This window comes from Flavobacterium sp. FlaQc-30, assembly GCF_044005885.1.
Taxonomy (GTDB): domain Bacteria; phylum Bacteroidota; class Bacteroidia; order Flavobacteriales; family Flavobacteriaceae; genus Flavobacterium.
The window spans coordinates 57,672-173,014 of record NZ_JBIPCO010000001.1 but is presented as its reverse complement, the minus strand read 5'-3'; the positions used below and the strand labels follow the sequence as shown (position 1 = coordinate 173,014).

92 protein-coding genes (2 of these 92 cut by a window edge) are annotated in these 115,343 nt (G+C 33.7%); 51 read left to right on the top strand and 41 right to left on the bottom strand.

Features of this window, described 5'->3' with window-relative positions:
* From ACHRV0_RS00705 to ACHRV0_RS00660, 10 genes are all read left to right on the top strand, one after another.
* A protein-coding gene (locus tag ACHRV0_RS00705; protein WP_395439604.1) for a homocysteine S-methyltransferase family protein crosses the window boundary here: on the top strand, positions 1-265 show its final stretch. The gene continues 740 nt to the left of window position 1, outside the view; the window shows 265 of its 1,005 coding nt (coding positions 741-1,005); its start codon lies beyond the left edge, outside the window; it ends in the stop codon at positions 263-265.
* Positions 266-298: 33 nt separating this feature from the next.
* A complete protein-coding gene (locus ACHRV0_RS00700) occupies positions 299-742 on the top strand; it encodes a hypothetical protein (RefSeq protein ID WP_129053179.1) in 444 nt (147 codons plus the stop codon).
* Positions 743-996: 254 nt separating this feature from the next.
* The gene (metH, locus tag ACHRV0_RS00695; RefSeq protein ID WP_395439603.1) at positions 997-3,672 is read left to right on the top strand and encodes a methionine synthase; all 2,676 of its coding nucleotides are present in this window, start codon (positions 997-999) and stop codon (positions 3,670-3,672) included.
* Positions 3,673-3,829: 157 nt separating this feature from the next.
* Complete coding sequence (gene metF / locus ACHRV0_RS00690) at positions 3,830-4,786, top strand: methylenetetrahydrofolate reductase [NAD(P)H] (RefSeq protein ID WP_129023110.1); 957 nt, start codon at positions 3,830-3,832, stop codon at positions 4,784-4,786.
* A gap of 199 nt (positions 4,787-4,985) precedes the next feature.
* The gene (locus ACHRV0_RS00685; RefSeq protein ID WP_395439602.1) at positions 4,986-5,639 is read left to right on the top strand and encodes a class I SAM-dependent methyltransferase; all 654 of its coding nucleotides are present in this window, start codon (positions 4,986-4,988) and stop codon (positions 5,637-5,639) included.
* 149 nt (positions 5,640-5,788) lie between these two features.
* Positions 5,789-7,012: a dicarboxylate/amino acid:cation symporter gene (locus ACHRV0_RS00680; protein WP_395439601.1), complete on the top strand. Its 1,224-nt coding sequence runs from the start codon at positions 5,789-5,791 to the stop codon at positions 7,010-7,012.
* 88 nt (positions 7,013-7,100) lie between these two features.
* Positions 7,101-8,510: a pyridoxal phosphate-dependent decarboxylase family protein gene (locus tag ACHRV0_RS00675; protein ID WP_395439600.1), complete on the top strand. Its 1,410-nt coding sequence runs from the start codon at positions 7,101-7,103 to the stop codon at positions 8,508-8,510.
* Between the two features lie 292 nt (positions 8,511-8,802).
* Positions 8,803-11,148, top strand: coding sequence for a TonB-dependent receptor (locus tag ACHRV0_RS00670; protein WP_395439599.1), 2,346 nt, complete (start codon positions 8,803-8,805; stop codon positions 11,146-11,148).
* A gap of 35 nt (positions 11,149-11,183) precedes the next feature.
* The gene (locus tag ACHRV0_RS00665; protein ID WP_395439598.1) at positions 11,184-12,428 is read left to right on the top strand and encodes a DUF4374 domain-containing protein; all 1,245 of its coding nucleotides are present in this window, start codon (positions 11,184-11,186) and stop codon (positions 12,426-12,428) included.
* Between the two features lie 81 nt (positions 12,429-12,509).
* On the top strand, positions 12,510-13,670 hold the full coding sequence (locus ACHRV0_RS00660; protein WP_395439597.1) for a PepSY-associated TM helix domain-containing protein: 1,161 nt from the start codon (positions 12,510-12,512) through the stop codon (positions 13,668-13,670).
* A 334-nt stretch (positions 13,671-14,004) separates the two neighbouring features.
* Here the strand turns inward: ACHRV0_RS00660 and ACHRV0_RS00655 are convergent, their stop codons facing one another.
* Together ACHRV0_RS00655 and gldA are read right to left on the bottom strand one after the other, a co-directional pair.
* Positions 14,005-16,128, bottom strand: a complete 2,124-nt coding sequence (locus ACHRV0_RS00655; protein ID WP_395439596.1) for a TonB-dependent receptor domain-containing protein — start codon at positions 16,126-16,128, stop codon at positions 14,005-14,007.
* A 425-nt stretch (positions 16,129-16,553) separates the two neighbouring features.
* Complete coding sequence (gldA, locus tag ACHRV0_RS00650; RefSeq protein WP_129023118.1) at positions 16,554-17,450, bottom strand: gliding motility-associated ABC transporter ATP-binding subunit GldA; 897 nt, start codon at positions 17,448-17,450, stop codon at positions 16,554-16,556.
* Positions 17,451-17,596: 146 nt separating this feature from the next.
* On the opposite strand from gldA, the gene ACHRV0_RS00645 reads away from it, so the two are divergent.
* Complete coding sequence (locus ACHRV0_RS00645) at positions 17,597-18,190, top strand: outer membrane beta-barrel protein (protein ID WP_395439595.1); 594 nt, start codon at positions 17,597-17,599, stop codon at positions 18,188-18,190.
* 195 nt (positions 18,191-18,385) lie between these two features.
* Positions 18,386-18,973, top strand: coding sequence for an outer membrane beta-barrel protein (locus ACHRV0_RS00640; RefSeq protein WP_395439594.1), 588 nt, complete (start codon positions 18,386-18,388; stop codon positions 18,971-18,973).
* A gap of 155 nt (positions 18,974-19,128) precedes the next feature.
* Here ACHRV0_RS00640 and metE read toward each other — a convergent pair whose 3' ends face one another.
* Positions 19,129-21,450, bottom strand: coding sequence for a 5-methyltetrahydropteroyltriglutamate--homocysteine S-methyltransferase (gene metE, locus ACHRV0_RS00635; RefSeq protein ID WP_395439593.1), 2,322 nt, complete (start codon positions 21,448-21,450; stop codon positions 19,129-19,131).
* Positions 21,451-21,607: 157 nt separating this feature from the next.
* Here metE and ACHRV0_RS00630 point away from each other — a divergent pair, with 157 nt between their 5' ends.
* On the top strand, positions 21,608-22,069 hold the full coding sequence (locus tag ACHRV0_RS00630; RefSeq protein ID WP_029271860.1) for an Lrp/AsnC family transcriptional regulator: 462 nt from the start codon (positions 21,608-21,610) through the stop codon (positions 22,067-22,069).
* A gap of 231 nt (positions 22,070-22,300) precedes the next feature.
* The gene (locus ACHRV0_RS00625; RefSeq protein WP_395439592.1) at positions 22,301-23,647 is read left to right on the top strand and encodes a deoxyguanosinetriphosphate triphosphohydrolase; all 1,347 of its coding nucleotides are present in this window, start codon (positions 22,301-22,303) and stop codon (positions 23,645-23,647) included.
* Positions 23,648-23,743: 96 nt separating this feature from the next.
* Here ACHRV0_RS00625 and ACHRV0_RS00620 read toward each other — a convergent pair whose 3' ends face one another.
* Positions 23,744-24,745, bottom strand: coding sequence for a DUF3078 domain-containing protein (locus ACHRV0_RS00620; protein WP_129023124.1), 1,002 nt, complete (start codon positions 24,743-24,745; stop codon positions 23,744-23,746).
* Positions 24,746-24,780: 35 nt separating this feature from the next.
* On the bottom strand, positions 24,781-26,568 hold the full coding sequence (locus ACHRV0_RS00615) for a 1-deoxy-D-xylulose-5-phosphate synthase (RefSeq protein ID WP_395439591.1): 1,788 nt from the start codon (positions 26,566-26,568) through the stop codon (positions 24,781-24,783).
* A gap of 118 nt (positions 26,569-26,686) precedes the next feature.
* On the opposite strand from ACHRV0_RS00615, the gene ACHRV0_RS00610 reads away from it, so the two are divergent.
* Positions 26,687-27,130, top strand: coding sequence for a nucleoside deaminase (locus ACHRV0_RS00610; RefSeq protein WP_395439590.1), 444 nt, complete (start codon positions 26,687-26,689; stop codon positions 27,128-27,130).
* Here ACHRV0_RS00610 and ACHRV0_RS00605 read toward each other — a convergent pair whose 3' ends face one another.
* A complete protein-coding gene (locus ACHRV0_RS00605; RefSeq protein ID WP_395439588.1) occupies positions 27,131-27,664 on the bottom strand; it encodes a hypothetical protein in 534 nt (177 codons plus the stop codon).
* Positions 27,665-27,879: 215 nt separating this feature from the next.
* Between ACHRV0_RS00605 and ACHRV0_RS00600 the strand changes: the two genes are divergently transcribed.
* Positions 27,880-33,567: an alpha-2-macroglobulin family protein gene (locus ACHRV0_RS00600; RefSeq protein WP_395439587.1), complete on the top strand. Its 5,688-nt coding sequence runs from the start codon at positions 27,880-27,882 to the stop codon at positions 33,565-33,567.
* Positions 33,568-33,786: 219 nt separating this feature from the next.
* The gene (gene pbpC / locus ACHRV0_RS00595) at positions 33,787-36,162 is read left to right on the top strand and encodes a penicillin-binding protein 1C (protein ID WP_395439586.1); all 2,376 of its coding nucleotides are present in this window, start codon (positions 33,787-33,789) and stop codon (positions 36,160-36,162) included.
* A 2-nt stretch (positions 36,163-36,164) separates the two neighbouring features.
* Here the strand turns inward: pbpC and ACHRV0_RS00590 are convergent, their stop codons facing one another.
* From ACHRV0_RS00590 to ACHRV0_RS00575, 4 genes are all read right to left on the bottom strand, one after another.
* Positions 36,165-36,932, bottom strand: coding sequence for a hypothetical protein (locus ACHRV0_RS00590; RefSeq protein WP_395439585.1), 768 nt, complete (start codon positions 36,930-36,932; stop codon positions 36,165-36,167).
* A 17-nt stretch (positions 36,933-36,949) separates the two neighbouring features.
* Positions 36,950-37,741, bottom strand: coding sequence for a hypothetical protein (locus ACHRV0_RS00585; protein WP_395439584.1), 792 nt, complete (start codon positions 37,739-37,741; stop codon positions 36,950-36,952).
* A 157-nt stretch (positions 37,742-37,898) separates the two neighbouring features.
* Positions 37,899-39,443, bottom strand: a complete 1,545-nt coding sequence (locus ACHRV0_RS00580; protein WP_089052725.1) for a ribonuclease E/G — start codon at positions 39,441-39,443, stop codon at positions 37,899-37,901.
* Positions 39,444-39,822: 379 nt separating this feature from the next.
* On the bottom strand, positions 39,823-40,113 hold the full coding sequence (locus ACHRV0_RS00575) for an HU family DNA-binding protein (RefSeq protein ID WP_007805026.1): 291 nt from the start codon (positions 40,111-40,113) through the stop codon (positions 39,823-39,825).
* Positions 40,114-40,252: 139 nt separating this feature from the next.
* Between ACHRV0_RS00575 and mutY the strand changes: the two genes are divergently transcribed.
* The 4 genes from mutY to gldD are packed head-to-tail and all read left to right on the top strand — an operon-like array spanning position 40,253 to position 43,655.
* Positions 40,253-41,299: an A/G-specific adenine glycosylase gene (mutY, locus tag ACHRV0_RS00570; RefSeq protein WP_395439583.1), complete on the top strand. Its 1,047-nt coding sequence runs from the start codon at positions 40,253-40,255 to the stop codon at positions 41,297-41,299.
* Between the two features lie 36 nt (positions 41,300-41,335).
* Complete coding sequence (locus ACHRV0_RS00565; RefSeq protein ID WP_089052617.1) at positions 41,336-41,776, top strand: single-stranded DNA-binding protein; 441 nt, start codon at positions 41,336-41,338, stop codon at positions 41,774-41,776.
* 23 nt (positions 41,777-41,799) lie between these two features.
* Complete coding sequence (locus ACHRV0_RS00560; protein WP_395439581.1) at positions 41,800-43,095, top strand: gliding motility-associated protein GldE; 1,296 nt, start codon at positions 41,800-41,802, stop codon at positions 43,093-43,095.
* On the top strand, positions 43,095-43,655 hold the full coding sequence (gene gldD / locus ACHRV0_RS00555; protein ID WP_089057503.1) for a gliding motility lipoprotein GldD: 561 nt from the start codon (positions 43,095-43,097) through the stop codon (positions 43,653-43,655). Before ACHRV0_RS00560 ends, gldD begins: the two co-directional genes overlap by 1 nt.
* A gap of 73 nt (positions 43,656-43,728) precedes the next feature.
* On the opposite strand, the gene ACHRV0_RS00550 is transcribed toward gldD, so the two are convergent.
* Positions 43,729-44,112, bottom strand: coding sequence for a heavy-metal-associated domain-containing protein (locus ACHRV0_RS00550; protein ID WP_089052620.1), 384 nt, complete (start codon positions 44,110-44,112; stop codon positions 43,729-43,731).
* 101 nt (positions 44,113-44,213) lie between these two features.
* Here ACHRV0_RS00550 and ACHRV0_RS00545 point away from each other — a divergent pair, with 101 nt between their 5' ends.
* On the top strand, positions 44,214-45,080 hold the full coding sequence (locus tag ACHRV0_RS00545) for a DMT family transporter (protein WP_395439580.1): 867 nt from the start codon (positions 44,214-44,216) through the stop codon (positions 45,078-45,080).
* A gap of 179 nt (positions 45,081-45,259) precedes the next feature.
* Here the strand turns inward: ACHRV0_RS00545 and ACHRV0_RS00540 are convergent, their stop codons facing one another.
* Positions 45,260-47,308: a M16 family metallopeptidase gene (locus ACHRV0_RS00540; RefSeq protein ID WP_395439579.1), complete on the bottom strand. Its 2,049-nt coding sequence runs from the start codon at positions 47,306-47,308 to the stop codon at positions 45,260-45,262.
* A gap of 12 nt (positions 47,309-47,320) precedes the next feature.
* Positions 47,321-48,643 carry a pitrilysin family protein gene (locus tag ACHRV0_RS00535; protein WP_129025302.1) on the bottom strand — a complete coding sequence of 441 codons (1,323 nt, stop codon included), beginning with the start codon at positions 48,641-48,643 and terminating at the stop codon, positions 47,321-47,323.
* A 272-nt stretch (positions 48,644-48,915) separates the two neighbouring features.
* On the opposite strand from ACHRV0_RS00535, the gene rplU reads away from it, so the two are divergent.
* Together rplU and rpmA are read left to right on the top strand one after the other, a co-directional pair.
* The gene (rplU, locus tag ACHRV0_RS00530) at positions 48,916-49,353 is read left to right on the top strand and encodes a 50S ribosomal protein L21 (protein ID WP_068844917.1); all 438 of its coding nucleotides are present in this window, start codon (positions 48,916-48,918) and stop codon (positions 49,351-49,353) included.
* Positions 49,354-49,377: 24 nt separating this feature from the next.
* Positions 49,378-49,638: a 50S ribosomal protein L27 gene (gene rpmA / locus ACHRV0_RS00525; protein ID WP_017497241.1), complete on the top strand. Its 261-nt coding sequence runs from the start codon at positions 49,378-49,380 to the stop codon at positions 49,636-49,638.
* A 596-nt stretch (positions 49,639-50,234) separates the two neighbouring features.
* On the opposite strand, the gene ACHRV0_RS00520 is transcribed toward rpmA, so the two are convergent.
* Genes ACHRV0_RS00520 through ACHRV0_RS00510 form a run of 3 tightly spaced genes read right to left on the bottom strand, consistent with a single transcriptional unit; the run spans position 50,235 to position 53,902 of the window.
* Positions 50,235-50,453: a hypothetical protein gene (locus ACHRV0_RS00520; RefSeq protein ID WP_395439578.1), complete on the bottom strand. Its 219-nt coding sequence runs from the start codon at positions 50,451-50,453 to the stop codon at positions 50,235-50,237.
* Between the two features lie 55 nt (positions 50,454-50,508).
* A complete protein-coding gene (locus ACHRV0_RS00515) occupies positions 50,509-53,271 on the bottom strand; it encodes an AsmA-like C-terminal region-containing protein (protein ID WP_395439577.1) in 2,763 nt (920 codons plus the stop codon).
* Positions 53,272-53,320: 49 nt separating this feature from the next.
* Positions 53,321-53,902, bottom strand: a complete 582-nt coding sequence (locus ACHRV0_RS00510; protein WP_089057510.1) for a tRNA-(ms[2]io[6]A)-hydroxylase — start codon at positions 53,900-53,902, stop codon at positions 53,321-53,323.
* A gap of 114 nt (positions 53,903-54,016) precedes the next feature.
* Here ACHRV0_RS00510 and ACHRV0_RS00505 point away from each other — a divergent pair, with 114 nt between their 5' ends.
* On the top strand, positions 54,017-55,261 hold the full coding sequence (locus ACHRV0_RS00505) for a glycosyltransferase (protein WP_395439575.1): 1,245 nt from the start codon (positions 54,017-54,019) through the stop codon (positions 55,259-55,261).
* Positions 55,262-55,334: 73 nt separating this feature from the next.
* Here ACHRV0_RS00505 and ACHRV0_RS00500 read toward each other — a convergent pair whose 3' ends face one another.
* The 6 genes from ACHRV0_RS00500 to porU all read right to left on the bottom strand — a co-directional run bounded on the left by ACHRV0_RS00500 (position 55,335) and on the right by porU (position 65,749).
* Positions 55,335-57,182, bottom strand: a complete 1,848-nt coding sequence (locus ACHRV0_RS00500) for a leukotriene A4 hydrolase C-terminal domain-containing protein (RefSeq protein WP_395439574.1) — start codon at positions 57,180-57,182, stop codon at positions 55,335-55,337.
* Positions 57,183-57,296: 114 nt separating this feature from the next.
* Entirely contained in the window at positions 57,297-58,940 is a 1,644-nt protein-coding gene (locus ACHRV0_RS00495) for a 2-oxo acid dehydrogenase subunit E2 (RefSeq protein ID WP_395439573.1), read from the bottom strand.
* Positions 58,941-58,944: 4 nt separating this feature from the next.
* A complete protein-coding gene (pdhA, locus tag ACHRV0_RS00490; protein WP_089052629.1) occupies positions 58,945-59,943 on the bottom strand; it encodes a pyruvate dehydrogenase (acetyl-transferring) E1 component subunit alpha in 999 nt (332 codons plus the stop codon).
* 158 nt (positions 59,944-60,101) lie between these two features.
* The gene (gene cdd / locus ACHRV0_RS00485; RefSeq protein ID WP_129025314.1) at positions 60,102-60,584 is read right to left on the bottom strand and encodes a cytidine deaminase; all 483 of its coding nucleotides are present in this window, start codon (positions 60,582-60,584) and stop codon (positions 60,102-60,104) included.
* Positions 60,585-60,662: 78 nt separating this feature from the next.
* Positions 60,663-61,871, bottom strand: coding sequence for a type IX secretion system outer membrane channel protein PorV (gene porV, locus ACHRV0_RS00480; protein ID WP_089057514.1), 1,209 nt, complete (start codon positions 61,869-61,871; stop codon positions 60,663-60,665).
* A gap of 41 nt (positions 61,872-61,912) precedes the next feature.
* Positions 61,913-65,749, bottom strand: a complete 3,837-nt coding sequence (gene porU / locus ACHRV0_RS00475) for a type IX secretion system sortase PorU (RefSeq protein WP_395439572.1) — start codon at positions 65,747-65,749, stop codon at positions 61,913-61,915.
* Positions 65,750-65,962: 213 nt separating this feature from the next.
* On the opposite strand from porU, the gene gldJ reads away from it, so the two are divergent.
* Both gldJ and murF read left to right on the top strand, forming a co-directional pair.
* Positions 65,963-67,648, top strand: a complete 1,686-nt coding sequence (gldJ, locus tag ACHRV0_RS00470; RefSeq protein ID WP_089052633.1) for a gliding motility lipoprotein GldJ — start codon at positions 65,963-65,965, stop codon at positions 67,646-67,648.
* 119 nt (positions 67,649-67,767) lie between these two features.
* Entirely contained in the window at positions 67,768-69,054 is a 1,287-nt protein-coding gene (murF, locus tag ACHRV0_RS00465; protein ID WP_395439571.1) for a UDP-N-acetylmuramoyl-tripeptide--D-alanyl-D-alanine ligase, read from the top strand.
* 38 nt (positions 69,055-69,092) lie between these two features.
* On the opposite strand, the gene ACHRV0_RS00460 is transcribed toward murF, so the two are convergent.
* Positions 69,093-71,957, bottom strand: a complete 2,865-nt coding sequence (locus ACHRV0_RS00460; protein ID WP_395439570.1) for a triple tyrosine motif-containing protein — start codon at positions 71,955-71,957, stop codon at positions 69,093-69,095.
* A gap of 351 nt (positions 71,958-72,308) precedes the next feature.
* Here ACHRV0_RS00460 and ACHRV0_RS00455 point away from each other — a divergent pair, with 351 nt between their 5' ends.
* The 9 genes from ACHRV0_RS00455 (at position 72,309) to bglX (ending at position 87,545) form a co-directional block, all read left to right on the top strand.
* A complete protein-coding gene (locus tag ACHRV0_RS00455; RefSeq protein WP_395439569.1) occupies positions 72,309-75,419 on the top strand; it encodes a SusC/RagA family TonB-linked outer membrane protein in 3,111 nt (1,036 codons plus the stop codon).
* Positions 75,420-75,433: 14 nt separating this feature from the next.
* Positions 75,434-76,945: a RagB/SusD family nutrient uptake outer membrane protein gene (locus ACHRV0_RS00450; protein WP_129024024.1), complete on the top strand. Its 1,512-nt coding sequence runs from the start codon at positions 75,434-75,436 to the stop codon at positions 76,943-76,945.
* 28 nt (positions 76,946-76,973) lie between these two features.
* On the top strand, positions 76,974-77,840 hold the full coding sequence (locus tag ACHRV0_RS00445; protein WP_123872301.1) for a hypothetical protein: 867 nt from the start codon (positions 76,974-76,976) through the stop codon (positions 77,838-77,840).
* Positions 77,841-77,981: 141 nt separating this feature from the next.
* Positions 77,982-79,436 carry a glycoside hydrolase family 30 beta sandwich domain-containing protein gene (locus tag ACHRV0_RS00440; protein WP_395439567.1) on the top strand — a complete coding sequence of 485 codons (1,455 nt, stop codon included), beginning with the start codon at positions 77,982-77,984 and terminating at the stop codon, positions 79,434-79,436.
* A 168-nt stretch (positions 79,437-79,604) separates the two neighbouring features.
* Positions 79,605-81,077, top strand: coding sequence for a glycoside hydrolase family 30 beta sandwich domain-containing protein (locus tag ACHRV0_RS00435; protein ID WP_395439566.1), 1,473 nt, complete (start codon positions 79,605-79,607; stop codon positions 81,075-81,077).
* 30 nt (positions 81,078-81,107) lie between these two features.
* Complete coding sequence (locus tag ACHRV0_RS00430; protein ID WP_395439565.1) at positions 81,108-82,862, top strand: cellulase family glycosylhydrolase; 1,755 nt, start codon at positions 81,108-81,110, stop codon at positions 82,860-82,862.
* A 173-nt stretch (positions 82,863-83,035) separates the two neighbouring features.
* On the top strand, positions 83,036-83,875 hold the full coding sequence (locus ACHRV0_RS00425) for an endonuclease/exonuclease/phosphatase family protein (protein ID WP_395439564.1): 840 nt from the start codon (positions 83,036-83,038) through the stop codon (positions 83,873-83,875).
* 2 nt (positions 83,876-83,877) lie between these two features.
* Entirely contained in the window at positions 83,878-85,302 is a 1,425-nt protein-coding gene (locus ACHRV0_RS00420; RefSeq protein ID WP_395439562.1) for a glycoside hydrolase family 30 beta sandwich domain-containing protein, read from the top strand.
* Between the two features lie 14 nt (positions 85,303-85,316).
* Positions 85,317-87,545 (top strand): beta-glucosidase BglX, encoded by a 2,229-nt coding sequence (bglX, locus tag ACHRV0_RS00415; protein WP_395439561.1) that lies wholly within the window; start codon positions 85,317-85,319, stop codon positions 87,543-87,545.
* A 50-nt stretch (positions 87,546-87,595) separates the two neighbouring features.
* On the opposite strand, the gene ACHRV0_RS00410 is transcribed toward bglX, so the two are convergent.
* Complete coding sequence (locus tag ACHRV0_RS00410; protein WP_241687377.1) at positions 87,596-87,865, bottom strand: hypothetical protein; 270 nt, start codon at positions 87,863-87,865, stop codon at positions 87,596-87,598.
* 276 nt (positions 87,866-88,141) lie between these two features.
* Here ACHRV0_RS00410 and ACHRV0_RS00405 point away from each other — a divergent pair, with 276 nt between their 5' ends.
* Both ACHRV0_RS00405 and ACHRV0_RS00400 read left to right on the top strand, forming a co-directional pair.
* On the top strand, positions 88,142-88,897 hold the full coding sequence (locus tag ACHRV0_RS00405) for an NUDIX domain-containing protein (RefSeq protein WP_129024017.1): 756 nt from the start codon (positions 88,142-88,144) through the stop codon (positions 88,895-88,897).
* A 130-nt stretch (positions 88,898-89,027) separates the two neighbouring features.
* Positions 89,028-89,249, top strand: a complete 222-nt coding sequence (locus tag ACHRV0_RS00400; RefSeq protein ID WP_395440128.1) for a hypothetical protein — start codon at positions 89,028-89,030, stop codon at positions 89,247-89,249.
* 11 nt (positions 89,250-89,260) lie between these two features.
* On the opposite strand, the gene ACHRV0_RS00395 is transcribed toward ACHRV0_RS00400, so the two are convergent.
* The 10 genes from ACHRV0_RS00395 to ahcY form a co-directional block, all read right to left on the bottom strand.
* A complete protein-coding gene (locus tag ACHRV0_RS00395) occupies positions 89,261-89,869 on the bottom strand; it encodes an alpha-ketoglutarate-dependent dioxygenase AlkB family protein (RefSeq protein ID WP_395439559.1) in 609 nt (202 codons plus the stop codon).
* Complete coding sequence (locus ACHRV0_RS00390; RefSeq protein WP_129024014.1) at positions 89,856-90,101, bottom strand: Ada metal-binding domain-containing protein; 246 nt, start codon at positions 90,099-90,101, stop codon at positions 89,856-89,858. Before ACHRV0_RS00390 ends, ACHRV0_RS00395 begins: the two co-directional genes overlap by 14 nt.
* 230 nt (positions 90,102-90,331) lie before the next feature.
* Positions 90,332-91,045, bottom strand: a complete 714-nt coding sequence (locus tag ACHRV0_RS00385; protein ID WP_395439558.1) for a 2OG-Fe(II) oxygenase — start codon at positions 91,043-91,045, stop codon at positions 90,332-90,334.
* 106 nt (positions 91,046-91,151) lie between these two features.
* The gene (locus ACHRV0_RS00380) at positions 91,152-91,994 is read right to left on the bottom strand and encodes a bifunctional helix-turn-helix domain-containing protein/methylated-DNA--[protein]-cysteine S-methyltransferase (protein WP_395440127.1); all 843 of its coding nucleotides are present in this window, start codon (positions 91,992-91,994) and stop codon (positions 91,152-91,154) included.
* A gap of 209 nt (positions 91,995-92,203) precedes the next feature.
* Positions 92,204-92,665, bottom strand: coding sequence for a GNAT family N-acetyltransferase (locus ACHRV0_RS00375; RefSeq protein WP_395439557.1), 462 nt, complete (start codon positions 92,663-92,665; stop codon positions 92,204-92,206).
* A gap of 60 nt (positions 92,666-92,725) precedes the next feature.
* Positions 92,726-93,058, bottom strand: coding sequence for a multidrug efflux SMR transporter (locus tag ACHRV0_RS00370; RefSeq protein ID WP_129024010.1), 333 nt, complete (start codon positions 93,056-93,058; stop codon positions 92,726-92,728).
* A gap of 46 nt (positions 93,059-93,104) precedes the next feature.
* Positions 93,105-94,184 (bottom strand): hypothetical protein, encoded by a 1,080-nt coding sequence (locus tag ACHRV0_RS00365; RefSeq protein ID WP_395439556.1) that lies wholly within the window; start codon positions 94,182-94,184, stop codon positions 93,105-93,107.
* Positions 94,185-94,193: 9 nt separating this feature from the next.
* Positions 94,194-94,478 carry a hypothetical protein gene (locus tag ACHRV0_RS00360; RefSeq protein WP_129024008.1) on the bottom strand — a complete coding sequence of 95 codons (285 nt, stop codon included), beginning with the start codon at positions 94,476-94,478 and terminating at the stop codon, positions 94,194-94,196.
* Positions 94,479-94,567: 89 nt separating this feature from the next.
* Entirely contained in the window at positions 94,568-96,886 is a 2,319-nt protein-coding gene (locus tag ACHRV0_RS00355) for a patatin-like phospholipase family protein (protein ID WP_395439555.1), read from the bottom strand.
* Between the two features lie 189 nt (positions 96,887-97,075).
* Positions 97,076-98,392 (bottom strand): adenosylhomocysteinase, encoded by a 1,317-nt coding sequence (ahcY, locus tag ACHRV0_RS00350; protein ID WP_089052655.1) that lies wholly within the window; start codon positions 98,390-98,392, stop codon positions 97,076-97,078.
* Between the two features lie 300 nt (positions 98,393-98,692).
* On the opposite strand from ahcY, the gene ACHRV0_RS00345 reads away from it, so the two are divergent.
* On the top strand, positions 98,693-99,343 hold the full coding sequence (locus ACHRV0_RS00345) for a 4'-phosphopantetheinyl transferase family protein (RefSeq protein ID WP_395439554.1): 651 nt from the start codon (positions 98,693-98,695) through the stop codon (positions 99,341-99,343).
* A 42-nt stretch (positions 99,344-99,385) separates the two neighbouring features.
* Here the strand turns inward: ACHRV0_RS00345 and ACHRV0_RS00340 are convergent, their stop codons facing one another.
* From ACHRV0_RS00340 to ACHRV0_RS00330, 3 genes are all read right to left on the bottom strand, one after another.
* Entirely contained in the window at positions 99,386-99,787 is a 402-nt protein-coding gene (locus tag ACHRV0_RS00340) for a group III truncated hemoglobin (protein ID WP_129024004.1), read from the bottom strand.
* The gene (locus ACHRV0_RS00335) at positions 99,784-100,068 is read right to left on the bottom strand and encodes a hypothetical protein (RefSeq protein ID WP_395439553.1); all 285 of its coding nucleotides are present in this window, start codon (positions 100,066-100,068) and stop codon (positions 99,784-99,786) included. Before ACHRV0_RS00335 ends, ACHRV0_RS00340 begins: the two co-directional genes overlap by 4 nt.
* Before the next feature lie 80 nt (positions 100,069-100,148).
* Positions 100,149-100,745 carry a Crp/Fnr family transcriptional regulator gene (locus tag ACHRV0_RS00330; protein ID WP_395439552.1) on the bottom strand — a complete coding sequence of 199 codons (597 nt, stop codon included), beginning with the start codon at positions 100,743-100,745 and terminating at the stop codon, positions 100,149-100,151.
* Positions 100,746-100,831: 86 nt separating this feature from the next.
* Here ACHRV0_RS00330 and ACHRV0_RS00325 point away from each other — a divergent pair, with 86 nt between their 5' ends.
* The 6 genes from ACHRV0_RS00325 to ACHRV0_RS00300 all read left to right on the top strand — a co-directional run bounded on the left by ACHRV0_RS00325 (position 100,832) and on the right by ACHRV0_RS00300 (position 107,916).
* Positions 100,832-101,560, top strand: a complete 729-nt coding sequence (locus ACHRV0_RS00325; protein ID WP_395439551.1) for a geranylgeranylglyceryl/heptaprenylglyceryl phosphate synthase — start codon at positions 100,832-100,834, stop codon at positions 101,558-101,560.
* 34 nt (positions 101,561-101,594) lie between these two features.
* Positions 101,595-102,218: a nicotinamide riboside transporter PnuC gene (gene pnuC / locus ACHRV0_RS00320; RefSeq protein ID WP_129024001.1), complete on the top strand. Its 624-nt coding sequence runs from the start codon at positions 101,595-101,597 to the stop codon at positions 102,216-102,218.
* Positions 102,179-104,293: a DUF4301 family protein gene (locus ACHRV0_RS00315; protein ID WP_395439550.1), complete on the top strand. Its 2,115-nt coding sequence runs from the start codon at positions 102,179-102,181 to the stop codon at positions 104,291-104,293. Before pnuC ends, ACHRV0_RS00315 begins: the two co-directional genes overlap by 40 nt.
* Entirely contained in the window at positions 104,293-104,694 is a 402-nt protein-coding gene (arfB, locus tag ACHRV0_RS00310; protein ID WP_395439549.1) for an alternative ribosome rescue aminoacyl-tRNA hydrolase ArfB, read from the top strand. The genes ACHRV0_RS00315 and arfB overlap by 1 nt, the downstream gene beginning before the upstream one ends.
* Positions 104,695-104,707: 13 nt before the next feature.
* Complete coding sequence (locus ACHRV0_RS00305) at positions 104,708-105,469, top strand: hypothetical protein (protein ID WP_395439548.1); 762 nt, start codon at positions 104,708-104,710, stop codon at positions 105,467-105,469.
* A gap of 257 nt (positions 105,470-105,726) precedes the next feature.
* Positions 105,727-107,916 (top strand): TonB-dependent receptor, encoded by a 2,190-nt coding sequence (locus ACHRV0_RS00300; protein WP_395439546.1) that lies wholly within the window; start codon positions 105,727-105,729, stop codon positions 107,914-107,916.
* Between the two features lie 55 nt (positions 107,917-107,971).
* Here the strand turns inward: ACHRV0_RS00300 and ACHRV0_RS00295 are convergent, their stop codons facing one another.
* Complete coding sequence (locus ACHRV0_RS00295; protein WP_129023996.1) at positions 107,972-108,385, bottom strand: hypothetical protein; 414 nt, start codon at positions 108,383-108,385, stop codon at positions 107,972-107,974.
* Positions 108,386-108,540: 155 nt separating this feature from the next.
* Here ACHRV0_RS00295 and greA point away from each other — a divergent pair, with 155 nt between their 5' ends.
* Together greA and ACHRV0_RS00285 are read left to right on the top strand one after the other, a co-directional pair.
* On the top strand, positions 108,541-109,017 hold the full coding sequence (greA, locus tag ACHRV0_RS00290) for a transcription elongation factor GreA (RefSeq protein ID WP_089052667.1): 477 nt from the start codon (positions 108,541-108,543) through the stop codon (positions 109,015-109,017).
* A 68-nt stretch (positions 109,018-109,085) separates the two neighbouring features.
* Complete coding sequence (locus ACHRV0_RS00285; protein ID WP_099720619.1) at positions 109,086-109,475, top strand: HIT family protein; 390 nt, start codon at positions 109,086-109,088, stop codon at positions 109,473-109,475.
* A gap of 63 nt (positions 109,476-109,538) precedes the next feature.
* On the opposite strand, the gene ACHRV0_RS00280 is transcribed toward ACHRV0_RS00285, so the two are convergent.
* The gene (locus tag ACHRV0_RS00280; protein WP_129023995.1) at positions 109,539-110,693 is read right to left on the bottom strand and encodes a PAS domain-containing sensor histidine kinase; all 1,155 of its coding nucleotides are present in this window, start codon (positions 110,691-110,693) and stop codon (positions 109,539-109,541) included.
* Between the two features lie 161 nt (positions 110,694-110,854).
* Between ACHRV0_RS00280 and ACHRV0_RS00275 the strand changes: the two genes are divergently transcribed.
* The 4 genes from ACHRV0_RS00275 to ACHRV0_RS00260 all read left to right on the top strand — a co-directional run bounded on the left by ACHRV0_RS00275 (position 110,855) and on the right by ACHRV0_RS00260 (position 113,810).
* On the top strand, positions 110,855-111,730 hold the full coding sequence (locus tag ACHRV0_RS00275) for a flavin reductase family protein (protein ID WP_395439544.1): 876 nt from the start codon (positions 110,855-110,857) through the stop codon (positions 111,728-111,730).
* Positions 111,731-111,760: 30 nt separating this feature from the next.
* On the top strand, positions 111,761-112,132 hold the full coding sequence (locus ACHRV0_RS00270) for a DUF3127 domain-containing protein (RefSeq protein ID WP_089052671.1): 372 nt from the start codon (positions 111,761-111,763) through the stop codon (positions 112,130-112,132).
* A 243-nt stretch (positions 112,133-112,375) separates the two neighbouring features.
* Complete coding sequence (gene aat, locus ACHRV0_RS00265) at positions 112,376-113,011, top strand: leucyl/phenylalanyl-tRNA--protein transferase (protein WP_395439543.1); 636 nt, start codon at positions 112,376-112,378, stop codon at positions 113,009-113,011.
* 4 nt (positions 113,012-113,015) lie between these two features.
* Positions 113,016-113,810: an MOSC domain-containing protein gene (locus tag ACHRV0_RS00260; RefSeq protein ID WP_395439542.1), complete on the top strand. Its 795-nt coding sequence runs from the start codon at positions 113,016-113,018 to the stop codon at positions 113,808-113,810.
* Here ACHRV0_RS00260 and ACHRV0_RS00255 read toward each other — a convergent pair.
* Together ACHRV0_RS00255 and thiH are read right to left on the bottom strand one after the other, a co-directional pair.
* On the bottom strand, positions 113,807-114,517 hold the full coding sequence (locus ACHRV0_RS00255) for a HesA/MoeB/ThiF family protein (RefSeq protein ID WP_395439541.1): 711 nt from the start codon (positions 114,515-114,517) through the stop codon (positions 113,807-113,809). The two genes, ACHRV0_RS00260 and ACHRV0_RS00255, sit on opposite strands and share 4 nt — an antisense overlap.
* 83 nt (positions 114,518-114,600) lie before the next feature.
* Positions 114,601-115,343 carry the 3' portion of a 2-iminoacetate synthase ThiH gene (gene thiH, locus ACHRV0_RS00250; protein ID WP_129023990.1) on the bottom strand. It continues 394 nt past the right edge of the window, so the window shows 743 of its 1,137 coding nt (coding positions 395-1,137); the start codon falls outside the window, past its right edge — the gene reads right to left on this strand; its stop codon occupies positions 114,601-114,603.

Genomic DNA, 115,343 nt, shown 5'->3' with positions numbered 1-115,343 from the left:
AGCCGATTTATTGAAACCATATTTAAAAACATTAGCGCACAATACAAGTTTTAATGTTTCGGCACATCCAAATGCAGGATTGCCAAATGCATTCGGACAATATGATGAAACGCCAGAACAAACTCAGGCTTTCATTAAAGAATATTTAGACGATAATTTGATTAATATTATTGGAGGTTGTTGTGGTACAACGCCAGATCATATTCGATTAATGGCTGAGGTTGCGAAAGATTATAATCCTAGAGTGGCGCCGGTTCTTGAATAAATTGCCAAATTAATTTTGCTTTTGAAATTAAAAATGATAAAAGTAACGTTGGAAAGTAAAACAAATCAATGGAAAACTTTTCTGTTCTTCGGAGTAGTTAGTTTTATAATCTACCAAATATATTTTGGTCAAAAAAATGATTATAGAAAATCTTTCAAAGGAGAAACGATTGCATTAGTAACTATAAATGAAGGTACAGAAAGACACAAAGTTGTAAGATATTATTTTTATACAGATCGAAAGATTTTGGGAAAGATTGGAAACAGGACCCGTCAAAATAATTTGTATAAAGAGATAAATAAGTTTTATAAAGTAAAATACGATTTGAATAAACCTGAAGAGAATGAAATTTTCTTAGAAGAGGAATTAAAACCTGATTCTTTAGCAATCGTAAAAGCGGGTTTTGTCAAAACTAAATATTATGAATATGATGATGGTGCAACGGGTAAATATTTAGAAAAATCAAAATGGAAATAAATGTATTATAAGAATGAATTTATGATAAATCGTCTTATGAAACCGAGTTTGCGTGAGGGATAGAAGTGAAAAGCCCACAGCTTGACGAAGGAAGAGCGAGGACTTGTAACGGATAGCCCGACCCGGAGGGACACGCCCAAATTAAAATATTGAAAACGAATATACCTACAAGGTTTTAAAAACCTCGCAGGAAAGAAAATAGAATAAAAAACTTAGAACCTTAGTATCTCAGGATCTTAGTAACTTAAAAAGAAATGACAGAAAAAAGAAGAGACCTTGTATTATCAGGATTAGAGCCGTTGATTATTACGCCGGAAAGTGTTTTCGTGAATGTTGGTGAGCGTACAAACGTAACAGGTTCAAGAAAATTCCTAAGATTGATCAAGGAAGAGAAATATGACGAGGCGCTTGATATTGCAAGACAACAAGTAGAGGGTGGAGCACAAATCATCGATATTAATATGGATGAAGGAATGCTTGACGGAGTTACTGCGATGACCAAATTTCTAAACTTAATTGCTGCAGAACCAGACATTTCGAGAGTGCCGATTATGATCGACAGCTCGAAATGGGAAATTATCGAAGCAGGTCTTAAAGTAGTACAAGGAAAAAGCGTTGTAAACTCGATTTCGTTAAAAGAAGGAGAAGAAGCTTTTATTCATCATGCTCGATTAATCAAACGTTATGGCGCGGCGGCAATTATTATGGCATTTGACGAAGTTGGTCAGGCCGATAATTACGATCGTCGAGTGGAGATTTGTCAGCGTTCGTATGATATTTTGGTGAACAAAGTAGGGTTTCCTCCACAGGATATTATTTTCGATTTGAATATTTTCCCGGTTGCAACGGGAATGGAAGAACATCGCTTAAATGCTTTGGACTTTTTTAGAGGAACAAAATGGGTTCGTGAAAACCTTCCGCACGCACATATTAGTGGTGGAGTGAGTAACGTTTCGTTCTCTTTTAGAGGAAATGATACCGTTCGTGAAGCGATGCACTCCGTATTTTTATACCACGCGATTAAAAACGGAATGACGATGGGAATCGTAAATCCGGAGATGTTGACGATTTATGATGATATTCCGAAAGATTTATTAGAACACGTTGAAGACGTAATTTTAGATAGACGCGACGATGCGACAGAACGACTTTTAGATTTTGCAGAAAATGTAAAAGGCGAAGCAAAAAGCGATGAAAAAGTAGTTCAGGAATGGCGTTTTGGAACGGTTCAAGAACGTATTACACATTCGTTAGTAAAAGGAATTGATGCTTTTATTGAGGAAGATGTTGAAGAAGCGCGTTTGGCAGCAACAAAACCAATTGAAGTTATCGAAATCAATTTGATGACGGGAATGAATGTGGTTGGAGATTTATTCGGAAGCGGAAAAATGTTCCTGCCTCAGGTGGTTAAATCGGCTCGTGTAATGAAAAAAGCCGTTGCTTATTTATTGCCATTTATTGAAGCGAGCAAACAAGCCGGAGACAAACAAGGAAACGGAAAAATCCTGATGGCAACGGTAAAAGGTGACGTTCATGATATTGGTAAAAACATCGTTTCGGTGGTTTTGGCTTGTAATAATTACGAGATTGTAGATCTTGGTGTTATGGTGCCTCCAGAAAAAATCATTGCGGCCGCTATCGAACATGAAGTTGACATTATTGGTTTAAGCGGATTGATCACGCCTTCGCTTGACGAAATGGTGTATTTGGCCAAAGAATTAGACAAACAAAATATTAAAATCCCGATTATGATTGGTGGGGCAACAACTTCGCGTGCGCATACCGCCGTGAAAATTGCACCACAATACAGAGAAACTGTAATTCACGTAAATGATGCTTCGAGAGCCGTTACTGTAGCTGGAAACTTGTTGGATCATAATCGAAAAATATATGCAAGCGATATTCGTGCAGAATACGATTCTTTTAGAGAAACATTCTTGAATCGTTCAAGAGATAAAAATTTCCTAACGATTGAAGATGCCCGTAAAAACAAATTACCATTGGATTGGTCGGAATACACGCCGACTAAACCAAAAGTAATTGGAGCACAGACCATCGAAATAGAACTGGATGTTTTGGTTCCGTATATCGACTGGACACCATTTTTTCAAACGTGGGAATTGTACGGAAAATATCCCGCGATTTTAACGGATGAGGTTGTGGGCGAACAAGCAACATCTGTTTTTGCTGATGCTCAGGCAATGTTGAAAGTAATCTTGGAAGAGAAAAAACTAAAAGCAAAAGGTATTTACGGAATTTTCCCTGCGAATCAAGTTGATGACGACGATATCGAATTGCGTGATGAAAACGGAAAAGTTTTGGAGAAATTCTTAACACTTCGTCAGCAGTCACAAAAAACAAAAGGTGCTCCAAACATCGCTTTAGCCGATTTTATTCTACCAAAAGAAAACGGAATAGAAGATTATATGGGAGCTTTCTGTGTAACAACCGGTTTTGGTGTAGACGAATGGGCAGCGGAATACGAAAAGAATTTAGACGACTATAATTCAATTATGGTGAAAGCACTTGCAGATCGTTTTGCTGAGGCTTTCGCCGAATATCTTCACGAGAGAGTTCGTAAAGATTTTTGGGGTTACGATTCAGAAGAATCTTTAACTAACGAAGAATTGATTAAAGAAAATTATAAAGGAATTCGTCCTGCGCCAGGTTATCCGGCTTGTCCAGATCACTTGGAAAAACCAACCATTTGGAAGCTTTTAAATGTAGCCGAAGAAATTGGAGTAACCTTGACAGAAAGCATGGCGATGTGGCCAGCTTCATCGGTTTCTGGATATTATTTCGGAAATCCGAAAAGCCGATATTTCGGACTCGGAAAAATAAAAGAAGATCAGGTAGTAGATTACGCCAAACGACGCAATGTCCCAACGGATTACGCAATGAAATGGTTAAATCCTAATATAGCAGATTAAAGTATAGTCATAAAGTCAAAAGTCATAAAGTCTCAAAGAATGTGACTTTCGACTTTCGACATTCAGACTTTAAACTAAAAGATTGATTTACGTTTTTTGATTTCAGATTTTTTACACGAACGATTCAAAAACATAATCATAACTCATAACTTAAGAAATGAAAGTAACAGAGCATATAGAAAACGCCAAAGGAAAAACATTATTCTCATTTGAACTTATTCCGCCTCAAAAAGGAAAAAGTATTCAAGAATTATATGATAATATCGATCCGTTGATGGAGTTTCAACCGCCGTTTATTGATGTAACAACTTCTCGCGAAGAGTATATTTATATTGATAAAGGTAACGGGCTTTTAGATAAAAAATTGACTCGTATGCGTCCGGGAACGCTAGGAATTTGCGCTTCTATAAAACATAAATACAACGTAGACACCGTTCCACATTTACTTTGCGGCGGATTTACACAGGAAGAAACCGAATATATGCTGGTTGATTGTCAGTATTTGGGAATCAACAACGTAATGGCGCTTCGTGGTGACGCTATGAAAGACGAACAATCTTTTGTGCCAAAAGCCGGCGGAAATCATTTTGCAATTGATTTGGTTAAACAAATTAATGATTTGAATTGTGGAAAATATTTGCACGAATTGATGGATACAGATAACAAAGCTGATTTTTGTATTGGCGTTGCGGGTTATCCTGAGAAACATTTAGAATCACCATCATTACAATCTGATTTAAAAAGATTAAAAGAAAAAGTAGATGCCGGGGCAGATTATGTGGTAACACAAATGTTTTTTGATAATTCGAAATATTTTGCTTTCGTAGAAAAAGCGAGAGAAATAGGTATTACAATCCCAATTATTCCAGGAATTAAACCAATTGCAGTACAAAGGCATTTGCAAATTCTGCCTCAAATTTTCAGAATTGATTTACCTGAAGATTTAATCGATGCAGTTTATAAATGCAAAAATAACGCTGAAATCAAGCAAGTCGGAATCGAATGGGCGATTCAGCAGTCACTTGAATTAAAAGCTGCCGGAGTTCCTGTTTTACATTATTATTCAATGGGTAAATCAGAGAATATTCGTCAGATCGCGAGTCAGGTTTTTTAAAAGTTTTCGACTCAAACTTGTCATTTCGACGAAGGAGAAATCTCCGCAAGTAACTCCACAAAGAGAATCCAATCTTTATAGAGCTTCTAGTGCGATTCCTCGTTCCTCGGAATGACAAAAATGGCATAAAATTGGAATTCAGACGATAACGAATTCTCGAAGGATTTTGTTTAATTTAGAAGTTTAAAATTTTCGTGCAATGAAACAAGAAGAACTACAAGCCATAGCCTCTCAGTTAAAACTTCCAACAGGAGAAAAAGGAATCGAAATAGGAAATATGATGAACGAAACGAACATCAATATGACACGCCATTCGATTCAAAATCTGAATATATCAAACGAATATAAAATTCTAGAACTGGGTCACGGAAATGCGGGACACGTAGAGTTTTTATTCGAGCAAGCTGAAAATCTGAAATATTACGGACTGGAAATGTCGGAATTGATGTTTCAGGAAGCGCGCCAGACTAACCGAAATTTTGTTTCTCAAAAACAAGCTTTCTTTTCGCTTTATGACGGAAATAAAATTGCGTTTGAAAATGATTTTTTTGATAAAATATTTACGGTAAATACGATTTATTTTTGGCAAAAGCCGGAAGAATTATTAGCAGAGATTTACAGAGTACTAAAGCCGAATGGGAATTTCTGCTTAACATTTGCGGAAGAAGATTTTATGAAGCAACTTCCATTTACACAATTTGAGTTTGAGCTTTACAGCACAGAAAAAGCGCAGGAATTGATTAAGAAAACGCCTTTTAAAATTGTCTATACAGAAACCCAAACCGAAAAAGTAAAAAGCAAAACAGGAGAATTAGTCGACAGAGCTTTTACTACGATTGTTCTGGAGAAATAGATTTTTTTGCCACAGATTAAAAAGATTAGAAAGGATTTTTTAATCTGTGTTAATCCTTTAATCTGTGGCAAAAAAAAATCTTCGCAGTTTTTTGAGTACTTTCATTACGTTATTATTTAATCTTTCTGAATTATAATCCTTAAAATTTTATGGAAGTTAAGAAAATCAATTTTTTACAGAGTTACAGCAGCATACTTTTGCTTCTTGGCGGTATTATTATAGGAAGTATTTTAGGATTAGTATTTGGAGAAAAAGTTTTGATCATAAAACCAATTGGTGATATATTTCTAAATTTACTTTTTACGGCAATTATCCCGCTTATCTTTTTTACGATTGGTTCTTCAATTGCCAATTTAGAAAAAACAGAGAAACTTGGAAAGCTGTTTGTTATAATGATTTTGGTTTTTCTTGCGACAATTCTAATTTCTGGCATTGTAATGATCTGTGCGGTTTATCTTTTTCCAATTCATCAAGATATTGCTATTACCAAAGTTCCGTTTGAAAACATTCAATCCGGATCAGCTGGAGATCAAATCGCAAAGCTGCTTACGGCAAATGATTTCTTCGAGTTATTGTCACGAAAAAGCATGCTGGCACTTATTATATTCTCCTTTTTAATCGGCTTTGCCACATTACAATCTGGTGAAAAAGGAAATGCTTTCAAAAGTTTTCTTGATTCAGGAAACGAGGTAATGAAACAGCTTTTGAATATTATAATGAAATTTGCCCCAATTGGTTTAGGAGCTTATTTTGCTTATCAAGTTGGTATTTTTGGACCGCAGTTGTTTGGAGTTTATGCAAAACCTATGGCTGTTTATTATGCTGCCTGCATCTTTTATTTCTTTGTATTTTTTAGTTTGTATGCACTGGTTGCCGGTGGAAAAAGAGCTTTCAAAGTTTTTTGGAGCAATAATGTAACCGCTTCATTAACTGCCGTTGGAACTTGCAGCAGTATTGCAACGATTCCTGCAAATCTCGATGCTGCACAAAAAATGGGGATTCCAGCGCATGTTCGTAATTTGGTGATTCCGCTTGGAGCACCTTTGCATAAAGATGGATCGAGTATGTCATCTATTTTAAAAATAACTTTTTTGTTTGCCATGTTTGGAAAAGATTTTACAGATCCTATGACAATTCTTTTGGCTTTAGGAATTACAGTTGTAGTTTCAATTGTGGAAGGTGGAATTCCAAACGGAGGTTATATAGGAGAAGTTTTAGCCATCACCGTTTATGGATTTCCGATGGAACAGGCATTGCCAGTTGCCATGATTCTAGGAACTCTGGTTGATCCAATTGCTACTTTACTAAATGCAAATGGAGACGTAATTTGTTCTATGATGGTTTCCAGATTTTCGGAAAAAACCAAATGGTAGCTTTACGGTAAGTTTTACATTTTCACATTAAATATTAATTAACCTGTTTTCTACTGAAAAATCAGTATGAAAGCCAATACTATATAATATGAATTCAATACTGCAGCATGATCTAAAAAATTTCGAAGTTATCTTAGAAAAAGCAAAACAACAAGGAATTGATTTCTTGAATAATCTTGAGAATATTCCAACTTCAAGCAAAAATAAAGTAGATACAAACCGTGCTTTAAACGAATTAGGTTTGGGCTCTGAAGAAGCTTTAATAGAATTTAATGAAAGATTAGTTCCTTTATTAGTCTCTTCACCAGGTCCGCGTTATTGGGGTTTTGTAACTGGAGGATCAACTCCCGCTTCAATTGTAGGCGATTGGCTGTCGTCGATTTACGATCAGAATACGCAGGCGGTTGCGGCACAGGGCGGAAATTCAGCTTTAATAGAATTTGAAACCATTCATTTATTACTTCAATTATTAGAGCTTCCTGATGCCTTCATGGGCGGATTTGTTACTGGAGCAACCATGTCAAATTTTACTTGTTTAGGAGTAGCGAGACAATGGTTTGGAAAACAATTGGGTAAAGATTTTGCTAAGAATGGAATTTCGGAGACGATCAATATATTGACTGCAATGCCGCATTCGTCTTCTTTGAAAACATTAGCAATGTTAGGAATTGGAAGCCAGAATTATACAGTTGTAAAAACAATTGAAGGTAATCGTGAAGCAATTGATATTGATGATTTAGAAACAAAAATAAAAGAATTAAATGGGAAACCCTTTATTTTAATTTCTAGTGCAGGAACCGTAAACACTGCAGATTTTGATGATTTTAAGGCGATTTCAGCTCTTAAATCGAAATATAATTTTTGGTGGCATATTGATGCAGCTTTTGGTGGTTTCGCTGCAGTTTCAGAGAAACATAAGCATTATGTAGAAGGCTGGCAAGGCGCAGACAGTATTGCTGTTGATTGCCATAAATGGCTAAATGTTCCTTATGAAAGTGCATTTTATTTGGTAAAAAAGGAACATATTAATCTGCAAATCGAAACGTTTCAAAATTCGAATGCTCCTTATTTAGGAAACCCGCTTGAAAATTTTAATTATTTAAACGTTCTTCCAGAAAACTCACGTCGTTTAAGAGCCTTGCCAGTTTGGTTTTCTTTAGTAGCTTACGGAAAAGAAGGATTTTGTGATATTATTGAAAAAAGTGCTTTACTTGCGCTGCATTTTGGAAATGAGCTTATTGAAGACAGCCGCTTTGAACTTCTTGCTCCAATTCGTTTAAATAATGTTTGTTTTACTTTAAAAGGAGATGAAAATCAAGATAAAGTTGCTCAATTCTTAACGCAGCTAAATGATACAGGAAAAGTATTTATGACGCCAACTGTTTATCAAAATAAAAAAGGCATTAGAGCTTCATTTGTAAATTGGAGAACTGCCGAAGAAGATATTAAAATTGTAATAGAAGAAATGAAAAATATAATTTCAGATTTGGATTTATAAAACCTAAAATAGAATTTTTGAAGCCCGTTTATGTATTAAGCGGGCTTTTTTTATGCGCTAAATTCTGTTTTTCCTTAAAAAAGTGTTCGGTAATTTAACTTTTATGAACGGTAATCTTAATTAAATATTAAGCTAAAGTTAATTATTGATTAAGAAAAGCTGTTTTTTTTATTGATTGTTGAGTTTAAAAGTTAATTATTATTTTTATTTAGAATAATTAAAAATAGTTTGGAAAAGCTGTTGAAAGAGGCTAAGTTTGTTGTCAATTTAATTTTCAAACCATATTTATCTGATGCAAATAAGTAGATTATTACTCTTGATCACGATTATTTTTACCTCACTTCAAGGGTACTCACAAAAAAACAAAGTAAACTTAACCGGAGTTGTTTTAACAAATCAAGGCAAGCCAGCTGAAGGCGTTTCAGTAGCACTAAAAGGAACCGCTTACGCAACACTAACCAATACTAAAGGAGAATATAAAATTAATGCCGAAAGTGGAGACTATATTTTATTGATTACTCATGTTGGTTTTAAAACTACAGAAGCGGCAGTTTCGCTTAAACAAGGCGGCAAACCAACTCAGAATATAACAATGGAGGAAGATATGGCAGCTCTAAACGAAGTTGCTGTAAAAGGAAAGTCTAAAGTACAGCGCGCCAGAGAGCAGGCATACAACATTACTTCTGTCGATCTTAAAAAAACATACAATACAACTGCCGATTTAAATCAGGTTTTGAACAAAACTACAGGAGTACGTATTCGTGAGTATGGAGGATTAGGATCTGCATTCAACTTTTCATTAAACGGTTTCTCAGGAAATCAAGTTAAGTTTTTTCTTGACGGAGTGCCTATGGATAGTTATGGTTCGTCGCTTACTTTAAATAATATTCCAGTAAATATGGCCGAAAGAATCGATGTTTACAAAGGTGTTGTTCCTGTAGAATTGGGCGCAGATGCTTTGGGAGGAGCTGTAAATATTATTACCAATAAAAATGTAAACCGCTATATCGATGCTTCTTACAGTTATGGTTCTTTTAATACGCATAGAGCGGCTGTAAACACTAGATTTTCGGGTAGAGATGGGTTTATTGCTAATATTAATGCTTTTGCAAATTATTCAGACAACGATTATAAAGTAGACGTAAGTGTTGTCGATAAAAATACTTCGAAGTTTTTGCCTGAACAAAAATACAAACACTTTCATGACGGTTACAAGTCGGGAACTATAATGGCCGAAGCAGGATTTAAGAACAAAAGCTTTGCCGATTATTTGCTTGTTGGTTTTGCTATGTCTGGCAATAAAAAGGAAATTCAGCAGGGAAGATCTATGCAAAAAGTGGTTGGACAGGCATTTACAGACAGTGAAAGTTTTATCTCTTCTTTAAAATATAAAAAAGACAATCTTTTTACTAAAGGATTATCGTTAAATGTAAACAGCACATACGCTTTGGTAAACAACAGATCTGTAGATACATCGTCAAGAGTATATGACTGGACAGGGAATTATGTATACCGACAATTTGCAGGAAACAGTGATAAAGGAGAGCTGGGAAACAAGAGTATTTATGTTTATGATGAAGAAAATGCCCAGTTGACGACTAATTTAAAATACCAATTGAGCGAGCAGCATTCACTGGCTTTAAATTATTCGTATTTAGGTTATAAACGTAAAGAAACAGATGAGTATTTAACAGTAATTGAGCTTGGTAAACCAACCATTAATAAGGATATTTTAGGGTTGGGGTATAACTTCAGCGGTTTAGATAATCGATTGGCAATTTCTGCTTTCGGAAAAATGTTTGATTTAGAAACCAAAATGATTTCTGGCGGCATAACGCAATCCACAACATCGACTAATTATGGTTATGGAGCTACTTCGGCATACCATTTATCAGATAAATTACAAATAAAAGGATCTTATGAACATGCTTATCGTTTGCCGGCTGCAATCGAAATGCTTGGAGATGGTTTAACTGTAAACAGCAATATTGGCTTAAAACCAGAGAGCAGTGACAACGCAAATTTAGGGCTTGCTTTTATTCTTCAAAAAGAAAAAAACTACTTTAATGCCGAAACTAGTTTAATATACAGAGAAGCAAAAGATTTTATTAGAGAAAGGCAAGATGGCGATAAAACGGTATTTGAAAACTTGCAAAATGTACAAGTTTCAGGTATTGATGGAGTTCTTCGATACGGTTACACCGATTTACTTACGTTCGAGGTAAATGCAACATATCAAAAAAGCCTTAACAAAAACAAATACAAAACAGGAACAACAAGTCCTGATGCTTTGTATGATGCGCAGTTACCAAACGTTCCAATTTTTTACGGAAATGCTGATTTGACTTTTAATTTTAAAAATGTCAAATATCAAGGAGATAAACTTTCCTTGAATGTAAGCGCAAATTATATCGATGCTTTTTATTTGACTTGGCCGGTTTTAGGTGAGTTAGAAACTAAAAAAGCTATTCCTGAACAGTTTACCCAGAATGCAATGGTTGCCTATTCTTTTTTGAAAGGAAAATACAATCTCGCATTCGAATGTAGAAATATTACTGATGTTAAGGTTTACGACTACTTTAAAGTTCAAAAGCCAGGACGTGCTTTTGCCGTTAAGTTCAGGTATTTTCTTCAGTAATTAAATTTTAATAATAACCCTTAATAATTATAATCATGTTAGTAAACAAATTCGCAAAATGCTTTGCATTGGGCTTTCTGTCATTATCTATTTTTTCATGCAGCAGCGATGATTCATCTTCAAAAGAAGAGTCAGCAGTAAATGGTGCAAAATACGTTGCATCATATTGGTTAGACGATTACACACAATATATATTAGATTTTAACTCTACAGATCAATTAATGACCGGCGAAATCAGCGCCAAAGGAGTTGGAATTGAGCAAGAAGGAAGCTGTTTTCCAGTTCAAAATACTTTTTTTGCATTGAGTACAGGAGATGAAGGATCAGTTTCATTTCATCTTAACAGTACAGGAAAACTAGTTCCAGGCGGAAAACTAGCTTTCGAATCGTCGTACGCAGTAGGTTATACTGATGATAAAAAAATGATCAATATTGGTGCTACTTGGGACGGAAGTTCGTCTGATTACGAACTTATGATTTACAATCCAGCAACGGTTTCAATCGATGGTCGTAAGTTTAATGACTTTAGTGTAACTCCTGGAAATAAAAACATTTTATATTGGCCAACTGGAGCTGCAGTTTCTGGCGACAAACTTTTTGTTCCTGTTTATACTAAAGATGTAAGCGAGAAGAAAAATGTAGTATTATCTTCAGATGCGGTTGTGAGAGTGTACAAATACCCTTCTTTAGAATATGTTACAACAATAAAAGATACAAGAACAACTGCAATTGGAATGTACTATACTAATACAGGAATTGTACAAACTGAATCTGGAGATATTTATACTTTTTCATCTAATGCACGTGCAGGAGGTTATCCAGTTACAGCAGCAGCTTCAGGAGTTTTACGTATTAAAAAAGGAGATGCTAAATTTGATCCAGGATATTTCTTTGATCTTGAAGCAAGTACTATTAAAGGAAAAGTTTTAGCAGCTTATCCATTAGGCGGAGAGAAAGTTTTTATCTCTTATATTCCTGCTTCTGTTGATCCAGGAAAATCAGTTTATAGTTTCTTAAGCACACAAACCATATTCAAGTCGGCAATTCTTGACTTATCAGCAAAAACTGTTTTAGCGGTTACAGGATTACCTGATCATGGTGGTGATGAGTTTTTTGGAGTTGGAAGTTTGTTTGTTGAAAACGGAAAAGCTTACAAAAGTTTCGTAACCGGCGATGAAGCTCGTGTTTATCAAATTGATATTGCAACAGGTAATGCAAAAGCTGGAGCTCTTATTAAAGAAGGTCTTTACTTACCAACAATTGGTAAACTTACTTTCTAAATTCTAATCTATTATAGATGGCTTGAAGTATCTTAAAAGATGCTCAAGCCATTTTTTTCTTTTTATTAAATTATAATTTCAATGACTGTTATTAAAAGCCGAACGGGTAAACCGCCAAATAAAGGAAAATCACGTTTTAGTAAAATTAATGCCTGGCTGCATTTATGGCTGGGTCTTGCTTCAGGAATAATTGTGTTCATAATGGCAATTACAGGTTGCATTTTAGTTTTTGAACAAGAAATAAAAGAGTTGACTTCACCATATTTAAATGTTGAAGCACAAAGCCCGGAAAAACTGCTGCCGCCTTCAAAAATTTACGCTGCCGTTCAAAAAGTATTGCCCGATAAAGAAATTCATGGAGTATGGTATAATGGTTTAGATAAATCGGTTAAAGTTGATATCGAATCAGATTCATTGATTTATGTAAATCCGTATAACGGCAAAATCACTGGAATGGTCGATCACGAGGATTTTTTTCATATTATCGATGAAGGACATCGAAATCTTTGGCTGGAGCGTGAAATAGGAGCGCAGATAACAGCTTGGGCAACTTTCATTTTTTTCTTTTTATTGATAAGCGGACTTATACTTTGGTTTCCAAAAAAATGGAATAAAACAACGATTAACAACAGTTTTAAAATAAAATGGAGCGCCAAACTCAAACGTTTAAATTATGATTTGCATAACGTTATGGGGTTTTATGTCATCATTTTGGCTTTGCTGATTTCTTTTACAGGATTATTAATGAGCTTTCATTGGCTTCGCGAAAGCACTTATTGGATAAGCGGCGGCTGGGCTGATGAAAAGGACAAAAAAGAACAGATTGTTTCGGTTAAAAATGATACAATATCTAAACAGCAAATAGATAAGCTGGTTGGAGCTGATTTTATCTGGAAAAAGGTACGGACAGAAATTGCTAAGGAAAATAAAGAAGCGGTTATCATTCATTTTCCTGATGAACCCAAAGACGATTATTATGCTTGTACCGATATGTATAAAGGAATTTGGAGAGATTTATATTTTGATTCTAAAACATTAGAACTGCTTCCAAAATCTGAAAAATACATTAGTGATGAACGCTTCTCAGATTGGTTAATGAGATCAAATTACAGTCTGCATATTGGTGCAATAGGCGGATTGACTACAAAGATTATCTATTTTACAGCAAGTTTAATATGTGCAAGTCTTCCTATTACTGGTTTTTACATCTGGTGGGGAAGAAAGAAAAAGCAAAAAAAATAACATTGAATCCTTTTTAAGTTTCTATTTGTTTGGTTAGTTGGTTGAAAGTCTTTTGCAAGAAATAATATTCTGCAAGAGACTTTTTTTTTGTTTTAAAATAAAGAAAACAAACAATCATATTGTCAGGCTGAGCGAAGACGAAGCCCCGCAAAGTGATTTAGCATATGTGAGCTTCGACTTCGCTCAGCCTGACAACTCTGACTTCATTCGGCCATATAGAGGTGTGATTATTTACTGCTTTTGCATAATATCTTTAAAAACAAAAAGAGCCTGCTTTTAGCAGGCTCCTCTCATTCAAAAAAAAAATAAAAAACAAAAACAAATTCAAGGGATCTTAAATTCTATAAGTAAAAGATAATGTCGCAATGCGATTATCTAGATCGTATCGTTTATTAATAGCAGTTTGTCCAACTGTTGAGTTAATGTAAAAATTATTAGTATTAAAAATATCAGTAACATTTAGTTTTATGCTGCCTTTGTTTGCCAGAACTTGTTTTGAAATTCCAATGCTGAAATCAAAAAAGCCGTCACGCTGATAAACGCCAAGGTTTGATTTTGATTGATACTGAGCGTTAGCTTCAGCTTTAAGACTTTCTGTTATTGTAAATGAATTTTGTACGCTTAAGTTTAGCGTAACAATTGGATCAATAGTATCAGAGTTTACAATGTTTCCCATAAATCTATTTTCGAAAATATTGAAAAGAGTGTTTATAGACCAAAACTTGTAAAGTTCGGCTGTATGAGTAATGTTTGCCCCATAATTATAAGATTTTGATACATTTATCTGAGAAGTAATTGTTGTGTTAGTACTCGGATCATAAGTATAAACTTCCGTAAAAACATCCTTAGTACTGTTGAAATACAACGAAGACATGAAATTGCTTTTCCAAGCATATCCAATTTCGGCAGCATGTGTAATTTCAGGAACTAAATTTGGATTTCCTTGAGAGTAATTGAATGAATCATCATAAAAACGAAACGGATTCAAATCAAATTGGCTCGGTCTGTTTATTCTTTTGCTGTAAGAAGCATGAACAGAGTGATTGCTTGTAAGTTCGTATTTTAAAGAAAGACTCGGAAACCATTTTAAATAATCGTCTTTGTATTCCTCATTTAAAGTTCTTTGCAAAATATTGATTGCCGTATATTCAGAACGTAAACCGCCTTGTATATTTAAATCTCCAATTTGATGTTTATAATTGGCATACGCCGCATAAATTTGTTCTTTGTACTCAAAATGATTGGTTGAGTTAAGATCAATTATCCATTGGTTATTGTCGTTATATTCATAAACCGATGGATTATCATTGTTTTTTAAGCTCGCTTTAAAACCCCATTCAATTGATTGTTTTTCTTTTAATGGATTAGTAAAATCTACTTTTCCTGTAAAAACTTTTAATTGCGACGGAATAAAACCTCTTCTATCATTAATATCATTTGGGTTTGTAGGATCTATATTTTGTGCACTCTGAAATTGATTTGATCTAAATTTTGAAGTTTCGTATTCAAAGTCAAAAGACATATTTTTTCCTTCCGTATTAAACTTATGAACTCCAGAGAATGCATAGGTGTAATCGTTCCATTTTTCTTTACTGTCGTTGTATGTTGAAGCATCAAAAAGCAGTTGATTTTGGGCATTGCTTAAAGAGTTTCGGCCGTTGGCGATATTTTCATAACGCCCCAATTTAGCATCGACATAAAACTCTAAGTTCGTTTTAGGAGAAACTTCATAAGTAGTTCCAATTTTAAAGTTATTCGAAGTAAGCGGTTCGTCTGTAGTTGAGGTTTGATGATTTTTAGTGTCAATTTGCTGACGCGTTATATCTGTATATTGCGTTTGGTTAAATTCTTTGCGTTCCTCTTCACCTCTAAAAGTGTAACTGTAATTACCATAAACACCAAATTTGTCTTTATTATAACTTAAGTTAACACCAGAATTAGTTCTGTTTTTTCGTCCACGGCCATAGCTCGCAAACGCAGTTCCTTTTATGCCCGAAGCACTTGGTTTTTTTAAAATAATATTTATAATTCCGGCTTTTCCGGCTGCATCATATTTAGAAGAAGGATTCGTTATAACTTCAATTTGTTTAATATTTGAAGAAGTGGTTGATTTTAAATAATTAACCAATTCTTTTTGAGAAAGCTGTGTTAATTTACCATTAATCATAACAGCAACACCCTGTTGTCCTCGAATAGACAAATCGCCATCCTGAGAAACTACTACTCCAGGAGCGCGAGATAAAACATCCAGCGCTGTACCGCCTTCAGATACAATACTGTTTTCGACATTAAAAACCAGACGATCTGATTTTTGAGTATATAAAACTTTCTTTTTTGTAATTACAATTTCATCTAAAACATTAATAGATGTTTCAACCAGACTGTCTTTTTCTTTTTCTGTCTGTGAATAGGAGTATACTGAAAACGCGAGCATAATAGAGGTTAAAATGTTCTTCATGTCGTTTTGTGCTTTTATAAATGAGTTGTTTTTTAATGTAAAACGATTTGTTCGATTTTATCTGAAAGTAATTTTTTGAAACGTTCAACGTAATTATAAAAGGAATAAAAAAGAGACATTATGAAGTGAAATAAATGTGGCATTTGTGCAGTATTATTGAGATTGATCCTGCAAATATAACACTATTTATATCAAGTCTAAATAAAAATAATTCAAATTTGATGCTTTTAATTGTAAACCATTGATAACGAGAGAAGATGAATTAGGTTTCAATGTTGTTTTTGCGACTCAGAAAATATAAATAATGATTTTAGTACTGTTAATCATTTCTTTTGAAGATTTTATAAAACAGAAAACCAGTTTATTCTGTAAAAGAATAAACTGGTTTTGTTGGATAAGCTGAAACTGAAATCCGAGATCGAAAACTACTTGGTAATTTCTCTAAATACAGCTTCTAAGTTTTTATTTTTTTGATTCAATTGAAGTGTTTTTAAGCCATTTTCGTTGGCAAAATCAAAAATGGCAGGACGCATATCTTTTTCAGTAACAAAAGTAAGTTCCCATGTCATGTCATGCGTATTTTTATAGGAAGCAATATTTTCAAGTCTTGCTAAAAGCTGCTCTTCAACCTGATAATCAAACTCAACCTCAATAACTTGCTCTTTGTTTGCAGCAACCAAATGATCTAATTTGTTATCAGCAACAATATTTCCTTTGTCAATAATTATGACACGATCGCAAATAGCTTCAACCTCCTGCATGATATGAGTTGATAAAAAAACAGTTTTATCTTTACCAACATTTTTGATTACATTTCGTATTTCCATTAACTGGTTAGGATCTAGACCAGTAGTTGGTTCGTCTAAAATTAAAACATCAGGATTATGCAGTAAAGCGTTCGCAAGTCCCACACGCTGGCGATACCCTTTTGATAATTGTCCTATTTTTTTATGGCTTTCGGTTGACAGTCCTGTCAGTTGAATTACTTCTTCGATTCTTGATTTTGCAACCTGATAAACATCGGCATTAAAAGCCAAATATTCACGAACATACAAATCTAAATACAACGGATTGTGTTCTGGTAAATATCCAATAGAACGCTGTACTGCTTTTGCATTCGTCATGACATCGTGACCGTTTACAAGGGCTGAGCCGTCGTCGGCAAGCAAATAAGTAGTCAAAATTTTCATTAAAGTAGATTTTCCCGCTCCGTTTGGACCAAGAAATCCAACGATTTCTCCTTTTTGAATAGAGAATGAAATTTCGTTTAGTGCTTTTTGAGTTCCGTAACTTTTTGATATGTTGTTAACTTCGATCGACATAGACTTTTTATTTGCTACAAAAGTAAACAGAAATAATCTTGATTGCTAAAATTTGTCTTTTAAAGAAACCATAAAATAAATAAAACCCAATAGATTCACGGCATTGTTGTTGCTAAAGGAATGCTAAATTAAAATAAACCCAAATCATGAAAAATTTTTTAGTGATAGCTGCTTTAGCTATCTGCACTTTTGCAAACGCACAAAAAAAAGGATCCATTTTAGTTATGGGAAGTATTGAGTATAATTCTCAAAACGTTTCAAATTCTGGATCAGAAGACAAAACTAATTCGTTTACTTTTTCGCCTAAAGTAGGTTATCAATTTCACCAAAACTGGACAGCGGGTATCGAAGCTGGAGTTGGTACTGCTAAAAGAGAGTTTAGTAATAATACAGAGAGCAAATTAAATAATTTCTCTTTAGGAGGTTTTTTACGTTACTCAAAACCATTAAACCAAACTTTCTCTGCTTATGCTGATTTAGGAGTTGGGTATCAAAATAGAAAAACAACAAACACTGTTGGACCATTATCAACAATAAATGAAGGTGACGGTTTTTATATTGGAGTTACACCTGCAATTTTCATTAATGTTAATAAAGGATTTGGGTTAAACTTCAATATTGGAGGTTTAGGATACAATACTTTAAATTATGATGGAAATAATGGAAATGGAGACAATGTTAAAAACTTCAATTTCACTTTCGGAAAAGCATTTTCTGTGGGAATTTCAAAGAATTTCTAATCTGAAATATATATTCAATTTCGAGAAAAGCATCCGCCGCGGCGGATGCTTTTTTTATAACCTTTTCTTTTTGTTATTTTAATTTTTAACCTGTTTAAGATCAGTTGTTTTTAATTAATTGTTAAGAAAGTAATTGTTATTTCATATTGGTATTTTAATTGTTTTCTGTATATGAAATCTTAATAAATATCACATATGAAAAAAATGCTACTTATTCTTGCATTAGCTATGGTTAGCTTTGCAAATGCCCAAAAGGGAACAATTTTAGTTGGAGGAAATATTGGTTACACATCAACTAATAGAGATTTTCAAACAGAAAAAGATAAAAACAACCAGTTTGATTTTTCTCCTAGAATTGGATATCAGTTCAATGACAACTGGACTGTAGGAGGTGAATTTGCTGTAGCTTCTTCAAAAACTGAATATGAAGGAATGACAGAAACAGAATCAAAATTAACTAATTTTAAAGCGGGTGCATTTTTACGTTATTCCGTTCCATTGAGTGAAACTTTTTCAGTATTTGCTGATTTAGGAGCTGGTTTTCAAAATGAAAAAAGTACTCTTGAGACGGCAACAGGCCGCAGTAAATCTAAAGGAGACGGCATGTATGCGGGTTTAACTCCGGCACTTTTTATCAATATGAAAAAAGGCTTTGGACTTAACTTCAGTATTGGCGGTTTAGGGTATGAAGCATTAAATTATGAAAATAATGGTCCTGATGTCAACAGGTTTTATTTCAATTTTGGTAAAACAGTAAATATTGGAATTTCTAAAAATTTTTAATGTTAGGCTTATAAATTCACTATCAAAAGCACTCTAAATGGAGTGCTTTTTTTGTTTAAATAGAAATACCAACAATGTGAAACCGAAACGAATCATAACTAAATTCGGTCTCACTTGCTGGCATAAAAAACAAAAGTATATTCTAGGTAAAACTATTAAATAACAGGGTTTTCAACAGCCGCTCTCATTTCCTGAGCAGCCGCAACCATTTCGATTAGCGCTTTTTTAGTTTCATCCCAATGACGGGTTTTTAAACCGCAATCTGGATTTACCCAAAGCTGATCTACTGGAATTACAGCCGAAGCTTTCTCCAATAAACGAACCATTTCTGTACTTGAAGGTACACGAGGAGAATGAATATCATAAACCCCAGGTCCAATTTCGTTTGGATATTTAAAGTTGGCAAATGCATCTAAAAGTTCCATTTGTGAGCGAGAACATTCGATTGTAATGACATCGGCATCCATATCAGCAATGTTTTGAATGATGTCGTTGAATTCACTATAACACATATGTGTGTGAATTTGCGTATCGTCGTTTACACCGCTTGCAGAAATTCTGAAAGCTTTTACTGCCCAATCTAAATAGTTTGCCCATTCTTCTTTTCTTAAAGGTAAGCCTTCGCGAATTGCAGGTTCATCGATCTGGATGATTTTGATTCCAGCATTTTCTAAATCCACAACTTCGTCACGAATGGCTAAAGCGATTTGCGTGCAAGTTTCAGAACGAGGCTGATCGTTACGAACAAATGACCATTGCAGAATTGTTACAGGACCTGTAAGCATTCCTTTTACCCATTTTGAAGTTAAAGACTGTGCATATTTAGACCATTTTACCGTCATAGGAGTTGGTCTTGAAACGTCACCATAAATAACTGGAGGTTTCACGCAGCGGCTTCCGTAACTTTGGACCCAGCCATTTTTGGTAAACGTAAATCCGGCTAATTGTTCTCCAAAATATTCCACCATATCGTTGCGTTCGAATTCTCCGTGAACTAGAACATCAATTCCAGTTTCTTCCTGAAAACGAATCGTAGCTTCAGTTTCTTTTTCGATTAAATCGTTGTATTGCGCTGCAGTTAATTCTCCTTTTTTGAATTTTGCTCTCCAGCTTCTCACTTCAGCTGTTTGAGGAAAAGATCCAATTGTTGTGGTTGGGAATAATGGCAGATTTAATGCTTCAATCTGGCTTTTTCTTCTTGTTGCAAAAGTGCTTTTACGTTTATCATCTGAAGCTGTAATTCCTGCAACACGATTTTTAACCTCATTATTATGAATTAATTTTGAAGTTTTACGATTGTCGTTTGCAATTACATTTTGTTCAAAATCAATTGAACTTTTAGTATCAACTTCGTTTGAAGCGAATTGCTTTAAAAGTACAATCTCGTTGATTTTTTGTTTAGCAAAAGCCAGCCATTGTTTAATTTCTGGTGTAAGAGTCTGGTCGTTTGTTTCTAGATCCAGATCACAAGGACTGTGAATTAAAGAACAAGACGGCGCTATTAAAATTCTATTTTCGCCTAAAGCATCAGTAGCTTTTTTGATTAATTCTAATGATTTTTTGAAGTCGTTTTTCCAAATATTTCTTCCGTCAACAACTCCTAATGAAAGATTTACATTTGGATTTAATTTTCCAGATTCTAAAATATCATCTAATTGAAGCGGACAACGAACTAAATCTAAGTGGAAAGTATCAACTGGCAAAGCCAAAGCCGTTTCTAAATTTTCTCCAAAACAATCAAAATAATTCGCTAAAATGATTTTAAGTTTTGGAAAACGAGTATTGATTTCGTTATACACTTTCGTGAAAGCGCTTCTTTCTTTGTTAGTTAAATTTAAAGCTAAAAAAGGCTCGTCAAGTTGAATATATGCTGCATTTTCTGCTTGAAGTTTTTCGAAAATTTCGAAATAAACAGGAAGTAATTTATCAATAAGATCAATTCGGTGAAAACCTTCTTCTTTTTCTTTTCCTAAAAGTAAATACGAAATAGGCCCAATTAAAACTGGTTTTGTGGCAACTCCTAAAGCATTTGCTTCTTTAAATTCGTTGATTACTTTTTCTGAAAACAATTCGAATTTTTGGTTCTTTGTAAACTCAGGAACAATATAATGATAGTTCGTGTCAAACCATTTTGTCATTTCCATTGCAACAACATCCTGTCCGTCTTTTTGCGCCCCTCTTGCCATTGCAAAATACAAATCTAAAGAAGAATTTGTTTTGGCTAATTCATGATAACGTTCTGGAATTGCTCCAACTGTCAAGGTCAAATCTAAAACCTGATCGTAAAAAGAAAAATCATTAGACGGAATTAAATCAACTCCGGATTCAGCTTGTAAATGCCAGTTTTGAATTCGAATTTCTTTTCCCGCATCGATAAGTTCGTCTGCCGAAATTTTTCCTGCCCAATACAGTTCGCTGGCTTTTTTGAGCTCTCTGTTGCTCCCAATTCTTGGATAACCTAAATTATTTGTTTTCATTTTGATTTCAGTATTTTTTACTGAGCAAATTTATTGTATTAGATTTTATAACTTATATTTGATTATTATTTCAGTAAAATGCGTTTTAAAATTACATTTTTAAAGATTTTATTACTGTGAATATCTTTTAAACGAACTTTCAGCCGTAAAAAAAACTATGGAAAATCTAGACAAAACCGATTTGCTTATCTTAAAGCACCTTCAGGAGAACTCAAATATCAACACAAAAGACCTTGCCAGTAAATTATTTCTGACTGTTACGCCAGTTTATGAGCGTATAAAAAGACTGGAAAGAGACGGATTTATAACAAAATATGTAGCATTGCTTGACAGAAAAAAAATGAATCGCGGCATGACTGTTTTTTGTAATGTTCGACTAAAAGAACACGCAAAAAACGTGGGAAGCAATTTTGTAAAAGATATTGTTGCTCTTCCTGAAATTATAGAATGCTATAACATTGCCGGCGATTATGATTTTATGCTTAAAATTCTAGTTCAGGATATGGCTAGTTATCAGGATTTTGTAATGAATAAATTATCAACGATTGAAAACATCGGGAACACAAATAGTATATTCGTTATGGGAGAAATTAAGCATAGTACGGCTTTGGAGTTTTAGCGTTTTTTTTTGCCGCGAATTTCACGAATTGTCACTAATTAAGTTAAGCGCAATGATTTGTGTTAATTCGCGAAATTCGTTGCGAACAAAACATTCAAACATTTAAATCAAATTAATTTACAGCCTATTTTTATTCAATTTTATCCTAAAATAAAATGTATTTTTGAAATCTTAAATCATCAATTTAGATCCTCAATCTAAAATAAATAATCTACAATCTAAAATAGAAAAATGAACTGGGAACAACTTTTATCATTAAAACGTCAAGGCGATACAAGCAAAAGATTACGTGTAGAACAAGATGACACGCGATTGGGTTTTGAGGTCGATTATGACCGAATTATCTTTTCGGCTGCTTTTAGAAGTTTACAAGATAAAACACAAGTAATTCCGCTTTCTAAAACAGATTTCGTACATACAAGACTTACGCATAGTTTAGAAGTTTCTGTTGTTGGGCGTTCTTTAGGACGTTTGGTTGGTAAAAAAATCATCGAAAAATATCCTTACTTAAAAGAAATTCATGGTTATCATATGAATGATTTTGGGGCAATTGTTGCCGCAGCATCATTGGCTCATGATATTGGAAATCCGCCTTTTGGACATTCGGGAGAGAAAGCTATTGGAGAGTATTTCTCGAGCGGAAAGGGATTAAAATACAAAGATAAACTAACAGCAAAACAATGGCAGGATTTAATTGATTTTGAAGGAAATGCTAACGGATTTTCAGTATTAACGGCAAGTCGTCCAGGAATTGAAGGCGGACTTAGAATTTCGTATGCTACTTTGGGCGCTTTTATGAAATATCCTAAAGAAAGTCTTCCGAAGAAGCCAACTAGTAATATTGCTGATAAAAAATATGGTTTCTTCCAAACAGATAAATTATTCTTTGAAGAAGTTGCTCATGACATGGGAATGATCGCAAATAAAGAAGACGGTGATATTGGTTTTGAAAGACATCCTTTGGCGTATTTAGTTGAGGCTGCAGATGATATTTGTTACACTATTATTGATTTTGAAGACGGAATAAATCTTGGCTTAGTTTCAGAAGATTATGCTTTAGAGTATCTTATAAAATTGGTAAAAGATAATATTGGTGTTTCTAAATATAAATTGCTGGAAACAAAAGAAGACAGAATTAGTTATTTAAGAGCTTTAGCAATTGGAGCTTTGATTAATGATGCTGTAGATGTATTTGTCGAAAACGAAGAAGCTATTCTAGCCGGAAACTTCCCTTTTGCATTAACAGACAAAAGTAAGTACAAAGCGCAAATGAATGATATTATCAAATTAAGTGTTGATAAAATTTACCAAAGCCGTGAAGTGATCGAGAAAGAAATTGTAGGTTATCAAATTATTCAAACTTTGCTGGATAAATTTATAACGGCTTTCAACAATAAATATGAAGGAACAGCATCAAACTACGATAAATTGATCTTGAAAATGCTGCCAGAAAAACATCATTTAGATAAAGGTAATTTGTACGAGCGTTTGCTTCACATTTGTCATTACGTTTCATTACTAACAGATGGAAATGCCTTAGAGTTATATGAAACGATTCAAGGACGTAAAAAGAATTAAACAGAAGCATTTTGTGCTAATGTCTAAAATAAAACACCCCATAAATTATCTTTATGGGGTGTTTTGTTTTCTCATGATCGAGAATTAAGTTTTGTATTATTGAAAAGCATAAACTAGACCAACTCCTAAAACTTGGCGTAATTGCATTCTAGGTCCATCGTTTACCTGAGATTTTGCGCCTGTAGTAGGATCAATTACATCTTTTTTGGTTTTAATATCGTCATCATATACTAAATGAACACCAATATTTGCTTTAACATAAGCATTTACAACAAGATCTAAACGAGTATCATAATCAATATCGACATTCCCAAATCGGTTTAAATAATCAGTATATAAACTTAATCGGTTTTCGTAGAAGACGTTTTTATAGATTTCGTTTTTCATATAGGCTGTCATAAGAATACCAAATTCGGCTTTTACTTTCTGACCGCTTTCAATTAATATTTTATTATTTGGATCTAGAGGATCAGTAGCATAAACAGCTTTTTTAACACCAAAAGAACCTTGATCTGCAAGATATTGATCTAATACCAAAGTAGTTTTTAATGTAATAGGAGAGAAGTAAAAAGTTCTATTTTTCTTTTTATTCGAGTTTTCAGCTCCAGCTCCAAGAAATATGTAAGCAGGCGCAAAAGGTTTCGAGATGGCAATGTCACGATTAGGATAGTTATAACCGTCGGTAAACTGCGTATTAAAATTAAACTTGGCTGAGTAAAACCAATTTGAAACCGTGTCTTTTCTAAATCCGTAAGTTGAGTTTAGTTGAAAAGCATCGTCCGTTTTACGCAATTCAGTTCCGTCTTGCTTGTTTAATCCGTATTTCACAATAAGCTCATTTGCCCATTTGTGATTTCCTTTTTGGTAAATTCTTCCAAATTCTCCTTTAAATAAACCGGAAATAGAACTTGTTCCCCCCGCACTCCAATTCACAAATGCAATTTCTGAAATATCAAACCCTACTTGATTTTTTTTGGCCCAATTTGAAGGCAGTTTAGGTGCTTTATTGGGATCTATTGTTGTTTGTATAAGTTGGGCAGAGTTTTTAGTTGTACACAAAAACAAAAGAATAAAAAGAGTGGAACGTATTAATTTCATTAGGTTTATTTTAATATTTTGGTGCCGCAAAATAATTATTTTGGCTCATTAGAAAAAAGATTTATTAAATTTTTAACGTCAATTTTGCTCAATTGTTGTAACTTGTTTACTGTTCCGTGCTCAATAAACTCATCTGGAATCCCTAAAATAGTGATGTTATTTTTAAAATTATTTGTGGCTGCAAACTCTAAAATAGCGCTTCCAAAACCACCATTTTTTACCCCGTCTTCTATTGTAATTATGTTATCAAATGAAGATAATATCGAGTGTAAAGCCTCATTGTCTAAGGGTTTTATAAAGGGAAAATCGTAATGCGCAATAGTTTCTGAATTTGTACTTTGTTTTAGAGCTTCGATTACATTATTTCCAATCGTTCCAGTCGATAAAACAGCCGTTTTAGTTCCCTGTTTTAAACAAATAGCTTTCCCGATTTTAATTTTTTCATAATGTCCGAAATTTTCTACTTCCCAATTTGGTAGCACACCGCGTCCTCTTGGATATCGAATTGCGATTGGATGATTTAGACCAAGTTGAGCAGTATATAAAATATTTTGCAAAGCAATCTCATTGATAGGTGCGTAAATAATCATGTTTGGAATAGAACGCAGATATGCTATATCAAAAACACCATGATGCGTTGCGCCATCTTCGCCAACTAAACCTGCTCTGTCCAGACAAAAAATAACAGGTAAATTTTGTAAAGCCACATCATGAATAACTTGGTCATAGGCACGCTGTAAAAAAGTCGAATAAATATTGCAATATACAATCATGCCTTGAGTTGCCATTCCGGCAGCAAGCGTTACAGCATGCTGTTCGGCGATTCCTACATCAAAGGCACGTTCCGGCAATTCGTCCATCATAAATTTTAGTGAACTTCCAGATGGCATTGCAGGTGTGATTCCAATTATTTTTTCATTTTTTCTGGCTAAATCTAAAATGGTCAAGCCAAAAACATCCTGAAATTTAGGCGGTAAATTTTCTTCAGATTTTAAAATGATTTCTCCTGTCGAAGCATCAAATTTTCCAGGTGCATGATATTTTACCTGATTTTCTTCGGCTTGCTGTAAACCCTTTCCTTTTGTAGTTACAATATGAAGAAATTTTGGTCCCTTTATGTTTTTTAAGCGATTCAATTCTTTGATTAAATTCGGAAGATCATGCCCGTCGATTGGCCCTGAATAATCAAAATTCAGAGATTTGATCATGTTATTCTTCTTCGGGTTTTTTCCTTCTTTTACTGCAGTAAGATAGTTTTTAAGAGCACCAACACTTGGATCAATTCCTATTGCATTATCGTTTAAAATAACCAATAAATTGGCATCAGTAACTCCAGCATGATTTAAACCTTCAAAAGCCATTCCGCTTGCAATAGAAGTATCGCCGATAACGGCAATATGCTGTTTGTCGAAATCACCTTTTAATTTTGAAGCAATCGCCATTCCGAGTGCTGCAGAAATTGAAGTTGAGGAATGTCCAACGCCAAAAGTATCGTAAACACTTTCCGTTCGTTTAGGAAAACCAGAAATTCCGTCGATTTGTCTATTAGTATGGAAAATCTCCCTTCTTTCAGTCAGGATTTTATGTCCGTAAGCCTGATGACCAACATCCCAAACTAACAAATCATCGGGTGTATTAAAAACATAATGAAGTGCAATCGTAAGTTCAATAACACCCAAACTAGCTCCCAAATGACCTTCTTTTACAGAAACGACATCAATTATAAATTGACGTAATTCTTGTGCAACTTGTAGAAGTTGCGTCTCAGAAAGTGCGCGTAAATCAGCTGGATTATATATGTTCGAAAGTAAATCGCTTTTCATTGTATGGAAAAAAGCAAATTTACGGTTTTAAATTTAAATTTATTGTTTTTTGAAAGTTGAGGTTTTATTGATGCTTTGAGACAGAAGAAATTATTTCAAAAACCTTATTTTTGCATCTATGATAAATCCTTTCACCGACGAATATTTCATGAAAAAAGCTTTGCAGGAAGCTGAAATGGCTTTTGAAAAAGGCGAAATTCCTGTTGGAGCTGTAATTGTCGTTGCCGATAAAATAATAGCCAGAAGTCATAATTTAACAGAATTATTAAATGATGTTACGGCTCATGCCGAAATGCAGTCGATAACTGCCGCTGCCAATTTCCTAGGCGGTAAATACCTAAAAGATTGTACTTTATACGTTACGCTTGAGCCTTGCCAAATGTGTGCAGGAGCTTTGTATTGGAGTCAGATTTCGAAAATTGTTTTTGGAGCTCGTGACGAACAGCGCGGTTTTATCAATATGGGGACAAAACTACATCCAAAAACTACAGTAGTTTCAGGTATAATGGCAAATGAAGCGGCTGATTTAATGAAACGTTTTTTCTTGGAAAGACGTAAGTAGTTAAAACAAATATCCTCCTGTGTAAACACAGATAAAGATCATAAAAGAATTAAAGCAGACAATATTGTAAAAAGTGTTTTCGGAAAATCCTTTTTTCGAAAGCAATATCTTTATACTTATTCCAATTGAAAAAAGCAGGATCAGGCAAGTATAGAATTGAATTCCATTACTGCTTAAACCGCTGGAAAGTAGATTCGTATAATTTCTTGTTTTGGATTTAACGGTTGTTACAGATTTAAACAATAAAGAAGTTTCAATTGTAATATTATTTTCATCAATAAATTCTTTTGCTGTAGAAAAAGTAAATCTTTTTTGTGTAAAATAATGATAAGAAACTTTTTGTTTAGATTTTCCAGAAGTTCTTATAGTGTAATGCGTAATTACATCATTAGTTTTTGATGCAGGTAAAACATAATAATCTGCAAAAGCGATCAAAATAAAAAATGTTATTACGCCCAGCAGATATATTATTGTGCTTTTATTTTTTATAATAAAATCATTTTCAGAAGAATATCTGTTTGAGTTGTTGGGCATTCTTTTTTAAATTTAGAAACGTTAATTTAATAATTTAATGATTTCTTTTTGTGAAACTTCAGCAAAAGTTAAAAAAACAAAATAAAGAATTTTCTTCTTAATAAAACCGAAAAATATTATACTTTTATTGCAATTTAATTTGTAATTTGCTGTTATCGCTTATAACAGTAAATCGTACTAATTTTTAATTTGCTAACCATTAACTCTAAATAAAAGTGAAAGTAAAAGGATTAAGTCTCGTATTTTTTGTGTTTTTTATTTTTCAGTCTTGCGGTAGAAAATCAGCTGCAGATTTCAATTCAGATTTTTCACTATTTAAAGATTATATAACCAGTTTTACGGGAGGAATCGTTTCTTCAGATTCTGATATTCGTGTGGTTTTGGCTTTCGATAAGAATGATTGGAAACCCAATCAGGAATTAGATGATGATTTGTTTGATATTTCACCAAGTGTCCATGGAAAAGTGGTTGCGCTTTCGACCAATACATTAGCGTTTATTCCAGAGAAAAAACTAAAACCCGGAACAGAATATCAGGTTACTTTAAACTTAGATAAGCTTACTGCAATTCCGAAAGAGAAAGAGGCAGCGCTTTCTAAATTTAACTTTACTGTTAAAACAATCAAACAGGATTTTACCATAAATACTGGCGATATTCAGTCGTACAGCAAAGAGTATCAGTATTTAAACTGCGTTTTGAAAACAGCAGATAATATTGATCTTGAAACGGCTCAAAAATTGGTTGAAGCAAAACAAAAAGGCAATAATCTTAAAATTAAGTTTGAGAAAACAACGGGTCCTGCGAAAGAATTTCGTTTTATTATTGACAGTATTCAACGTCATTCTGAAGCTTCAAATTTGGAGATTATGTATGATGGAAATGATTTTGATATTGATCAAAAAGGACAAATCGATTTTCCTATTACGAGCATAAACGAATTTAAAGTTATAAAAGTTGAAGTTCCAGATGGAAATAATCAATCGGTGTTAATTAATTTTTCTGAGCCATTAGAAAAAGGTCAAGATTTTGCCGGATTAGTTTCAATTCAAAACACCAATAATCTTAAGTTTTCTACTCAAGGAAATTTATTAAAAGTATATTTTACGAATCAAAATACACCTAAAAAAGAAGAACCGGTTGTAGTAGTTGCAGAAGAATCAGCGGCTGTTGCAGTAGATTCGGCTGCAGTCGTAGTTGATTCAGCAGCAGTTGCGGTTGATTCAGCAGTCGCAGTTGCAGATAATGCTGTTGAGTATGTGCCGGATGAAGAACCTGAACAAGTTGTGACTGGTGAGTTACTATTAGAAGTTTTTGAAGGAATCGAAAGTCAATATGGTAAAAAATTAGAATCAAATTATTCTGAAAAAATCTCTTTTGACCAGATAAAACCAAGTATTCGTTTTGTTAAAAACGGAACGATTCTGCCAAGTTCAAACAATTTAAAACTGAATTTTGAAGCTGTAAATTTAAGTGCTGTTGATGTAAAAGTATATAAGATTTACAAAAACAATATACTTCAGTTTCTTCAATATAATCAATTAAACGGCGGGCAAAACCTCAAAAAAGTCGCACAGCCAATTGCCAAAACCACTTTAAATTTAAGAGAAAGCACGCTTGTAAATTTGACAAAATGGAATACATATGCTTTAGATTTATCTAAAATAATAAAGCCGGAACCGGGAGCGATTTATAGAGTAGAGTTTGTATATAAAAAGAAATATTCTCTTTATAAGTGCGAATCATCCAATGGAAATGATGATGAAGCAGAAGAGGAGGAAGTAGATGAAAATGATGTGAATTATAGTGGTAATTCGTATGATGATTATTATTACTATGATGATTATAACTGGAGAGAAAGTGAGGATCCTTGTTCTGGATCGTATTTTTATAATGCAAGAATTGCGACTAATATTTTAGCTTCAGATTTAGGAGTTATTGCGAAAAGAGGTGAAAACAAATCCTATTTATTTGCTGTAAATAATATTGTTACGACAGAGCCAGTCTCAAATGCAAGAGTTGATTTATATAATTTTCAACAGCAAAAAATTGGTACACAAGCAACAAGCAGTGAAGGTATTGCATCTTTCCAATTAGACAAATTCGCTTATTTCGCGATTGTTACCTTGGGCGATCAATCGACTTATGTAAAGCTTGACGATGGGCTTTCACTATCTGTAAGTAATTTTGATGTTGCCGGCGAGACTTTACAAAAAGGTTTAAAAGGATTTATTTATGGAGAAAGAGGTGTGTGGCGTCCGGGAGATAATTTGTATTTGTCTTTTATTTTAAATGATGCAGCAAATAAACTTCCGAAATCGCATCCAATAAAGTTCAGGCTAAATGATCCAAATGGTAAAACAGTTTATCAAACCGTTCAAAAAATAAACGATTTAAATCATTATGCCTTTATAGTGCCGACAAATCAAGATGCTCCAACAGGAAATTGGGAAGCAATGGTAAGTGTTGGAGGAGCTAAATTTTATAAAAGCATTAAAATTGAAACGATTAAGCCAAATCGTTTAAAAATCAAGAATACTTTTAGTCGAAAAACACTATCAGCATCTTATCCAAATACAGATAATATTGAGGTGACTTGGCTTCACGGCGCAATTGCGAAAAATCTGAATGTAGAAATGCAAGCTAAATTTTCGCAGCAAACTACCACGTTCAAAGGATATGAAAAATTTAGTTTTGATGATATCGTTCGTCAATTTAGTACGGAAGAAATTAATGTTTTCTCTGGAAAATTAAATGAGAGCGGAAAAGCTTCTGTAAGTATCGAGCCAAGATTGCAAGGTCAGGCACCTGGAATGTTACGTGCTTCATTCATCACAAAAGTATATGAAGAAGGCGGTGATTTTAGTACAGATGTTATGTCAACAACTTATTCGCCATACAAAACTTATGTGGGAATAAAATCGCCTGAATTGAACAGATATAATATGCTTGAAACCAGAGCGAATAATCGTTTTGAAGTAGTTACAGTTGACGAAAACGGAAGACCAAGAGCAGTTAGAAATCTTGAAGTAAGAATTTATAAAGTCGACTGGAGATGGTGGTGGGATTCATCAAGCGATAATTTGTCTAATTATAATTCATCAAACTCAACAACAGCTTATAAATCTATTATAATTGATACAGATTCAAGTGGAAAAGGAAGTTTTCAATTTGCTTTAACCGATGAAGAATGGGGGCGTTATTTGATTCGTGTAGAAGATACAAATGGCGGGCATGCAACTGCCTTAACAGTAAATATCGATTGGCCAATATGGTCTGGAAAAACACGTAACAGAGATGCTTCAACGGCAAATATGTTAGTTTTTTCTACAGATAAAAAGAATTACGCAGTTGGAGAAAAAGCACAAATTTCTTTTCCTTCAAGTGAAGGCGGGCGTGCTTTAATTTCAATTGAAAACGGATCTCGCGTGATTCAGACGATTTGGGCGAAAACACAAAAAGGAGAAACAAAAGTTGAGGTTCCAATTACGGGAGCAATGGCGCCAAATGTTTATTTTAATATCACTTTATTACAGCCTCACGCAACAACCAAGAATGATTCGCCAATTCGTATGTACGGAATTGTTCCTGTCGAAGTTGTGGATAAAAACACGATTTTGGCACCAACGATTAATATGCCGGATGTTTTAAGACCAGAACAACCATTTACAGTAAAAGTGGGCGAAAAAACAGGTAAAGAAATGACGTATACCATTGCGGTTGTCGACGAAGGACTTTTAGATCTAACTCGTTTTAAAACACCAAATGCGTGGGATAGTTTCTATGTTCGTGAAGCTCTTGGAGTAAAAACATGGGACGTTTACGATGATGTAATTGGAGCATATGGTGGAAAAATAAATCAGATTTTCAGTATTGGAGGAGATCAGGATTTAGGAGGTGGAAAAGCTAAAAAAGCAAATCGTTTTAAACCAGTAGTATTGTATTATGGTCCGTTTAAATTGGAAAAAGGACAAACAAAATCACATGAGTTAAAACTGCCAAAATATATTGGTTCTGTTAGAACAATGATTGTGGCAGGAGATGCAAATACAAGTGCTTACGGAAGCGTTGAAAAAGCAACTCAAGTTAAGAGCCCGTTGATGGTTTTGGCTTCTTTGCCTAGAAAAATTTCTCCATCAGAAAAAGTAACACTTCCAGTAACTGTTTTTGCAACTGAAAATAAAATCAAAAATGTTTCGATTCAGGTAAAAACAAGCAACGGATTGAAAGTAATGGGAAGTGCCGTTCAAAAACTGAGTTTTGCACAGCCAGACGAAAAGATGGCATATTTCAATTTAGTTGTAGGTGCTGCAACTGGAATTGCAAAAGTTCAGGTTATTGCAACATCTGGAAGCGAGAAATCAGTTTACGATGTTGAAATTGATATGACGAATCCAAATCCTGTTACAAGTACTTTTACAGATGTTGTTTTGTCTCCAAATAGTACTAAAACAATTTCATGGAAAACATTTGGTGTTGCCGGAAGTAATAAAGCAAGATTAGAAGTTTCGTCTATGCCATCAATGAATTTGAATGGAAGAATGCAATTTTTAATTCAGTATCCACATGGTTGTGTAGAGCAGACTACTTCCTCGGTTTTCCCTCAATTGTATTTAAGTGATGTGGCTGATATTGACGCGAAACGTAAAGAGATTATTCAAAAAAATATTGCAGCGGGAATTGCTAGATTAGGAAATTTCCAATTATCAAATGGCGGATTACCTTATTGGCAAGGAAATGCAATTGCAGATGATTGGGGAACTTCATACGCTGGTCATTTCTTGATTGAAGCGGAGAAAAAAGGATATATTCTGCCAATTAATTTCAAATCAAAATGGCTGTCTTATCAACAAAAAGAAGCTAAACAATGGCGTTTTGAACCGAAATATGGAAATGATTTAGCGCAAGCATATCGCTTATATACATTAGCTTTAGCTGGAAATGCTGATTTATCAGCAATGAATAGACTTAGAGAAACAAAAGGCATTTCAAACGAAAGTAAACTTCGTTTGGCAGCAGCATATGTTTTAGCGGGACAAAAATCAGCTGGACAAAGTTTGTTCCTGAAAACAAGTATTGACGGAGATTCAGATGGATACAGTTACTATTACTACGGTTCAAGCGAAAGAAATAGAGCAATGGCTCTAGAAACAATGCTGCTTTTAGGACAAACACAAAAAGCATTTACTATGGCTTCAAAACTAGCCAAAGAAATGTCGGCCAATCAATGGATGAGTACGCAGACAACAGCTTATTGCTTGTACGCGATGTCGAAATTTGCAATTAGTAATGGTCCAAAAGGAATCAATATTCAGTTTAGTAAAAACGGAAAAGGAGAGACAATAAATACAAGCAAATCAATTGCAGATCGCAGTATTTCGGTTACTTCTGGAGCAAATAGTATTACGCTGAAAAATAATAAGGCAAATACAGTTTATGTTCGCGTATTGAATACAGGAATATTGCCAATCGGACAAGAGAATGCAGTGCAGAGTGATGTTACGGCTTCTATCGTTTTCAAAAACAGAAAAGGAAGTGTAATCAACGTTTCGAAAATTACTCAGGGAACTGAATTTATCGCCGAAGTTACGATTAAAAATCAAAGAGGAGAAAGTATTCAAAATGTAGCGTTATCACAAATTCTGCCTTCAGGATTTGAAATTGTAAATACTCGTTTTACAGATTACGGAGACGCTGTAAACAACATTGCCGATTATATTGATATACGAGACGATAGAACTAATTTCTATTTTGGAATGAAAGCCAGAGAAACTAAAGTTTTTAGAATTCTATTAAATGCATCCTATTTAGGAAATTACTATTTACCTGGATTGCAATGCGAAGCCATGTATGATAATACTTTCTTAGCCAGAACAAAAGGATTCTGGGTTGAGGTTGTGAAGTAAAGTTTTTTTAGCCACGGATTACACAGATTAAAATGATTTTTTAGAATTTGTGCTAATCCATTTCATCTGGCTGAAAAAAGCTTTGTAAAAAGGTCTCCCGCAGATTTTGCAGATCAAGCAGAAAAAAAATAAAATCTGCCAAATCTGCGGAATCTTCGAGAGAAAACTTTGAGAACTTTACATAAATCTTTGCGTCTTTGCGGTTAAATAAAATCAGTCTTGAAAAATAAACTTGTAGCGTTCCTCCAACGCATTATAAATTGGATAAAAAGAAACAAAATAAAATCAGCAATTGCATTTGTGCTCTTGCTGATTTACTATTTTTCGATACCTCGAACTTTATTCAAAGAACCCTATTCAACTGTTATTGAAAGCAAAGAGGGCGAATTATTAGGGGCTAAAATTGCTCGAGACGGACAATGGCGTTTTCCTTCGCAAGACAGCGTTCCGGATAAATTCAAGAAGTGTATTGTTTATTTTGAAGACGAGTATTTCTACAAACATCCAGGATTTAATCCAGGTGCGATGGTAAATGCTTTTAAACAAAACCGAAAAGCGGGTAAAGTAGTTAGAGGCGGCAGTACCTTAACACAACAAGTTATAAGATTATCTCGAAAAGGGAAGAACAGAACTTACTTTGAAAAAGTAATAGAAATCATTCTCGCAACAAGATTAGAATTAGGATATTCAAAAAATGAAATTCTCGAAATGTATGCCGCTCATGCGCCATTTGGAGGAAATGTTGTTGGGTTAGAAATGGCTTCTTGGCGTTATTTTGGAGTACAGTCCAATCAATTGTCTTGGGCTGAAAATGCAGTTTTAGCGGTTTTGCCAAATGCACCAAGTTTAATCTATCCGGGAAAAAATCAGATAAAATTATTGAATAAACGAAACCGACTTTTACTAAAATTACATCAGGAAGGTATAATCGACAAGCAAACGTATGAACTTTCTATAGAAGAACCTTTGCCTCAAAAGCCATATGATCTCCCTCAAATTGCACCACATTTATTGCAGAGAGTGGCAAAAAATGAAGAAGGAACAAGAGTAAAAACAACAATTGATTATGCGTTGCAAAATCGTGTAAATCAAATTGCGAGATATTATTACAATCAATACAAACAGAATGAAGTTCATAATCTGGCTATTTTAGTAATTGATGTTCAGAATAGAAATGTTATGAGTTATGTTGGCAATGCTCCAACAGATAAGGATCATCAAAAGGATGTTGATATTATTGATGCGCCAAGAAGTACAGGAAGTATTTTAAAACCACTTTTGTACGGTGCAATGTTAGATGATGGTGAATTGTTACCCAATACTTTAGTAGCCGATGTTCCTACGCAGATTTCAGGATATACACCTCAAAATTTCAATTTAACATTTGACGGCGCTGTTCCGGCGCATCGTGCATTGTCGCGTTCTTTGAATATTCCAGCAGTTTTAATGCTTCAGGAATTTACGGTCAATAAATTTTACGAAGAACTTCAAAAATTTAAATTGAAGAACATTAATAAAACTCCTGACCATTATGGTTTGTCGCTTATTTTAGGAGGTGCCGAAAGTAATTTATGGGATTTATGCAGAACTTATGCAAATTTGTCTTCAACATTGAATTTTTATACTAAAAATAAAAATCAATACAGAACAAATGAGTTTACAGAATTAAACTATAAAAATGATTTTAAGCCCGATTTTGGAACAGAAACGGATCAAAAGAATATTTTGGGTGCAGGGTCAATTTGGTTGACTTATAACGCAATGGAGCAGGTAAATAGACCTGAAGGAGACGAAGCGTGGAAGTTTTATGATAGTTCTCTAAAAATTGCATGGAAAACAGGAACAAGTTTTGGGAATAGAGATGCATGGGCAATTGGAACCAATTCAAGATATGTGGTTGGGATTTGGGTTGGAAATGCAACTGGAGAGGGAAGACCAACTTTAACTGGAGTTACGAGTGCAGCTCCAATTTTATTTGACGTTTTTAATTTATTGCCCAGACAAAGATGGTTTGATACGCCATATAAAGATTTGGCTGAGGTTGAGGTTTGTCGATTAAGTGGTTATTTGGCTAAAGAGAATTGCCCGAAAATTAAACAATGGGTTTCAAAAAAGGGAAAATCAACAAAAGTTTGTCCGTATCATAGAACTATTCATTTAGATAAAACAGAACAGTTTCAGGTAAACAGCAGCTGTGAAAATGTTGAAAATATTGTAGCTAAAAATTGGTTTGTTCTGCCTCCAGTTATGGCGTGGTATTATAAAAGTCAACATATTGAATATTTACCATTACCTCCATATAAAGAAGGCTGCGAAGGAACTCAAACCACAGTTATGGATTTTATTTATCCAAAGGCAAACAGCAAAATATATTTGACTAAAGATTTTAATAGTAAGGTACAACCTGTAATTCTAAAAGTTGCTTATTCTGAAAGAGACAAAGAATTATTTTGGTATGTTGATGATGTTTATAAGGCTACTACAAAAACTTTTCATGAATTACCGATTACACCAACAACAGGAATGCATTACATTACAGTTGTAGATGCTTCTGGAAATGAAATTAGACGAAAAATCGAGATTATAAAAGAATAAGTTTATTGTATGATATTGAGTTTGGTATACACCTCTTTGTTTTTTGTAATTCGAAATGTGAGTGAAGTTGTAAATCCCTGATAAGTTGGAGATTTTTCTTTGTTGTATGGAAATGAATAGCCAAGGCCTAAATCGATCATATTAAATAAGGTAAAACCGCCCATTGCATAAGCATTTTTTGAAGAGCTGCCCGCTTTTAAAAATAGAAGATATTCTGTATTGTATGATAAATGCACGTCTGGAAGTCCATAATATCTTCCATTGTAACTGTTGGTAATTCCATATCCAGCACCTAAAAAAAGTTTGTTTTTATTTTTACAATCCAAACAAAATTCAAGACCAGCGGTTAGAAGACTTTTGTCTGCTATTGAATAATTTAAATATAATATAGGCCAATCTGAAATTTTAAATTTTGAAGAATTATTGTTTTCCTTATAGTTATATTCTCTTGTAAAAATTGTTCCATCACTGTCGTTGTGCCATTCTGCTTTGCCAGCTAAGTAATCAGCGTTTTGATCTATTGAATAGCCTTGAAATTGTAATTTGTTATTGTTTAAATAGTAATCCTTAATTACAAAAAGAGAGTCTGTATTTTTTATTTTGTAACCAATTGCCTCTTTAGTTTTTATTTTTGAAGGTTTAATTCTGTAGTATAAAGCGATTTCTTTATTGGTTTTTTTCCAATTTTTGTCAAAAAAAATAGTGTCGTTTTGAGATGTGATTTTATTTGAGAAAAATAGAATAACAATGATGATCGTATATCTTTTCATTCGTAGTAGAGAATTATTTAATATCCTATGGGCTGACTATAAGCTTTTTTGTTTCTTGTGAATCTTAAATTAAGACTCATTGTAAATCCTTCAAATGCTGGGGCTTTACTCTTGTCGTATGGTAATGAATATCCAAACCCTAAATCTATAAAATTCATTAATGTTAATCCTCCCAATAGATAACTATTTTTATGAGTTGTTCCAATTTTTGCAAATAAAATAGAAACGTTATAAGATAAATGAAGATCAGGCAGACCGTAGTATTGTCCATTGTAACTATTGGTAACGCCATATCCTAGACCTAAAAAAAGTTTTTTAGAAGTTTGACAGTTTAAACAAAACTCTGTTCCCAAAGTTAAAAGACTTTTGTCAGCAATACTATAGTTCAAATAGGTTATAGGCGGACTTGGAACTCTAAATGTGCCCGGAGCCGGCTTTTGAAAATCTCTTGAACTTGAAAGCGTTCCGTCTTCATTATACCATTTTGCTTTTCCTGCATTATAGTTCCCGTCTATGTCTTTAGAATAACCTTCGAACTGTAATGTGTTGTTCTTTATATAGTAATCTTTAATTACATATAGAGAATCAACATATTCAATTTTTCGCCCGATGGCTTTTTTTGTTTTTATTTTAACGGGTTTTAGTCTGTAATAAACCGCAGAATCTTTTACAGTAGCTTTCCATTTTGAATTAAAAAAGATAGTATCGCTTTGAGCGGCTAATCTTGAAGAAAACAAAAAAAGCAGCGCTAATAGATAGTAAAAAGTATTTTTTTGAGATGAAAAATAAAGATTTGGGATTGTTTGCATATAATTAATTATTTAAAGTAATAATTAGAATTACAAACATAATTACTGGGTTATTTCTATTCGGTCTGTATGCGCTTTTTTTGCACCACAATAGGGCAAAAAAAGGAGACATAAAAGCATAAAAAAACCGCCAATCTCACGAAAGGCGGTTTTTGATTTATTCTGTAATAACATTTCCCTTTTTGTCGTAGAAATGATATTCTAAATACGTGTAAGCGTCACGAGGTATGATTTTCACCCATTTCTTATGTTCAAAAAACCATTTTGAACGTAATGATGGAAAACCTTTGCTGAGGTATGCAGCCACAAACGGATGTGTGTTAAGCACAACTTTATTGTGGGTTTTTAAAAGTCTTTCTAAATCAGAGGTAATCTTATCAATAATTAAAATAGGTGCTTCAATTTCACCATTTTCTTTGTTAGGATCTTCTTCTCTGGTCTTAATGTTAACTTCTGGTCTTACGCGCTGTCTTGTAATCTGGACTAAACCAAATTTACTTGGCGGTAATATTTTATGCTTTGCTTTATCGTCGCTCATTTCTTCTCGCAAGAAGTCGAACAAAACCTTCCTGTTTTCAGGATTCGACATATCGATAAAATCAACTACTATGATTCCGCCCATATCTCGCAGACGAAGTTGTCTGGCGATTTCTGCTGCAGCAATCATATTTACTTCCATAGCAGTGTCTTCTTGATTGGTTGCTTTATTCGAACGGTTTCCGCTGTTTACGTCAATAACGTGAAGAGCTTCAGTGTGTTCGATGATAAGGTAAGCGCCCTTGCTCATAGATACTGTTCTTCCAAAAGAAGTTTTGATTTGTCTCTCTATATTGTATTTCTCAAAAATTGGAGTGTCATTTGATTGATAAAACTTAACAATCGATTGTTTTGAAGGCGCAATTTCTTGCAGATACTCCTTCGTTTGATGGTACAACTCTTCGTCATCTATTTGAATACCGCTGAAGGTATCATTGAAAACATCTCTTAATATTGAAGAAGCTCTGTTAAGCTCTCCTAATACTTTTGATGGATGATGAGCAGTTGGTAATTTTTTACACATTGCAGTCCATCTGCCAAGCAGGTTCTGCAAATCTTTTTCTAATTCGGCTACGTTTTTGCCTTCGGCTACTGTGCGAACAATAACACCAAATCCTTTTGGTTTGATCGATAGAACAAGTTTTTTTAGACGATCCTTTTCTTTTTTGTCTTCTATTTTTTGAGAAATAGAAACACGATCTGAAAAAGGAACTAGAACGATAAATCTTCCGGCAAGAGAAAGCTCAGCACTTATTCTTGGACCCTTGGTCGATATAGGTTCTTTAACTACTTGAACTAAAACAGATTGATTGGCACTTAAAATATCAGTAATGATGCCATCTTTGTCAATCTCTTTTTCAAACTGAAAGGTTTTTAGGGAAAAATCTTTTAATTTACCTGCGCTTACAAGTTTTATGAATTTCAATTGGGAAGCTAAATTTGGACCTAAATCGTGATAATGTAAAAAGGCATCTTTTTCGAAGCCCACATTTACAAAAGCAGCATTAAGTCCAGCAACTGGTTTTCGTATTTTGGCAATAAAAATATCACCAACCTGAAAGTTGCTTTTTTCTTCTTCTTTATGTAATTCAATTAGTTTTCCATCTTTTAATAAGGCAAAATCTACGGCTTCAGAACTCGATCTAATGATTAATTCTTTATTCACACTGTAAATTTTTATCCGTGAATTGGTTGTCGGTTGTTTGTTGATAGTTGTTGGTAAAAATAACCAAAAACCAAAAACCAAGAACCATCAACTTCTACAAGGATGGATTAAACAATATTTTAACAGGTATTGAACCCGGAGAAAATTAGCTGGCAGTTTGCAGTTTTAAGTAATCAGTGGACTGAACACTATATACTGATGACTGGATACTAATTTTCAATTTCAATGAACGTTTAAAAAGAAAAAAGTAGTTTAAAACTACTTTTTCTTTTTGTGACGGTTAGCTCTCGCTCTTTTTTTACGTTTGTGAGTAGCTACCTTATGTCTCTTTCTTTTTTTACCACTTGGCATATCGTGTCAGATTTTATGTTAATTAATATTATTTTGCTTCGTTGTTCGTTTTTACTCCTTCTACAAAAACTTTTGCAGGTTTAAACGCAGGGATGTTGTGTGCAGGAATTTTAATTGTAGTGTTTTTAGAGATATTTCTACCAGTCTTTTCAGCTCTGGTTTTTACAATAAAACTACCAAAACCTCTTAGGTAAACATTGTCTCCAGTTTCTAATGAAGTCTTAACTTCTTCCATGAACGTTTCTACTGTTGCTTGAACATCTCCTTTTTCAAGACCTAGTTTTTCTGAAATTTTCGCTACGATATCTGCTTTCGTCATTTTCTTTCCTATTTTATTTTATAATGGTGTACTATTTTTTTGAGGTTGCAAATATAAGAATTAAAAAAATAATTAATCAAGCTAATTCGTTAAATTTTAATTACATAAACATTTACTTTTGCTTTTTAAGGATTTCAATATGGATTTTCATAACACACTGATAAAATGGTATTTACAAAACAAGCGTGATCTTCCATGGCGAAATACGACCGATCCGTACCAAATTTGGCTCTCAGAAATTATGCTGCAACAAACAAGAGTTGCGCAAGGAATGCCTTACTTTTTCGCTTTTACCAAGGAATTTCCTACTGTTTTTGATCTTGCAAATGCCTCTGAAGAGCAGGTTTTGAAACTTTGGCAGGGACTTGGTTATTATTCACGTGCTCGAAATTTGCATAAAACGGCAAAATATGTGGCATTTGATTTAGGTGGAAGTTTTCCTGATGCTTACAAAGAGCTTTTAAGTTTAAAAGGCGTTGGTGAGTATACTGCAGCTGCTATAGCTTCTTTTTCTTATAATGAAGCAGTTCCAGTTGTTGATGGAAATGTTTTTAGAGTGCTTTCTCGTTATTTTGACATTGAATCTGATGTTGCGATTCCTTCAACTAAAAAAGAGTTTACGGAACTTGCTTACGAATTAATGCCAAAAGATAACCCTGCAATTTTTAATCAGGCGATAATGGAGTTTGGCGCTTTGCAATGTGTGCCTAAAAGTCCTAATTGTGCGATTTGTGATTTTAATGATAGTTGTGCAGCGCTTCAGAAAAAGAAGGTTATGGATTTGCCCGTGAAATCAAAAAAAGTAAAAGTAAGCAATCGTTTCTTTAATTATTTAATTTTAGAAGATGCTTTAGGAAATACGCTGATACAAAAAAGAACAGCAAAAGGAATCTGGCATAATTTGTATGAATTTCCTCTTCTTGAAACAAAAGAAATTGAAGGGTTTGATTTTGTTTCAAAAGCGGTAAAGAATGATCTTTTTTGTTCATATACTATTATAGGTATAGAAGAATATGCTAATGCGGCTTTGGTACACAAGCTTTCGCATCAGCATTTACATATTCAATTTTGGAAAATAAAGATTGAGGAAGTAATAGAAAAGGGTGTTAATAGGATCGATTTAAAAACTTTTCCTTTTCCTATTGTGATTTATAATTTTCTAGAAAAGCAGGAATTAATTTGCTAAATAAAATGTATCTTTGGTAGAAATACCGCTATTATTATGAATGGAACATTAAACAAAGTCATGCTTATTGGGCACTTAGGCGATGATGTAAAAATGCATTATTTTGATGGAGGAAACTGTATTGGACGTTTTCAACTTGCGACAAACGAAGTTTATATTAATAAAACAACCAATGAAAAAATAACTTCAACAGAATGGCATAATCTAGTTGTACGTAATAAGGCAGCTGAAATTTGCGAAAAATATCTTTCAAAAGGAGATAAGATATATGTTGAAGGACGTATAAAATCCAGACAGTGGCAAGCTGAAGATGGGACTACAAAATATACAACCGAAATTCAAGTTACTGAGTTTACTTTTCTTACCACAAAAAAAGAAACTGCAAATCATAAACCAAATCAAGATTCAGAATCCGCAAAAAACACTAACTTTGATGCTTCAAACGAAGGCTTACCTATAAATGATCTGCCCTTCTGATTGTTTAACTAATCTATTTTAATTTGGACCCGGAGCCCAGTTTACTTTTTAATTCAACTTTAGACATCAATTTAATTATTGGTTTTGTCGGAATATTTATTTTACTTTTTTTATCGGCAATTGTTTCAGGAGCCGAAGTTGCACTCTTCTCTTTGTCTCAGAAAGATATCGATCAAACACTGCAGGAAAATTTCTCAAAGGGAAAAATTATTTCAGATCTTTTAGATAAGCCCAAAAAACTATTAGCAACATTGCTAGTAGCCAATAACTTTTTGAATATTGGAGTTGTTATATTGTTTTCTTTCGTTGGTCGAAATTTATTTAATGGAGTTAGTTCTCCGGTTCTTAAGTTTATTTTAGAGGTAATTTTAGTTACTTTTTTAATCTTGTTGTTTGCAGAGGTTTTGCCGAAAGTGTATGCAAGCAGAAACAATATAAAGTTTGTTAATCGTTTTGTTTATCCCATTTCAGTTTTAGACAAACTCCTTACGCCAATAAGTCTTCCTATGCGCAGTCTTACTTTGTATCTGCATAATAAATTAGGTAAGCAAAAGAATAATTTTTCGATTAATCAGCTTTCTCAAGCTTTAGAATTAACCGATTCGGAAGGAACTTCAACAGAAGAACAGAAAATTTTAGAAGGAATTGTTTCTTTTGGAAATACAGATACAAAGCAGGTTATGAGTCCGAGGATTGATATTTTTGCTTTGGAAATCTCAGAATCATTTGAAGCAATCTGTCCAAAGATTATCGAGAAAGGATTTTCTAGGATACCAGTGTATCGAGACAATATAGATCAAATAGAAGGCGTTTTGTTTGTTAAAGACTTGCTGCCGCATATTGATAAAGACGATTTTGATTGGACTTCCTTGATAAGAGAAGCATTTTTTGTTCCTGAGAATAAGAAACTAGATAATTTATTAAAAGATTTTCAGAGCTTAAAAAGTCATTTAGCTATTGTTGTTGATGAATACGGCGGAACTTCTGGATTGGTTTCTTTAGAAGATATTATTGAAGAAATTGTAGGTGATATTAGTGATGAATTTGATGATGAAAATCTGAATTATTCTCAAATAGATGAAAAGAATTTTCTTTTTGAAGGAAAAATAAATTTAAAGGATTTCTATCGAATTGTTGATGTTGATGAAGATGTTTTTGAAACTCGTAAAGGTGAGGCGGAAACATTAGCGGGATTTATTTTAGAAATTTTAGGAAATTTCCCGAAGAAAGATCAAAAAGTGATTTTTGAAAACTGTGTATTTACAATTGAAACAGTTGATAAAAAACGTGTAAAACAAATAAAAGTAACAATAGAATAATGTTTAAAAAAATAATTTTGGTAACTGCAATTTTGCTGACACTAACAGTTGTAAGCTGTAAAGACGATGTTTTGCCTAAACCTGCAAGTTTCCTTAGATTAGATTATCCAGAAGCAAAATATGTCAATTTTGAAAATAATTGTCCTTTTGCTTTTCAAATGAATGAAGACGCTGTAATTAAAGGCGAAAAAGACTGCGGATTTGCAATTACGTATCCAAAGATGAAAGCGACAATTTATTTGACTTACAAGCCAGTAAATGGCAATATTGATAAGCTTTTGAGAGATGCTCAGAAACTTACTTACGAGCATGTTATAAAAGCTGATGATATTCTAGAACAGCCTTATTTAAATCCGGAGAAAAAAGTATACGGAATGTTTTATCAGGTTGACGGAAATGCTGCTACAAACTCACAATTTTATGTAACAGATAGTACAAAGCATTTTGTAATAGGTTCTGTTTATTTTTATGCAAAACCTAATTTCGATTCGATTATGCCGGCTGCCAGCTATATCAAAAATGATATGCAGCGATTGATGGAAACTTTAAAGTGGAAGTAAAAGAATGAAGTAATAATAAAAAACGGCGTCTGTTATAACACAGACGCCGTTTTTTATTTGCGAAGTTTTAAATTTAAGATTTGAAATTTAAAACTTTGTATGTTTTTCCGTCACCAGTTTCTTGAACAACTTTTGTTAAGTTTTCTTGATTTTGAACAGTTTTGTCAAAAGTAACAGTTGCCGTTTTTTTGTCAAAATCAACAGCAGCTTTTTCTACTCCTTCTAAATTAGATAATTCTTTCTCGATTGTTTTTGCACATCCCATAGCGCAAGTCATTCCTTCGATTTCAAAACTTGCAGTTTGTACATTCTCAGCCGCTATTGCTTTGTGCTCTTTTGGAGCCTCTTTTTCGGCTTGAGCTTTAATTAAGCTTAAGCTTTTATCTTCTTCTTTTTTGCAGCTTACAAATGCTAAACTTGCAATTGCTATAACAGCTATAGTTTTTGTAAATTTCATTATATATGATTTTAAAATGTTTAATACGTTTGTTGCAAAATTAATAAAAACCAAGAGGTTAGTTCGTAAAATAATTACAAATTTGCAGTAAAATACTATTTATGGATGCAAAACAGTTGAAATGGGGTTATTTGCTGGTACTTTCGTTAATCTGGGGAAGTTCTTTTATCTTGATTAAAAGAGGTTTGGTTGGCTTAACCGCAGTTCAGGTAGGTTCATTTCGAATAATTTTTGCAGCTTTGTTTTTATTGATTATCGGGTTTAAGAGTTTGAAAAAAATTTCACGCCACCAGTGGAAATTTGTTGCCATAACTGCGTTTTTTGGAACTTTTACTCCAGCATATCTTTTTGCAATTGCCGAAACCGAAGTTGATAGTTCTATAGTGGCGATTTTAAATTCTCTAACGCCTTTAAATACATTAGTTTTAGGAATAGTTATTTTCGGAATTCAATTTCAGAAACGTCAGGTTTTAGGTGTTTTTGTTGGATTAATTGGGTGTTTGTTGTTGGTTTTAAGCGGTGCTTCGTCGCATCCTGGGCAAAATTACTATTATGTAATTTTAGTAGTAATAGCAACTATTTGTTATGCAGTAAATGTCAATTTAATAAAAAAGTATCTGTCAGATTTAAATTCGGTGAGTATCACAACGGGAAATTTTACGGTCTTGCTTTTACCTGCATTAATTATCTTAAGTACCACAGATATTTCTGAAAAGATAAATATTGACATTACGCAGCATTCAATATTGTTTGTGATGATTTTAGGAGTTTTAGGAACAGGAGTTGCAAATGTTTTATTTTTTAAATTAATTCAAATGTCATCACCTGTCTTTGCGACATCAGTGACGTATCTAATTCCCATAGTTGCTTTTTTCTGGGGATTATTAGATAACGAAATGTTGACTCCGGTTCAGTTTTTTGGAGCATTTATTATTTTGATTGGGGTTTATTTGTCTGCTAAGAAATAAGAGCTTACTCTTAACGGATGTCACCCTGAGCGAAGTCGAAGGGCATGCTTATAGGAACGGGGCTTCGACTCCTCTCAGCCTGACAAAAAAGTAAAAGAAAAGGTTCGTCAAAGTTTTAAACTTTGACGAACCTTTGAAAAAATCTTAGAGCCTTAGCGACTTAGTAGCTCAGAACCTTTCTAAAGAAAATCTGCATCAGAAACACCTTCATTGATCTTGATATCAGACATTTTTATGTCTAACTCAAAGCCTACATTTTGTATTAAGTTAAAAGGAACTTTTACACCTTTTACCTCTTTGTAGTCGTTAAAGTTTGTTATTTGTGTATTCGATTTTCCGTCTTGTTCACGAGTTTTGGCTTCTGCTGTTTTTAATCCTGATTTCACATCATAGAAGTAAGTCGTTTTACCATCTTTGATTGCGTAAGCATCGCTTCCGTTAATTGGCTCAATGCCTTCAACTTTTAAATCTGTTCTTTTAATCAGCTGTAATTCTTCAAAAGGAGCTGCATTGGCTTTCATTTCAGCAAGATCGTTTCCTTCAAGATTTTTACGTTTTCCTTGTTGTTCGATATAAGCGCCTTTGTCGTTTACAACTTGTTTCATTAAATTCATTGGTCCCATTGCAAGAGACACCATCATTTTTCCTTTTGAATCTAATTTTGAAGTAAAAGTAAGTGGAGATGGAGCCTGCGGAACTGTTGTGGTTCCGTTCATATAAAGTGTTTTAACAGCTGTTACTGCTTTTTCTCCGCCAATTGCTTTAATGTAATTTTCGAAAACAGTTTTAGCAGTGATTCCAGTTGGAACCTCTTTTTTTGTTGCTGGTTTCTCAACTGGATTTCCGTATTTGTCAAAATAATAAATCGGAATTTGAAGTTTTTCTAAGCCTGCAATTACATCAGAACCTTTTCCAGCAATTACAATTCTCATATTATCCACTAGGAAATATTTATTTGCTACACGGTAAATATCATCAGCAGTGACATTATTAATCGTTTGGATGTATTTTTCGTAGAAATCAGCAGGAAGCTTTTCTGTTTCGATGTTTAGAGCATATCGCGCTACGGCTTGCGGTTTTTCAACCTGCATTACAAAACGGCCAATGTATCCGGCTTTTACATTTTTAAGAACATCTTCAGAAACTTTTTCGGTTCTGATTCTTTTTATTTCTTTTATAAATTGAACAACTGCGCTGTCTGTAACGGTGTTTCTAACAGCAGATGAAGCTTTGAATTTAGTTACATATTTTCCGCTTCCAATACTTGAGCTCGCGCCGTAAGTCCAAGCGTGCTTCTCACGTAAATTCATATTTAAATAACTGTTGAAATCACCTCCCAGAATTTGATTTGCAATTGCGGCAGGGAAAAAATCAGGATCGCTCATTTTTAAATTTACAGTATTTACCAATGAAATTTCAGATTGAACGGCATTTGGAACATCTACAAAATCAATTTGAAGTTTAGAAACATTCTCTGGGTTTGGATAAGTGTTTTTTGGAGCAGCTTGTTTTTTCCAACCGTTAAAAAGTTTTTCGACTGCGGCTTTTGTTTCTTTAAATTTAATATCTCCAATAATTACCAAATAAGCATTCTCTGGAACAAAATAGGTGTTGTAATTCGTTTGAACATCAGCAAGTGTTACGTTTTTCACTGTTTGTTCAGATAAATATTCTCCAGAAGGATGGTTTTTTCCAAAAGCCAAAACGTCAACTACACGATTAGCAATTGCAGGAACACTTTTCTCGTCAGCTTTAAGACCTTCTAGTAGTTTTGCTTTTTCCTTATCAAATTCAGCTTGAGTAAAATTAGGTTGTAAAGCTCCTTCTGCTAAAAGTTCAAGAACTCGTCCTGAATATTTAGAAAGTGAACTGGCATAAGCTCCTGATGAAGAGAAATTAATGTTGGCGCCATAAAAATCTATTTCTTCATTAAAACTTTCTTTTGTAGTTTTTTTGGTTCCGTTACCAATCAAACTGCTGGTTAGTTCGTCAACGCCTTTTTTATTTCCTTCGGCAAAAGGTGCGTTGTCCAGCGTAAGATTGAAGCTTACTCTAGGTAATTTATGATTTTCAACTATCAAAACTTTCATTCCGTTTGCCAAAACAAAAGTTTGCGGTTTTTTGATGTTGACTACAGGCGGATTTCCTGGTTTTGGTTGTGGACGATCTTGTGCTTGCATAATTCCAGTTAGGAATAAAAGGATTAAAACTGTATGTATTTTTTTCATGATTCGAGGCTCTTAATTTTGAACTTTAGTTGAAGGGATGTAATCTAAAATTAAACGCTGATTTGGGTTTAAATACTTTTTGGCAACTTCTCTAATTTCTTCTCTTGTGATAGAGTGGTAAAGATCAATTTCAGTATTAATCAGGTTTACATCGCCATAAAGTAAGTAATATGAAGCTAGATTTTCAGCAATTCCTTCAACAGTTGCATTTGCGTTTACAAAATTGTTGTCGAATTTGTTTTGTAGTTTTTCGTAATCTTTCTCAGAAATCAGATCAGTTTGAATTTTTACAATCTCTTCGTCCATTTCTTTTAAAACATCAGCAGTTGTATGCGGTGCCATTGGTAGACCATATAAAATATATGTTCCATAATCTTCCTGACTAAAACCAACGGCTCCAATTTGAAGTGCCATTTTTTTGTCGTCAACTATTTTTTTGTAAAGCTTAGAACTTTTTCCGTCGCTTAGATATGAAGAAATTAAATCTAAAACCCTAGCGTCTCTCGTTTTCATAGACGGCGTTCTGTATGAAGCAACAATCATAGGAATTTGAATGTTTGGATCTTCGTAAGTCGCTTTTATCGTTTTGGTAATTGGTTCTTCGACAAAAGTTTGTTTTTTTACCTCTTCACCTCTTGGAATTGGAGCGAAATATTTTTGAATCCATTCTTTAGTTTTGGCTTTATCAAAATCTCCAGCTACTACTAAAACAGCGTTATTAGGAGTATAGAATTTTTTATTAAAAGCTTGGAATTCTTCAAGAGTTGCAGCATCTAGATCTTTCATAGAGCCAATTGTAGTCCAGCGGTAAGGGTGGTTTTTGAACATGTTTTTTTTAACCTCAGGTAAGATGTTCCCATACGGCTGGTTGTCATAACGCATTCTTTTTTCTTCCTTAACAACTTCATTCTGCGTTTCAACGCCAATTTTATTGATAATTGGATGCATTAAACGTTCTGACTCCATCCATAAACCCAATTCTAAACTGTTTGACGGAAATACTTCGTAATAATAGGTTCTATCGTCCGAAGTGTTGGCATTGTTAACACCGCCATTTGCAGTAACGATTTTCATCCATTCACCGCGTTTGATATTTTGAGTTCCTTCAAATAATAAATGTTCAAAGAAATGTGCAAAACCAGTACGATCTGGGCGCTCGTCTTTTGAACCAACATGGTACATTACAGAAGTGATGACAACAGGAGCAGAAGGATCATTGTGCAAAATTACATGCATGCCATTGTCTAAATTGTATTCTTCAAAAACTACTTTTTGAGCATGAGCAACTCCGCCAAGCATTAGTGCAGCACTTAACATCATTATTGAATTTTTCATAGGGATTAATAATTTTTATTTACCTATATAATAGGTAGTCCTGAATTAATTATAGTTACATCAAAAATAGTTTTTTTTGCGTACTTTTTTTAAATTTTAAGCGAGACATGATTAATTTAACAGTATTTTACATCTGTTTAAGATTTTGAACAGCAGTTGAAGTGCTTGAAAAAGAGACTTTAGGGTAATTTAAATATTTTTAGAATTAGGAATTGCACAGTAAATTAATAGTTGTATATTTGCAACCTTAAAAATCAATAAATCAATTTGGTATGTATGCAATCGTAGAGATAGCAGGGCAACAATTTAAAGTAAGCAAAGACTTAAAGGTTTATGTTCACCGTTTAGCTAACGAAGAAGGTTCAAAAGTTTCTTTTGACAAAGTTCTTTTATTAGATGATAACGGAAATGTAACTTTAGGCGCCCCAGCTATAGAAGGTGCTTCAGTAGAAGCTAAAGTGTTACAACACTTAAAAGGTGATAAAGTTATCGTTTTCAAAAAGAAAAGAAGAAAAGGATACAAAAAGAGAAATGGTCACAGACAATATCTTACACAAATTGTAATTGAAGGTATTACTGCAGCAGGAGGAACTAAAAAAGCAGCAGCTAAAAAAGCAGTTGTAGCAGAAGATGCAGCTACTGAAGAAGTAGAAGCTCCTAAAGCTAAAAAAGCAGCTCCAAAAGCAAAAAAAGAAGCTACTAAAGAATAATAACAATATTTAAACTCATACGTCATGGCTCACAAGAAAGGTGTCGGTAGTTCGAAGAATGGTAGAGAATCAGAATCAAAACGTTTAGGCGTTAAGATTTTTGGTGGTCAAGCTGCTATTGCTGGGAACATCATCGTTAGACAAAGAGGTTCAAAACACAATCCAGGTGAAAATGTTTACATTAGTAAAGATCACACACTACACGCAAGAGTAGCTGGAGTTGTTAAGTTCCAAAAGAAAAAAGATAATAAATCTTATGTATCTATCCTTCCATTCGAAGCATAATCATTAGATTACTATTTATAAAAAACCCGTTCTGAAAAGATCGGGTTTTTTGTTTTGTATAAGTTTTACTATATAAGTTATGTAAGAGGATTTACGTTTACTTTGTTTTGTGGCTTTGTTTTATTGGGTTCATTTTTTTTGTCATTTCGACCGAAGGGAGAAATCACACTAGTGGATCGACAAAGATTTGAGGTTTTGATTGCGGAGTTTCTGGTGAGATTTCTCCCTTCGGTCGAAATGACAAGATTTGGATCGGATTTCAGATAAATAAAAAAAACCTTTGTCAAAGTTTAAAACTTTGACAAAGGTTTAAGGTATGTAAAAGGAGAACGATTATTAAAGCTATTAATTTGTTCCTTTTTTGTTTGCTTTAGTGTGTTTGTAGATGAATTTTTCTAATTCTTTTCCATTAAAAGTATTGTTTTCAAATTCGAAATAGATTTCATCTTCATCACTTTGTTTTAAAGTAATTAATCTAGTATTGCTGTTTTTTTCTTCAACATTAATATCGAGCCATTTCTTTGGTCGAATATTTTCAATGTACTGTGCGTTTGCGGAATTAATAATTCTACAAAATTCAGAGATTTCATTTTTGCTTAATAAAAAGGAATGTCTTTATAGAAATCATATTCCTTTTTGTTCCATATCCAGCTGCCGTCTCCATTGTGAATTTTGGTTATGTTATAGGAGTTGATATTAGCTTTTTTAGAAGTATCAAAAGAAGCTTGTTTGTAATAAAACATATTGAAAACTGCCCATGCGAATCCAATATTAGCAAAGACTATTAAAAGTATGGATAGCTTTTTCTTGCTCATTTTTTATTTCTGAATGATATTAGGAGTGCAAAATGAATACAGTAAGCTTAAATATTTATTCTTCCGTATCTTTAGTTTCTTCTAAATCTTGAGATTTTCTTCCAACTTTTATTTTTGGATTATCTTGAGTTCCTGTAACTGTAAGTGGAATCCCGAATATTCCAAGCGGAGGCAAGCCTAGACGCATTTTTAAATTCAGTTTTCCGTCTAAACTTGTTGTGCCTTCAATTCTTGGTCTGAAGCCGGCAAATTTAAATTTAAAGCGTTCAACGGTCATGATATTATTTTTAATCGTGGTCTTAATATCGACTTTAGAAAGATCAGGATTTTTAATGGCTTCTGTACTTGTTTCCTTGCTTACAGCGGTGAACATTTTTAGGCCTCTTACTTTTACGTCTTTAACAGAAAGAATTCCGCCTCCAGAAAGTGATGGGTAAACAGGTTCCATTTTGCCATTTAAACGCCCTTTTAGTTGATAATCTAAAGATACGATACCTTGAGCTTTTTCAGCAGCACTTGCCATTTTTCTAAAAACCTCAATTTCATTATAAGCTCTTTTAATGTCAAAATCAGCTGCTTTTATAGCGTAATCAAAATTGGCTTTTTGAGGCGTCACAGCTTGATAATTTGCATTCATAGAAACATTACAGCCAATTAGATTAAAGCCGGTATTCTGCATTGATAATTTTCCTTTGTTCATGCTTAAATTACCAACTGCATTTTGAAGTTTAAGTTTGTCAAAACTTACTTTCTGAGCAACGGCGTTAAATTGCAAATTCAAATTTGTTGGAATTATGATAACTCCAGTTTGTGTGTTTTCTGCTTGTTTTGTTTCTGTTTTTGGAGATGAATTTTGTGTTACAGAAGTTTCTGCGCTTGTATTCGACATGAATTCATCAACATTAATGTATCGCGAAGTGGCTTTAAATTTGCCTTTTAAAACCCCCGTTTTGGTCGTCGCATAGTTAAAAACATTTTGCAAATATCCATTCATTTTAAAATCAGATTGGCCATAAGCTGCCAAAAAGTTATTGAAAGACATTTTGTCCTGATTGATTTTGAAAATTCCTTCTTTAATAATGAATTTTTTAGGCAGGTATTCTGATGTAATTCCAATGTTTCTAAGTTCCAGTGTTCCCTTGTTGTACAATTTGCTGTAATTTCCTTTTTCTGCATCGCTTTGTTTTCCTTTTAAGACAACATCAGCTTTTACGAAACCGTCAAGATCAAGACCTTCTTGCGAGAAAACTTTATATATTTTGTTCACATCAAGTTCGCCGTTTGCTTTAATATCATAGGCTAAATCGTCAAAATTGCTTAAGTCCGCTTCAACAAAAACAGGTTTTCCTTCAAAGGTAAATTGAGCTGGTTTTAGTTTAATTTTTAAGTCTCCAAAAGTTCCTTTCGGATTGTCGATTTTAGATTTTATCGTAATATTGGTAATTGGATTTGGATAATAAGGTGTTTTTAAATATCCGTTTTCCAAATCAATAGTTCCGTTGGTAACAGGCAGAATTTTGTTTTTTAAATCAAATTTACCATTTGCTTTTACATCACTCGTTAAAGCTCCCTTTAATTCTATTTTTGGAATTCCAAGTGCTTTTGTCAGCTTTTCAAGATCAATTTTAGACTTAAAATCAGCATTGATTTCGGGAGTTTTTATGCCTTCTACATAAAACTTAGATTTCAAATAATCTTTGTTCATGTTTAGCGATAAGTTTTTTGCATCAACAGTTAAAAGATCTGGATTTAAAGATGGAACTTTTGTTTTTACATCTAAGTTTAAATTAGAAACAGGAAAAGGACTTTTGTTGTAATTTACAAATCCGCTGTCTATTTTTAGGTCAAGATTTAAATCAGGAGCTATATTTTGTGATGCAATATAATCCCCTTTTAAAGTTAGGAGCAGGTTAGTGTTTCCTTTTATTTCGGTTTTTGACAGCCAAGTAATGTATTTAGGAGGAAAAGCAGTGAAAACATCGTGTAAATCGCTGTTATCGGATTTTATTACAAAATCCATATTGTAGCCGTCTTTTAAGAAATCAAATTTCCCTTTAAAATCAATTAAAAGTTGGTTTATTTTTAAGTTATTTTGTTGAAAGAAAAACGATAAGGAGTTAATATTGACTTTTGTAATTAAATCAGCATTGACTTTTTTATTCATTAAATATGGCTCATTTTCATAAACGATATTTAATTTTTCAATTTTGGCTTTGGAGTATAAATCAAAAACAGCTTTATTTAAATCTCCTTTTCCTAAGTAATTGAATCCAAAAGCATCGAAGTGAATCTTTGTTGATTGATCGTCGTAAATAATCTTACTGTTTAAGATTTCAATTCTTTCCAATTTCAAGGCAGTTTCTGTACTGTCTTTGTCTTCTGTGGCTGCGGCTTGAGATTTGTAAATGTTGTAATTTACTTCTCCGCTTGGGTTTACTTTTACATTTATAAAGGAATCTGATAGGTAAATCTGATCAATTTTGACAGATTTACTAAAAATTAAACTGGCAACATTTATTCCAAAAGAAACTTCTTTGGCGGTAATGAATTTTTCGTTTTTATATGGAGCTGAACCGTTAAGACTTAAATTGTCTAGGGTTAATGTAAGAGATGGGAAATGACGAAAAAACGAAACCGAAACATCAGAATAATTGAGTTCGGCGCTTAGTCTTTCGTTGGCAATCTTTTTGATTTGATCCTTAATTTGATCCTCAAAAACAATAGGTGTTAAAAATAACAATCCTAAAATAACAGCGAAAGTTATCCCTAAATACTTGGCAATTTTAAATACGATCGATCTGGATTTACTTTTTTGCATAGTAATTTGTGGTGTTTAGTAAAATAATAATGTCAAAAAAAGATGTAATTTATCCGTGTACAGTTTCTTTTTTACCATAATTGGTAATAATAGAGCCTTCATATTCAATCCATTCTTTCCATCGTTTATCGATGTCAATATTGTCTTGGTATTTTCTTGCAAATCCTAAAAAAGTAGTATAATGCCCAGCTTCAGAAATCATTAAATCGCGATAAAATTTGGCTAATTCTTCATCTTTAATATTTTCTGAAAGAACTTTAAAACGTTCACAGCTTCGGGCTTCAATCATGGCTGAAAATAATAAACGATCGCAGAGTGCATCACGTCTGCTGCCGTCTTTTTTCATGAATTTAAACAGCTCATTTACATAATGGTCTTTGCGTTCGCGTCCTAAAGTAAGTCCGCGTTTTTTTATTACGTCGTGAACCATCTGTAGATGTTCCAGCTCTTCGCGTGCAATAATAAGCATTTCGGTTACCAGTTCTTCTAATTCAGAATTATAAGTAACGATACTTATTGCATTCGAAGCGGCTTTTTGTTCGCACCAGGCGTGATCCGTCAAAATTTCTTCAATATTCGACTCCACAATATTTACCCAGCGCGGGTCTGTAGCTAATTTTAATCCCAACATAATTTCCTTGCATTTTTAGTTCTTGCAAAATTAGTGTTTTTTATGACGAAAAGTCAGCAAATATCGTTCAAATACGCTCAAAAAAGCATTATTTTGTAAGTTGAAAAAAAAATGATGAATCAGATAAAAAAACTTTTGATAATTGGATTTGTCTGGCCTGAGCCAAATTCTTCTGCGGCAGGAGGGAGGATGATGCAGTTGATTTCTGTTTTTATCGCAAACGGATATCAAATTACATTTACCAGTCCTGCTTTAGACAGCGAATTTATGGTTGACTTGTCTGAGTTTGGTGTCGAGAAAAAAAGTATCGAATTAAATAGTTCAACTTTTGATGATTTTATAATTGAATTAAATCCAGATGTAGTTTTGTTTGATCGTTTTATGATTGAAGAGCAGTTTGGCTGGCGCGTAACAGAAAATTGTCCTAATGCAATTCGATTACTAGATACAGAAGATTTACATTGTTTAAGAACGGCAAGGCAAAAGGCGTTTAAAGAAAATAGAATTTTTCAGCTTACTGATTTGTTGTCTGAAGAAGTTGCAAAACGTGAAATAGCTAGTATTTTGAGATGTGATTTTTCTTTAATGATCTCTCAGTTTGAAATGGATATTTTGAAAGATGTTTTTAAAATTAGTTCAAGTTTGTTATTTTATCTGCCGTTTTTAGTTGATGAAATGAAGGAAAAAAAGCTGCGTGAATTACCATCTTTTGAAGATCGAAAGCATTTTGTTTTTATCGGGAATTTTCTGCATGAGCCAAATTGGAATACGGTTCAATACTTAAAAGAATCAATTTGGCCCTTGATAAAAAAGGATTTTCCAGAAGCAGTTTTGGAAGTTTATGGAGCTTATCCGTCACAGAAAGTATTGCAATTGCATCAGCCTAAGAATGGTTTTTTTATTATGGGAAGAGCGGTAGATGCTAATGAGGTTGTAAAAAAATCAAGAGTAGTTTTGGCGCCAATTCGTTTTGGAGCTGGTTTAAAAGGAAAGTTGTTGGAAGCGATGCAATGCGGAACTCCGAGTGTAACTACAACTATTGGTGCAGAAGCAATGAGCGGAGCTTTAAATTGGAATGGATTTATAGTGGATGAGCCGCAGGAATTTGCAAAAAAAGCGATTGCCCTTTATCAAGAAGAAAATCTTTGGAAACAATCTCAAAAAAATGGTATTGAGATAATAAACAAATGTTATCAAAAGGATGATTATGCTGATGAATTAATGATGAAGGTAAATTCTTTATTGATGAATTCTGATGAGCATCGTCTGCATAATTTTATGGGGAATTTATTGCAGCATCATGCGTACAGAAGTACAATGTACATGTCGAAATGGATAGAGGCTAAGAATAAAAACTAAACATTAGTTTTAAAGAAAAAAATCCCAATTACAATTGTAATTGGGATTTTTGAGTTTTAATATAGGCTGAAAACTATTTTAAAGTGCCTTTGATATCTTGAATAGTTGTAGCGTGATAACCTGATTTTGCTTTGTCAAAAATTTGATTTGCCCAAACTTTTCCTTCTGGTGTTTTTACCATTTCTTTATAAAGCATCATTACAGATCCAGTTCTGCTGCTTCCAATTAAAAATTGTTCTATTGCAGGATTAGCTGCTTTATATTGATGGCGAATTGCCTGAACAAACCATTGACGTTTGATGATGAAATTTCCACCTTTTGTAAAGTTGAATTCCTTGTCAAGTTCTTCCATTTCTTTTGATGTAATATCTGTTGGAAGATGATCTATAAAATGTTGTTTTTCTGTAGTTGTTGTGATTTTTTGGCTTAATCCTTTTACGCCGGTTTCTCTCCAGCTTTTTTGGATTTTATCTATAGCATCAAAATCGGGAGAGCTTACAGGTGTTATGTTTGATGGAATTCCGGGTTTAAAAATCCAATCTTCCAGTTTTATTTTATCAGCAAGAGCTTTGTCTCCTTTAATAAGGTTTTCGTTAAAATATTTGATAAAATCATCAGTAGTGATCGATTTGAAAGCGTGCGCATCAAAATAGTTTTTGATAAAAACATCAAATTTTTCGCGGCCTACAGCGTTTTCAATTACTCTCAAAAACGCATATCCTTTTACGTAAGGAATCATGCTGATTCCTTCGTCAGGGTTTCTTCCTGTAAGACTTACTTTTAGTCTCGTGTCGGGATTTGTGTCGCCATATTCAGCTACATTATCAATTAATTCTTTACGAATGATAACGTTTTGCATTTCAAATTCTTTTTGACCAAAGATTGCTTCGCCAATTCGGTGCTCAACATAAGTGGTAAAGCCTTCATTTAGCCAAATATCATCCCAAGTTGCATTGGTTACTAAATTTCCGCTCCAGCTGTGACCTAATTCGTGTGCTAGTAAGCTGGTTAATGAACGATCTCCTGCAATAACTCCTGGAGTTAAGAATGTCAAGTTAGGATTTTCCATTCCGCCGTAAGGGAAACTTGGCGGTAAAACCAAAACATCGTAACGCCCCCAACGGTAAGGTCCATAAAGTTTTTCGGCAGCAACGACCATTTTTCCAAGCTCGGCAAATTCCCAAGCCGATTTTTTCAGCATTGAAGGTTCTGCATAAACTCCGGTTCTATTGTAGATAGATTGAAATTCAATATCACCAACTGCAATTGCCATTAAATAAGATGGAATTGCTTTGTCTTGTTTAAATGTGTAAACTCCAGTGTCATTTTTCTTTTGCGGATTTACGGCGCTCATTATGGCTAGTAAATCTTTAGGAACTGTAACTTTTGCATTATAAGTAAAACGAATTCCTGGTGAATCCTGACAAGGTATCCAAGTACGTGACCAAACACTCTCTCCTTGAGAGAAAAGAAAAGGTTTCTTTTTGTCAGCCGTTTGTTCTGGTTTTAACCATTGTAATGCTATTGCATCTTTAGTGGTGTTGTAGTAGATGTTTACTTTTGTTGTATTTGGTTCTATTTTGATATGAAGTGGTTTTCCGTGAAATTCAGTATCCTTTCCAAGTTCAAATTTTGTTTCTTTTTCGTCATCACCTAAAGTTACTTTTGTAATGTTTAAGGTGTTTTCATCGAATATAATTTCATTTCCTTTGCTGATGTTGTCAATTAGCCAAGATGCTTTTCCAGAAATAGTCTGTGAATCAAAATCAACTTTTATGTCAAGATCTAGATGTTTAACTACAGCAAGTTCTGGTTTAGAATAGCTGTGTTCGTCTGTAACGACTGCTGATTTTTCTGTCTGCTCTTTTTTCTGACAGGCAATTGCTGCTAGGAATAAAGTTACAAGGATTAGTTTTTTCATTTTATCAAGTATTGAATTTGTGGGCGAAAATTAAACAAAAAATCCCGTTTTGAATAAACAAAACGGGATTTTATTAAATATAACCTTCGACTTGGCTCAGGATAAACATTGAAATTATGCCAACATTGTAACTGGGCTTTCGATGTATTGTTTTAATGTTTGTAAGAACTGAGCGCCAGTTGCACCGTCAATTGTTCTGTGGTCACAAGCTAATGATAGCATCATTGTATTTCCAACTACGATTTGACCGTTTTTAACTACTGGTTTCTCAACAATTGCACCTACGGAAAGGATAGCAGAGTTTGGTTGGTTGATAATTGAATTGAATTCAGTAATACCAAACATTCCAAGGTTAGATACTGTAAAAGTACTTCCTTCCATTTCTTGTGGTCCAAGTTTTTTGTTTTTAGCTCTTCCTGCAAGATCTCTTACTGAAGCACCAATTTGAGATAAACTCATAGCGTCAGTAAATCTTAATACAGGAACTACTAATCCGTCTTCAACAGCTACAGCTACACCAATATTTACGTGGTGGTTGATGATGATAGCATCTTCTTTCCACTGAGAGTTGATTTTTGGGTGTTTTTTCAAGGCTAAAGCACAAGCTTTAATTACCATATCGTTGAAAGATACTTTTGTATCTGGGACAGTATTGATTGTTGCTCTAGAAGCCATTGCTTCGTCCATGCTTACTTCGATCACTAAGTTGTAGTGAGGAGCTGTAAATAAAGATTCTGCAAGACGTTTTGCGATAATTTTACGCATTTGAGAGTTTTTGATCTCTTCTGTGTAAACTTCTCCAGCAGGTACAAATACTTTTGGTGCAGCAGGAGCAGATGCTTCTTGTTTAGCAGCTGGTGCTGAAGCAGCAGCTGGTGCTTGCGCAGATGGAGTAAAGTTCTCGATATCGCTTTTCACGATACGTCCGTTTTCTCCAGAACCTTTAACTTGGCTTAATTGAATTCCTTTGTCAGAAGCAATTTTCTTAGCTAAAGGTGAAGCTAAAATTCTTCCTCCGTTTGAAGTTTCAGCAACAGTTTCTGTTGTTTGAGCAGCAGCAGGAGCAGCTTTTGTTTCTTCTGCAGCAGGTGCACTTGCAGTTGCAGCGCCTCCAGCAGTATAATTGTCAGCAATTCCAGAAATATCAGTTCCTGCAGGTCCAATGATCGCTAGTAAGCTGTCAACAGGAGCAGTGTTTCCTTCTTGAATTCCGATGTATAATAATGTTCCAGCGTTGAAAGACTCAAACTCCATAGTAGCTTTGTCTGTTTCAATTTCTGCTAAAATATCACCTTCAGCGACAGTGTCGCCAACTTTTTTCAACCAAGTTGCTACTGTACCTTCAGTCATAGTGTCGCTCAAGCGAGGCATAGTTACAACGATAACACCTTTTGGTAATTCAGTTGCAGCTTTTGCAGGAGCAGCAGTTTCAGTTTTTGCTTCAGCAGTAGGAGCATCCGCTTTTGGAGCTTCGGCAGGAGGAGTGTCACCACCAGCTAAAAGAGCAGAAATATCTTCTCCTTCGTTACCAATGATTGCTAATAATGAATCAACAGGAGCGGTTTCTCCAGCTTGAATTCCGATATGTAAAAGAGTTCCTTCGTTAAAAGATTCGAACTCCATTGTTGCTTTGTCTGTTTCAATTTCAGCAAGGATATCTCCTTCGCTGATTTTGTCGCCTACTTTTTTAAGCCAAGTTGCTACCGTTCCTTCCGTCATAGTATCGCTCAAACGAGGCATAGTTACTTTAATCGCCATGATGTTATAGTTTATGAGGTGTAAATGGATAGTCTTCTTGTGCGTATACTACGTCGTATAATTGTTGTAAATCTGGGTATGGAGATTCTTCAGCAAATTTCTGACACTCTTCAACCAAGTCTTTAACTCTTTGGTCAATTACTTCGATTTCTTCTTCAGTAGCATATTTTTGATCCAAGATTACATCAAGAACTTGTGTAATTGGGTCGATTTTTTTGTACTCTTCAACCTCTTCTTTAGAACGGTATAATTGTGCATCAGACATAGAGTGTCCTCTGTAACGGTACGTTTTCATTTCAAGGAAAGTTGGTCCGTCTCCACGACGAGCTCTGTCAATTGCTTCAGTCATTGCTTCAGCAACTTTTACAGGATTCATTCCGTCAACTGGTCCGCATGGCATTTCGTAACCTAAACCAAGTTTCCAGATGTCAGTATGGTTTGCAGTTCTTTCAACAGAAGTTCCCATTGCATAACCGTTGTTTTCAACGATAAATACAACTGGTAATTTCCATAGCATAGCCATGTTGAAAGCTTCGTGTAATGAACCTTGTCTAGCAGCTCCATCACCAAAGTAAGTCATGGTAACACCGCCAGTGTTGAAATATTTATCTGCAAAAGCTAAACCAGCTCCTACAGGAATTTGTCCACCTACAATTCCGTGTCCTCCGTAAAAACGGTGCTCTTTAGAGAAAATGTGCATAGAACCTCCCATGCCTTTAGAGGTACCTGTTGCTTTTCCTAAAAGCTCTGCCATTACGTTTCTAGGATCAACTCCCATACCAATTGGCTGAACGTGGTTTCTGTATGCAGTAATCATTTTGTCTTTAGTCAAGTCCATAGCGTGCAATGCACCTGCTAATACAGCTTCTTGACCATTATATAGGTGTAAAAAACCTCTAACTTTTTGTTGAATGTATAATGCTGCAAGTTTGTCTTCAAACTTTCTCCAAAGCAGCATGTCTTCGTACCACTTTAAATATACTTCTTTTGTAACTTCTTTCATCTGAATTCTTTCTTTTGCTAAAGTTTGTTTGTGTTATCAATTGTTGCCTATAACGCAAAATAGTTTCCTCCCACAAATTTGCGCCCGAAAGGTCGGGATGCAAAAATAAGACATTCCTATTAAGAAGTAAAATTTAAAAGGCACTTTTTGGCTTTTTTTTACAAGAACTTTTTATCAAACATAAAAGGGAGTAAATTTTTTAGGGATGCTGATTTGTAAACTTCGCCAATTTCGCCCATAAAATAGATTTCAATAGGGGTGTCTTGTTTGATTTCGTATTCTGCAATAGATTGTCGGCATGATCCACAAGGCGGAATCGGTGCTTTGGTTTGATTGGTGTCTGAAGCTGCTGTAATAGCTATTTTTAAAATTTTGGCTTCTGGATAAATACTTCCTGCATGAAAAATAGCAACTCTTTCGGCACATAATCCTGAAGGATAGGCAGCATTTTCTTGATTTGAGCCCAAAACTATTTTTCCGTTGTCTAAAAGTAAAGCGGCTCCAACTCTAAATTGAGAATAGGGTGCGTATGCTTTTTTGCGAATTTCTACTGCCTGTGTCATTAAATCCTGAATTTCTGCTGAAACTTCTTTTATAGATTCATAAACTGTAAATGATGATGTAATGCTAATTTCTTTCATTTCTTTTTATGGGAAAAAAAATCCAAATTTCTAAGTTTTTAGAAATTTGGATTTGTGATTGCTTTTTATTTGATTTTTTTAATATACTTCGTATTTGTCTCCAAAGTTAAAGGTTAAAGAAAAGCGAAGTGTATTTTCTAAAGGATTTTTAACATTTGATGATGAGAATAAATAAGACACGTCAACTTTCATGATGTTGTATTTAAATCCTGCTCCTAGAGAAAAGAACTGTTTTGCTCCTTTCATTGGGCTTTCATGATAATAGCCTAAACGCATAGCAAAGGCATCTTGATACATATATTCTGCAGCAACGCTGTAGGTTATTTCTTTTATCTCTTCGCTGAAGCCTCCTGGTGCATCTCCAAATGATTTGAATATTCCTGAAACCCAGCCTGTGTCTTTGTAGTTTTTATAGTTTATAGAATTTGCTTTTTCTTGCGAGATGTCTTCGGGATCTGTAAAATCACCGTCGCCATTTGTGTCTACAGGTGTTCCTGGCCCAGGAGGTGTAGGAACTAAAAGTTTTGTCAACTCTACAGAAACTGCTAATTTGTTATAATCGTCAAAAATAAAATCAAATCCACCACCGACTCTTAAATTCGCAGGCAAAAAGTTTGAGCTTAAATCGTCGTTGTCATAGCTTATTTTTTGACCTAAATTTTGAACATTAAAACCTGCTCTCCATCTTCCGTTAAAATCACGGTATGCAATTTCTTCTGATTGATAAAAACCTGCGATATCTACAGCAAATGATCTTGCAGCAGAAGCATCAACTTCTCCAGATGGGATTTTTAGGTTTGAGCTGATAAAACGAGCAGCAACTGCCATCGAGAATTTTTCGCTTAATTTTAATGAGTAAGAACCGTCTAATGCAAGTTCATTTGGACTTACTTCTCTGGTAGGTTCGCTTGGATCTCCAGTTTCTCTTAGTTCAATTCCTCCAAAACCAAAATATCTAAGACTTCCTGCAAAAGCACTTCGCTCATTAATTTTATTGTAATAAGTTAATTGTCCAAGTGAAATATCATTGGCTAAATCTGTTAAATAAGGTGTGTAGCTGATTGAGAAACCTTGTGCATCTTCTGAAAAAGCATATTTAGCGGGATTCCATTGTTGAGAAAAAACATCTGAAGAAGTAGCAACACCTTGATCAGCAAGACCGGCAGCTCTCGCATCTGCAGCGACTAATAAAAAGGGTACTCCTGTTGTAATGGGGCGTTCAATATTTTGGGCTTTTGCGAATGAAATAATTAATAAAGAAATTAATAAAAACGATATTTTTTTCATTTGTGGGGATAAAGGTATTTATGTTACAAATATATATATTATTATAGAATTACAAGTTTTTCGTATTTTTCTGCTTTTTTATTTGTTAAATTAGATCGAACGGTAAGTTTATAAATGTAAACTCCTTTTCCAATTCGATCGCCAAAATCATCTTTACCATCCCATGATATTTCTCTAGATAAAAAGCCTTCTGTAGTAATAATTTGGTTTTTTGTCCAAACTACTTTTCCTGTTATTGTCATTACCTGAACCTGAACATCCAACGGCTCGTAAGGTCTGTTGTGAGAAAACCAGAATTGAGTATAAGTTGAAAAAGGATTAGGGTAATTAAGAACGTGTGTTAATGTTAATGCATCGTCGCCAACAACTATAAACTGTATTTCACTTGTTACAGGATTGTTGTAAACATCCCAGGCGGTGAAACTAATTGTGTGCAGACCCGGAGCTAAATTTCGCAACGGAAAACGTAGATTTCCGTTTGTATAGTCGTCTAATTTTGTTTGGTAGTAATCATTCAGAATATATTGATTGCTTACATCTCCATCCAAAATGGCAATTATATCGTGACCAATTCCGCCGGCAGTGTTGATGCCATTTTCGTCTTCTAGGAATGCTAAAAGAAAGGGTGAATCGTTTGTAATTCCGCCAGATACAAAAGTCTCATCGTTCATATATAACTTAACTTTTGGACTTATATTGTCTTGTGGTGCATTTTCGTTTATGCCTCCAATTTTAATGATGGTTGTACTGCCGGTTTGGTTTTCGAGTGCTTGATTTTTCTTTGAATAAAAACTAATTCGACCATTGTCAACAGGTATTCTAATGTCTCTTGGTACAACAAAGCTAAATTCAAATTGACCGTTAGTTACAGATGCATTTCCTCTAAATATTGTTTCTCCAAGAGTTTTGAATGAAATTGCAGGACTATATCCATCATTGTTTAAAGTTGAGACTGTAATTATTTTATCAAAAATGGCAGTTGAAAGTTCTCCATTATAATTGTTTAAAACAATATTGTTTTCGTCTGTTACTTCACCTGTGATTTTGATTTTTGATAATGATTTAAAATCAGGAATTGGCTGTGAAATCGCAATATCATTTACTTTGGTTAAATTAATTTTAGGCTTTGGGATAGCGAGCATTAATGCAGGATCGCCTATATAGACAATAACATTGCTGGAAGCGCTTGGGTTTTCGTTTTTTGAAATTCGCAGCGATTCAGCAATGCTATTATATTGATTGGAGCCGTAGGAAAGAAGGTTTTTGCTTAAATTGTCGTTGAAGTTTTCGGCATTAAACTGACCTATCGCTCGAGTGGTTGTGAGCATTGAGATGGCTCCGCCTTTTGGGTTCCAAAAAGTATACTCGCCTGCGGTTGGTCTTGTTGGGTCGTCAAATCTTGAAAATTCACAGGTTATTGTAATAAAAAGCGGGTATTTGTATTGATTGTTTAGGTTTTGTCCGTCAGACTTTTCCCAGATTCGTTCGCTTGCCAAGCCGTCTTCTCCTCCGTGACCTAGATAATTAAAAACTAAAGCTCCTTTTTCAAAAGCATTAAAAAAATCAGTTCTAGCTTTTGGATAGCGCGATCCGCCGGCAGAAGCTTCTTGTGTGTAAGAATCTAAAATGATTTTGTCGATATTGAAAAAAGGTTTTTCTACAGCAATTATATCTGCTAAATTGTTTTGGCGAGTTTGTAAAGAAGCATCAGAACTTTGGTCGGAATCATCGCTTATTAAAACGAAGTTGTTTCTCCAGTTTCCGTAAGATTTTGTGTCGTGATATTCAAGTACCTTGTTGACCATTTCTTGTGCTTGAACATTATCGGAAACTAACATTCTGCCAACTGCAATGTCAATTCCTCCAAACGGATAGCCGACAATTCCTTCGTTGGGATCCATTAAGCCATAAAAATCATCAGAAGCAAATGATGCTTCGCCAGTTGTGTTGCTTATTGGTGATTGATAAATAGGTACAATATTGGTATTGTTTAGAATTCTATTTTTGTAATCATAAGAAGCATCGCCAAATAGGTTTACGTATTTAATTCTTTTTTCGGGAGATGATGCGTTGTCGTAGATGTATTTAATGCAGTTTCTAATTGCCGCAATGTCTTGCTTGCCTGATGAAAATTCCTGATAGATATTTTCAAGCGCAATAACTTTTACATTTAAGTTTGAATTATTGCGATGAAAAATGGCTAATTTTTCTGCCTGTGTAGTTAATGATTTTGGGGTTATAATTACGTAATCAATGTCTTGAAAACTGTTTTGATTGTTTCTAAAAAGTGTTCCTTTTAAGTTTTGATTTGCAATTTTAGACTGGTTTTCTTTTAAAGGAGTGTAGTAATCTGCGGCATCAAGTGCAATGTATTTTCTAACTTCTCCAAGGTTTGCTTTGAAGCTGAAAACGGCTTGATTTGGGTTTTCAAATTTCGATACATTATATAGGTCTGTAATATCCCAAATTTGAGAAATCGTCGAAGCGTTTCCAATAGTATAATTTACAATTCCAGTTGTTGAGCCGGCAGCGTTATATTGAAACTTGAATTGTTTGTTTGTGCCAAGAAGTTTTCTTTTTGCTGTTAAATTGATATAGTCAAGAAAGCCTTTTGAGCCTGGTACACCATTGTTATTATAGGTAAGTTTTATTTTTATGTTTTCTGTGTCAGAAAATGCTGTATTTGCAGGTAGTTTTTGTGTTAGATATTTGATTTCGGAACTTGTCGAAAGGCTGTTGAAGTTTATAGTTCCAATGTTTTGACCATTTGCAGAAATAATAAAAGAAGTAGGAGTAAAGGCTGCTGAGGCTGCATTTAGTTCAATTTTTACTGGAGATGATGTGTCAATGTTTGGAAAGTTAAAAGAAAACTCTTGTTCCTGATTGATGTCAAATGCTTCTCCAAGCCATTGCCTTCCTAAATGAACAAGATTGGTTTGGTCTACTTCGTGAAACTGATAGTCATCAAACGTATTGAGATCTAAAGTGCTGATTCCTGATGGCTGAATTGCATTTGGAATTCTTTTGCCTTCTCCTCCAGAACTGGTGATATAATAGTATGATTTTGTATCGTACAAATTTAAATTTGTTTGGCTTTCAGTACTCCAGTTCTCAGTGCCTTCTGCATAGAAAAGAATGTAATCTTCATTGTTGAAAATGCCGTCGTTTTCTCCAATAACTTGGATTGCATTTTCTGTTAGATCTTCGGGGTAATACATGTTGTTTGATAAAGGGAGCATTTGTCCGCCATTACCATAGATTTTTATTTTTTTTGGATCTTCTTTTCCGGGATCAAAACCTAAGCTTTGCAAAAAGGATTTTGAAATTTTGTAAATCCCTGATTTTTCAATATAAAAACGATACCAGTCACCCGAAGCGAGTACTGAATTTGTAATCGTGTTTGATTTTTGAAAAGCTGTAGAGCTGCTGTTTTTTGAAGCAGTGTTTGTGACAAAATAAGAAAATGATCGGAGACGTTTGAAATTATTTCCTTCCTTTATAATAGGGTATAGAAACAGAAAGTTTTGTTTTGTGTCTCTAGCATTTGTGCTTTTTAATGATTCATTGAGTTTATCTGGGATGTTTTCAGGGTTTAAGTCGCCTAAATCGGTTCTTGAAATTGGTTCGTAAATGGTATTTGTAATTTGTACAGAAGAATTATTTGAAATGTTTGACTGATTTAGGTTGAGCAGGAACGTTAAGTTTTTTTTAGTAATGTCGTAACGAAAAGTATTTCCTGAAAAGTACGGAATTATGGTTTTAAAGTCACCGTAATTCATCTCCTTTTTGGTCTGCCAATCAAGTGTCAGGCTCCCGTTTAACTGAGAGAATGAGAGAATTGGAAGCAACAGAAAGTATACTATTAGAAACTGTTTCATTATCTGAAAAAGCAAAATTTAATTAAAATAAAATTAGTAGGTAAAAATATAGTATTTCATGTTACAGTAAATAATAAAAAGTATATTTTTGCGTTCGTAACTATAGGTTATTTTCTGGTAAAAAACAGCTAAATAAAATTATTAGAACGGATGTTGCTAATTAAATGTTAATTATTATATTGCAGCACCTAAATTTATCACCTAAGAATGAGTATGAAAGTAAACAAAATTGTAGTCTTGCAATTAATGATGTCAATGGTATTGATGTTGGGCACGGCTAGTTGTAGCAAAAAATCGAGTTCCACTCACGCTTCGAGAGCAACTGGCTGGGATGTAGATAGTCAGAATGGAACTGCTGCTAGAAATGCAGGAAAAAAACAACAGGCAGGACCTGGTTTAGTTTTTGTTGAAGGAGGTACATTTACTATGGGTAAAGTACAAGATGATGTTATGCACGATTGGAATAACACACCTACTCAGCAACACGTTCAGTCTTTCTATATGGATGAAACTGAAGTTACAAATGGTATGTACTTAGAATACCTTGAGTGGTTGAAAAAAGTTTTCCCTCCAACAGAAGAAAATTACAAAAATATTTACGAAGGAGCTTCACCTGATACTTTAGTATGGAGAAATCGTTTGGGGTATAACGAAACGATGACAAATAACTATTTAAGACACCCATCTTATGCAAACTACCCAGTAGTTGGTGTAAACTGGATTCAAGCTGTTGAATTTAGTAAATGGAGAACTGACCGTGTAAACGAAGCTGTTTTAGAGAAAAATGGTTACCTTCAAAAAGGAGCTAAAACTAGTGATGTAACTGCTGAAAATGCATTTAATACTGAAGGATATTTAATGTCTCCTAGTACTTCACGTGGTGGAAGCGAAGAAATTGTTATCAAGAAAAATCCAAACGGAAAACGACCAAAAGCTGGAAAAGACGGCGTAGTTCCTGAAGAGAAAAATGTATACGCACAACGTTCTTCTGGTATTATTTTACCAGAATACAGACTTCCTACTGAAGCTGAGTGGGAATATGCTGCAGCTGCAGATGTTGGACAAAGAGAATATAACATTTACAAAGGACAAAAGAAATATCCTTGGTCTGGTGATTACACTCGTTCAGCGAAACGTAAAAATAGAGGTGATCAGTTAGCTAACTTTAAACAAGGAAACGGTGATTACGGTGGAATTGCAGGTTGGTCTGATGACGGTGCAGATATTACAAACTCTGTAAAAAGTTATGCTCCAAACGATTTCGGTTTATATGATATGGCAGGAAACGTTGCAGAATGGGTTGCCGATGTTTACAGACCAATTATTGATAATGAAGCAAATGATTTTAACTACTATAGAGGAAATCAATATGCTAAAAACAAAATTGGTAAAGATGGTAAAGTTGAAATCGTTACAACTGCTACTATTAAATATGACACATTAAGCAATGGAAAAGTAATAGCGAGAAATCTTCCAGGAGAAATCGCTCAGGTTCCAGTTGATGAGCAAGAAACATATTTAAGACAAAACTTCAGTACAAGTAATAATATCAATTACAGAGATGGTGATAAACAATCTTCAAGATATTTTGACTTTGGAGATTCTGAATCAGGATCAAAAGCTGATCAAGCAATGTACAATTCTCCTAAACATAACGTAACAACGGATAGTTTAGGTAAAATGATTAGAAAATATGATAACTCTAGTAAACGTACTACTTTAATTGATGATAAAGTTAGAGTTTACAAAGGAGGTTCTTGGAGAGATAGAGCATATTGGTTAGATCCAGCTCAAAGAAGATATTTCCCTCAAGATATGGCAACAGATTACATCGGATTTAGATGTGCTATGTCGAGAGTAGGTGCAAAATCGGAAAGAAAAAAATCACCTAGAAACTAAGTTTTAGAAATTTCAACATAAAAAATTCCAAATTCCAAAAGCTGAATATTTCAGTATGGAATTTGGAATTTTTTTATTGTTTTTTTTCTATTTTTATGGTCTATTAAATAAAAAATTAAATGAATATTCAGGACATTCATAATTTGTTTTTACAATGTAAATCAGTTTCAATTGACACAAGGAAAATTGAAAAAGAATCAATGTTTTTTGCCATTAAAGGAGAGAATTTTGATGCCAATACTTTTGCTCAAAAAGCACTCGATTTAGGAGCGTTATTTGTTATTATTGACAATGAATCTTATTTGATCGATGAGAGGACTATTCTTGTAAAAAACAGTTTAGAAACATTGCAGGAGCTTGCAAAATATCACAGAACCTATTTAAAACTGCCAATTATAGCTCTTACTGGAAGTAATGGAAAGACTACTACAAAAGAGTTGATAAATGTTGTATTGTCTAAGAAGTTCAAAACAAAAGCAACGATTGGTAATTTAAACAATCATATTGGAGTTCCGCTGACACTCTTGTCTTTTACAAGAGAAACTGAAATTGGAATTGTTGAAATGGGAGCAAATCATAAAAAAGAAATTGAGTTTTTATGTGAGATTGCGCAGCCAGATTATGGTTATATTACAAATTTTGGTAAAGCGCATTTAGAAGGTTTCGGCGGCGTCGAAGGAGTTATACAAGGAAAAAGCGAGATGTATCAATATTTGGCAAAAAACTACAAACTTGTTTTTGTAAATCTTGAAGATCCTATTCAAATCGAAAAATCGCAAGGAATAAAAGCATTCACTTTTGGCGTGAATAAAGAGAATGCAGATTTGAAGATTAAAAATATTACGGCGAATCCTTTTGTTATTGTTACTTATGATCATTTTGTTGTTGAGTCTCATTTAATAGGTCTTTACAATGCAAATAATATAAATGCAGCTGTAACTATTGGCAAATATTTTGAGGTTGACGATAAGGCAGTAAAAGAAGCTATTGAGAATTACATTCCTGAGAACAACAGATCGCAATTGTTGAAAAAAGGCTCGAATGAGATTATTTTAGATGCCTACAATGCAAATCCAAGCAGTATGGCAGTTGCGATTGCAAACTTTGTACAATTAGAAAACAAAGGTAAAATAATGATTCTTGGCGATATGTTTGAGCTTGGCAATGAAAGTCAAAAAGAACATAAAATAATAGTAGATTCTTTGACAGGAGAAAACGAATGTTTGAGTTATTTGATTGGAAAATCATTTTACGAGCATAAAGTTTTGAGTGACACAATCAAATTTTTTGAATCATTTGACTCGTTTGCAGATTATCTAAAAACAATTCAGTTCAATAATAATACAATTCTAATAAAAGGCTCCAGAGGAATGGCTCTTGAACGTACATTAGAATATATCTTATAAAAAAAAAGCCATTCGTTATTTCGAATGGCTTTTTAAAATTATATACTCATTAAAAAACCTATCAGGTTTTCTTTTTTATTCAGTCCTAGTTTTTTCCTTAAACGGTATCGGGCTAATTCTACACCTCCAGTCGAAATATTCATGATTTCAGCTATTTCTTTAGTAGACATATTCATTAATAAATAAGTTGATAAATCAAGCTCACGAGGCGAAATTGTGGGGTATTTTTCCTTTAGACGTTTTAAAAACTCAAAATGAACATTCTTAATATGTTTTTCTAAATCCTTCCAACTTTTATCTGTGTTTACTTCTTTTACAATACTCTTATTAAGTTTGCTGACTTGAAATTTAGTAGAATCATCCAAAGCTTCCACATCTATCTCTTTTAATTTATGGATGATTCCATTAAGAATTTTGTTCTTCTTTACTACCTGCAAAGAGTTGTTAACTAATTCTTTATCTTTTGCCAGGATTTTAATTTGCAGTTTATCATTTTTTAACTTCTCGATTTCTTTTTCCAAATCGTATTGCTCTTGTCTGATTCTGGATTCTTTTTCAAGGTAGAGACGTCGCTGTTCTATAGTTTCATAATATTTGTTTTTTCTTATTTTCATTTTAATTCTATCCGAAATAAAATAAATCGCTATAATTAAGATTATGAAATACATCATAAAAGCTAGAAAATGCCTGTACCAAGGAGGAGAAATGGTAAAAGTAACAGCCGATGGATCAGATTGAATTCCGTAACTGTTTCGAACCTTAACCCTCATCGTATAATCGCCCTCTCGTAAGTTTGTATACTCCTTAAAAGAGACAACAGACCAATTGCTCCATTTGTCATCAAAAGGCTCTAATTGATACGAAAATTGAACGTTTTCGAGATTCTCGTAAGTAGGCGACGAGAAGGTAAAGCGTACATTATTTGAAGCGTAAGGTATGCGAATGTTCTCGGTTCTAGTTTGATTATTTCCAATGACAATAGTATCGCCCGGAAATGAAAAACTTCGGATAAAAGCTTTAGGTTTAGTATTATGAGTACTTTGCAGGCTGAAGTCGTAATGAGCAAGTCCATCTGTTAATCCGATAAAAATATTTTTAGAGTCGATCGTATTTACTGATAAATGGTTGCTGACTAAATTACCAGTTAAGTTTGAAAATGGAACAATACTGTTTTTGTATTGATTGCCATCTTTCATTAAGACCCCAATCGACTCATCAAATGTATACCATAAATTAGACTGAGAATCTTCGCTTAAAGCATTTATCACAGGAATATTTTTAAAGAGTGCTGTTATGTTTTTATCTTCATAAAATAAGTCCTGTTCGCTTGAGTATTTATAGAAATGATTATGAGTTTGAAAGTAAATTTTCCCTCCAATGTTTTGAAGACTTCCTATGTTTTTAAACCTAGGAGTTAATTGATCAATTTTTTTAATAGTAGCAAACCGTGTTAAATCTTCGCTTAACGCCATTCTATAAATAGATTCGTCTTTTTTAAGCCAGAAATACAATTGATCAAGTTCAAAACTATTTGATGATTTGTCAAATCCAGAAACTTGATTTTTGAATATTAATCCGCTGGCTGTTTTTTGAAAAATCGCAAAACCATCATAATTGGAACCAATAAAGAATCCAGGATGACTTGGTATTTTTTTAAATCCAAAATAACCTCTAGAATCAATTATCCTCGTTACTCTGTCGCCTTTAATAACAAGTGCGCCTCTATTGTTTGCACATATTAATTCATTGTCAATTACCTGAACATTCCAAGATTGTGCAGTGGTTCCTTCAACTAGCTTAAAAACATCTTCCTTAAAGCTGTTATTCCAAGCGTGATAAAAAACGCCTTGATTGGTTGCTACATATAAATTTCCTTGAAAAATAACAGAAGCATATACCGTACTAATGTCATAACTAAAACCGAAATATGTAAAAGGAGAAGTCTCATTAACAAAAGCAATTCCATTATCAAGCCCCAGCCAAAGATTGTTTTTATTGTCTATAAATGAAGTTAAAACGGTATTGTTTTGTAATCCCTTTTTTCTGTTAATATGTTGGATTATTTTACCATTAAAATCACAGATAATAATTCCGTCTAATACCGTATTCAGTACAATAAATTTATTGTTGATAAGTACACCGCCTAATGAGTTGTTTTTTTTAACAAAGTTGTTTGCTTCAGTGTTCCAAGGAATAATATTGTTGTTTTCATAAAGAAACAAGCCTTTCTCGAGCGTAACAATCAGTATTTTATCTTTTGAAATAGAATGCATGGCCCAAATCTCAGTATTATTCAAGCTTGTTGTATTTGGCAAAGTATAAAGACTGCCATTTCGATATTCTAGAATTCCTTTTTCGACATCTTGGAAATAAAGTTTCCCGTTAACAACAAATGAGAACTGAAACCTTTTTGGAGCTTTTAATATCGTTAACTTATCATCTTTGAAAATATAGGCTCTTGCAAAAGATTGAAAAATAGTTTGATCGCCAATAGAATGAATTTTCCAGACAAAATCAATGATTTTAATTTTGTTTTTATCCACTTTTTTAGCCAATGAAGTGTATTTAAGCCGCCCGTTATGATCCGGTTTAAAATAACCAAACTCATTATAGCCTCCCACAAATATTTTTCCAGATTTGTCAATTTTTAAGCATCTAACAGAAGTTAAGTTAGGCAAAGGATATTTTCGCCATGTTGCTCCATCAAATTGCAGTAAACCATTATTATTGGCAAAATATAAATTTCCGTTTTTATCTTGATCAATATTCCAGTTTTGTGTGCCGCCTTTATATTCATTTCGCTTGTAATTTCTTATATCTGGAAGACCAATATTCTTTACCTGCGAAAAAATAGATATTGAGAATAATGTAAAAAAAATGATGTAAATGTGTGGTTTTGTCAATTTTGTGTTTTTTTGAGTTTGATTAGAAATGTTGGTTGTAATGTGCTTGTTTGTAGTGTTTTATATTTGTTTTTTAGGTACTATTACGATGTAGAACACTGTTTTTTTAATAAAAATAAGCAATCTTATTATAGTGTAGTGTTTATTTTTATAATTAACATTTTGATAACATCATTTATTTTGATTTTAAACTATTGAAAATTAATAATTTATATAAAATTTGATGTGTTTTTGTAATGTGTATTTTTTTAATTTGATGTGTTTTTGTAAGGAATATTAGTTGTCGATAGTAAAATATTAACATTATTATTGCATCAAATTACTAATTAATTAACCAAAATTTTTAGAAAAATGAAATTAACAAAATTACTTATTTTTTGTGTTTCATCTTTGTTATTCTCGGTTATAGCCGTGGCTCAGGATGTCACAGTTAATGGAATAATAAATGATGAAAGTGGAATGCCAGTTCCGGGTGCAACAATTGTACTAAAAGGTACAACTAAGTCAACCGCATCTGATTTTGATGGAAAATTTCAATTACAAGTACCGTCAAATGGAGTTTTGACAGTCACATTTATTGGATACACTACAGTTACTGAAGCTGTAAACGGCAGAACAAAAATTACAATTAAGTTATCACCAGAATCACAAGCCCTGAATGAAGTAGTGGTTGTAGGATATGGAACTCAAAAGAAATCAGTTGTTACAGGAGCAATTTCCAGTGTAAAAGCAGCAGATCTTGAAAAAGTTCCAAACGGAAGAGTTGAACAAACTCTGCAAGGTCGTGCAGCAGGGGTTTCTGTTGCAGCTACTTCAGGACAACCGGGTGCCGCTTCAAAAGTTCGTATTAGAGGTATAACTACTTTTAGAGAAGGAGGTAATGATCCGTTATGGGTTGTTGATGGTATTGCAGTAGATGCAAATGCGATTGGTTTTATTAATCAAAGTGATATTGAATCTATTGAAGTTCTAAAAGACGCAGCTTCGGCGGCGATTTATGGTACTCGTGCAGCTACTGGAGTTATCTTAGTTACAACAAAAAAAGGAAAATCAGGAAAAATATCTGTAAACTATAATGGATTTGCTGGAATTTCGGCACCTGCTAAAAGATTAGATCTTCTTAACGCAGCGCAATATGGTGCTCTTATGAATGAAAAATCAATGGCTGATGGAGGTCCAATTAAATATGCAAATCCAGCAGCTTTAGGAAAAGGGACAGATTGGCAGGATGCTATTTTTAATGATTCAGCTTTTAGATACACACATGAATTAAGCATCAGCGGCGGAGGTGAAAAATCTACTTTTTATGCTTCTTTCGGAATACAAGATCAAGAAGGTATTGTAGCAACAGAAATTTCAAACTATTCAAAGAAAAATTTCCGTTTAAATTCAACACACAAAATTTCTGATTACTTTACGTTTGGACAAACTTTTGGTTATACACACCAAAAAACTAAAGGTCTTGATAATCCAAATACTGAATTTGGAGGACCTTTAAGTTCTGCAATTAACTTAGACCCTATTACTCCACTTGTTGTTACTGATCCAGCAGTAGATGGTACAGGTTTTTATGCAAATCCAAATGTTGTTAGAGATGCAAGCGGGCGTCCTTACGGAATTTCGTCTTTAGTACAACAAGAAATGACCAATCCACTAGGTTTCATGCAAACTAGATTAGGAGCATTTAACTGGTCAGATGATTTTGTTGGAAATGCTTATTTAGAAGCTAATATTACCAGTCATTTAAAATTTAGAACTACGCTTGGTGGTAAATTAGCTTACTGGGGGAAAGAAGGTTTTACACCAGTTTTTTTCCTAAATCCAAACATGAAAGCGGATAGAAATAACTATATGCAGGAAAACAGAAAATCATTTTCTTGGACTCTTGAAAATATCCTGACCTATTCTAATAAATTCGGAGATCACAATGTAAACATTCTTGCTGGACAAGGAGCTTATGTTGAAAACATTGGTGGTATGATTGGTGTAACCATGTTTGGGTTACCAATTACAAGCTACAAAGATGCTTCTTTCAATTTTGATATTCCACAAACGGACAGAGTTAATACTGCGGAGGATTTTGTAGAGCATAAATTAGCATCATTGTTTTTACGTGCTAACTATGATTTTAAAGAAAAATATCTTTTTACCGGAATCGTTCGTCGTGATGGATCGACTCGTTTTGGTGAAAACAAAAAATTCGGAGTTTTCCCTTCATTTTCTTTAGGATGGGTAGTTTCTAAAGAAGGATTTTGGAAAGAAAACAATGTTGTTAACTCTTTAAAACTGCGTGGAGGTTATGGAGTTGTAGGTAATGATAACATCGATGACTTTAAATATAGAGGTTTAGTTGTTGGCGGTTATAACTATTCAGTTGGGAATGCAGGTGCAATTACAACTGGTTACGGAAATTCTACACTTCCAAATGCTGACTTAGGATGGGAAGAAACATCGCAAACTACAGTTGGACTTGACGCAAAACTTTTTAACGATTTTAATCTTTCAGTAGATTACTATAAAAAGAGAACAACAGGAATTTTAAGAAATGTTGTTATTCCTGGATATGTTGGAGTTGTTGATCCGCCTTCTGCAAATATTGCCGATATGAATAACAGCGGTTTTGAAATTGAATTAGGATACAAGAAAAGACTTGGAGAATTTAACTTAGGTGTTAATGGAAACTTTGCCTATTTAAAAAATGAAATCACTTATGTAGGATCATCTACAAACTATATTGTTGGAGACGCTAGTTTTCAATCTATGGGACCAGTAACAAGAACACAAGTTGGACATTCATTTAATGAATTCTATGGTTTCAAAACGGCAGGAATTTTTCAAAATGAAGCGGAAGTTGCGGCTTACAAAAATGCTAAAGGAGAGTTGATACAGCCAAAAGCAAGACCAGGGGATTTCCGTTGGGTAGATTCAAATGGAGATGGTTCAATTACAGATGATGACAAACAGTTTTTAGGAACAAATATTCCTAAATATACATTTGGTCTTACTTTAAACTTAGATTACAAAAACTTTGACTTTATGGCATTTGCTCAAGGAGCTGCTGGAAGTAAAATTTTCCAAGGGTTAAGAAGACTTGATGTTTTGAATGCAAACTATCAAACAAAAGCTTTGGATCGCTGGGTTGGAGAAGGAACTTCAAATGATTATCCTAGATTAACAAACGATGATCCAAATAAAAACTACAGCAATATGTCTGATTTTTATCTTGAAAATGGAAATTACGTTCGTTTGAAAATTGTTCAAGTTGGATACACAATGCCAACTAATTTATCATCTAAAATTGGTGCAGATAAAGTTCGTTTTTACTTAACAGGCGAAAACTTAATCACATTTACAAAATACAGTGGATACGATCCAGAAATTGGAGGTCAAGTATTTGGTGTAGATAAAGGAGTTTATCCACAAGCAAGATCTATTTTGTTTGGAGCAAATGTTCAATTTTAAAAAATTAAAGAATTATGAAAACTATAAAATTTAAATACATATATATTGCTATTGCAATGGCAGCTCTAGGAGGATCTTGCTCTGAAGATTTTGTCACCATTAACCCAGAGGGAAAATTTGACACAAGTACTTATTTTTCAAATGAGCAGCAATGTTATGCAGCCTTAATGGGAGTATATGATCCGTTAAGAAAAAACACTGGAGGTTTCGAAAATTTGGTAGCAATGTTAAATGCTGGATCTGATGATTTTTATGCTGGAGGAGGTAGTGCAACAGATGGAAATGGAATTCAGAATTTTTCTACGCACTCACTTACTTCAATCAGTGTTCCGAGCAGTTACTGGAATGACCACTATCAAGGTGTGTCTCGAGCCAATTTGTTGATCGAAAAACTTCCTGCAGCTACAATGGATAATGGCGCAAGAGCTAGATTTGCTGCAGAAGCAAAAGCACTGCGTGCACTTTACTATTTTAACCTAGTGAGACTGTTTAAAAACATTCCATTGGTTTTAGTACCTCTAAATACTCAGACTATTTATGATCCAGAACAAGTTACACCAGATGTAATTTATGCACAAATTGAAAAAGATTTAAAAGAAGCAATTACAGCTTTACCAAATAAAGTTACACCAGAAACTGAAGCTGGAAGACTTAATAAAGGTGCAGCTCAAGCCATATTAGGAAAAGTGCTTTTGTTTGAAGGCAAAAAAGCCGAAGCGGCCACTGTTCTTGCAGAAGTAAATGGAACGCCGGGCGTTGAAAACCAATACGGAAATAAGTTACTGGATAAGTTTAGTGATTTATGGGACACTTCAAAGAAATTTAATGCAGAGTCACTTTTAGAAGTATCGCATACAAGTGCAGGAAACTCTGACTGGACATTTTGGGGAACTGGTAAAGATGAAGGAAACTCTCTAAACGTTATGGTTGGACCAAGAGGATATGTCCTGACAGAAGGTTCTACAGCACCAGATCTTCCTTCAGGATGGGCTTTTAATGTTGCTACTCAAAAATTGTATAACGCAATGAAAGATGATCCTAGATTTGGAGCAACTATTTTAGATTTGAAAGCACTTAAAGCTGCTGGTCAAATCGATTATATTCCAGCGTATCAAGACACAGGTTATTTCTTGAATAAATACTTGCCAAGACAATCGGATGTTCGTACCGGTGGTGGTAATGCAGAGTTGAACTACAAACAAAACTCTTATATCATCAGACTTGCAGATACTTACTTAATGGAAGCAGAAGCTTTAGGATCTGGAGATAGAGCACAAAAATTACTTGATGCTGTTAGAAAAAGAGTTGGTTTAGGTTCTGTACCAGTAACATTAGCTGCGATTAAAAATGAAAGAAGAATGGAATTAGCTGGTGAAGGTCATAGATTTTTTGATTTAGTAAGATGGGGAGACGCTCCAGCAGCATTAGCTGATAGAGGTTTTGATGCAGGTACAGATGAGATTTTTCCAATTCCGTACACAGAACTTAATGGTACTAAATTGAAACAAAATCCTAATTATCAATAGTCGAAACAATTAACCAAAAACATAGAATATGAACCTAAATATAAATTTGAAAAAAAGTACTTTCCTAATGCTGACATTGGCATTAGGGTTAGGAACATTAATAAGTTGTGACGATGAGACTGGTAATGCTAACGTTCTAATAGGAAGTAATATTGATGCAGCATTTACCGTAACTCCAGTTCAAGGAGCATCAAACACCTATCTTTTAGTTGCACAAACAAAAAATGTAATCTCTTCAAGATGGAACACGGGTGATGGTGAGTATCCAGGAAAAATGAATGAGATTATCACATTGCCAGATGCTGGAACCTACACAATTACGCATACAGCAGTTGGTGCAGGCGGAGCTACAGGAACAGCAAGTTCTCAACTTGTAGTTGCAACTACTGACTTAGCAAAAGGAAATCTTGTAAAAGGCGGTTCTTTTAAAACAGCTGCAGATCAGGCTAACTGGAAAAAAGTTATTTATGAAGCAACAGGCGACTGGGTTTATAGTGATAAAGGGGCAACTGTAAGCGGAGGTCACGCCGGAATTTATCAAGCTATAGATGTAGTAAAAGACAAAGAATACACTATTGATATGGTGGTTTCTGGAGGTGCATCTACAGATATGTGGTTTGAAGTTTATGCAGGAGAAAAAGATCCAGCAACAGTTTCTGGCGATTATAGCGACGGCGGAAAAGTAATGGGCTTAAATACTTGGGATGGCTGCGGTAAGAACCCAGTTTCAGGTAAATTATCATCTATCGGATGTACTAAAAATGCAAAACTAGATGCAGTAAGCAATGTTGTTAAATTTAGCACTACAGGAAAAATATATCTAATGATTAGATGCGGCGGTGGAATCGCTCCAGGCGGAATTACCATTAAAAGCGTCGAATTAAGAGGAAAGTAAGTTTAAGTTAAGTTTAAGTTTGGTTGCAAATAGCCCATAATCATTTATGAGTATGGGCTATTTTTTAAATCCTTAAACGATCAGAAAAAGAGCTTCTGAAATAAAAAACTTCTATTTAGAATTTAATAATTTAAGGAAAGAATGAAAAAAAATAGTTTAAAGATTCTATGTTTTTTGTTCTCGCTGTCGGCACTTGCCCAGCAGACAAAAGCAAAGAAAGAATTTACAACCAACGGAAAGAAAGTTACGGTTTACACAACTGCTGAAAATACTAATTTAAGATTAACATCAACAGATAACTTATCCTTTTCGGTAGCAAAACAACCTCTGGAAACAGAAGTATCCGTTTTTGTTGAACCTTCAAAAAAATTCCAAACTTTTATGGGAATCGGCGGCGCAATAACAGATGCAAGTGCCGAAGTTTTTGCCAAACTTTCAAAAGAAAAACAAACAGAATTTTTAAATGCCTATTATGATAAACAAAAAGGAATTGGCTATTCTTTGCTAAGAACCACAATACAAAGTTCTGATTTTAGCAGTGAAAGCTATTCCTATATCAAAGAGGATGACAAAGATTTAAAAACATTTTCGATTGAACATGACAAACAATACCGTATTCCATTAATCAAACAAGCCATTCAAACAGCCGGTGGAAAATTACTGACTTACGTTGCGCCATGGTCTCCAAATGCTTTTATGAAAAGCAACAAAAATGTTTTGAAAGGTGGAACTTTATTACCAGAATACTACCAAACTTGGGCAGATTTTTATGTAAAGTTTATAAAAGCATACGAGAAAGAAGGAATTCCAATTTGGGGAACCTCTACACAAAATGAACCAATGGCAACCCAAAGTTGGGAATCTTGTATATATTCTGCTGAAGCCGAGAGGGACTTTATTAAAAATTTTCTAGGTCCAACATTAAAAAAAGAAAAACTCGGGGATGTAAAAATCATTGCATGGGATCACAATCGTGATTTAATGAACTATAGAGCAAACGTAATTTATTCTGATCCAGAAGCATCGAAATATGTTTGGGGAATGGGGTTTCACTGGTACGAAAACTGGTCTGGCGGCGCTTCAATGTTTGACAATGTTGCCAAAGTAAACGAGGCATATCCTGATAAAAAATTATTGTTTACAGAAGGCTGCGTAGAGAAATTTGATGCTAAAAAATATCAATTTTGGGCAAACGGAGAAAGATATGGAATTTCTATGATGAATGATTTTAACAACGGAACTGTAGGATGGACAGATTGGAATATTCTTTTAGATGAAAAAGGAGGGCCAAATCACGTTGGTAATTTTTGTTTCGCACCAATTCATGCCGATACAAAAACAGGCGAGTTAATCTACACACCATCTTATTATTACATTGGACATTTTTCAAAATTCATCCATTTGAATGCCGTAAGAGTTAGTACAGCAGTAAGCAGAAGCGGATTGTTTAGTACTTCCTTTTTAAATACCAATGGTACAATGGCAACAATTGTAATGAATCAAACAGATAAAGAAATGAATTACAATTTAATTATTGGAGCTGAAAAAACGGTCGTTAAAATTCCGGCTCATGCTATACAAACACTTGTTTACTAGAGCGTTTTAAGTAAATGAGAGGGTTGATTTGAATCATCCATTTCGACCCTCATTCATTTTGTATTTGAAACTATTTTTTTTTGAGGTAATGCAAAAGTGATTGTAAGTTATTTTATTACAAGTTGATTTGGTTGTAATAGGTTGTTTATCAAGTTAAAAAAAGTAAAAATGAAACTAAACTTTAAAAACACAATAAAAGCACTGTTTTTCATATTGGCAGTATTTTCGCAAATAAAGTGCTCTTCGTCAAATGATGCTGCTGATCCCGTGCCGATTTTACCGCCTGTTGTACCTCCAGTTGTTGTTACAAACGACGTCGATTTTTGGCTGACCAAAGGAGATCAAAGTGTTTTACTGGCAAAACAATCAGGAACTTTAGGATTTGGAACCACTTACAATATCTATCCAAATATCGAGGTAAATGCTTCGCAAAAATATCAAACAATAGACGGTTTTGGTTATACGTTGACAGGCGGAAGCGCTGAAGTAATTAATCAATTAACAGCATCAAAAAAAAGTGCTCTCTTGCAGGAACTTTTTGGTTCAGGCGAAAACTCGATAGGAATAAATTACTTAAGAATAAGCATAGGAGCTTCAGATTTAAACGCATCTCCTTTTACTTATAATGATATTGCGACTGGAGAAACCGATTTGGATTTGGTAAAATTTAGTTTAGATAAAGATAAAGCTGGAGTAATTTCACTTTTAAAAGAAATCTTAGCAATCAATCCTAAAATTTTAATACTCGCAACTCCTTGGTCTGCACCTTTGTGGATGAAAGATAAAGACAGCTTTATAGGTGGAAAATTGCAAACCAAATATTATGATGTTTATGCCAAATACTTTGTAAAATACATTCAGCAAATGAAAGCCGAAGGAATTACAATTGATGCCGTAACACCACAAAATGAACCATTACATGACGGGAACAATCCTAGTATGTATATGTCGGCAGCAGAGCAGGCTAATTTTATAAAAACAAGTTTAGGTCCAGCCTTCAAAGCAGCAAATCTAAATGTCAAAATTATTATTTACGATCATAATTGCGACAACATAAATTATCCAAAAGCAATTTTGGCAGATGCCGATGCTTTTCCTTTCGTAGATGGATCAGCTTTTCATTTGTATGCAGGAGATATCAGTGCATTGTCAAATGTTTACAATGCCTATCCAATAAAAAATGTGTATTTCACAGAGCAATACACTGCCTCAACAGGGAATTTTGGAGGTGATCTAAAATGGCATATGCGAAATGTAGTTATTGGTTCAATGAGAAACTACAGCAAGAATGCACTAGAATGGAATTTAGCCAACAATAGCAATTACGAACCTCATACTCCGGGTGGATGCAATACCTGCAAAGGAGCTTTAACAGTAACATCAACCGAAAATTTTCAGCGAAACGTTGCCTATTATATTATTGCACATGCTTCAAAATTTGTTCCAGCAGGTTCTGTTAGAATTGCTAGTAATACCAGTGGAAATCTTCAAAACGTGGCATTCTTAACCCCATCAGGCTCAAAAGTTTTAATTGTTGAAAATGACGGAACTGCTGTAGAAGTTTTCAATATCAAGTTCAATGATAAATGGATCACAACCTCTTTAGAAGCAGGTTCAGTGGCAACCTATACTTGGAAATAAAAATCGAGTAAAAAACAAAATAGTTTTCAAATGAAAAAAATAATAATAGCAGTACAGCTTTTGTGTTCGATTGCCGTTGCAGGACAAGGTTTTTTACATAGAGACGGGCAAAAAATTGTTGACGGAAATGGAAATAATATAGTATTAAGAGGGCTTGGTATAGGCGGGTGGATGGTGCAGGAAGGATACATGATACAGACGCAGCCCTTTGCCAGTCCGCAGTATGCAATAAAACAGAAAATTCAAGACGTCATTGGCGAGCAGGGAACAAAAGAGTTTTATGCAGCTTACAAAGCAAACGGATTAACAAAACGAGATGTAGATTCGTTAGCAGCATGGGGTTTCAATTCAATCCGTCTGCCAATGCATTATAATCTATACACGCCGCCAATTGAAGAAGAAAAAAATGGTGAAATCACTTGGATAGAAGAAGGATTTACAATGACAGATAATTTGCTGAAATGGTGCGCCGAAAACAAAATTTATCTTATTCTAGATCTACATGCTGCTCCGGGCGGACAAGGAAATGATGCGGCAATTTCTGATTACGATACGACAAAACCATCATTATGGGAAAGTGAAGCCAATCAGAAAAAAATGATTGCTTTATGGAAAAAAGTAGCTTCTCGTTATAGAGACAATCCATGGATTGGAGCGTATGATATTATCAATGAACCCAACTGGAATTTTACAGGAACAAACAAAAATGGCTGCGACGAAAATTCAAACGGCCCTTTAAGAGAGCTTATGGTTTCCGTAACAAAAGCAATTCGCGAAGTCGATACCAATCATTTAATTTTTATTGAAGGAAACTGCTGGGGAAATAATTACAACGGAATTTTTCCTCTATGGGATGATAATATGGCATTGAGTTTTCATAAATATTGGAACTACAATACCAAAGAATCAATCCAGAAAATGCTGGACTATAGAATGCAGTACAACGTGCCAATTTGGTTAGGAGAAAGTGGCGAAAACTCTAATGTTTGGTTTAAAGATGCTCTTACGCTGATGGAAACCAACAATATTGGATGGGCATTTTGGCCAATGAAAAAAATCGAAAATACTGCAGGAGTAGCCTCTGTAACCAAAATCCCTGAATATGATGTTTTATTAAAATACTGGAAAGACGGCGGTCAAAAACCAACCCCAGATTTTTCTAAAAAAACATTGATGAAAATGGCAGATAATTACAAAATGGAAAACGTAACCGTTAAACCGGATGTAATCGACGCCATGTTTAGACAAGTACACACAAATGATACTAAGGCGTACAAGAAAAATACAATTCCCGGAAAAATTGCTGCAACACATTATGATTTAGGAACAAACGGTTACGCATACTCCGACAAAGATTTTGTGAACTACAGAGTTGAAACTAACAAATTTGAAGATTGGAATAAAGGAAATACAATGCGAAATGACGGTGTAGATATTCTGCCATGCAAAGATGCAGGATCAAACGGTTATCAAGTTTCATTTATTGAAGACGGCGAATGGCTGCAGTTTACTACTGAAGTTAAAAAGCTGAATAAATACAATGTTGCTATACGATATTCAAGCGAAAAAGCAGAAGGCAGACTTCATTTAGAAACCGAAAAAGGAAGATCAAAATCGATAACACTGCCAGCAACTGGCGGAAATGAAAAATGTAAAACGATAATCTTAACTGATGTCGAATTGAATGCAGGTCAAAACAAGATTAAAGCTGTTTTTGAAAAAGGAGGTTTTAATTTAAACTATTTAGATTTTTTGGAGAGTAAAAAAGAGAATCTAAAAAAATAAAGGAAACTACTCTCAATTTGATTGCATAGAAAATGAAACAAAATCTATAAAGTTAAAAGCATGGTGTATTTAATATTGATTATCCTAACATATATAATTAACATAACTTTTAAATAAGTTTTTTTCTTTAAGGCCAAGGAAACATTAGCTTTACGGATCAAAATTTTTTAAATATGAAAAAGAAAAATACAATTGTTTTAGTGGTAATGATGCTTTTAGTAAGCGGAGTTTTTTATGGTCAAAATTTAAAAATTATGACCTACAACATTCGTTTAAATGTTGCTTCAGATGGAGAAAATGCCTGGCCAAATCGTAAGGATTATTTCATGTCTCAAGTGCAATTTTACAGTCCCGATATTTTTGGAGTTCAGGAAGCAACACCAAGTCAAGTAATTGATATTGCATCTGGTATGCCAAAATACAGCAAATTTGGAATAGGAAGAGAAGAAGGAGGAACAGGAGAAGCCTGCACGATTTATTACAAAAAAGACCGTTTTAAGCTTCAAGAATCTAACACCTTCTGGCTTTCAGAAACACCAAATGTAGTTTCAAGAGGCTGGGACGCTGCTTGCAATAGAGTTTGTACTTATGGTCTTTTTACAGATTTAAAAACTAAAAAAACATTTTACGTCTTTAATCTTCACCTTGATCACATGGGAGAAGTAGCAAGAGTTAAAGGTGTGCAGGTAGTTTTAGAAAAAATAAAAGCAATAAACACAAAAAAATACCCTGTGTTTTTAATGGGAGATTTTAATTCAGAGCCAAACACACCTCAGATTGCTGAAATTAAAAAAGTAATGGATGACACCAGAGATGTTTCAAAAGAAAAACCATTTGGGCCATCTGGAACTTTTAATAATTTCAAACACAATGAGCCTGTAACCTTATTAATAGATTACATTTTTATATCAAAAAACAGCGGACTCACAGTTCAAAAACATGCAGTTTTAAGTGATTCTAAAGATTTAAAATATCCTTCAGATCACTTACCTGTTCTAATAGAAATAGATTAAATATGAAAAACATCAACAAAAAACTCCAAATTTTACTGTTACTGCCTCTTATTGTGGTACAGATAAAATGCGGATCTTCAAAAAATGTTGCAAGCAATTCAGGAAAAGCACAATCTTGGATTACAACAACAGATGAAACATCAAAACTTAAAAAACAGGACGATTTAGTTTTTAGTTTAGAAACTAATGCAAACCAAACAATTGAAGTAAATCCTGCTCAGAAATTTCAAACCATAGAAGGTTTTGGATTTTCGTTAACAGGAGGAAGTGCTCAAACCATTTTAAAACTAGATAAAGCAAAAAAAGAAGCCCTGCTTCAAGAGTTGTTTTCTAGAAAAAATGATGCCATTGGTTTAAGTTACCTGCGTATAAGTATTGGAGCTTCAGATTTGAATGAAAAAGTTTTTTCGTATGATGATATGCCAGAAGGGCAAACAGATTTAAAGCTGGAACATTTCAATCTTGGTCCAGATTTAAATGATGTTGTACCGCTGTTAAAAGAGATTTTAGTCATAAATCCACAAATAAAAATTATGGGTTCTCCGTGGTCTCCGCCAGTTTGGATGAAAGACAACGGAAGCACAAAAGGCGGAAGCTTACAGCCTAAATATTATCAGGTTTATGCCGAGTATTTTGTAAAATATATTCAAGCCATGAAAGAGCACGGAATTGTAATTGATGCCATTACACCGCAAAATGAGCCATTACATCCCGGTAACAATCCAAGTTTATTGATGCTCGCAGAACAACAGGCAGAATTTATAAAAAATCATTTAGGTCCCGCTTTCGCCAAAGCAAAAATTAAAACCAAGATTGTAGTTTACGACCACAATTGCAATAAACCTGAATATCCTTTAACCATTTTAAATGATCCAAAAGCATTGCCTTTTGTAGCAGGTTCAGCATTTCATTTATACGAAGGAGATATTAGTGCCTTGTCTACAGTTCATGATGCATATCCAAATAAAGATTTGTATTTTACAGAACAATACACAGGATCAGAAAGCAGTTTTGAATCTGATTTGAAATGGAGTGTAAAAAATGTAGTAATTGGCTCAATGCGCAACTGGAGTGTAAATGCACTTTCGTGGGGACTAGCAAATGACGAATTCTACAAACCATTTACACCAGGCGGATGTTCGACTTGTAAAGGAGCTTTAATGATCGATCAAAATCAGAACATTAAAAGAGAAGTAGGCTATTATATTATTGGTCACGCTTCTAAATTTGTACCCGAAGGATCAATTAGAATTGGAAGTAATATCAGTGGAAATCTTTACAATGTCGCATTCAAAACACCCGCAGGACAAATAGTGCTAATTGTTGAAAACGACGGAAATACAGCTGAAACATTCAATATAAAATACAATCAAAAACAAATTTCAACTACTTTAAACGCAGGAGCAGTAGCAACTTATGTTTGGTAATTAAAATAAAATACATGAAAACAACAACAACATTCCTCTTACTGATGGTCACATTTTTTGCGGCTGCACAGCAAGAAACAATCGATCAGAAAGTAAATGCCTTATTGAAAAAAATGACTATTGAAGAAAAAATAGGTCAATTGAATCAATATAGTAACGACAATTCAATAACAGGACCAATAACCATTAACCCAAATAAGCAGACCGAGATTAAGAACGGTTTAGTAGGCTCAATGTTGAATGTAACGGGAGTAGAATCTACTCGAAACTATCAAAAGTTAGCCATGCAATCCCGTTTAAAAATACCAATGTTGTTTGGGCAGGACGTTATTCATGGTTATAAAACAACATTTCCATTACCATTAGCAGAAGCTGCAAGTTGGGATTTAGAAGCCATAGAGCTGGCAGCAAGAGTTGCGGCTACAGAAGCAGCCGCAAGCGGAATTCACTGGACATTTGCACCAATGGTAGATATTGGGCGTGATCCACGCTGGGGGCGCGTTATGGAAGGTGCAGGAGAAGACACTTATCTAGCATCTAAAATTGCTTATGCAAGAGTAAAAGGTTTTCAAGGAAATAAATTAGGAGATTTAAACTCTGTTATGGCGTGCGTAAAACATTTTGCCGCTTATGGAGCCGCAGTTGGCGGAAGAGATTATAACTCCGTTGATATGAGCGAAAGAATGTTATGGGAAACTTATCTGCCTCCTTTCAAAGCCGCTTTAGATGCTGGTGCCGCAACATTTATGAATTCATTTAATGATTTAAACGGAATTCCGGCTACAGGAAATGTTCATCTACAGCGTGATATTTTAAAAGGAAAATGGAACTTTCAAGGTTTCGTAGTTTCAGATTGGGGTTCTATTGGAGAAATGGTAGCTCACGGCTACTCAAAAGATCTTAAAGCAGCAGCACTTTCAGCAATTACTGCCGGAAGTGATATGGATATGGAAAGCGTTGCTTACAAAAACAATTTGGCACAATTGGTCAAAGAAGGCAAAGTTTCAATAGACTTAGTTGATGATGCCGTAAAACGTATTCTTCGCAAAAAATTTGAATTAGGCTTATTTGATGATCCTTATAGATATTCTGACGAAAAAAGAGCAGAGAAAGCTTTAAATAATCCAGAAAATAGAAAAGCTGCACTTGAAGTTGCTCAAAAAAGTATCGTTTTATTAAAGAACGAAAATCAAACATTACCACTTTCTAAAAACCTAAAAACAATCGCTTTTATCGGGCCGATGGTAAAAGAGTATAAAGAAAATATGGGTTTTTGGTCTGTAGAATTGCCTAATGTTGATTACAATAAATGGATTGTTTCGCAATGGGATGGTTTACAGAATAAAGTAGGCAAGAATACTAAATTACTTTATGCAAAAGGCTGCGAAGTTGAAGGTAACAACAAAGATGGTTTTGCAGAAGCCGTTGCAACTGCAAAACAAGCCGATGTTGTTATTTTAAGTATTGGCGAAAAACGCGACATGAGCGGAGAAGCAAAAAGCCGAAGCGATATTCATTTGCCAGGTGTTCAGGAAGATTTAGTAAAAGCAATTCAGGCAACAGGAAAACCAGTTGTAGTTTTAATAAATGCAGGAAGACCTCTTGTTTTTAACTGGACTGCAGACAACGTTCCAGCGATTGTTTATACTTGGTGGTTAGGTACAGAAGCAGGAAATGCAATTGCAAATGTATTATTTGGAGATTACAATCCGTCAGGAAAATTACCAATGACATTTCCTAGAGAAGTAGGGCAGATTCCTATTTATTACAACCATTTCAGTACTGGAAGACCAGCCAAAGATGAAAATCAAAACAATTATGTTTCAGCATATATCGATTTAAAGAATTCACCTAAATTCGCTTTTGGACATGGATTGAGTTATACTAAATTCGATTATTCTGGAATGAAACTTTCTTCAACAAAAATGAAAAACAACGAAACAATTAAAGTTTCATTTCAATTATCAAATGTTGGAAAAGCAGCTGGAGAAGAAGTTGTACAATTGTATTTAAAAGATAAATTTGGATCAGTTGTTCGCCCAGTTTTAGAATTAAGAGATTTTCAAAAAGTGAAATTAAACGCAGGAGAATCAAAAACAATCGAATTTACAATCGACAAAGAAAAGCTTTCTTTCTACAATGATAAATTAGAATGGACTGCTGAACCAGGAGATTTTGAAGTAATGATTGGAGCTTCATCAGCAGATATTAAACTAAAATCAGATTTTGAATTAGTGCAGTAATATAGAATGTCAATTAGAATTGGCGTTATGAATTTTATAAAGGGGCTAAATTATTTTAAAACCGTATTTATAAAATCCATAGCGCCAATTCCTTTGTATGAAGCGTACAATGCTTTGTCAAAAGCTTCACGTTTTGCTTTTTTATCTTTAGCCTCCGTTTCAACGATCATTTCATTAAAAATTCTTTCCTGCTCTTCGCTGTATTTTAAAGAAGCTTCCAAAAGATAAGTTTTAGAAACAAAACCAAAAGAGCTCCAGATTTTATCTCTAATTTTTGAATTGATTTTTTTTAACGGATTAGTGGTCATATTCTCCATCATTTTCTTCTAAATTTTGTTTTCTTCGATAAGAACTATAAGTGGTATAAAAGCAGTTCTTTCTCTTTCTTTTTTAATTGTTTTCACAATTAATCATTAAATGTGTTATTATGACGCAATGTACTTGTTTTTTTGATTTTATTTTTAATTTTAACAAAAATTGTGATTTATACACTTTTGTTTTTTTTCTGATTTTAAAAATGGATAAATGCGATTTGTAAAAAATGAAGTAAATTGCGTACACAATTGAAACTAAATGTCGTATTAATTATAAAATCAATGCTGAAATCAATTTTAGAAAATAATAAAAATTACCAGCCGGGATTGTCAATTGATAGTGTGATTTTTGGTTTTCATGATAACCAATTGAAAGTGCTGCTCATTAAAATTCCGCACAACGAAAAATGGTCTTTACCCGGCGGATTTATTCCAATTGATCAGGATATTGATACGGCAGCGGTTACCATTTTAAATGAAAGAACAGGAGTTGAAGGTGTGTTTTTAAGACAGTTTGCCACATTTGGAAAAACGAAGCGAAATGATAATCATTTTGGGAATGAAATTTTAAAACATTTAGATATTGATCCCGAACAAGGAAAATGGCTTACGCAGCGTTTTGTAACAATTGGTTATTATGCCTTAGTAGATTTTCTAAAAATACTTCCCAATCCTGTTAATAGAAATGAAGTTGTAGAATGGATCGATCATAAAGAAGTTCCAGATCTTATTTTAGATCATCGGGAAATTTTAGATAAAGCTCTTGATACCTTAAGAATAGAGCTGAATTTAATGCCCATAGGATATAATTTATTACCAGAGAAATTCACGATTCCAGAATTGCAAAAATTATACGAAACGATTTTAGATAAAAAACTAGATCGCAGAAATTTTCTTAGAAAAATAACTAATATTGGAATTCTGGTTAAACTTGATGAAAAGAAAAGTAATGTTGCCCACAAAGCACCAAACTTATATTCTTTCGATAAAGAAAAATACGATGAGGTCTTGAAAAATGGATTGAATCAAGGTTGGTAAAATTTGTTAAGTCTGATTAATAATTTACAATTATGGTATCAATTGAAACATTCAGAAAATTAGCTTTATCATTTGAAAATGCTGCGAAGAACCACATTTTGAAAAAACATCTTTTCGTGTCAAGAAGAAAATCTTTGCCACTTATGATGAAAAGAAAAATCAAGCCGTTTTAAAATTCAATGAAATCGATCAATCTGTATTTTGCGCTTCAAGTGAAATGATTTTTTATCCAATACCCAATAAATGGGGAAAACAAGGCTGGACAATTGTTGAACTTTCAAAAGTAAGGACTGAAATGTTTGCGGATGCTTTATTACTTTCCTACCAAAGTGTCTCTTCTAAAAAGAAGTAGAGTTTTATAACTTACCTGACAATAGTTCTAAAAGTTAAATTTACCCTCGGCTTCTGAGTACTTTTTGTTGGCGGAAGCCGATGAAGCCAATGCGTTTGCGTTTCATCTTTCATAACCAATAAACTTCCGTGTTCTAAAATCATGGCAATAACTTCTTTAGTCTCTTTATGTTTGAAAGCAAATTTGCGTTCAGCACCAAAACTTACAGAACCAATTGCGCCGTTTTTTTTCAAATCCTTTTCAGCATCGCTGTGCCACGCCATTCCTTCATCGCCGGAATGATATAAATTGAGTAAACAGGAATTGAAAGTTTCTCCAGTTTTTTCTTCTACAAAAGTTTTTAGTTCTAGTAATTCCTTTGTCCACGGAAGTGCTTTTTTCGTCGTATTCGAATACGTGTATTCAAATTCTTTATCACCATACCAAGCCACCTTTCTTTTGGTCAAAATTAATTTCCCAAAGATAATTGCTTCATCATTTTTCCATTCGATCGTATTCAATAGAATATCACGATAAAAATCGGCTTTTTCTCTCGAAAACAGTTTTCCGTAATAATTAACCGTACCATCCTTAGGAAGCAGATTGGTTGTTTCGTCTATTTGAGGATTAAATAAGTCCATTTTTCCATTTTTGATATTCCAGTTTCATACAATGTCCGCAAGGCCTGAAACCATTTTGTTTAGCTTCATTTTCCGAAGAAAAGAAAACGCGATTTTCTCGTTTCATTCTTTTTCCCGAAGAGCATTTCAGCGTTCCGTAGATCTTTAGCTTTTGGTTGCCGCCGAAACAAATTTCCGCATTTTTAATTTTAATTCGAAGATCAGAGCCGAGAATTTTAATATGTTCAATCATTTGTTTGTCATTTATTTTGCCACAGATTAAAGGATTAAAATGATTTAAAAATCTGCTCAATCTGCCTAATCTGCGTGAAAAAAATATCGGTTTTTATATCGTAGAGACACACTGCAGTGCGTCTACGCAAAGATTGTTGACAAAAATACGTGACGTTAGACGCGCTGCAGTGTGTCTCTACAGATATATCGAGAAACCTCTGAATCTTTGCGCCTCTGTACCTTTGAACCTTAATTTAACGCATCATGAAAAATAATTCCCAGCGTATATCTTTCACCAGATTGAATTTCGCTTACTCCATGTTTCATATTAACCCGATAATACCCTTTTGAACCTTTTACAGGTCTGAAATTGGTTGTAAAAACCAAAATGTCTCCTTTTTTTGGTTTCAAAACAATAGCCTTAGATTGAGCTCTTGGAGTTTGCTGTGTAAGGACAAATTCACCGCCGGTAAAATCTTCATCAGGTTCATTTAGAAAAAGGACTATTTGAATTGGAAAATAAACATCCCCGTATAAATCCTGATGCAGTGTATTGAAACCACTTTTGCCATACTTTAAAATCAAGACGGTCGCTTTTAATTGATTATTGTCGTGACACTGTTTTAATAATTCTTGGTGCTGATCAGGAAAAATGGTGTTGATATTTAGAACTTTCATCCAAGCGTTTGCGATTGGTGCTAGTTTGGGATAGATTGTAGATCGAATGTTTTGAATTAAATCAGGAAGAGGATAATTAAAATATTTGTATTCGCCTAAACCGAATCGGTAACGTTCCATTACAACCGTTTTTCGGTATAAATTTGGATTGTCATAATCAAATTTTAAATCTTCGCATTGTTCGTTATTAAGTACTTTTGGAATAATTGCAAATCCATTTTCGTGCATAGATTCGGTGATGCTTTCCCAGTTTTGAGAAGCAATTATTGATTGTATATTTTGCATAATGATTTTAGATTGGATTTTTTTTTTGCCACGAATTACACGAATGTTCACGAATTATTTTTTTTATTAATTAGAATAAAAATTAGTGCAATTCGTGGCAAAAAAACTATAGATTTATCTGCGCACCTTCCCAGCCAATTATGGCTGTTTTTCTAGTGTTTCCCCACATATAACCGCCAAAGATTCCAGAAGACTGAATCACGCGATGGCATGGAATTAAAAACGCAACTGGATTACTGCCAATTGCAGTTCCAACAGCTCTTGAAGCATTTGGCTTCTCAATTTGATGTGCAATAGTGCCATAAGTTGAAAGCTGTCCCATTGGGATTTTTAGCAGCGTTTCCCAAACTTTCAATTGAAAATCAGTTCCTTTTAGATGCAGTTTTATTTCAGATAATTTGCTCCAGTCATTTTGAAATATGAACAGTGCATTTTGCTGCACTAAATCTAGTTTTCTAGAGAAAGAAGCATAGGGGAATTTGTCTTTTAAGGCATTTACGCCATTGGTTTCATCATCGGCGAAAGCCATAAAACAAATTCCTTTTGAAGTAGAGGCTACAATAATATTACCAAATGGACTTTCGGCAAAGCTGTAATTTATTTCAAGATTCCTTCCGCCGTTTTTATATTCGGCAGGAGTCATTCCTTCAATATTTACAAATAAATCATGAAGACGGCTTGTTCCCGAAAGTCCTGTTTCGTAAGCTGTTTCAGAAACGGTTGCTTGATTTTCTTTCAGCAGTTTTTTGGCATGTTCCAAACTGGTATACTGCAAGAATTTCTTCGGACTTGTTCCTGCCCAATCGCTGAAAAGTTTCTGAAAGTGAAACGGACTTAAATGCACTTTTTCGGCAACTTCATCAAGATTAGGCTGCTCTTTAAAATTAGCTTTGATATAATCTATCGCTTCCGCAATACGATTATAATTAATGGTTTCCTGTGTGTTCATTTTCATTCAATTTTATAAGGCAAATATCGATTGGTTTCTGCTGGTATAAAATCCGAATCTTGCGGAGTTTTTTTTAACCGCAAAGGGCACTAAGATTTACGCAAAGTGCGCAAAGTTTTTTTTACGCAATATTGTCACCCTGAGCAAAGTCGAAGGGTAGAAAGTATGTCGGCAAAGATTGGCACAAATCTGAAACCTGAAACAAATTATTAAATCTCTTTTTCCATTTTATAATTGATAAGTATTTCATTGTGACGAATGTTTTTTTGTTCGGCTTTTGCAATAAATCCCTTCTTTTCAAAAAATGGTTTTGCAGTAATACTGATATCCGAAGTTATAATTTTGGAATGTTGTTTTTTGGCTTCGAGTTCTAATTCTGTCAAAAGCTTATCAGCAATTCCTTGTCGTTGAAAACCTTTATGAACGTAAAAGAAGTCAATATAGTTTCCATCTTTTAAAGTTCCAAAACCGGCGATTTGGTTTTCAATAATTATTAAAAGAACAAATTGCGTTTCAATAACTTCAAGCCAGCGTTCTTTGTTTTCTACGCCAGAAATCCAAGCTTTGATTTGTGCGGGATTATAATCATTCTTGCAGACAGATTGTATGGTTTCTATATACAATTGCTGCATTTCGTCTAAGTCTGAAAGTGTGCCTTTTTTGAAAATCATTAATTTGTTGATTTATTGTGATGTTTCATTTATTATAGTGTTATAATGATGAAAAGTGATTTAATGCGCTGTAGTTTTAGAAAAAACATTAATTACAACAACTCCAATTATAATTAAGCTCAATCCAATTATGGCAGGTAAATCAGGAATTTCTTTAAAGAAAATAGCACCAATAGTGGTAATTAAAACAATGCCGACTCCTGACCAAATAGCGTAAGCAAAACCAACCGGAATAGTTCTTATAGCAAAACTTAAAAAGTAAAATGCAGCAAAGTATCCTACGATTGTAATAATGCTGGGAATAAGTTGAGTAAACTGCTCCGATTTTTTTAATGCAGTTGTGGCAATAATTTCGAAGACAATGGCGATAAACAAAAATAAAAAATTCTTCATAATTAAGTTTTTTACAAAGTTACGTTTTGTATAAAGCAGGAAGCAATTATTTAAGTTTATCTTTTTTTGTTGAAACGCTTATTAATTTATAACCATTTTCAGTTCTTAAAAACTCAAAATGATCCTGTCCGAAATTTGTTTTGTTTTTTGAATTGATGACAATATCCATAGTAGGGTAAATCCAGTCTTTAGATTCATTGCAATTATTGAAATACATTTCGTATTCGGCAGATTCAAAAATAAATTGATTCAAACCGTCAGCCGAAATGAAGTAATCTGCTTTTGCAGTATTTAACTCTTGAAGTTTAAGCTTTAAAAAATTGTAATTATTATTTATGAATTTGCTTTTGGGGTTACTTATCCAGCCCATTGGTTCTTTCCAATAGGTAATTTTGTCAAAAGATTGTTTTAAAATATTAGCTTTAGATAAATCTTTGAGCAAACTGTTTTCGAGCCATTCTTTAAATTCTTTTTCAAAGTTTATAAACGAATAATAGTGACCGTCAACTCCAAGAAAACATTCTCTTATTGGATCTTTACTCGGTACTGTTGATTTTTCTAGAGAATAAAAATTAAGGTTATCATTGTATGCAAAATCATCAATTAAAATATTGTTATTGACGTCGATTAAAAACTCTTTTCCCCCAGCCCAGAAAAAGTGTTCTCCATCTCTTACTTTTTCAGCATCTTTTAATCCTATAAAAGTTCCATTTCTAACTTTAGTTAAATTGCTGTATACTGCAGGAATTACGATTTTACCTTCGCCATTAAACATTCCCATTTTATCCGTTTTGCGATCTGTAAATCTTATAAAACCTTCATTTTCACAATCTGGACCATTGTCAAAAATATATAGACTATCACGACCAACGATTTTACCTGTCTTGGTTAAATAATAGCTTTCCCATTTTTGATTATTTCCTTCCGTAACGGCTATAATATTCTCGAATTTATGAGCGATTGTAAATCCCATAAATTTTGGCTCAATTTTGATGATGCCGTTTTTGTCTTTAAATCCAATGTGAGTTGAATCTTTATCTGGAAATGAGATCCAAATATCATTGCTTTGGGCAAATACAGTTAAGTTTAAAAAGAAGAAAGCAGAAAAAAGAATACTCTTTTTCATAAGATTTATTTATCGTAAATGAATTTCTGATTCCTTATTTTTTGCTTCATCAAAGCAATCGCTGCATAACATTTTAAAATCAGCTTTAGCTTGAAAAACATCAGTCCATTCTTCACCATTGTCCAGAAGATATTGTTCGCATTCTCCACACCAAGCAATCTGCGGAAGATCTTCTTCGGCTTCTGAATAGAAAAAGCCTGTTTTTTCGTCTGAATCTATTGCCATTGCAATATGAATACAGCCAAAAGACATTTCTTTTGAGCCATGTACTTCACATAAAATATTTTCGATCATTATTTTATAAAATTTTACTTTTTTGCAAGTTATTAGATTTCAAATTTAAGCATAAAAAAGAAAATTCTATTTTTAGTTATAGCATTCTATTAAGGGTTGAATGAGAATCCAACACTAAAAAACAATCTTACTTTGTCAATATTATTTATCCAAGAAGTATCAAAATGAATAGGTCCTAAAATCGATTGATAAGAAATAGAAGCTCCTCCAGATAGTACAAGACTAGGGTCAAAGCCATCATCCCATTTTCCTTTTGGACTAAATGCTTTGTTGATGTATTTATCAAAAGATTCAAACCCAACAGTTGCGATATTAAAATGGGGAGTTAGGTAGATTTTTCCCATAAGGTTTATTTGAGAAGCTAGTTTTAAGCCCATATATTGTGAAACATTGAGTTCGTCTTCGTGCAGGCCTGGAAATGAAAAACGATTGCTGCCTGAACTAGGTATGATTCCGCCTAAAAAATATCTTGAGGCATAACCAAAATCCGAATAAGAGATTTGATCGTCTGTAAGTTTATCCTCAAAAGTAAAATAAGAATCAAACCCAATGATTCCCGTAATTTTCTTTTTTAAAAGGGCTCTTTTTTCAAAACTGAAGCCAAGTTTTGTGTAACCATTAGTTGTACCAGATATGTTTGTTTTATCTGGGTCATTAATAGAGGCGTAAACATCAGACAATAAAGATCGAGTTACATTTGCTTTTAAAATTGTTCCGTTTTCAGCAAAGAAAACTTTATCCATGTCATTGTAGAAATAATGCATGTTTAATTCTATAGTGTTCAAGGAGTAAGTCTTGATGTCGATTGAGTTAGGGTTATATTCTCTTTCGTATTTTGGTTTTAAATTGGCATATTGATAGAGCAAGCCATAACCAAAATAACTTTTTAATGAATTTATATTTCTATTGATTTCATTATTAAATTCAACAGAATTATAAAGCACATTATCTGAAGCCCTGCCGTTAAAATAAATTTCTTGTCTTAATAATGCTCCATAAAGTTCAGACGACCACCACCAATCTCGGTTTTTTCCAAAATTTTTCTGATAATTGATTCTTGCTTTTGGCTGCTCAGCTATATCTGCAGTTATAAGAAGGCGAGATGCTCTGGCAAGAACATTTCTGGCAGTGTAATTAAAAATGATGCCAACGCCACGATAAGTGTCATAATGTACAGATGTGTTCAGTTGGTTTTTGGCACGTTCATGCCCAAAGATGGTAACACCTAGTTTGTTGTCATCTTTGATGAAATAGTTATATGTAATTTCATCAAAAAGATTGGTACCCATTGCTCTGTTAATACCTGCTATTAAATCTTTTGTAGTGTATTTTTGATGTGTTTTTAGATTCATTCTTCCTAATACGAGAGCAAGATTTTCTGGACTGATTTTTTTGTAAATAATGGTATCAAGAATAATTTCTGAGGGCATTTGTGGTAATTCGTGAATACGTTGTTGGTACCCTTTTAATTTTTCGGATAATGCTATTAAAGCAGGAAGATTTTCATTTGTTGCAATTTTACCATCTTTATAGATTTCTGCACTATTTGCAAAATCTGCAGTCGAAAAACGAAGGTTTGGCATGTGATCTATTAAAATGTCGCAGAGTTTTCTATTTGCAGGATTCTTAATGTTACTAGGGAACATACTGGTTTGTGTCAATATAGTTATAACATTGTTCAGTTTGTCTATTGGTTCCAATCCGCCTCCAACATCACTGCCAATAATAATGTCGGCACCCATTTGTTGGGCGACATCAGTAGGGAAATTATTTAAAACGCCTCCATCAACTAATACTGTTTTTTCGTATGACATAGGTTTGAAAATAGCAGGGAGCGACATACTGGCTCTCATTGCATAAGCTAAGCTGCCTTTGCTTAAAATAACCTCCTTTCCTTCAGACAAATCTGTAGCCATGGCCCTAAACGGGATAGAGAGGCTGTCAAAGTTTCTAATGTTGTATACCGGGTAAGTTAATTCAGAAAGATATTCTCTTAAGTTTTGATCGTTTAATAAAGAACCAATACTGTTTAGTTTTTTGTTTTTAATCCCAATTCCAACTAAATATCTTTGAAATTCTCTTTTTTCCTCTACGCTGACAGATTTTAATGATTGTCCGCCGCCAAGTAATTTATCCCAATTAATGTTTTTGGTTAGCTTTTCTATACTGTCACCAGAATATCCCATTGCGTATAAACCGCCAATGATACTTCCCATACTATTTCCAACGATAAGATCAGGAACGATGTGCAAAGAATCTAGTTTTTGTAAAAGTGGAATATGCGCAATTCCTTTTGCTCCGCCGCCGCTTAAAACCAATACGACTTTAGGTTTCTTTTCCTGCGAAAAAATAATTTGCGGGAGGCTGAGTAAAAATAAGAAAGCGAATAAATAAGATGTTTTTTTCAAGATTACAATGTTTATGTATTTGAGAAATAAGGGCTTATTTTTATTTTTAAAATTAAGGACTTATTTCTAAAAAGTAGAATTTTTTGGTTGAAATGTTTAAAAAGACAATTTATTCATTCTTAAAAGTCTTAAAAATTAAAAACCCTCACATCTCTGTAAGGGTTTTTATAAATCTGAAAACTGCGATTTTTAGTATCTGTAGTATTCTGGTTTGAATGGACCTTCAACTGGAACACCAATATAAGCAGCTTGATCGTCACGTAAAACTTCTAGTTCAACGCCTAATTTAGCTAAGTGTAAAGCAGCAACTTTTTCATCTAAATGTTTTGGTAACATGTAAACTTCATTTTTGTAGGCTGCACTGTTATTCCATAATTCGATTTGAGCCAAAGTTTGGTTTGTAAATGAGTTACTCATTACAAAACTTGGGTGACCTGTAGCACAACCAAGGTTTACTAAACGACCTTCAGCCAAGATGATGATATCTTTTCCAGCGATGTTGTATTTGTCAACCTGAGGTTTGATTTCGATTTTAGAAGCACCGTGGTTTTTGTTTAACCAAGCCATATCAATTTCGTTATCGAAGTGACCAATGTTACAAACAACAGTTTTGTCTTTCATTTGCTCGAAGTGCTCTCCAAGAACGATATCTTTATTTCCAGTAGTTGTAATGATGATATCAGCATTAGCAATTACAGTGTTTAATTTTTTAACTTCATAACCGTCCATTGCAGCTTGTAAAGCACAAATTGGGTCAATTTCAGTAACTGTTACAATAGATCCAGCACCTCTAAAAGAAGCTGCAGTTCCTTTTCCAACATCACCGTATCCACAAACGATAACTCTTTTTCCAGCTAACATTAAGTCAGTTGCACGACGTACAGCATCTACAGCAGATTCTTTACATCCGTATTTGTTATCAAATTTAGATTTAGTAACAGAATCGTTAATGTTGATTGCAGGCATTGGAAGAGTTCCAGCTTTTACTCTTTCGTAAAGTCTGTGAACACCAGTTGTAGTTTCCTCAGAAAGACCTTTAATTCCAGGAACCAATTCTGGGAAACGATCAATAACCATGTTAGTTAAATCTCCACCGTCATCAAGAATCATGTTCAATGGTTTTCTGTCTTCACCAAAGAATAAAGTTTGCTCAATACACCAGTCAAATGATTCTTCGTCAAGACCTTTCCAAGCATAAACTTGAATTCCAGCAGCAGCAATAGCAGCAGCAGCTTGATCTTGAGTAGAGAAAATGTTACAAGAAGACCAAGTAACCTCTGCACCAAGAGCAATTAAAGTTTCGATTAAAACTGCAGTTTGAATCGTCATGTGTAAACATCCAGCGATACGAGCACCTTTAAGAGGTTGTTCGTCTTTATATTCAGCGCGAAGAGCCATTAAACCTGGCATTTCAGCTTCAGCTAGTTCAATTTCTTTTCTTCCCCAAGCAGCCAGAGAAATGTCTTTTACTTTGAAAGCCACATAAGGCGTAGTCGTTGTACTCATTTATAGTATATTTGTAATTGTAAAATTTTTGCAAATTTACATAATAGCTTTTTATTTTTACTACTTTCTGTAAGATTTATGAAATCTTTAATTTCTTAATATATAGAACATTAGTTTGTAAATTGTTTTAAACCATATAAGTGATGTAAGTTCATTTAAAAAAGGATTCGTTGTAATGCGCTTTGTTTTGCTTAAATTTACTTAATGCATTTTTTTTGAACCAGAAGTAATATTTTCTTATATCACTTATACGGTTTAAAAATTCATAATTGACAACTCATAATTTATAATTAAAAAGTAATGCCTTTATTTCAAACCATACAATTCAACGAAACCACAAAAATTTTAATTTGGGAAATAACAGAATCTTTTGATGAATTGTATAGTAAGGTTACCTTAAAAGAGAAGACGCAGCGCAGGCTTGACGGAATGAAATCACAACTGCATCAGCGCGCTTTTTTAAGCGTTCGTATGCTGATTCAGGAAATAGGTTTTACAGATCATGATTTGCATTATGACGAATTTGGAAAACCTTATTTTGATTGTCATAATCATATTTCGATAACACATTCCTATCATTTTGCGGCAATAATTGTCAGCCATGAAACCGTAGGAATTGATATGGAATTACAACGCGAAAAAATACTTCGCATTGCAGATAAATTTGTAGATACTGAATTTGACTATTTAAAGCCAAATGTTTTAGAAGATTACGTAAAGAAGCTTACTGTTATTTGGGGTGCAAAAGAAGCCATTTTTAAAATCAGAAACGAGAAAGGCATTAGTTTTAAAGATCATATTAGAGTTGATGATTTTTCTTTGAATAAAGCTAAAACCAACGCCAGTCTTCATTTTAATGATTTAGTGAAAGATTTTGATGTGCATTATGAAGAAATAAAATCAGATAATTTTGAGGGTAATTTTACATTGGTTTATGCTTTTGAAAAGTAAAAACCCCAACTTTATGATATTTAAATTTATTGAAAGAAATAATTAAGCATTAGCATCTTTTTTTCGATGTTCAAACATACTCATGTACAAAAAAGTGCTCATTTTTCTGGCACGTCTTTTTAGTATTTCGACATTTTCACCTTCAAAATTTTCATCTAAAGTTTGAAACCAATGATTAAGCCAGATTCCAAATTCATTTGAAGTAATCTGCCCCTTAAAATGAGCATCAACTTCATTATGAACAGCAATAGGATTACCAGCATATTTCTTTATGCCAAACAAATTCATTTCCCAAAAATCAGTCAGCTTTTCCAGATGTGAATCCCAATCTTTAATCATTTCATTAAAATAAAAGCCAATTTCTTCATCGGCTCTTATTTTTTCATAGAATCGATGGACTAGAAAAGACACATCTGCTCTATTTTCTATTTGTTTTTTACTCATGTAAGACTATTCAAAATAATAAATAAAACACTAAAAAAGGCACTTGTAAGAAGTAGGTTAAAAACCACTTTATGCTTCATTTGAGCTAAAATTGAAGTGTTTACAAAGATACAAACTAAAACAATAACAGCCAGTTGTATCATTTGCGGAATAGAAGTTCCATTGGCAAGAATAAACATTGCTGCAGCGGCTCCTAAACAGCTTTGACCAATTACAGCCATTGTTGCAGAACCAATATAATTTTTGTCAAAATTTTCGAATGTTGTTTGATAAAGTGTCATGATATTAAGTTTTAGAATAACAAAGGTACAGGCACCTTGACGCTGTTATTTATGACTTAAATCATAAAACAAAATCTTTTTTATCGATATACTTTTCGGTTTATTATTTTTAGTTGTCCCTTTTTTTCAAGTGCTTTTATGGCTCTAATAACGGTTTCAACACGAAGTCCGGTTAAGTCTCCAATTTGCTGCCTTGTAAAACTAATAAGATGTCCGTTAGCCTCTTTTTTAAAATTAAAATAAGCAATTCCGTGATCTATTAATTTTAAAACCCTATGCTCAGGTTCATGAGTCGATATTTCTGCCGCCATTATAGATTTGTAATACAAACGCTGCGCAAGATTCTCAATTATGTTAATACTCACAGAAGGATTCTCCTGCAGCAGTTTCATAAAAGTAACTTTTGGCAGAAGAAAAATTTCAGTGTTCTCTACAGCAATAGCATTTGCTGGATATTTCTGATTTAAAAATAACGGAGGTTCTCCAAAAGACTGATCTTTATAAAATATACCCTGAATAAATTCTCTTCCATCATCATTATAATTACTCATTTTAATTTCGCCTGAAATAATTTGATAATAATGTGTTGGCAGATTTCCTTCTTCAAAAAGAATTTCATTTTTATCGATAGTCTTTCTTATTGCGTCATATTTTTCTAATAATTCGGGAGCAATCATAAAAATTGATTTAAAGCTGTTTTTACAAAGATAATTCATTCAAAATAGTTCTTCGGCACTAAAAACTTTTTACTTTTACAGCCATTATGGAGCAAAAATTACTCAGTATTCATCGGCAGATTTTAGAGGCTAAGAAAAATGGACAAAAGTTATTGGCCATACTTCTAGATCCCGATAAAATTGTATGGGAAAATTTGCACCATTTATTGCTTAAAATAAATGAATCTCCAGCAACTCATATTTTTGTTGGCGGAAGTATTGTTCAGAGTAATGTTCTAGAAGATTTAATACAAGAGTTGAAATTAAAGACAAATCTGCCGGTTGTTTTGTTTCCAGGAGATCCTTCACAGATTTCTCTACAAGCCGATGCTATTTTGTTTTTGTCGTTATTGTCTGGACGTAATCCTGATTATTTAATAGAGTATCAGGTTCAGGCGGCTCCAATTCTTAAAAAAACAAATCTTGAAGTTATTTCTACAGGGTATATTTTGATTGAAAGTGGCAAAGAAACTGCCGTTGCGCGTGTTAGCAAAACGGAACCTCTTAGTCGCGAGAATTTTGATTTGGCACTCGCAACAGCTCAAGCAGGCGAAATGTTAGGGAATAAATTGATTTATTTAGAAGCGGGAAGCGGGGCAAAAAATCCAGTTCCGCTAGAAATGATACAGTTAATTGCTCAAAATATTGAAATTCCTGTTATTGTTGGAGGAGGAATTGTAGATTTGCATTCCATTAAAAAAGCTTACAATGCTGGCGCTGATTTGGTAGTTGTAGGAACTGCCTTTGAAAATGACAGCCATTTTTTTGAATCCTAAATAAAACTTTTATAGTTTACAAAATACCGCACAAATGATAGATTTTTTTCTTGATAGTTATAAAAATGCGCCGCTTTGGCATATTGCCTTAGAATTTTTGGTTTTTGTGTTTGGAATTTTAAGTGTTTGGTTTGCAAAAAAAGAAAACATTTTGGTTTATCCAACAGGTTTAATCGCCACAGTTATTTCAGTGTATCTTTTATATGTTGCCGGCTATATTGGTGATATGATTATAAACGGATATTTCTCGATTATGAGCATCTATGGCTGGTATGTTTGGGGAAAAGGTGGAGCAGTCGAGGATAATCTGCCAATTACCAGAACAAATTTTAATGAAAAAATAATCGGAGTCGTATTGTTTTTGATAACTGTTTTTGTAGTTTTCGGGATTTATAAGTATTTCGATTACGAAATTAAAAATGACAATTATGTCGATATGATATCTTCTGGAATATTTTTTGCAGGGATGTGGTACATGGCCAGAAAAAAAATCGAAAACTGGACACTGTGGATTATTGGTGATATTATTGTAGTACCTCTGTACGCTTATCGCGGACTTGGAATGCTGTCACTTCAATACTTAATTTTTACAATTTTAGCTATTTCAGCTTATTTAGAATGGAGAAAAATCTTAGACAGCAAAAAACAGCTATCATAAAAATTGCTTTATTTGGCCCTGAAAGTACAGGTAAAACCACATTGGCAACACAACTTGCAGATTATTACGAAACAGAATGGGTTCCGGAATTTGCACGCGATTATCTGCAAGAAAAATGGGAAGAAAATCAGCATATTTGTGTTGAGGCAGATATGATGCCCATTGCTTACGGACAGACCGCTCTAGAAAATCAAAAACTTTCAAACGCAAAAAAATACTTGTTTTGCGATACCAATTTAATGGTTACCAAAGTTTTCTCCGAAATGTATTATAATGTTTGTGATCCGCTTTTAAATGAAGCGGCGCTTGAGCATGAATACGATTTGTTTTTTCTAACAGACATTGATGTTCCTTGGGAAAAGGATGATATTAGAGATACACCTGAAGGAAGAGAAACAGTGTTTTCTGTTTTTAAAGAAACCCTGATAAATACTAAAAAGCCCTTTATAACGCTTTCGGGCAACAAAGAAAGCCGCTTGGCAAAGGCTGTAGAAATTGTAGATAACTTAGCAATAGCTAAAAAACATGGCTTTAGTTCTGCTGATTTTGTTCAGATATACGAGCATGGTATTCCTTTTGAAAATGTTCTAAAACAATTGGAAATCTTTAAAAACGGAATTACAAAAAGCAGCTTAATAAATCCAGCAACTATCAATAACGGAATTTTAAGTTTATCTGATATAGAATTTAAAGAAAAGGCTGTTTTTTTTGATGCTCAGAGAGGAAATTTAAAAATTAAAAAGTTTGTTCCAGCTTCTGGAGCTGCAACTAGAATGTTTAAGTTTTTAATTGCTTTCTTGAATGATTTTGATATTGAAAAAGAAACTATAAATGCCTATATCAATAGAAAAAATGATAAAGAACTTGCTATTTTTATAGTAGGAATGGAGAAATTTCCCTTTTTTGAAACTGTTTATAAAAAGCTAAAAGAGGTTTATCCAGATTTTGATGCTTTAGAAAGAGATTATAAAAATTATTATTTCATAAAGTTACTGCTTTCTCCAGATCATTTTAATTCGGCAAATAAACCTAAAGCAGTTTTGCCATTCCATTTATACAAAACTCATCTTGCAAATCCAATTGAAGAGCATTTGAACGAATGCGTTCATTATGCGACAACAAATAACAGTTCGAATTTACATTTTACCGTTTCAGAAATTCATCAAAATTTATTTGAGCAGGCCGTTGATGAGGTTAGAGGAAAAATAGAAAAATCTTCAGGAACAAAAATTAATATTGGGTATTCCTATCAAAATAAAAGCACAGATTCTATTACAGTTGATGTAAAGAACAAAATTGTACGAAATCAAAATGAAAAGCTGATTTTTAGACCCGGAGGACATGGTGCGTTAATTGAAAATCTAAATAATCTTGATGCAGATATTATTTTTATTAAGAATATAGATAATGTCATTCAAAATCATATAGATGAAATTACCCTCTATAAAAAGACCTTAGGAGGTATTTTGATCGAAATTCAAGAAAAAGTATTCGGTTATTTAAGAGCAATTGAAAATAACGAATTAAATGAAAGTGATTTTGCTGCAATTATTGAATTTCTAGCCGAGAAGTTAAATATTCAAGTAAGTAAAGATTTTTACAAATTTACTATTGAACATAAAATTACCAAAATTAGAGAAATCTTAGATAGGCCAATCCGAGTTTGCGGAATGGTTCGAAACGAAGGTGAACCGGGCGGCGGCCCATTTTGGGTAATGAATGATAAAGGAGAAATTTCCCTTCAAATTGTAGAAGCCTCTCAAATTGATCTTCAAAATAAAAAACAACTTGAAATTTTAGAAGCGGCAACCCATTTTAATCCAGTTGATTTGGTTTGCGGAATTAAGAATTTTAAAGGACAAAAGTTTAATCTTGGTCAATATATAGATCAAAATGCAGGTTTTATTGTAGAGAAAAGTGTAGAAGGCAAAGCAGTAAAAAATTATGAATTGCCAGGGTTGTGGAATGGTTCAATGGCACATTGGCTCACTATTTTTGTTGCAGTTCCATTAATAACCTTTAATCCGGTAAAAACGGTAAATGATTTATTAAAAGCGACACATCAGCCACAGTAATGGATAACGAAAAAATCATATCAGAGTTAAGCTTTAAAGCGGTTAGAAGCAGTGGTGCAGGCGGACAAAACGTAAATAAAGTTTCATCAAAAGTAGTTTTGACTTTTGATTTAGAAGCTTCTCAGGTTTTGTCAGATGAAGAAAAAGCGCTTTTAAAAGATAATTTATCATCTCGTTTAACCTCTGAAAATATATTGATTTTAAATTGTGACGAAGATCGAAGTCAGATTAAAAACAAAGAGATTGTTATAAAACGTTTTTTAGAAATTATAAAAAAAGGTTTGTTTGTTCCTAAAATTCGAAAAGCGACCAAAATTCCAAAATCCGTAATTAAAAAAAGAATCAAAGACAAAAAAAGTGTTTCTGAAATAAAGAAAAACAGGAAGAGACCAGAGTTTTAAAAAATATAAATAAATGAAGATACTAGTTGTGTTACTTATTGCTTTGAGTGTAAAGACATATTCACAATCAACTAATTTTGAATACGATTTTGCTCTTAAGGGAAATGTAAAAGAAATGACTGCAACTCTTTTTAAGGCTGTAAAAGTTGGTAAAGAATTTAAAACGAGAGAAAAAATAGCCGATTTTTTATTTATAAAGAACCGTTCTGGAAAACTTTTTCAACCTGATTATATGGGGTCGGATCTATGGTCACAGCCTCAGGATGTTTACAATGAAAAGAATCAGATTGTTGAGAATGTTATATATTCTCAGGAAAGTAAAGTGCTTCATCGAACAAAATTTATTTATGATGAAAAAGGGCAGCTTGTAGAAGAAAAATTCTATAATGAACCTGATACCTTGTCGCAAATAACACATTATGAATACAAAAACAATTTACTGCAAAAACAAGTTTCTAAAAAACTGAAAGATATACAGGAGTATGAATATGTAAAAGATTCGCTAAAAAATTACATGTATGACGATCATGGTAATCTGACAAAAATTATTACGGAAGGTTCTTGGAATGTAATTTATAAATATAATTCAAAAGGTTTTTTAGCTGAGGAATATATAGAAGGTCAATTTGGTAATCCAGACAAAATACTTGTTAGAAGGTTTCATTATTTAAAATCAGACGATAAAAATTGGATAAGTGCTTATTTTGAGGTGTTTGCATACGAGGAAAAACCAGTTTACTATTATCTTGAAAGACAAATTAAATATGAAGATTAGAAACGTATAGTTTTACAAATGATTTATTTTTAAAATACCTGGAGACATACTGCTTTTTTCTTAATTCTTTTTTACCTTTGCCTCGTCTCAAAGGGGTGCTCTAAATAACGAGCTGAGATCATACCCAAAGAACCTGAGCGAGTAATGTTGCTAAGGGAAAAAACGACACTATCAAGCGTGCACACTTTATTTTGTCGTGAAACATTTATTAATTTAACAAAAGAATAATTCCCCCTTTTATTCGTAATTCTTTACGAATGAAAACTATTTTTCAAAGTACTGAGGTACTAAGTTGCAAAGGTTCTAAGGTTCAAAAACTGAGCAGAACCAAATCCATTTTCTTTCTTCTTTTTTCTTTCTTTTTTACACTGGTTTCTACTGCGCAAGTGCAGGATTCAACAAAAGTTACTAAACTTGATGATGTCTTAGTTTCTGCAGTTCGTGTTACTTCAAAAACGCCGGTTACATTCAGTAACATGGATAAAAAAGAAATTAAATACAGAAATCTAGGACAGGATATTCCTGTTTTAATGAATTACCTGCCTTCTGTTGTTACGACTTCTGATGCTGGAAACGGAATGGGTTATACTGGAATCAGAGTTAGAGGAAGTGATGCTACGAGAGTAAACGTTACTATAAACGGAATCCCTTATAATGATGCTGAAAGTCAAGGGACTTTTTGGGTAAATATGCCTGATTTTGCATCTTCTCTAGAGAGCTTGCAGTTACAGAGAGGTGTTGGAACTTCAACAAACGGATCTTCGGCGTTTGGAGCCAGCTTAAATATGCTTACTGATAATTACGCTTCTAAAGCAAATGGCGAAATTTCAAGTTCTTACGGAAGTTTCAATTCAAATAAAAACACAGTAAAATTCAGTACAGGCTTGTTAAATGATCATTTTGAGTTGGCAGGTCGTTTATCTACATTGAAATCTGATGGTTATGTAGATCGTGCCAAATCAGATCTAAAATCATATTTCTTGCAAGGAACTTACGTTGGAAAAACAACTTTGATTAAAGCTTTGGTTTTTGGAGGAACTGAAAAAACGTACCAATCTTGGAACGGAATCGATGCTGAAACTTTAAATTCAAACCGCACTTATAATTCCGCAGGAAAGTATAAAGACGAGCAAGGAAATGTTCGTTTTTACGATAATGAAACAGATAATTACAATCAAGATCATTACCAATTGCATTGGAGTGAATCATGGTCTGATAAGTGGAGTACTAATCTAGCTTTTCATTATACAAAGGGATTAGGGTATTATGAAAATTACAAATATGATGAGCCAATTGAAGGATATGGGCCAATTCAGCCTACAAAACAAGTTGAGAATGATTTAGGAGAATTAGTTCCGGGAACCGATTTGATTCGTCAGAAATGGTTAGATAATGACTTTTACGGAACAACTTTTTCTGCAAAATATAAAGAAGAAAAGCTAGATGTTATTATTGGCGGAGGCTGGAATAAATATGAAGGCGATCACTACGGAAAAGTAATTTGGGCAAGAAATTCAGCTCAGTCTGAATTAGGCGATCATTATTATGATGATTTCTCGACAAAAACAGATGGGAATATTTTTGCAAAAGCAAACTATCAGTTTACTGAAAAATTAAGTTTTTATGGAGATTTACAATACCGAAATGTACACTATAAAGCCAATAGTGCCGAAACTGGTTTGGTAAATGATAAGTTTAACTTTTTTAATCCAAAAGCTGGTTTAAATTTCGAGATCAATTCAAAAAACAATCTATACTTTTCATATGCACGTGCAAACCGTGAGCCTAATAGAACAGACTATGAAGGCGGAAATGTGAAGCCTGAAAAATTAAATGATTTTGAATTGGGATGGAGATTTAATTCAGAAAAAATCCAATTGAATTCTAATTTCTACTACATGGGATATAGAGATCAGTTAATTTTAACGGGAAGATTGGATGATGTTGGTGCGCCAATTCGTGCTAATACTGAAAAAAGCTATCGTTTAGGATTTGAGTTTGATGCAACAATTGCACTTTCAGAAAAATTTATTTTGAGACCTAATTTTACTTTAAGCAGTAATAAAAATATTGATTTAGCTGTTGACGGGCAGTATTACGGAACAACGAATATTGCTTATTCACCAGAAGTTATTGCAGGGAATATTATAATTTATAAGCCAATTGAGAATTTATATGTTTCGTTGCTGCAAAAGTATGTTGGTAAACAATACATGAACAATATCGAATTGCCATCTGCAAAACTGGCTGATTATTTTGTAAATGATTTGAATGTATCTTACGAGATTAAGCCAAAATCTGTTTTTAAATCAATCATGATTACTGGTTTAGTAAACAATATTCTAGATAAAAAATATGTTTCAAACGGAGCTATGTGGGATATTTATCCATACTATTATCCGCAGGCAGGAATTAATTTCCTAGCAGGATTAACATTAAAATTCTAAAATATTCTCAAACATAAAAAAGCCTGAAAATTTAAACTTTCAGGCTTTTTTTATTTTAGTTATAAACGCGAATTACAGTTCCGCTTACTTCAACACGATATTGTTTTAATGGATAATCTTTACCGCCAAGTCCAGTAAATAGACTGTACTCTGTTTTATCGCAAGAACAAACGGCATTAATACCGTTAATTGTCATGGCAACGCATGAGTTTAAATCCTGATTAGGGCAAGCCGCGTCAAAAGCATTATAGGTGCCTCCAGCATTAAAAATAATAATTCCTTTTGCTCCATAATTAGGAATTATTACACCGTTGCTCACAAATTTCAGATTGGAATAAGCCGGTAGGTTCATATCTACAGATAAATTTACAGCGTAATTAGGGATATATGGATTTTTATTGCTTCGCTCGCTGTCACTGCAAGAGAAAAGGATAGAAACGAAGGCGATTATTAGAAAGATTTTTTTCATTATTTTAATAAGAATTAGTGAAACAAAAATAAATTATTTAGATTTGATTTTTATATGATTAACATATAATTATGTACTACAAAAAATAATAGTATATTTGTAATACAAAATCCCGTCCCGATGGGATTTTTTCTATTTATATAAACGATGAAGTTATGAGTAAAGTATCTTATTATACCGCAGAAGGATTAAAAAAGTTAAAAGATGAATTGGAGCATTTAAAGAGTGTAATGCGTCCAAAAGCATCTCAAGATATAGCAGAAGCAAGAGATAAAGGTGACTTATCTGAAAATGCTGAGTATGATGCTGCAAAAGAAGCACAAGGTTTATTAGAAATGAGAATTGCTAAACTTGAAGAAGTATATGCAAATGCAAGATTAATTGACGAATCTCAACTTGATGTTTCGAAAGCTTTGGTACTTTCTAATGTGAAAATTAAAAACCAAAGCAACGGAATGGAGATGAAGTATACACTTGTTGCTGAAAGTGAAGCCGATTTAAAAACAGGAAAGATTTCTGTAACTTCTCCTATTGGAAAAGGTTTACTAGGAAAATCTGTTGGTGAAGTAGCTGAGATTACAGTACCAAATGGTGTTTTAAAATTTGAAATTCTTGAAATTTCAAGAGACTAAATTTCCTATTTTTTAACCGTTTAATCGGTTAAATGAATAAACAGTTAAACGATTAACCGAATAAAACAATGAGTTCTATATTCACTAAAATAGTAAACGGAGAAATTCCAGCTTATAAAATCGCTGAAGACGATAACTATTTGGCATTTTTAGATGTAAATCCTAATGCAAAAGGACATACACTTTGTATTCCAAAACAAGAAATCGATAAGATTTTTGATATGGATGACGAATTGTATTTAGGATTAATGAAGTTTTCGAAAAGAATTGCAGCGGCGCTGGAAAAAACAGTTCCATGTAAAAGAATTGGAATAGCAGTTGTAGGTTTAGAAGTTCCTCATGCGCACGTACATTTAATTCCCCTTAATGAAATGGATGAAATGCGTTTTCATAATAAAGTGAAACTTTCAAAAGAAGAGTTTGAAGCTTTGGCAAAAGACATTCAATCTAATCTTTAAAGGATACAAAAAAAGTAGAAACACCAATTCGATTTTGAATTGGTGTTTTTTTATATCTATTTTTTAAGAAGGAGTGTTTATTTTATAACTGATTTGAAAAGTAGTTCCTTTTCCAATTTCAGAATGCAGCACTTTGATTTTTCCATTGTGATATTCTTCTACTATTCTTTTAGTCAAAGAAAGTCCCAAGCCCCAGCCTCTTTTTTTAGTAGTAAAACCAGGTTCAAAAATAGTCTTGAATTGATTTTTAGAAATACCGCTTCCAGAATCCTTCACGTTTATTTTTACATGATGAGAATCTAATTCAATTTCAAGATCAAGATTCCCCTTTCCCTTCATTGCATCAATCGCATTTTTAATTAAGTTTTCAATAGTCCAGCTGTGCAGCGTTGGATTGATCAGAGCAAAAATTTGTTTTTCTGGAGCCTTATATGAAAACGACACCTGTTTAGAAAATCTCGATTGCAAATATTCATAGGTATTCAAAGTTTCTGCCACAATATCATTTGGTTCTAAAACAGGAACAGAACCAATTTTAGAAAAACGATCTGTTATGGTTTGCAAACGCTCCACATCTTTTTCGATTTCAGCTGTGATAGATTGATCGATTTCTTCCGTTTTTAAAATTTCAACCCAACCTATTAATGATGATAAAGGAGTGCCAATTTGGTGCGCCGTTTCCTTTGCCATTCCTGCCCATAATTTATTTTGTGTTGCCATTTTTGTGCTTTTGTAAAAGTTGTAAATCAAAGCACCACACAAAAAAATAATCAATAATAAAGCTACAGGATAATATTTTAATTTATTGATTAAAGCCGAATTGCCATAGTAGATCTGTTGAAATTTACCAGGAGCATATTCAATTATAACAGGATCATTCTCGTTTTTAAGATTATTTAAAAATTTAACAGACTCTTTTCTGTCATTAATAATGTGTTCAGGAACATTTACAGAGCTTATAACTTTGTCATACATTACTAACATTACTGGTACAGAAGTATTGTTGTTTATGATTTCAAGAGGTAAATCAAGATCAGTATTTTCATCTGCATTAATTAATGTTTTTTGAGCATTAGCCCAAAGATTCATTTTTAACCTTTCCTCATTTTTAAAGATTTGGAAAAAAGTATAAGTATTCCAAAGAATCAAAGAAATGATTAAGAAGGAAATAAAAATAATGATCCAACGGGTTGTATTTCTACTTTCAGAAAAACGCATAAACTAATTTTTGAGGTATAAATATAACGAAATAAACGCATTTTATATTTCGCAGAACTTTAAAGATTTTTTGTTTTTATCTTGCAAAACTATTTCTCGAAGTTAAACGATTTATATACTTTTGTAAGCCCGAAGTTGAGGTTCGGTTAAATGGAGAAATTATGATCAGCATAGACCCAAAAGAGATAACGACAGTAAAACTGCAAGGATATTTGCAAAGTGCCGTAGGCCCAAGGCCAATTGCTTTTGCAAGTACCATAAGTGTAAATGGAGTTCCAAATTTATCTCCCTTTAGTTTCTTTAATGTGTTTAGCGCTAATCCGCCAATTTTAGTTTTTTCGCCATCAAGACGTGTTCGTGATAATACCATAAAACACACCTTGATAAACGCTGAAGCAACTCGTGAAGTTGTAATTAATGTCGTTAATTACGATTTGGTGCAGCAAACATCATTGGCAAGCACAGAATATGGAGATTGTGTAAACGAATTTATAAAAGCAGGTTTAACCCAAATTCCTTCAGATTTTGTAAAACCTTATCGCGTAAAAGAATCTCCGGTTCAGTTTGAATGTAAAGTGACTCAGATTATTCCTCTAGGAACTGAGGGTGGAGCAGGGAATTTGATTCTTTGCGAAGTGGTTAAAATTCATATTCATGAAGCAATTCTTGATGAAAATGGAGCAATCGATCAACATAAAATTGATTTGGTTTCAAGACTTGGCGGAAATTGGTATTCTAGATCGAATCAAGGGTTATTTGAAGTACAAAAACCGCTTACAACTTTGGGTGTTGGTGTTGATGCAATTCCGGAGTATATCAGACAAAGCCCTGTGTTTAATGGGAATGACCTTGGAAAATTAGGCAATATAGAAACCTTGCCTACAAAAGAAGAAGTTAGTATATTTGTGAAAGAAAATTTCGCAGTCAAAGGAGTTTTAAGTTCAGACGATCAGAAAAAAATCCATTTAGAAGCAAAAAAATATCTCGATAAAGAAGATATCAGCTCAGCTTGGAAAGTGCTTTTAGCTAAAAAATAAGAATAGAAACAATAATTAATATAGACGAAGATGGAAGTTATAGGAAAAGTAAAAGTGGTTAATCCTGAGCAGCAAGTTAGTGCTTCATTCAAAAAAAGAGAACTAGTAGTTACTACAGATGAGCAGTATCCACAGCACATTTTAATCGAATTTACACAAGATAAATGCGATTTATTAAGCAGCTATAAGCAAGGAGAGGCAGTAAAAGTTTCTATCAACTTAAGAGGAAGAGAATGGGTTAATCCACAAGGAGAAACTAGATATTTTAATAGTATTCAAGGTTGGAGAATCGAAAGACTTGCACCAGAAGGTCCTGCACAAACTCCAGCAATGCCGGCAGCAGAAGCTTTTGCTCCAGCAACAAACTTAAACGAAGACGAACCAGACGATTTACCGTTCTAAGAGTTTTAAATTCAATTTATTAAATTCCAAATTCCAATTCATTTTCGTGAATTTGGGATTTGGAATTTTATTTTTATTTACAGTTTATGTCATTTCGATCGAAGAGAGAAATCGCACAAGTAATTCTGTAAAGTGAATCGACAATCTTTGTCGAGTTTCGTGTGTGATTTCTCTCTTCGATCGAAATGACAACATTGTGATAAATTGAAATTTGGAGTTTAATTTTATTGGAATTTAAAAAAGATGTACTACGTATTTGAAGATCTATTTTTTCCGCCAGTTTCAGAAGCTGATGAAGAGGGAATTCTTGCAATTGGAGGAGACTTAAATCCAGAGCGGTTAAAGCTCGCATACAGGAACGGAATTTTTCCGTGGTTTAATGAAGGTGAACCAATACTTTGGTGGTCGCCAGATCCAAGAATGGTTTTGTTTTTAGATGAATTGATTGTATCTAAAAGCATGCGAAATATTTTGAATAGAAACCAATTTAAAGTCACCTTTAATCAGAATTTTGAGGACGTGATTTCAAATTGTCAGAAGATAAAAAGAGACGGACAAAACGGAACTTGGATTTCAAATCAAATGATTGAAGCTTATTGCAAACTTCATGAGCAGGGAATTGCAAAGTCTGTAGAAGTCTGGCAAGATGAAGAATTGGTTGGTGGTTTGTACGGAATAGATTTAGGAAATATTTTTTGCGGTGAAAGTATGTTTTCTAAAGTCTCAAATGCTTCAAAAGTTGCTTTTATAGCTTTAGTGAATTATTTAGAAAAAGAAAACTACAAACTATTAGATTGCCAAGTTTACAATCCGCATTTAGAGAGTTTGGGTTGTCGCGAAATTGATCGCGATGAATTTATAACGATTTTAAAAAGTTAATAAAATGAGTACAGTTCATATTGTAAAGGAAATCTATATTTATCCGATAAAAAGCTTGGCAGGGATCAGCCTTCAATCTGCTTTGGCTGAAGAAATGGGATTTGAAAACGATCGCAGATGGATGCTTATTGATGTAGAAAACCAGATGATTACGCAAAGAGAACATCGCATAATGAGCCAGTTTTATCCGAAGATTTTAGATGGAAAAATCAATGTTACTTTTAAAGATCAAAAACATGAATTTTCTATCAATGAACATTTAGGCAATTCCCTTGAAGTAAATGTTTGGGATGATAAAAGTGAAGTAGTTGAAGTGAATAAAGAAACTTCAAAATGGTTCAGTCAGCATTTAGGTTTTGAATGTAAATTGGTCAAAATTCTAAAGAATGGAGATCGTAAACATGAAAGTTCCAGAGTAAAAGAAACTTTCAATGTAAGTTTGGCCGATGGTTATCCTTATTTATTAATTGGTACAAAAAGCTTGGATTTTTTGAATGATAAACTTGATGAAAAAATCACCATAAAAAGGTTTCGACCAAACATCGTTGTAAGCAGTGAAAATCCTCATGAAGAAGATGATTTTAAAAGCTTTTCCATTGGAAAAGTTCAATTTAAAAACATAAAACCCTGCGGAAGATGCGTTATGGTGAATAATGATCCTGAAAACGGACGACTAAAAAAAGAACCTTTAAAAACGTTAAGTAAATACAGAAATGTAGATAATTCAGTTTTATTCGGAACCAACATTGTGGGGTTGAATTCAGGAACTATCAAGATTGGAGATACACTTGTTTTCTAGAAATTCAGCTTTGTGAAATTCCAGTTTAAAGTATTAAAAATCACTAATTCATTTTTTAAAGTTGGCAATTCTAGAATTAATTTTAAGGTTTCATGCGCCATCATATTTCCTATAATTCCGGGTAATGTTCCTAAAACTCCATTCAAATTACAATTCGGTACATCTTTTGGATCAGGCATTTCGGGAAATAAATCACGTAAATTTTTACTTCCGTTGTGATTAAAAACTGCAATTTGCCCTTCAAATCTCAAAATACTGCCATAAACCAGAGGTTTCTTGAGTTGAACGCAAGTATCATTTACCAAATAGCGTGTTGTAAAATTATCTGATCCATCTACAATTATATCATATTCCTTAATAACTTCTGAAGTATTTTCTGAAGTCAATTTCTCAGTAATAGCAGTAACTTCAATAAGCGGATTTAATCTTGAAACGACTTCTTTTGCCACAATTGCTTTTTGCTGACCAATTTCATTTTCGGTATACAAAATCTGTCTGTGAAGATTGTGAATTTCAATGGTATCAAAATCTATAATTCCAATAAAACCAACTCCAGCCGTTGCAATATATTGCAAAATAGGACAGCCTAAACCGCCGGCACCAATTACTAAAACACGTGCTTTTTTTAATTTTTCCTGACCTTCATCACCAATTTCAGGTAACATAGTTTGTCTATTGTAACGTAAAAATTCTTGTATAATGCTCATTATTTTAGTCTTAAGGTTTTTAAAGTCGAAAGTCGAAAGCCGAATGTTGAAAGTAAAAAATTGTAAGTCAAAAGTTTTAGACTTTATGACTTTAGGCTTTCAAACTTTTGACTATATGCTTTGTCCCAATCTTTCCAAATAGGCTCGTAACCCTTACTTTTTATGATTTGCGCAATTTCATCTGCAGAGCGTTCATCACTTATCTCAAATTGTTCTAATGACTGCGGGTCAACAACATATCCGCCCGGGTTTGTTTTAGAACCTGCACTCATGCTGGTAACGCCAATGGGAATAATATTGTTTCTGAATTTTTCGTTTTCTCTCGTTGAAATCGAAATTTCCAAATCTTCATTCCATAAGCGATAAGCACAAATTAATTGTGTCAAATCTTTATCGTCCATTATAAAATTTGGTTCAATAATTCCTTCAGCAGGGCGAAGGCGAGGGAAGGAAACAGAATATTTGGTCTGCCAGTATTTTTTTTGAAGATAATCTAAATGCAAAGCGTTAAAAAAACTATCCGTTCGCCAATCCTCTAAACCCAGTAAAACACCTAAACCAATTTTATGAATTCCAGCAGTTCCAATTCGATCTGGAGTCTCCAGTCTATAGTCAAAATTTGATTTCTTGCCTTTTGTATGGTATTTTTTGTAAACTTCCTGATGGTAAGTTTCCTGATAAACCAAAACCGAATATACACCAGCATTGTGCAGCCTTTCATAATCTTCTATAGAAAGCGGTTGTACTTCGACGGAAATGATCGAAAAATCGTTTTTGATAAGGTTTATTGCGTTTAGAAAATAATTGATGTTTACAGTATAATTAG

Coding starts and splice junctions, on each gene's coding strand:
- ACHRV0_RS00700 (WP_129053179.1), top strand. CDS start 299: ATGATAAAAGTAACGTTGGAAAGTAAAACAAATCAATGGAAAACTTTT.
- metH (WP_395439603.1), top strand. CDS start 997: ATGACAGAAAAAAGAAGAGACCTTGTATTATCAGGATTAGAGCCGTTG.
- metF (WP_129023110.1), top strand. CDS start 3,830: ATGAAAGTAACAGAGCATATAGAAAACGCCAAAGGAAAAACATTATTC.
- ACHRV0_RS00685 (WP_395439602.1), top strand. CDS start 4,986: ATGAAACAAGAAGAACTACAAGCCATAGCCTCTCAGTTAAAACTTCCA.
- ACHRV0_RS00680 (WP_395439601.1), top strand. CDS start 5,789: ATGGAAGTTAAGAAAATCAATTTTTTACAGAGTTACAGCAGCATACTT.
- ACHRV0_RS00675 (WP_395439600.1), top strand. CDS start 7,101: ATGAATTCAATACTGCAGCATGATCTAAAAAATTTCGAAGTTATCTTA.
- ACHRV0_RS00670 (WP_395439599.1), top strand. CDS start 8,803: ATGCAAATAAGTAGATTATTACTCTTGATCACGATTATTTTTACCTCA.
- ACHRV0_RS00665 (WP_395439598.1), top strand. CDS start 11,184: ATGTTAGTAAACAAATTCGCAAAATGCTTTGCATTGGGCTTTCTGTCA.
- ACHRV0_RS00660 (WP_395439597.1), top strand. CDS start 12,510: ATGACTGTTATTAAAAGCCGAACGGGTAAACCGCCAAATAAAGGAAAA.
- ACHRV0_RS00655 (WP_395439596.1), bottom strand. CDS start 16,128: ATGAAGAACATTTTAACCTCTATTATGCTCGCGTTTTCAGTATACTCC.
- gldA (WP_129023118.1), bottom strand. CDS start 17,450: ATGTCGATCGAAGTTAACAACATATCAAAAAGTTACGGAACTCAAAAA.
- ACHRV0_RS00645 (WP_395439595.1), top strand. CDS start 17,597: ATGAAAAATTTTTTAGTGATAGCTGCTTTAGCTATCTGCACTTTTGCA.
- ACHRV0_RS00640 (WP_395439594.1), top strand. CDS start 18,386: ATGAAAAAAATGCTACTTATTCTTGCATTAGCTATGGTTAGCTTTGCA.
- metE (WP_395439593.1), bottom strand. CDS start 21,450: ATGAAAACAAATAATTTAGGTTATCCAAGAATTGGGAGCAACAGAGAG.
- ACHRV0_RS00630 (WP_029271860.1), top strand. CDS start 21,608: ATGGAAAATCTAGACAAAACCGATTTGCTTATCTTAAAGCACCTTCAG.
- ACHRV0_RS00625 (WP_395439592.1), top strand. CDS start 22,301: ATGAACTGGGAACAACTTTTATCATTAAAACGTCAAGGCGATACAAGC.
- ACHRV0_RS00620 (WP_129023124.1), bottom strand. CDS start 24,745: ATGAAATTAATACGTTCCACTCTTTTTATTCTTTTGTTTTTGTGTACA.
- ACHRV0_RS00615 (WP_395439591.1), bottom strand. CDS start 26,568: ATGAAAAGCGATTTACTTTCGAACATATATAATCCAGCTGATTTACGC.
- ACHRV0_RS00610 (WP_395439590.1), top strand. CDS start 26,687: ATGATAAATCCTTTCACCGACGAATATTTCATGAAAAAAGCTTTGCAG.
- ACHRV0_RS00605 (WP_395439588.1), bottom strand. CDS start 27,664: ATGCCCAACAACTCAAACAGATATTCTTCTGAAAATGATTTTATTATA.
- ACHRV0_RS00590 (WP_395439585.1), bottom strand. CDS start 36,932: ATGAAAAGATATACGATCATCATTGTTATTCTATTTTTCTCAAATAAA.
- ACHRV0_RS00585 (WP_395439584.1), bottom strand. CDS start 37,741: ATGCAAACAATCCCAAATCTTTATTTTTCATCTCAAAAAAATACTTTT.
- ACHRV0_RS00575 (WP_007805026.1), bottom strand. CDS start 40,113: ATGACGAAAGCAGATATCGTAGCGAAAATTTCAGAAAAACTAGGTCTT.
- mutY (WP_395439583.1), top strand. CDS start 40,253: ATGGATTTTCATAACACACTGATAAAATGGTATTTACAAAACAAGCGT.
- ACHRV0_RS00565 (WP_089052617.1), top strand. CDS start 41,336: ATGAATGGAACATTAAACAAAGTCATGCTTATTGGGCACTTAGGCGAT.
- gldD (WP_089057503.1), top strand. CDS start 43,095: ATGTTTAAAAAAATAATTTTGGTAACTGCAATTTTGCTGACACTAACA.
- ACHRV0_RS00550 (WP_089052620.1), bottom strand. CDS start 44,112: ATGAAATTTACAAAAACTATAGCTGTTATAGCAATTGCAAGTTTAGCA.
- ACHRV0_RS00545 (WP_395439580.1), top strand. CDS start 44,214: ATGGATGCAAAACAGTTGAAATGGGGTTATTTGCTGGTACTTTCGTTA.
- ACHRV0_RS00540 (WP_395439579.1), bottom strand. CDS start 47,308: ATGAAAAAAATACATACAGTTTTAATCCTTTTATTCCTAACTGGAATT.
- ACHRV0_RS00535 (WP_129025302.1), bottom strand. CDS start 48,643: ATGAAAAATTCAATAATGATGTTAAGTGCTGCACTAATGCTTGGCGGA.
- rplU (WP_068844917.1), top strand. CDS start 48,916: ATGTATGCAATCGTAGAGATAGCAGGGCAACAATTTAAAGTAAGCAAA.
- rpmA (WP_017497241.1), top strand. CDS start 49,378: ATGGCTCACAAGAAAGGTGTCGGTAGTTCGAAGAATGGTAGAGAATCA.
- ACHRV0_RS00520 (WP_395439578.1), bottom strand. CDS start 50,453: ATGAGCAAGAAAAAGCTATCCATACTTTTAATAGTCTTTGCTAATATT.
- ACHRV0_RS00515 (WP_395439577.1), bottom strand. CDS start 53,271: ATGCAAAAAAGTAAATCCAGATCGATCGTATTTAAAATTGCCAAGTAT.
- ACHRV0_RS00510 (WP_089057510.1), bottom strand. CDS start 53,902: ATGTTGGGATTAAAATTAGCTACAGACCCGCGCTGGGTAAATATTGTG.
- ACHRV0_RS00505 (WP_395439575.1), top strand. CDS start 54,017: ATGAATCAGATAAAAAAACTTTTGATAATTGGATTTGTCTGGCCTGAG.
- ACHRV0_RS00500 (WP_395439574.1), bottom strand. CDS start 57,182: ATGAAAAAACTAATCCTTGTAACTTTATTCCTAGCAGCAATTGCCTGT.
- ACHRV0_RS00495 (WP_395439573.1), bottom strand. CDS start 58,940: ATGGCGATTAAAGTAACTATGCCTCGTTTGAGCGATACTATGACGGAA.
- pdhA (WP_089052629.1), bottom strand. CDS start 59,943: ATGAAAGAAGTTACAAAAGAAGTATATTTAAAGTGGTACGAAGACATG.
- cdd (WP_129025314.1), bottom strand. CDS start 60,584: ATGAAAGAAATTAGCATTACATCATCATTTACAGTTTATGAATCTATA.
- porV (WP_089057514.1), bottom strand. CDS start 61,871: ATGAAAAAAATATCGTTTTTATTAATTTCTTTATTAATTATTTCATTC.
- porU (WP_395439572.1), bottom strand. CDS start 65,749: ATGAAACAGTTTCTAATAGTATACTTTCTGTTGCTTCCAATTCTCTCA.
- gldJ (WP_089052633.1), top strand. CDS start 65,963: ATGAAAGTAAACAAAATTGTAGTCTTGCAATTAATGATGTCAATGGTA.
- murF (WP_395439571.1), top strand. CDS start 67,768: ATGAATATTCAGGACATTCATAATTTGTTTTTACAATGTAAATCAGTT.
- ACHRV0_RS00455 (WP_395439569.1), top strand. CDS start 72,309: ATGAAATTAACAAAATTACTTATTTTTTGTGTTTCATCTTTGTTATTC.
- ACHRV0_RS00450 (WP_129024024.1), top strand. CDS start 75,434: ATGAAAACTATAAAATTTAAATACATATATATTGCTATTGCAATGGCA.
- ACHRV0_RS00445 (WP_123872301.1), top strand. CDS start 76,974: ATGAACCTAAATATAAATTTGAAAAAAAGTACTTTCCTAATGCTGACA.
- ACHRV0_RS00440 (WP_395439567.1), top strand. CDS start 77,982: ATGAAAAAAAATAGTTTAAAGATTCTATGTTTTTTGTTCTCGCTGTCG.
- ACHRV0_RS00435 (WP_395439566.1), top strand. CDS start 79,605: ATGAAACTAAACTTTAAAAACACAATAAAAGCACTGTTTTTCATATTG.
- ACHRV0_RS00430 (WP_395439565.1), top strand. CDS start 81,108: ATGAAAAAAATAATAATAGCAGTACAGCTTTTGTGTTCGATTGCCGTT.
- ACHRV0_RS00425 (WP_395439564.1), top strand. CDS start 83,036: ATGAAAAAGAAAAATACAATTGTTTTAGTGGTAATGATGCTTTTAGTA.
- ACHRV0_RS00420 (WP_395439562.1), top strand. CDS start 83,878: ATGAAAAACATCAACAAAAAACTCCAAATTTTACTGTTACTGCCTCTT.
- bglX (WP_395439561.1), top strand. CDS start 85,317: ATGAAAACAACAACAACATTCCTCTTACTGATGGTCACATTTTTTGCG.
- ACHRV0_RS00410 (WP_241687377.1), bottom strand. CDS start 87,865: ATGATGGAGAATATGACCACTAATCCGTTAAAAAAAATCAATTCAAAA.
- ACHRV0_RS00405 (WP_129024017.1), top strand. CDS start 88,142: ATGCTGAAATCAATTTTAGAAAATAATAAAAATTACCAGCCGGGATTG.
- ACHRV0_RS00395 (WP_395439559.1), bottom strand. CDS start 89,869: ATGGACTTATTTAATCCTCAAATAGACGAAACAACCAATCTGCTTCCT.
- ACHRV0_RS00390 (WP_129024014.1), bottom strand. CDS start 90,101: ATGATTGAACATATTAAAATTCTCGGCTCTGATCTTCGAATTAAAATT.
- ACHRV0_RS00385 (WP_395439558.1), bottom strand. CDS start 91,045: ATGCAAAATATACAATCAATAATTGCTTCTCAAAACTGGGAAAGCATC.
- ACHRV0_RS00380 (WP_395440127.1), bottom strand. CDS start 91,994: ATGAACACACAGGAAACCATTAATTATAATCGTATTGCGGAAGCGATA.
- ACHRV0_RS00375 (WP_395439557.1), bottom strand. CDS start 92,665: ATGATTTTCAAAAAAGGCACACTTTCAGACTTAGACGAAATGCAGCAA.
- ACHRV0_RS00370 (WP_129024010.1), bottom strand. CDS start 93,058: ATGAAGAATTTTTTATTTTTGTTTATCGCCATTGTCTTCGAAATTATT.
- ACHRV0_RS00365 (WP_395439556.1), bottom strand. CDS start 94,184: ATGAAAAAGAGTATTCTTTTTTCTGCTTTCTTCTTTTTAAACTTAACT.
- ACHRV0_RS00360 (WP_129024008.1), bottom strand. CDS start 94,478: ATGATCGAAAATATTTTATGTGAAGTACATGGCTCAAAAGAAATGTCT.
- ahcY (WP_089052655.1), bottom strand. CDS start 98,392: ATGAGTACAACGACTACGCCTTATGTGGCTTTCAAAGTAAAAGACATT.
- ACHRV0_RS00345 (WP_395439554.1), top strand. CDS start 98,693: ATGCCTTTATTTCAAACCATACAATTCAACGAAACCACAAAAATTTTA.
- ACHRV0_RS00340 (WP_129024004.1), bottom strand. CDS start 99,787: ATGAGTAAAAAACAAATAGAAAATAGAGCAGATGTGTCTTTTCTAGTC.
- ACHRV0_RS00335 (WP_395439553.1), bottom strand. CDS start 100,068: ATGACACTTTATCAAACAACATTCGAAAATTTTGACAAAAATTATATT.
- ACHRV0_RS00330 (WP_395439552.1), bottom strand. CDS start 100,745: ATGATTGCTCCCGAATTATTAGAAAAATATGACGCAATAAGAAAGACT.
- ACHRV0_RS00325 (WP_395439551.1), top strand. CDS start 100,832: ATGGAGCAAAAATTACTCAGTATTCATCGGCAGATTTTAGAGGCTAAG.
- pnuC (WP_129024001.1), top strand. CDS start 101,595: ATGATAGATTTTTTTCTTGATAGTTATAAAAATGCGCCGCTTTGGCAT.
- ACHRV0_RS00315 (WP_395439550.1), top strand. CDS start 102,179: ATGGAGAAAAATCTTAGACAGCAAAAAACAGCTATCATAAAAATTGCT.
- arfB (WP_395439549.1), top strand. CDS start 104,293: ATGGATAACGAAAAAATCATATCAGAGTTAAGCTTTAAAGCGGTTAGA.
- ACHRV0_RS00305 (WP_395439548.1), top strand. CDS start 104,708: ATGAAGATACTAGTTGTGTTACTTATTGCTTTGAGTGTAAAGACATAT.
- ACHRV0_RS00300 (WP_395439546.1), top strand. CDS start 105,727: ATGAAAACTATTTTTCAAAGTACTGAGGTACTAAGTTGCAAAGGTTCT.
- ACHRV0_RS00295 (WP_129023996.1), bottom strand. CDS start 108,385: ATGAAAAAAATCTTTCTAATAATCGCCTTCGTTTCTATCCTTTTCTCT.
- greA (WP_089052667.1), top strand. CDS start 108,541: ATGAGTAAAGTATCTTATTATACCGCAGAAGGATTAAAAAAGTTAAAA.
- ACHRV0_RS00285 (WP_099720619.1), top strand. CDS start 109,086: ATGAGTTCTATATTCACTAAAATAGTAAACGGAGAAATTCCAGCTTAT.
- ACHRV0_RS00280 (WP_129023995.1), bottom strand. CDS start 110,693: ATGCGTTTTTCTGAAAGTAGAAATACAACCCGTTGGATCATTATTTTT.
- ACHRV0_RS00275 (WP_395439544.1), top strand. CDS start 110,855: ATGATCAGCATAGACCCAAAAGAGATAACGACAGTAAAACTGCAAGGA.
- ACHRV0_RS00270 (WP_089052671.1), top strand. CDS start 111,761: ATGGAAGTTATAGGAAAAGTAAAAGTGGTTAATCCTGAGCAGCAAGTT.
- aat (WP_395439543.1), top strand. CDS start 112,376: ATGTACTACGTATTTGAAGATCTATTTTTTCCGCCAGTTTCAGAAGCT.
- ACHRV0_RS00260 (WP_395439542.1), top strand. CDS start 113,016: ATGAGTACAGTTCATATTGTAAAGGAAATCTATATTTATCCGATAAAA.
- ACHRV0_RS00255 (WP_395439541.1), bottom strand. CDS start 114,517: ATGAGCATTATACAAGAATTTTTACGTTACAATAGACAAACTATGTTA.